81 protein-coding genes, 2 tRNA genes, 2 rRNA genes and 1 pseudogene (1 of these 86 only partly in view) are annotated in these 85,259 nt (G+C 61.1%); 40 read left to right on the top strand and 46 right to left on the bottom strand.

Going from position 1 to position 85,259, the window contains the following annotated elements; translation table 11 throughout:
* The 5 genes from HBO12_RS20525 to HBO12_RS20505 form a co-directional block, all read left to right on the top strand.
* Positions 1-79, top strand: a 23S ribosomal RNA gene (locus HBO12_RS20525); the annotation flags it as partial.
* Between the two features lie 154 nt (positions 80-233).
* Positions 234-349: ribosomal RNA gene (gene rrf / locus HBO12_RS20520) — 5S ribosomal RNA — on the top strand.
* 162 nt (positions 350-511) lie between these two features.
* Positions 512-1,171 carry a paraquat-inducible protein A gene (locus HBO12_RS20515; RefSeq protein ID WP_169954800.1) on the top strand — a complete coding sequence of 220 codons (660 nt, stop codon included), beginning with the start codon at positions 512-514 and terminating at the stop codon, positions 1,169-1,171.
* Entirely contained in the window at positions 1,158-1,781 is a 624-nt protein-coding gene (locus HBO12_RS20510) for a paraquat-inducible protein A (protein ID WP_169954801.1), read from the top strand. The genes HBO12_RS20515 and HBO12_RS20510 overlap by 14 nt, the downstream gene beginning before the upstream one ends.
* Complete coding sequence (locus HBO12_RS20505; RefSeq protein ID WP_170043062.1) at positions 1,774-4,077, top strand: PqiB family protein; 2,304 nt, start codon at positions 1,774-1,776, stop codon at positions 4,075-4,077. Before HBO12_RS20510 ends, HBO12_RS20505 begins: the two co-directional genes overlap by 8 nt.
* Positions 4,078-4,146: 69 nt before the next feature.
* Here the strand turns inward: HBO12_RS20505 and mksF are convergent, their stop codons facing one another.
* Genes mksF through mksB form a run of 3 tightly spaced genes read right to left on the bottom strand, consistent with a single transcriptional unit; the run spans position 4,147 to position 8,952 of the window.
* A complete protein-coding gene (mksF, locus tag HBO12_RS20500; protein WP_170043061.1) occupies positions 4,147-6,987 on the bottom strand; it encodes an Mks condensin complex protein MksF in 2,841 nt (946 codons plus the stop codon).
* Positions 6,984-7,685, bottom strand: a complete 702-nt coding sequence (gene mksE / locus HBO12_RS20495; protein ID WP_170043060.1) for an Mks condensin complex protein MksE — start codon at positions 7,683-7,685, stop codon at positions 6,984-6,986. The genes mksF and mksE overlap by 4 nt, the downstream gene beginning before the upstream one ends.
* Positions 7,675-8,952 (bottom strand): Mks condensin complex protein MksB, encoded by a 1,278-nt coding sequence (gene mksB, locus HBO12_RS20490; protein WP_169954805.1) that lies wholly within the window; start codon positions 8,950-8,952, stop codon positions 7,675-7,677. The genes mksE and mksB overlap by 11 nt, the downstream gene beginning before the upstream one ends.
* Positions 8,953-9,181: 229 nt before the next feature.
* Between mksB and HBO12_RS20485 the strand changes: the two genes are divergently transcribed.
* Positions 9,182-9,928: an energy transducer TonB gene (locus HBO12_RS20485; protein ID WP_169954932.1), complete on the top strand. Its 747-nt coding sequence runs from the start codon at positions 9,182-9,184 to the stop codon at positions 9,926-9,928.
* On the top strand, positions 9,921-10,373 hold the full coding sequence (gene rimI, locus HBO12_RS20480) for a ribosomal protein S18-alanine N-acetyltransferase (protein WP_005784514.1): 453 nt from the start codon (positions 9,921-9,923) through the stop codon (positions 10,371-10,373). Before HBO12_RS20485 ends, rimI begins: the two co-directional genes overlap by 8 nt.
* 134 nt (positions 10,374-10,507) lie before the next feature.
* Here rimI and HBO12_RS20475 read toward each other — a convergent pair whose 3' ends face one another.
* Positions 10,508-10,912, bottom strand: a complete 405-nt coding sequence (locus HBO12_RS20475) for a serine kinase/phosphatase (RefSeq protein WP_169954806.1) — start codon at positions 10,910-10,912, stop codon at positions 10,508-10,510.
* Between the two features lie 138 nt (positions 10,913-11,050).
* Between HBO12_RS20475 and can the strand changes: the two genes are divergently transcribed.
* The gene (gene can / locus HBO12_RS20470) at positions 11,051-11,695 is read left to right on the top strand and encodes a carbonate dehydratase (protein WP_169954807.1); all 645 of its coding nucleotides are present in this window, start codon (positions 11,051-11,053) and stop codon (positions 11,693-11,695) included.
* Here the strand turns inward: can and HBO12_RS20465 are convergent.
* The 4 genes from HBO12_RS20465 to HBO12_RS20450 all read right to left on the bottom strand — a co-directional run bounded on the left by HBO12_RS20465 (position 11,692) and on the right by HBO12_RS20450 (position 15,628).
* Positions 11,692-12,216, bottom strand: coding sequence for an SET domain-containing protein (locus tag HBO12_RS20465; RefSeq protein ID WP_169954808.1), 525 nt, complete (start codon positions 12,214-12,216; stop codon positions 11,692-11,694). The two genes, can and HBO12_RS20465, sit on opposite strands and share 4 nt — an antisense overlap.
* Positions 12,217-12,386: 170 nt before the next feature.
* Positions 12,387-13,556 (bottom strand): hypothetical protein, encoded by a 1,170-nt coding sequence (locus tag HBO12_RS20460; RefSeq protein ID WP_170043059.1) that lies wholly within the window; start codon positions 13,554-13,556, stop codon positions 12,387-12,389.
* A 243-nt stretch (positions 13,557-13,799) separates the two neighbouring features.
* Entirely contained in the window at positions 13,800-14,009 is a 210-nt protein-coding gene (locus tag HBO12_RS20455) for a hypothetical protein (RefSeq protein WP_170043058.1), read from the bottom strand.
* A gap of 200 nt (positions 14,010-14,209) precedes the next feature.
* Positions 14,210-15,628: a TIGR00366 family protein gene (locus HBO12_RS20450; RefSeq protein ID WP_169954810.1), complete on the bottom strand. Its 1,419-nt coding sequence runs from the start codon at positions 15,626-15,628 to the stop codon at positions 14,210-14,212.
* A 183-nt stretch (positions 15,629-15,811) separates the two neighbouring features.
* On the opposite strand from HBO12_RS20450, the gene HBO12_RS20445 reads away from it, so the two are divergent.
* Together HBO12_RS20445 and HBO12_RS20440 are read left to right on the top strand one after the other, a co-directional pair.
* Positions 15,812-17,095 carry an MFS transporter gene (locus HBO12_RS20445; RefSeq protein ID WP_169954811.1) on the top strand — a complete coding sequence of 428 codons (1,284 nt, stop codon included), beginning with the start codon at positions 15,812-15,814 and terminating at the stop codon, positions 17,093-17,095.
* 285 nt (positions 17,096-17,380) lie between these two features.
* Positions 17,381-18,277 (top strand): cation diffusion facilitator family transporter, encoded by an 897-nt coding sequence (locus HBO12_RS20440; RefSeq protein WP_169954812.1) that lies wholly within the window; start codon positions 17,381-17,383, stop codon positions 18,275-18,277.
* 3 nt (positions 18,278-18,280) lie between these two features.
* On the opposite strand, the gene HBO12_RS20435 is transcribed toward HBO12_RS20440, so the two are convergent.
* Positions 18,281-18,955: a heavy metal response regulator transcription factor gene (locus tag HBO12_RS20435; RefSeq protein ID WP_169954813.1), complete on the bottom strand. Its 675-nt coding sequence runs from the start codon at positions 18,953-18,955 to the stop codon at positions 18,281-18,283.
* A 182-nt stretch (positions 18,956-19,137) separates the two neighbouring features.
* Here HBO12_RS20435 and HBO12_RS20430 point away from each other — a divergent pair, with 182 nt between their 5' ends.
* The 3 genes from HBO12_RS20430 to HBO12_RS20420 are packed head-to-tail and all read left to right on the top strand — an operon-like array spanning position 19,138 to position 24,710.
* A complete protein-coding gene (locus tag HBO12_RS20430) occupies positions 19,138-20,361 on the top strand; it encodes a TolC family protein (protein ID WP_169954814.1) in 1,224 nt (407 codons plus the stop codon).
* A 17-nt stretch (positions 20,362-20,378) separates the two neighbouring features.
* A complete protein-coding gene (locus HBO12_RS20425; RefSeq protein WP_170043057.1) occupies positions 20,379-21,542 on the top strand; it encodes an efflux RND transporter periplasmic adaptor subunit in 1,164 nt (387 codons plus the stop codon).
* Positions 21,543-21,560: 18 nt separating this feature from the next.
* Entirely contained in the window at positions 21,561-24,710 is a 3,150-nt protein-coding gene (locus HBO12_RS20420; RefSeq protein ID WP_169954816.1) for a CusA/CzcA family heavy metal efflux RND transporter, read from the top strand.
* Positions 24,711-24,721: 11 nt separating this feature from the next.
* On the opposite strand, the gene HBO12_RS20415 is transcribed toward HBO12_RS20420, so the two are convergent.
* The 4 genes from HBO12_RS20415 to HBO12_RS20400 form a co-directional block, all read right to left on the bottom strand.
* Positions 24,722-26,128, bottom strand: a complete 1,407-nt coding sequence (locus tag HBO12_RS20415; RefSeq protein ID WP_170043056.1) for a heavy metal sensor histidine kinase — start codon at positions 26,126-26,128, stop codon at positions 24,722-24,724.
* The gene (locus HBO12_RS20410) at positions 26,125-26,799 is read right to left on the bottom strand and encodes a heavy metal response regulator transcription factor (RefSeq protein WP_169954818.1); all 675 of its coding nucleotides are present in this window, start codon (positions 26,797-26,799) and stop codon (positions 26,125-26,127) included. The genes HBO12_RS20415 and HBO12_RS20410 overlap by 4 nt, the downstream gene beginning before the upstream one ends.
* 234 nt (positions 26,800-27,033) lie before the next feature.
* Positions 27,034-27,228 carry a hypothetical protein gene (locus HBO12_RS20405; protein WP_170043055.1) on the bottom strand — a complete coding sequence of 65 codons (195 nt, stop codon included), beginning with the start codon at positions 27,226-27,228 and terminating at the stop codon, positions 27,034-27,036.
* A 174-nt stretch (positions 27,229-27,402) separates the two neighbouring features.
* On the bottom strand, positions 27,403-28,731 hold the full coding sequence (locus HBO12_RS20400) for an OprD family porin (RefSeq protein ID WP_170043054.1): 1,329 nt from the start codon (positions 28,729-28,731) through the stop codon (positions 27,403-27,405).
* 258 nt (positions 28,732-28,989) lie between these two features.
* On the opposite strand from HBO12_RS20400, the gene HBO12_RS20395 reads away from it, so the two are divergent.
* From HBO12_RS20395 to HBO12_RS28810, 3 genes and pseudogenes are all read left to right on the top strand, one after another.
* The gene (locus HBO12_RS20395) at positions 28,990-29,322 is read left to right on the top strand and encodes a DUF2790 domain-containing protein (RefSeq protein ID WP_169954821.1); all 333 of its coding nucleotides are present in this window, start codon (positions 28,990-28,992) and stop codon (positions 29,320-29,322) included.
* Between the two features lie 103 nt (positions 29,323-29,425).
* Positions 29,426-30,202 (top strand): annotated as a pseudogene (locus HBO12_RS28815) (PAS domain-containing protein); the annotation flags it as partial.
* Between the two features lie 108 nt (positions 30,203-30,310).
* The gene (locus HBO12_RS28810; protein WP_463671619.1) at positions 30,311-30,742 is read left to right on the top strand and encodes a methyl-accepting chemotaxis protein; all 432 of its coding nucleotides are present in this window, start codon (positions 30,311-30,313) and stop codon (positions 30,740-30,742) included.
* Here the strand turns inward: HBO12_RS28810 and HBO12_RS20385 are convergent.
* Together HBO12_RS20385 and HBO12_RS20380 are read right to left on the bottom strand one after the other, a co-directional pair.
* Entirely contained in the window at positions 30,735-31,271 is a 537-nt protein-coding gene (locus tag HBO12_RS20385) for a GNAT family N-acetyltransferase (protein WP_170043053.1), read from the bottom strand. The two genes, HBO12_RS28810 and HBO12_RS20385, sit on opposite strands and share 8 nt — an antisense overlap.
* 72 nt (positions 31,272-31,343) lie before the next feature.
* Entirely contained in the window at positions 31,344-32,228 is an 885-nt protein-coding gene (locus tag HBO12_RS20380; protein ID WP_170043052.1) for a LysR family transcriptional regulator, read from the bottom strand.
* A gap of 131 nt (positions 32,229-32,359) precedes the next feature.
* Between HBO12_RS20380 and HBO12_RS20375 the strand changes: the two genes are divergently transcribed.
* Complete coding sequence (locus tag HBO12_RS20375; protein WP_432755736.1) at positions 32,360-33,724, top strand: MFS transporter; 1,365 nt, start codon at positions 32,360-32,362, stop codon at positions 33,722-33,724.
* A 22-nt stretch (positions 33,725-33,746) separates the two neighbouring features.
* On the opposite strand, the gene HBO12_RS20370 is transcribed toward HBO12_RS20375, so the two are convergent.
* Positions 33,747-34,556: an AraC family transcriptional regulator gene (locus HBO12_RS20370; RefSeq protein ID WP_169954826.1), complete on the bottom strand. Its 810-nt coding sequence runs from the start codon at positions 34,554-34,556 to the stop codon at positions 33,747-33,749.
* Between the two features lie 154 nt (positions 34,557-34,710).
* Here HBO12_RS20370 and ddlA point away from each other — a divergent pair, with 154 nt between their 5' ends.
* On the top strand, positions 34,711-35,805 hold the full coding sequence (ddlA, locus tag HBO12_RS20365) for a D-alanine--D-alanine ligase (protein WP_170043050.1): 1,095 nt from the start codon (positions 34,711-34,713) through the stop codon (positions 35,803-35,805).
* A gap of 116 nt (positions 35,806-35,921) precedes the next feature.
* On the opposite strand, the gene ggt is transcribed toward ddlA, so the two are convergent.
* Positions 35,922-37,766 carry a gamma-glutamyltransferase gene (ggt, locus tag HBO12_RS20360; RefSeq protein WP_170043049.1) on the bottom strand — a complete coding sequence of 615 codons (1,845 nt, stop codon included), beginning with the start codon at positions 37,764-37,766 and terminating at the stop codon, positions 35,922-35,924.
* 203 nt (positions 37,767-37,969) lie between these two features.
* On the opposite strand from ggt, the gene HBO12_RS20355 reads away from it, so the two are divergent.
* From HBO12_RS20355 to HBO12_RS20340, 4 genes are all read left to right on the top strand, one after another.
* The gene (locus HBO12_RS20355; protein ID WP_169954829.1) at positions 37,970-38,470 is read left to right on the top strand and encodes a sigma-70 family RNA polymerase sigma factor; all 501 of its coding nucleotides are present in this window, start codon (positions 37,970-37,972) and stop codon (positions 38,468-38,470) included.
* Positions 38,470-39,417: a FecR domain-containing protein gene (locus HBO12_RS20350; protein ID WP_169954830.1), complete on the top strand. Its 948-nt coding sequence runs from the start codon at positions 38,470-38,472 to the stop codon at positions 39,415-39,417. Before HBO12_RS20355 ends, HBO12_RS20350 begins: the two co-directional genes overlap by 1 nt.
* 125 nt (positions 39,418-39,542) lie before the next feature.
* Complete coding sequence (locus HBO12_RS20345) at positions 39,543-42,026, top strand: TonB-dependent siderophore receptor (protein ID WP_262377043.1); 2,484 nt, start codon at positions 39,543-39,545, stop codon at positions 42,024-42,026.
* Positions 42,027-42,309: 283 nt separating this feature from the next.
* The gene (locus HBO12_RS20340; RefSeq protein WP_169954831.1) at positions 42,310-44,364 is read left to right on the top strand and encodes a TonB-dependent receptor domain-containing protein; all 2,055 of its coding nucleotides are present in this window, start codon (positions 42,310-42,312) and stop codon (positions 44,362-44,364) included.
* 105 nt (positions 44,365-44,469) lie between these two features.
* Here HBO12_RS20340 and HBO12_RS20335 read toward each other — a convergent pair.
* Positions 44,470-44,546: transfer RNA gene (locus HBO12_RS20335), tRNA-Met, on the bottom strand.
* Positions 44,547-45,006: 460 nt separating this feature from the next.
* Here HBO12_RS20335 and HBO12_RS20330 point away from each other — a divergent pair.
* Positions 45,007-46,224: an MFS transporter gene (locus HBO12_RS20330; protein WP_169954832.1), complete on the top strand. Its 1,218-nt coding sequence runs from the start codon at positions 45,007-45,009 to the stop codon at positions 46,222-46,224.
* Positions 46,225-46,261: 37 nt separating this feature from the next.
* Here the strand turns inward: HBO12_RS20330 and HBO12_RS20325 are convergent, their stop codons facing one another.
* Positions 46,262-46,813 (bottom strand): RNA polymerase sigma factor, encoded by a 552-nt coding sequence (locus HBO12_RS20325; protein WP_170043048.1) that lies wholly within the window; start codon positions 46,811-46,813, stop codon positions 46,262-46,264.
* A gap of 261 nt (positions 46,814-47,074) precedes the next feature.
* On the opposite strand from HBO12_RS20325, the gene sctW reads away from it, so the two are divergent.
* The 11 genes from sctW to sctU are packed head-to-tail and all read left to right on the top strand — an operon-like array spanning position 47,075 to position 57,229.
* Positions 47,075-48,166 (top strand): type III secretion system gatekeeper subunit SctW, encoded by a 1,092-nt coding sequence (gene sctW / locus HBO12_RS20320; RefSeq protein WP_169954834.1) that lies wholly within the window; start codon positions 47,075-47,077, stop codon positions 48,164-48,166.
* Entirely contained in the window at positions 48,163-50,259 is a 2,097-nt protein-coding gene (gene sctV / locus HBO12_RS20315) for a type III secretion system export apparatus subunit SctV (protein ID WP_170043047.1), read from the top strand. Before sctW ends, sctV begins: the two co-directional genes overlap by 4 nt.
* A 9-nt stretch (positions 50,260-50,268) precedes the next feature.
* The gene (locus HBO12_RS20310) at positions 50,269-51,174 is read left to right on the top strand and encodes an FHA domain-containing protein (RefSeq protein ID WP_170043046.1); all 906 of its coding nucleotides are present in this window, start codon (positions 50,269-50,271) and stop codon (positions 51,172-51,174) included.
* Positions 51,171-52,529 carry a FliI/YscN family ATPase gene (locus HBO12_RS20305; RefSeq protein ID WP_169954837.1) on the top strand — a complete coding sequence of 453 codons (1,359 nt, stop codon included), beginning with the start codon at positions 51,171-51,173 and terminating at the stop codon, positions 52,527-52,529. The genes HBO12_RS20310 and HBO12_RS20305 overlap by 4 nt, the downstream gene beginning before the upstream one ends.
* Entirely contained in the window at positions 52,516-52,941 is a 426-nt protein-coding gene (gene sctO / locus HBO12_RS20300; RefSeq protein ID WP_169954838.1) for a type III secretion system stalk subunit SctO, read from the top strand. The genes HBO12_RS20305 and sctO overlap by 14 nt, the downstream gene beginning before the upstream one ends.
* Positions 52,938-53,396, top strand: a complete 459-nt coding sequence (locus HBO12_RS20295) for a type III secretion system HrpP C-terminal domain-containing protein (protein WP_170043045.1) — start codon at positions 52,938-52,940, stop codon at positions 53,394-53,396. Before sctO ends, HBO12_RS20295 begins: the two co-directional genes overlap by 4 nt.
* Positions 53,393-54,415 carry a FliM/FliN family flagellar motor switch protein gene (locus HBO12_RS20290; RefSeq protein ID WP_170043044.1) on the top strand — a complete coding sequence of 341 codons (1,023 nt, stop codon included), beginning with the start codon at positions 53,393-53,395 and terminating at the stop codon, positions 54,413-54,415. Before HBO12_RS20295 ends, HBO12_RS20290 begins: the two co-directional genes overlap by 4 nt.
* Positions 54,412-55,065 (top strand): type III secretion system export apparatus subunit SctR, encoded by a 654-nt coding sequence (gene sctR / locus HBO12_RS20285; RefSeq protein ID WP_169954841.1) that lies wholly within the window; start codon positions 54,412-54,414, stop codon positions 55,063-55,065. Before HBO12_RS20290 ends, sctR begins: the two co-directional genes overlap by 4 nt.
* 7 nt (positions 55,066-55,072) lie before the next feature.
* Positions 55,073-55,336: a type III secretion system export apparatus subunit SctS gene (sctS, locus tag HBO12_RS20280; RefSeq protein ID WP_169954842.1), complete on the top strand. Its 264-nt coding sequence runs from the start codon at positions 55,073-55,075 to the stop codon at positions 55,334-55,336.
* 10 nt (positions 55,337-55,346) lie between these two features.
* On the top strand, positions 55,347-56,135 hold the full coding sequence (sctT, locus tag HBO12_RS20275) for a type III secretion system export apparatus subunit SctT (RefSeq protein ID WP_169954843.1): 789 nt from the start codon (positions 55,347-55,349) through the stop codon (positions 56,133-56,135).
* Positions 56,132-57,229: a type III secretion system export apparatus subunit SctU gene (gene sctU / locus HBO12_RS20270; RefSeq protein ID WP_169954844.1), complete on the top strand. Its 1,098-nt coding sequence runs from the start codon at positions 56,132-56,134 to the stop codon at positions 57,227-57,229. Before sctT ends, sctU begins: the two co-directional genes overlap by 4 nt.
* On the opposite strand, the gene HBO12_RS20265 is transcribed toward sctU, so the two are convergent.
* From HBO12_RS20265 to HBO12_RS20185, 17 genes are all read right to left on the bottom strand, one after another.
* Positions 57,226-57,588 carry a transcriptional regulator gene (locus HBO12_RS20265; RefSeq protein WP_170043043.1) on the bottom strand — a complete coding sequence of 121 codons (363 nt, stop codon included), beginning with the start codon at positions 57,586-57,588 and terminating at the stop codon, positions 57,226-57,228. The genes sctU and HBO12_RS20265 overlap by 4 nt on opposite strands.
* Positions 57,589-57,593: 5 nt before the next feature.
* Complete coding sequence (gene hrpT / locus HBO12_RS20260) at positions 57,594-57,797, bottom strand: HrpT family type III secretion system protein (protein WP_169954846.1); 204 nt, start codon at positions 57,795-57,797, stop codon at positions 57,594-57,596.
* A complete protein-coding gene (gene sctC, locus HBO12_RS20255; protein ID WP_170043042.1) occupies positions 57,794-59,935 on the bottom strand; it encodes a type III secretion system outer membrane ring subunit SctC in 2,142 nt (713 codons plus the stop codon). Before sctC ends, hrpT begins: the two co-directional genes overlap by 4 nt.
* Positions 59,936-60,343: 408 nt before the next feature.
* Positions 60,344-60,562 carry a hypothetical protein gene (locus tag HBO12_RS20250; RefSeq protein WP_169954848.1) on the bottom strand — a complete coding sequence of 73 codons (219 nt, stop codon included), beginning with the start codon at positions 60,560-60,562 and terminating at the stop codon, positions 60,344-60,346.
* 94 nt (positions 60,563-60,656) lie between these two features.
* Entirely contained in the window at positions 60,657-61,247 is a 591-nt protein-coding gene (gene sctL, locus HBO12_RS20245; protein ID WP_170043041.1) for a type III secretion system stator protein SctL, read from the bottom strand.
* Positions 61,248-61,802: 555 nt separating this feature from the next.
* A complete protein-coding gene (gene sctJ, locus HBO12_RS20240) occupies positions 61,803-62,597 on the bottom strand; it encodes a type III secretion system inner membrane ring lipoprotein SctJ (protein WP_170043040.1) in 795 nt (264 codons plus the stop codon).
* Positions 62,598-62,603: 6 nt separating this feature from the next.
* On the bottom strand, positions 62,604-62,762 hold the full coding sequence (locus tag HBO12_RS20235) for a type III secretion system rspB (protein WP_169954851.1): 159 nt from the start codon (positions 62,760-62,762) through the stop codon (positions 62,604-62,606).
* 310 nt (positions 62,763-63,072) lie between these two features.
* On the bottom strand, positions 63,073-63,417 hold the full coding sequence (locus HBO12_RS20230) for a hypothetical protein (protein WP_169954852.1): 345 nt from the start codon (positions 63,415-63,417) through the stop codon (positions 63,073-63,075).
* 46 nt (positions 63,418-63,463) lie between these two features.
* Entirely contained in the window at positions 63,464-64,387 is a 924-nt protein-coding gene (locus HBO12_RS20225) for a sigma 54-interacting transcriptional regulator (protein ID WP_170043039.1), read from the bottom strand.
* 425 nt (positions 64,388-64,812) lie between these two features.
* Complete coding sequence (gene ychF / locus HBO12_RS20220; RefSeq protein ID WP_099167955.1) at positions 64,813-65,913, bottom strand: redox-regulated ATPase YchF; 1,101 nt, start codon at positions 65,911-65,913, stop codon at positions 64,813-64,815.
* A 22-nt stretch (positions 65,914-65,935) separates the two neighbouring features.
* The gene (gene pth / locus HBO12_RS20215; protein ID WP_003208389.1) at positions 65,936-66,520 is read right to left on the bottom strand and encodes an aminoacyl-tRNA hydrolase; all 585 of its coding nucleotides are present in this window, start codon (positions 66,518-66,520) and stop codon (positions 65,936-65,938) included.
* Positions 66,521-66,688: 168 nt separating this feature from the next.
* Complete coding sequence (locus HBO12_RS20210) at positions 66,689-67,288, bottom strand: 50S ribosomal protein L25/general stress protein Ctc (RefSeq protein ID WP_169954853.1); 600 nt, start codon at positions 67,286-67,288, stop codon at positions 66,689-66,691.
* A gap of 138 nt (positions 67,289-67,426) precedes the next feature.
* A complete protein-coding gene (locus tag HBO12_RS20205; RefSeq protein ID WP_003171603.1) occupies positions 67,427-68,368 on the bottom strand; it encodes a ribose-phosphate pyrophosphokinase in 942 nt (313 codons plus the stop codon).
* A gap of 45 nt (positions 68,369-68,413) precedes the next feature.
* Positions 68,414-68,488, bottom strand: a tRNA-Gln gene (locus HBO12_RS20200).
* A 36-nt stretch (positions 68,489-68,524) separates the two neighbouring features.
* The gene (gene ispE, locus HBO12_RS20195; RefSeq protein WP_170043038.1) at positions 68,525-69,373 is read right to left on the bottom strand and encodes a 4-(cytidine 5'-diphospho)-2-C-methyl-D-erythritol kinase; all 849 of its coding nucleotides are present in this window, start codon (positions 69,371-69,373) and stop codon (positions 68,525-68,527) included.
* Position 69,374: 1 nt separating this feature from the next.
* A complete protein-coding gene (lolB, locus tag HBO12_RS20190; RefSeq protein ID WP_070996768.1) occupies positions 69,375-69,992 on the bottom strand; it encodes a lipoprotein insertase outer membrane protein LolB in 618 nt (205 codons plus the stop codon).
* A 4-nt stretch (positions 69,993-69,996) separates the two neighbouring features.
* Positions 69,997-71,721, bottom strand: a complete 1,725-nt coding sequence (locus tag HBO12_RS20185; RefSeq protein WP_170043037.1) for a tetratricopeptide repeat protein — start codon at positions 71,719-71,721, stop codon at positions 69,997-69,999.
* Positions 71,722-71,903: 182 nt separating this feature from the next.
* On the opposite strand from HBO12_RS20185, the gene hemA reads away from it, so the two are divergent.
* The 6 genes from hemA (at position 71,904) to HBO12_RS20155 (ending at position 77,271) form a co-directional block, all read left to right on the top strand.
* Positions 71,904-73,193: a glutamyl-tRNA reductase gene (gene hemA, locus HBO12_RS20180; protein WP_169954856.1), complete on the top strand. Its 1,290-nt coding sequence runs from the start codon at positions 71,904-71,906 to the stop codon at positions 73,191-73,193.
* The gene (gene prfA, locus HBO12_RS20175; RefSeq protein ID WP_169954857.1) at positions 73,190-74,272 is read left to right on the top strand and encodes a peptide chain release factor 1; all 1,083 of its coding nucleotides are present in this window, start codon (positions 73,190-73,192) and stop codon (positions 74,270-74,272) included. Before hemA ends, prfA begins: the two co-directional genes overlap by 4 nt.
* Entirely contained in the window at positions 74,273-75,103 is an 831-nt protein-coding gene (prmC, locus tag HBO12_RS20170) for a peptide chain release factor N(5)-glutamine methyltransferase (RefSeq protein ID WP_169954858.1), read from the top strand. It begins immediately after the preceding gene.
* Positions 75,097-75,852 (top strand): molybdopterin-synthase adenylyltransferase MoeB, encoded by a 756-nt coding sequence (locus tag HBO12_RS20165; RefSeq protein WP_169954859.1) that lies wholly within the window; start codon positions 75,097-75,099, stop codon positions 75,850-75,852. The genes prmC and HBO12_RS20165 overlap by 7 nt, the downstream gene beginning before the upstream one ends.
* Positions 75,845-76,639: a glutamate racemase gene (murI, locus tag HBO12_RS20160; protein ID WP_170043036.1), complete on the top strand. Its 795-nt coding sequence runs from the start codon at positions 75,845-75,847 to the stop codon at positions 76,637-76,639. Before HBO12_RS20165 ends, murI begins: the two co-directional genes overlap by 8 nt.
* A 113-nt stretch (positions 76,640-76,752) precedes the next feature.
* Complete coding sequence (locus tag HBO12_RS20155; protein WP_169954861.1) at positions 76,753-77,271, top strand: acyloxyacyl hydrolase; 519 nt, start codon at positions 76,753-76,755, stop codon at positions 77,269-77,271.
* 123 nt (positions 77,272-77,394) lie between these two features.
* Here the strand turns inward: HBO12_RS20155 and HBO12_RS20150 are convergent, their stop codons facing one another.
* The 10 genes in view from HBO12_RS20150 to HBO12_RS20105 are tightly spaced (at most 54 nt apart) and all read right to left on the bottom strand, a layout consistent with a single transcriptional unit that may run on beyond the window.
* A complete protein-coding gene (locus HBO12_RS20150; RefSeq protein WP_169954862.1) occupies positions 77,395-77,700 on the bottom strand; it encodes a YkgJ family cysteine cluster protein in 306 nt (101 codons plus the stop codon).
* 54 nt (positions 77,701-77,754) lie between these two features.
* Positions 77,755-78,234 carry a DUF2878 domain-containing protein gene (locus HBO12_RS20145; protein WP_169954863.1) on the bottom strand — a complete coding sequence of 160 codons (480 nt, stop codon included), beginning with the start codon at positions 78,232-78,234 and terminating at the stop codon, positions 77,755-77,757.
* Entirely contained in the window at positions 78,227-79,498 is a 1,272-nt protein-coding gene (locus HBO12_RS20140; RefSeq protein ID WP_170043035.1) for an SAM-dependent methyltransferase, read from the bottom strand. The genes HBO12_RS20145 and HBO12_RS20140 overlap by 8 nt, the downstream gene beginning before the upstream one ends.
* On the bottom strand, positions 79,485-80,288 hold the full coding sequence (locus tag HBO12_RS20135) for a DUF1365 family protein (protein WP_169954865.1): 804 nt from the start codon (positions 80,286-80,288) through the stop codon (positions 79,485-79,487). Before HBO12_RS20135 ends, HBO12_RS20140 begins: the two co-directional genes overlap by 14 nt.
* Entirely contained in the window at positions 80,285-81,532 is a 1,248-nt protein-coding gene (locus HBO12_RS20130) for an FAD-dependent oxidoreductase (protein ID WP_170043034.1), read from the bottom strand. Before HBO12_RS20130 ends, HBO12_RS20135 begins: the two co-directional genes overlap by 4 nt.
* Entirely contained in the window at positions 81,529-82,311 is a 783-nt protein-coding gene (locus tag HBO12_RS20125; protein WP_170043033.1) for an SDR family NAD(P)-dependent oxidoreductase, read from the bottom strand. Before HBO12_RS20125 ends, HBO12_RS20130 begins: the two co-directional genes overlap by 4 nt.
* Positions 82,308-82,730, bottom strand: coding sequence for a nuclear transport factor 2 family protein (locus HBO12_RS20120; RefSeq protein WP_170043032.1), 423 nt, complete (start codon positions 82,728-82,730; stop codon positions 82,308-82,310). The genes HBO12_RS20125 and HBO12_RS20120 overlap by 4 nt, the downstream gene beginning before the upstream one ends.
* The gene (gene phrB, locus HBO12_RS20115) at positions 82,723-84,168 is read right to left on the bottom strand and encodes a deoxyribodipyrimidine photo-lyase (protein WP_170043031.1); all 1,446 of its coding nucleotides are present in this window, start codon (positions 84,166-84,168) and stop codon (positions 82,723-82,725) included. The genes HBO12_RS20120 and phrB overlap by 8 nt, the downstream gene beginning before the upstream one ends.
* Entirely contained in the window at positions 84,169-85,104 is a 936-nt protein-coding gene (locus HBO12_RS20110; protein WP_169954870.1) for a MerR family transcriptional regulator, read from the bottom strand.
* Between the two features lie 3 nt (positions 85,105-85,107).
* Positions 85,108-85,259: the final stretch of a YbgA family protein gene (locus tag HBO12_RS20105; protein ID WP_407073427.1), read on the bottom strand. It continues 808 nt past the right edge of the window; 152 of the gene's 960 nt are visible here — the last part of the coding sequence; its start codon lies beyond the right edge, outside the window — the gene reads right to left on this strand; its stop codon occupies positions 85,108-85,110.

Genomic DNA, 85,259 nt, shown 5'->3' with positions numbered 1-85,259 from the left:
ACGACGTTGATAGGTTGGGTGTGTAAGCGCTGTGAGGCGTTGAGCTAACCAATACTAATTGCCCGTGAGGCTTGACCATATAACACCCAAGCAATTTGTTTCTCGAAAGAGCATCAGATTGCGGTGTGTGAAGACGAAATGAACCGAAAGTTCGAATCTCACAAAACACCGAAAGCTGTCACATACCCAATTTGCTGAAGCGAGGCACCTGCCGCGACTCAGTACCCGAATTTCTTGACGACCATAGAGCATTGGAACCACCTGATCCCATCCCGAACTCAGCAGTGAAACGATGCATCGCCGATGGTAGTGTGGGGTTTCCCCATGTGAGAGTAGGTCATCGTCAAGATTAAATTCCAAAACCCCAATTGCGAAAGCAGTTGGGGTTTTGTTTTGGGCGGTCGAAAAGGCGCTGGCATTACACCATTGTTCATCCCGACAAATTTGCACAGTTATTTCCCAACCAGAACACTAGAATAGACCCCTGATCATTTTAGACTTAGAGCCCTATATGTCCGACCCGGTTGATACCACCCAGGTGTCCGACCTACCGCTGGAGGACCTGGTTGCCTGCCACGAGTGCGACTTGCTGATGCGCAAGCCAGAGCTTGCGCACGGTGAAAAGGCCCAATGCCCGCGCTGTGGTTATGAGATGTACGCCCACCGCTACAATGTCGTCGAGCGCAGCCTGGCCTTGGTGATCGCCGCGTTATTGCTGTACATCCCGGCGAACTTTTTACCCATCATGCAGCTCAATCTACTCGGGCAGTCTTCTGAAGACACGGTCTGGAGCGGTGTAGTCGCCCTGTTCAATACCGGGATGCAAGGCGTCGCAGTGGTGGTGTTCCTGTGCAGCATGGGCATCCCGTTGCTCAAGCTGCTGTGCCAACTGGCGGTGCTGCTGAGTATTCGCTGGAACATAGGCCGCAGCTACGGCCTGTTGCTCTACCGTATTTATCACCATATGCGCGATTGGGGGATGCTTGAGGTCTACCTGATGGGCGTGCTGGTGGCGATTGTAAAGCTGGCCGACATGGCTGCCCTCAGCGTAGGCCTGGGGCTGGCCTGCTTTGTCAGCCTGTTGATGGTTCAGGTGCTGCTGGAGGTGGTCATGTCACCGCACCAAATCTGGCAGGCATTGTCCGGGGAGGACGAACATGCGGGCGATTGATGCTGGCATTCTGATCTGTACCGAATGCCACGAACTGAACAGGCAGGACCCGGAGACCGACGAGCAGACCTGCACCCGTTGCGGTGCGTTGGTCCATGCCCGCCGCCCGAACAGCCTGATGCGCACCTGGGCTTTGCTGATTACTGCGGCAATTCTGTACATTCCGGCTAACCTGTTGCCAATCATGACGATCAACTCCCTGGGGCAGGGTGCGCCGAGCACTATCATGGCGGGCGTGATCGAACTGGTTCAGCACGGTATGTTCCCGATTGCCGCCGTGGTGTTTATTGCCAGTATCCTGGTGCCGACCTTCAAGCTGGTGGGCATCGCCCTGTTGCTATTCTCGGTGCAGCGTCACCAGCCGCTTTCCGCCCGACAACGCATTATCATGTACCGCTTTATCGAATTCATCGGTCGCTGGTCCATGCTGGATATCTTCGTGATCGCCATTCTGGTGGCGGTCGTTAACTTTGGGCGACTTGCCAGTATCGAGGCCAATCTCGGTGCCGTGGCGTTCGCCAGTGTGGTGATCTTGACGATGTTTGCCGCAGTAACTTTCGATCCCCGACTGATTTGGGATAACACGGAGTCGGACGACGACCATGACTGATTTGCCAAAGGCTAAAACCCGCCCCGCTTCGAACTGGTCGGCCATTTGGGTACTGCCGTTGATCGCCCTGGTGATTGGCGGCTGGCTCGGATGGCGTGCCTACACCCAGACGGGCATCGAGATCCAGGTACGCTTTGAAAGCGGCGAAGGTATCCAGGCCAACAAGACCGAAGTGGTCTACAAAGGCATGCCCGTGGGCAAGGTCAAGACCCTGGCCCTGGATGACGAGGGCAGCAATCGCGGGGTGATTGCCACCATCGAGATGAACAAGGATGTCGAGCAATACCTCAAGGCCAATACGCGCTTCTGGCTGGTCAAGCCCAGCGTGAGCCTGGCCGGGATCACCGGCCTCGAAACCCTGGTCTCGGGCAATTACATCGCCGCCAGCCCTGGTGACGGCGAGCCTACGCGCAAATTCAAGGCGCTCTCCGAAGAGCCGCCATTGTCCGACGCCAAGCCCGGCCTGCACCTGACCGTCAAGGCCGAGCGGCTCGGCTCGCTCGACCGTGGCAGCCCGGTCTTCTACAAACAGATCCAGGTTGGCCAGGTCAAAAGCTACCTGCTGTCAGCCGATCAAAACACCGTCGAGATAAAAGTCTATATCGAGCCGACCTACGCCAACCTGGTGCGCAAACATACGCGTTTCTGGAACGCCAGCGGCATCAGCATCGACGCCAACCTGTCCGGGGTCAAAGTGCGCAGCGAGTCCCTGGCCAGCATCGTCTCCGGGGGGATTGCCTTCGCCACGCCGGAAAACCGCAAGGACAGCCCGCCCACCGACCCAAGCCTGCCGTTCCGTCTGTACGAAGACTTCGACGCCGCCGCCGCGGGCATTCGCATCAAGGTCAAACTCAGTGACTTCGAGGGCCTGCAAGCCGGGCGTACGCCGGTGATGTACAAAGGCATCCAGGTCGGCAGTCTCAAGGCCCTCAAGGTCGACTCCGACCTGTCCAGCGCCAGCGCCGACCTGACCCTCGACCCATTGGCCGAAGATTACCTGGTGGAAGGCACACAATTCTGGGTAGTCAAGCCGTCCATCTCCCTGGCCGGTATCACCGGCCTGGAAGCCCTGGTCAAGGGCAATTACATTGCCATCCGTCCCGGCGACAAAGGCGCCAGTCCCCAACGTGAGTTCGTCGCCCGGCCCAAGGCGCCACCGCTGGACCTGCGCTCCCCAGGCCTGCACCTGGTCCTGCTCACAGAAAACCTCGGCTCCCTGGAGGTTGGCAGCCCGATCCTCTACAAACAGGTCAAGGTCGGTTCGGTCCAGAGCTATCAGTTCTCGCGCAAGCGCAAGCAACTGGTGATCGGTGTGCATATCGAGAAGGAGTACGAAGGCCTGGTCAACGGCTCGACGCGTTTCTGGAACGCCAGTGGCGTGACCCTGACCGGCGGGCTCACCGGCGGCATCCAGGTCAAAAGCGAATCCCTGCAGAGCCTGATGGCCGGGGGGATCGCCTTTGAGACCCCAGAGCCAAACGTACCGCTGAGAAATCGCATCCCGCGTTTCCGCCTGTTTGCCGATCACGAAGCCTCCACCCAGCGTGGCACCCTCATCACGATCAAGGTCGACCGCGCCGACGGCCTGCGCCCCGGTACGCCGATTCGCTTCAAAGGCCTGGACGTGGGCAAGATCGAAAGCGTCGACCTGAGCGCCGACATGCAGTCAGTGATGCTTAGTGCACGCATCACCGAAGTGCCTGAGCGGATCGCCCGCACCGGCAGCCAGTTCTGGGTGGTCAAGCCGGAGTTGGGCTTGATGAAGACCGCCAACCTGGAAACCCTGGTCACCGGCCAGTACATCGAAGTCTTGCCGGCGGTGAAAAGCACCGGGGCACAAAAGAACTTCGTGGCCCTGGCCCAACCGCCCGAGGCTAACGTGCAGGAAGCCGGCTTGAGCCTGGTCCTCAGCGCGGCCCGCCGCGGCTCGTTGAAAGTCGGCGTGCCGGTTACCTACCGCGAAGTCACGGTGGGCAAGGTCACCGGCTACGAGTTGGGCAAGACGGCCGACCGTGTGCTGATTCATGTGCTGATCGAGCCCAAGTACGCCCCGCTGGTGCGTGGCGGCAGCCGTTTCTGGAACAGCAGTGGCTTTGGCCTGGACTTTGGCCTGTTCAAGGGCGCGACAGTGCGTACCGAATCCCTGGAAACCCTGGTCCAGGGCGGCATTGCCTTTGCGACGCCGGATGGCGAGCGCATGGGCAACCCGGCACTGCCCGAGCAGACCTTCCCGTTGTTCGACAAGTTTGAAGACGAGTGGCTGATCTGGGCGCCGAAGATTCCCCTGGGTAAATAAATCCAGGAGCCACAAAAAAGGCCGCGATCCAAAAGATCGCGGCCTTTTTAATGCCCTGCTAGGCGCCGATCAGACCTCATCCAACTGCGGCTCATCCGCCTGAACATTGATCGTCGCCTTCACCACATCATGGCGGCGGATGTACTTCCAGTCCGCCTCATCGATGTAGATCCCGTTCGGCCCACTGCCGCCCTCCAGGTCGATCGCCACCTGGGCGGAAACCTGCGGCTTCACACTGGCCAGGATCGGCACAAAGCCCAGTTGCAGGCTGGTCTCCAGCAATGCTGCCTGGTTCTTCTCATCGATATCCGCCGCCTCGTCGAGGTAGTACGGCAGGCGCACGCGACCGGCCTGGTCGCGGTCCATCAAGTGCAGCAACAAGTACATGTTGGTCAGAGCCTTGATGGTCATGGTGGTGCCGTTGGACGCAGCGCCATCGATGTCGGTGTGAATGATCGGCTGGCCGTTGACCTTGGTAATCTCGAACGCCAGTTCGAACAGGTCCTTGAGCCCCAACTGGTTGTGGTTGGCGGCCACCAGGCGTGCCAGGTATTCCTTGGCCTCTTCGTTTTTGTTGTCCTGCTCGGCGCTTTGGCTGAGGTCGAACACCGAGAGGGTTTCGCCTTCCTCATACTGACCGGCACTGTGAATGATCTGGTCGATATGCTTGAGCGCTTCCTTGTTCGGCGCAAACACGATACGGAAGCTCTGCAGGTTGGATACCTGGCGCTTGTTGATCTCGCGGTTGAACAGGGCCAACTGGTGCTCGAGGCTGTCGTAGTCGCTGCGGATATTGCGCAAGGTCCGCGCGATATCAGTCACCGCCGCGCGGCGCGCCTTGCCCAGGGTCAGGGCTTCGTCGGTGCGGTGCGCGTAAGCATTGATCAACAGATGCAGGCGGCGCTCCATATCGTCTTCGCTGTCGAACTTGGCCACGCCCTTGAGGCGCACTTGGGCGTACAGCGCGTCGATCTGCCCGTCGGCGCGCAGCAACCCCTGCCAGCTGTCCTGATAGTCATTGAGCAGCGGCAGCAGATTGTCCATGGAGTCGTCGACTGGATCCATGAACGGCGTGCCAAATGGCAAGTCGGCCGGCAACAACTGGCGACGGCGCAGGGCGTCATCCAGGGTGCGCTGCTTGGCTTCCATATCGCCGATCTGGCGGCCGACCAGTTGCAGCTTGGCCGACAGCTGCTGCACACGTTCGGTAAACGCATCGCTGGAGCGCTTGAGTTCATCCTGGGCGGCTTCCATCTGCGCCAGGTTTTCCAGCTTCTCGCCTTCCTCGGCACTCAGCGTCTGGGCGCGACGGTAGTCTTCCAGGGCTTTCTGCGCATCGAGTACCTGCTGGTACAGCGCTTCGGTCTGGGTCTTGCTTGCCGCGCGGTCAGAGGCCACCGCCTGCTGGGTCTTGAGTTGCTTGAGTTCTTTTTCCAGGCGCTCCTTCTGGTCGCGCAATGCCGCGCGATCCGCCAGGGCCTGCAAGGCAGGGGGCTCGATGTGCGAGATGTCGATGGACAGCCCCGGTACTTCAAAGCGCTCGCCCTTGAAGCCATCGAGGATCAGCTCCAGGGATTTGACCCACTGGCCGTCTTCATCCAGGGTGATGCCATGCTCGCCCAGCGGCAGGCTGAACAACGAACTGTTGAACAGACGCATCAGACGCTCGACGTCCTGCTGTGAGAATTCTTCCCGCAGCTTGGCGTAGCTGTTGTTGTCGGCGTGATCGAGTTGTTGCTTGACCGACTTCAGGCGCTTTTCCAGGTCGCGCAGGCGCTCATCCAGGTCCTCGGCGCTGAACTGTCGCGATTGCGCCAGGGCGCCGGCCAGTTCGTCGTGGGCATCCTTGGCCGCCAGCAGTTGCTGCTCCAGGACCTTGACGTCATCCACCAGGGCAAAGCGATGCTTGAGCACCGACAACTCGCCCAGCCAGCGCTGGATGCCGCTGATTTCCCGCTCCAGGCGCATCAGCTCCTGGGTGCCGCCGCGCTGATCGTTCTGCAGCGCATCCTGCTCGTTGCGGTAGTGTTCGGCCTGGATCGTCAGCTCTTCCTTGCGCGCACTGGCGTAGTCCGACCAGGTACCCAGCAGCGAATCGAGCAGCGGCGACAGGCGATGCAGTTTGCCGCGCAGGATGTCGCGCTGTTTCACGCCATTGGCCAAGGCCTCGACCAATGGGCCGGCGGCTACCAGTGAGTTGTAGTCCTGCTCCATGCGTCGCACATCGCGGAACGCTTCTTCACACGCCGCAATGTAATCCACACTGCCCGAGCGCAGGCTGTGCTCGAACGCATCGAGGAACAACTGCTTGAGCTTGGCCGCGGTGATTTCGCGCATGTGCAGCAGGTTGATAAACAGCGCACGGAAGGTCTTCAGGCTCTGCTCGCTGGTGGAACGCAGCGGAATCAGGGTCAGGTCCAGCGGGATCGAGGTATGGCCACCCACCAGCAAGCGCCGCAGCTCATCGGGCTTGAGTTCATAGGCCTTCAGGCCCTCGCGCTCAAGGTTGGTGAACAGCTCTTTCTGGCGCAGGCAGGTGTCGTTCTTCTGGTAGTGAGCCAGGTCCAGCTTGCCGGCGTAGGCGAAGAACTGGTGACCGAAACCGCCCCCTGGGCCGCGCCCGACCACGCCAATCACGTGCGGGCCGTGGGGCAGGGAGACTTCGACGAGGATGTAGCTGGTGTCGGTGGCAAAGTAGAAGCGCCGCGACTGTTCCAGGGTGTACTTGCCGAAGCTCATGTCCGACATGCGCGCCAGGATCGGGAACTGCAAGGCGTTGATCGAAGCCGATTTACCGAGGTTGTTTGCGCCATACACCGACAGCGGCTCTTCCAGCGGGAACAGGCCCAGGCTGTAGCCGGCGGTGTTCAATAGGGCGAAGCGGCGAATGCCATAACGTTCCTTGCTCATGCATCGGTCTCCTGTTCTTCGGCAATGGCACGGGCGAGGGCATCTTCTTCGCTTTCAAATTCACTCAAGTCCAGCGGGTCATCGGTCTGCAGCAGCTTTTCATCACTGTCTTCGTCGATGATCACCGGCGCCGGCAACGGCAGCACACTGTGGACGCTGGCCGCCAGGTCGCGGTCGGCCTGGACCGACAGGCACACGTCGAGGAAACGGTGCATCGGTGGCAGGAAGCGGTAAATACCGTTGTCTTCACCGGCAAAGCCGAGCTGGGTCATGCGGCGCATGATTTTTTCTTCCAGCTCCTCAACGGTCTGTACTTCGGCCTGGATAAACAGGTCGCGGTACTTCTCCAGCAACGAGGGCAGCTCATCGCGGCCCAGGCTGCCACCGTCGAGCACGGCAATCGGGTCGCGGCCCTGGTCGGCCAGGTGCTCGACGATGATGAAGGTGAACAATGCCAGGCGCTGCGCGGTCTTGTTCACCTGCGCGGCGGCCACGGCGGTGTCCGGCACGAAGTAATAGAAGCCACGGGTGTCGCATACCAGCTCAAAGCCCAGGGCCTTGAACAGCGTGCGGTACTGGTCCTGGAAGTTCGACAATTGCGCGTACAGCTCCGGGTCGCGGCGGCTGACGTGGTAACCCTTGAACAGCTCGCGAAAGATCGGCGCCAGCTGGGACAGTTCGGATAGATCAAGATGCATAGGGTGTGCTCGCAGAATTCTCGGCTACGTCGGTGCTGGCCGGGAGCAGGGCGAATGAGCGCAGGCTGACCTGGTGCTCGTGAGTGTGGTAATCCCGGCGTTCCAGGCGCTCGCGCTTGAAACGCTTCTCCCGCGACAAACGCGAGAACCAGTACAGCAACTCGTCGGTGGCCCCGTCCGGTTCCTGTTCCAGCAGCCAGGTCATCAGGTCCGGCATCGGCAGCGCGTCTTCGCAACGCTCCAGCATCTCCTTGACCGTGCGTGGCGCACGCTGGGCTTGGCCCTTGTGGGATTTGTGGGCCTTGGGGAACCGCGCAGGCTTGGGTTCGAAGTTCGCCAGGGCATACACATAGGCTTCGACCTGGCTGGCACTACCGAGGAAGGTACTTTGTGGCCGGGTGAACATCGGCATCGCCGCTTGCGGCACCGCGTCCAGGCCCTTGCGCCGGATCGCCGAGAGGGCCAGCGCCGCGCCACGGGTCACGGCGTTGTGCCGGCGTGCCTCTTCGCGCAGCGGCAGCAGCAGCTCGCGGGCATGACGCAGGGTCAGTTGGGCGCTGGTCTGCATTTCGAGGATGCGCGCGTGGGTGCGCAGCAACATATCGTCATCCACCAGGTGGCCCAGGCGCTGTTGTTCGGTGAGCATGCGCAGCAGCACGTTCTCAACCTTGCGCACGCCTTGCTCGAAGGCACCGTCGGCGTTCACCAGTTGGATCATCGGCTCGACGTACTCGTCCCAGGTCGCCAGGACCTCGGCATAGCGCTGGCGCAACGGGATCTGCCGGTCGCTGGTCTTGGCGCGGTCGGCCACGGCCGCGAGGGCCTGTTCGTCATTGGCGAGTTTTTTCAGCACGTCGCGCACGCGCATGTCCAGCAGCCGCAGTTGGCGAGCCAGGTCATGGCCGTCGCGGATGTCGAAGGCGTCCTGGATATAACCGGCCAGGCGCTCGAGGTGGCGCAGGTAGGCTTCGATTTCCAGGCACAGGCCTAGCCGGTGCTCCTTGCGAAGATAGGCCAGGAAGTCATGGATCTGCGCGTTGAGCTCGAAACGGTTCGGGCTCTTGGCGACAGGCACCAGGATATCCAGGCGAATCCACACGTCCAGCAGGCTGGTGATGTCCTGTGGCGTGCTGTCCAGTTGTTGGGCGGCCAGTTGCGCGCGCAACTCGCCAAGGCTCAGGGTGCCTTGGTCGAAGTGTTCGCACAGTGGCTCAAGCAGGGCCCAGTGTTCGGCGAGGGCGCGCAAGACGCGCTTGGGTTCGATCATCGGAATGGCCGGCTGGTTGGCGAATTAAAAGCAGCGATTGTACTGCATCAGGCGCGGGATTTATCCACAGCCGGTCAGGGCGCGTTCGCGATGGGCGGTCAGCAATGCAGAGAAAATCATCAACGGTGGGCGATCGTCGTCGAAGGGCGGTAGAATCTGCGCTCTTTAGTTATCCACAAGTGGTCGCGCCTTGCTTATCGAGTCCCGACGTCGCGCTTACTTGACCGCCATGCAGGTGGTCAACTGGCTGCCGCGCACCGAATTGCCCTTTGCCGCCCCGTCGCGGCCCGAACTGCTGCAGCCGCTGGAGCCGTTCGAGCCATTCGACGCCTCGGGCGAGGAAGCGGCGCCGCCGGTCGCGCTGGTAAAGCCTGTGGCCGAGGTGCCTGTGCGGCCATCGGAGCGGGTCAAGATCGAAGTGCCACGCCCTTCGGCGGCGCCCAAGCCCGCTGCAGTGGCCGACGCTGCCCCGGTGGCCAAGGCCCCGGTCGTGCCGCCACCGCGTTTTGCCCTGCAATTGCTGCGGGCCGGGCGCTGCCTGTTGCTGGTCGAACTGCCCACCGGCGAACGTTTCCAGGCGCGCGACCCGGCCTACCTGCTGCTCAAGGACATGCTGCGCGCTGCCGGCCTGCCCGACAGCCCGCAGATCGTCGGCGAGCCGGTGCGCTGGCCGTTGCTGGTGCGCGGCAATATGGACCAGGGGCCGGACGCCGCGCGTGACTTCGTGCAGGGCTTTGTCTCGGCCCGCCTGGAAGATGAACCCTGTGTGTGCCTGTGGCTGATCGGCCTGCCGGCCGTGCGATTTGCCGGCGAAGCCAACGCCGAGGCCTGGTACCGCGAACTGCAGGTCGAAGGCCTGGGTTCGGTCTGGGCCTTGCCGGGCCTGGAATTATTAATGGAAGAGCCACAGCGTAAGGCTGATGTCTGGCAAGCCATGCGCCGGCTGATGGCGCGCTGGAAAACAACCGATGAGTGAGGCTTTATCCTTCCGCCCGATGACCGAGGCTGACCTCGACGCCGTGCTGAAAATCGAATACGCGGCGTTCAGCCATCCCTGGACCCGTGGCATCTTTCTCGACGGGCTGGGCAAGTACCAGATCTGGTTGATGTTCGAAGGCGAGCAGCAGGTGGGCCACGGCGTGGTGCAAATCATCCTCGATGAAGCGCATTTGCTGAATATCACCGTCAAACCGGAAAACCAGGGCCGCGGCCTGGGCCTGGCGCTGCTGGAGCACCTGATGTCCCGGGCCTATGCCGCCAGTGCGCGGGAATGCTTCCTGGAAGTACGCGACAGCAATACCGGGGCATTCCGCCTGTATGAGCGCTACGGTTTCAACGAAATCGGCCGTCGCCGCGATTACTACCCGGCCGTCGGTGGTCGCGAAGACGCCGTCGTCATGGCCTGCACCCTGGTCGACTAAAACACACGATCCCGTGTGGGAGCAGTCTTACGTGGGAGCTGGCTTGCCTGCGATAGCGGTGGTGAATCCAGCGCCGCTATCGCAGGCAAGCCAGCTCCCACACCGCCATGCTTCACCATAAGTCAGGCGCTGTGTCAGCGGTTGCCGTCGACCGGATCAATGTCCGCCAACTCGGCTTCATCCAACCCATTACCGCCGCCAATCTCGTCCTCATCGACGATACTCAGGTCCCAATCCGCCTGCTCGCCTTCACCTTCTTCGCGGGCATCGCGCGCGCCATCTTCATGGATCAGGGTTTCGGGGCTCATATCATCATCCGTGGGCTCATGATCCGCCGTCGAAGCCCCGGTCATTCCGGCCTCGCGCACCCGCTCGTCGGGCATCAGGTGCTCGCGCTCTCCACGCGGGATCTCATCGCCGATTTCCGCCGTCGGCTCTTGCTCGTCAAAATCCAGCTCGCGCATCGAGCCCATGCGATCTTCGTTGTCATCAATCGGTGCCGGCGTCGGGGCGCCGTAGGGACGTCGTGATTGCGTCATGGCCAATCCTCATACTGTGGGGCTTATAGTGTGTGGACAGGCCCGGCCTCCCAAAGATTCAAGCTAATTTGCGTGGGGCGTGACCTGGGCGAGAGGTTGTCAGTCACAAAACTGCGCATCATTCCTGAGGCTTTCCTGATGAACGAACTACAAGACCTGCTTGATAACAACGAACGCTGGGCGGATGCGATCAAACAGGAAGATCCCGAATTCTTCGCCAAGCTTGCCCGCCAGCAGACCCCGGAATACCTGTGGATCGGCTGTTCGGACGCCCGGGTACCGGCCAACGAGATCGTCGGCATGCTGCCGGGCGACCTGTTTGTGCACCGCAACGTGGCCAATGTGGTGCTGCACACCGACCTCAACTGCCTGTCGGTGATCCAGTACGCGGTGGATGTGCTCAAGGTCAAACATATCCTGGTCACCGGCCATTATGGCTGCGGCGGCGTGCGTGCTTCGATGCAGGACCGCCAGTTCGGCCTGATCGACGGCTGGCTGCGTACGATCCGTGACCTGTACTACGAGAACCGCGAAGTACTGGCCCAGTTGCCCACGGAAGAAGAACGCGTCGATCGCCTGTGTGAACTCAACGTCATCCAGCAAGTGGCCAATGTCGGTCACACCAGCATTGTGCAGAACGCCTGGCATCGTGGGCAGAGCCTGTCGATCCACGGTTGCATCTACGGGATCAAGGACGGCCGCTGGAAGAGCCTCAACGCCACCATCACCGGGTTCGAGCAACTGCCGCCGCAGTACCGCCTGCGCCCGATCGAGGCCATTTAATAGCGTTTGCGCTGGCGCCACTGTTCCATGAACAGTTGGCCCTCGGCGTTCAAGGGCTCTTTCATGCCGGTGATCCAGCCTCGGCAGTTGCCGGCGCCGCAACGGCACGGGAACTGCCGGAACAGCACGTCCTCGGTGCTGGCGTAATCCATGGTCAGCAGCGCGCCGGGGCGGATCGCCTGGATCGACCACAGCTCCAGTTCGCTGATATCGAGGAACACATTCGGGTCGCATGAATGCAGGAGCAAGCCGCTGAACCAGGGGTCGTACAAGTGGATGCGCGAAGACACCTGCAGCGTGTGCAAGCGCCGTTCGCTCAGGGCGTGCCCGGAAATCTTGGCGATACGCACTCGGCTGTCGAAGGCGACCTTGGCCTTGATCCCGGTTCCACGTCCGTTGCGGGTGCGCACCACCTCGAAGTCACGACGCGAGGGGTAACCTTTTTTCGCCAGCAGTGTTGCGAAGGGATACAGACAGTCACTCGCGGCCGCAGGTGCTTCTTCCATGACTTGGGTTTTCATAGGGCTCCTTGTCGGGCTGCATCGACCTCCTGATATTGATTAGACTGCCGGTCTTGCAGCAAATGGGCACCGTCCAAGATTTACGCAAAAAAACGCCGATAGCTACTGTCAAATCTGACAGTAGCTATCGGCGTTTTTTCGCGTAAGACAATGCTGATAAAGCCAGGAACCTACAGGGCCGGCGCCGGCACAGAGGCTTCTGGCATGGGGCTTTTCAGGCGCTTGAGCTGGGCCTTGATCGACGCGTTGCTACATTTTTCCTTGGCCTGCTCGGCGGGCAGCTCTCGCACCGAGGTATAGAACAATTCACAGGTCTGCTCCTTGCGCGTCACCTGCCAGGTATTCATGCAACCCTTGAGCAGCACATTGGGGTCGCTGGCGGGCTGCTGGCCCATTCCAGCCTGCCAGCAGGCGGCGCTCAAGTCCTGGCCCATGACTTTCAAGCCGGCCTCGTCGGCTTTCTGTTCGTCACCGCCGTAGCTGGCCGGGTCGGCGGCGTACCAGATGTAACTGGGGTGATTGGCCCCCAGTACGGCGACATAGCTGCCCTCGGCCGGGCTGATCTGCCCCAGGCCCAATACCCCGAGAGTTTGCCCGTACTGTTGCTGGATCCAACTGCGTACCGGTGCGCCGAAGGCGACCATGGGCAATGAGCCTGTGGGGTGCAGGCTCAACTCGCGGACTATCCGGGTCTGGTACTCGGTGAAGTAGCCATAGACCCCTTCCAGGTCCTTGCCAGCCGTGGAGGGCGCGGCAATCGGCGCAATATCGATGATGGTCTGGTATTCCGGGGTCTGGGCCGCCGCTATGCCATTGGCGGTCAATAACGTGGCCCAACGGTCGGTGGTGGCCGACTCCAGGTAGTCCTGGTAATGGGTCAGGGAGTAGTCGGGCGGGAAATGCATCAACTCGATGCTCTTGCGGTTCTCCAGGGCCATGCCCAGCGGCAGGAATAGGTACCAGCTAAATTGCCATTTGCCATCGCGGTTCAACTGGCTGGCGCCTTCATAGGCCAGGTCAGCGGTATGCAACAACGCGGTCAAGGGCTGGCCATAGCCACCGGGTACACCGGTAAAGTGCGCGCGCACCTGATCCTGCTGGGTTTTCACACTGACCCTGGCCCGACTGTAGCCATCACGTTGCAAACTCTGGGTCAGGTAGTGTTCAACTGTCTGTTCCAACGTCAGCGGCCGAAAGCAGATCACACTGCAATTGTTGGGGTAGGCGAACAATTGCCTGACCCGTTGCGCAGTGCCCAGGTCGAGTTCGACATCGGCTTGTACGACCGTGCTCACACTAAGTGCGACAAGGGTGAAGGACAGCCTGGTCAGTTTAAACATGCGTGTTTCCTTGTCAGCTAAAGCCCGTCTGCGCGGGATGAATGCCTACCCTCACACAGTAGCGGCTGACCGGGAAAATGCGTCGGCAAATGCGGTTTTTTTGTAGGGCTTGGCCGCCTCTCATATATCGTGACGTGCAACGCATTGCTTCGGTTATCCATGGGATTGCAATTAGACCCGAGGTAGTTGCAACACTTGTAAGTGTTCAATATAGGCTGCGAAGCCGGAATGCTTGCTGAGAAGTTAGCCTTTAAACGATACAACAGGCTTGAAAAGATTTTTGTTAGGGTTTGACTCTGCAAAGACTATTCTTCCCGCCGGTTGGCCGAACGCCGATTTGAACTGTTTGAATTTTTTTAGCTGGGGGTTTTGCTGTTGGCTGGCTTCTTGGGTGTTGCCCGCCTCAGCACTGTTTTGAGAGGCAGGCATGTTAGTTGTAGGCGTGATATTCATGGGCGCTCCAGTTATAGCTCTAAATAATTTAGTGGTGGTCTCTTAGTTAAGTTGAAGATTGTCCCGTGCTACTAAAAGACACTATGTAGTTGGTTTTACAGTAGTGGTGGGTTCCCTCCTTGAAATGTTCAGTGAGGGAAAAAGGCGCTCAATGTCGGCCTGGCTGCACCCGCCACAACGACGGGCGCAACGTCCAATGACTAAGGCATCACCGGCGGCATGTACTTCAAGGTCGTCCCCAGCGCCCACAGTAAAAACAGCACCAGCGGCGTGTGCACCAGCAGTTGCACAAACGAGAAACCAATCAAGTCCCGTGCCTTGAGTCCCAGTACGCCGAGTAATGGCAGCATGTAGAACGGGTTGATCAGGTTCGGCAGGGCCTCGGCGGCGTTGTAGATCTGCACGGCCCAGCCCAGGTGATATTGCAGGTCATTGGCCACCTGCATCACGTACGGCGCCTCGATGATCCATTTGCCGCCGCCCGATGGGATAAAGAACCCCAGCACCGCCGAATACACGCCCATCAGCAGCGCATAGGTGTCGTGGGAGGCGATGGAGGTGAAGAAGGTCGAGATATGGTGGGCCAGGGTCTGGCCGTCACCGCCCTTGACCACGGTCATCAGCGCCGCGATGGAGCCGTACAGCGGGAACTGGATCAGCACCCCGGTGGTGGTCGGCACCGCGCGGGCCACGGCGTCGAGGAAGCTGCGCGGGCGCCAGTGCAGCAAGGCGCCGGCCATGATGAACAGGAAGTTATAGGTGTTGAGCCCCGAGATCGCGCTGATCGCCGGCTTGGTCGAGAACTCATGGAACAGCCAGCCGGCAGCCAGCAGCGCCAGCAAAATGGTCAGCAGCGGGCTGTGTTCCAGCCATTCTCCCGGACGGCTTGGCGGTTGTGGCTTGGGCAGGTTGAATGCCGGGTCTACGCCACACGCCTTGGCGTCACGGGCCGAGTTGGGGCCCGGTGCGGTGACGTAGGCGATGATCAGCGACACCACGATCAACGCCAGCAACAGCACCCCCGATTGCCACAAAAAGATGGTGTCGGTGAAGGGAATGGTCCCGGTGATCGCCAGGATCGAAGGCGGCAGGCTGGCCGGGTTGGCCTGCAATTGTGCGGCCGATGACGACAACCCCAGCGCCCACACGGCGCCCAGGCCTAGATAGGCCGCCGCGCCGGCCGCGCGATAGTCCATGCGCAAATCCGTGCGCCGGGCCAGGGCTCGCACCAGCAACCCGCCGAACACCAGGGACAGGCCCCAGTTGAGCAACGAGGCGACCATCGAGATCAATGCCACCCACGCCACGGCCGAGCGGCCGTTTTTCGGGATGCGCGCCAGGCGGTCAATCAACTTCACGGCGGGCGGCGAGCTGGCGACTACATAGCCGCCAATCACCACGAAGGCCATTTGCATGGTGAACGGGATCAGGCTCCAGAAACCATCGCCGAAGGCCCTGGCCGCTTCGGTGGGCGCGGCGCCCATGCCCAGGGTCGCCACGGTGACAATGATCACGGCGAGGGCGGCAAACACCCAGGAGTCAGGAAACCAGCGTTCGGCGAAATTCGAGCAACGCAGGGCGAAGCGGGCATAACGGCTATCTTCGATAGGATCGGCCACGTGGGATTACCTCTTGTAGTTATTTTGGCAAGGTATCGCCGCATCTTGGCCCACGGCCATTTATTTGGGAATGTTGTTATTTTCATGGATCAATGAGTAAACCCAATATATCCGCGGCGATTGCCAGGATCCGGTCCAGCTCATAACCTGCACGCCATTTTGTCTGTCTGCCGAGCTTCTTTCATGACTGCCAGCACTTATCCACAGGCGCAGCGTTTTTCCCGCTCCGACTACAAGACCCTGGGCCTGGCCGCCTTGGGCGGTGCCCTGGAAATCTACGACTTCATCATTTTCGTATTTTTCGCCCTGACCCTGAGCCAGCTGTTCTTCCCCCCGGAAATGCCCGAATGGCTGCGCCTGCTGCAAAGCTTCGGGATTTTCGTCACCGGCTACCTGGCGCGGCCATTGGGCGGGATCCTGATGGCGCACTTTGCCGATCACCTGGGGCGCAAGCGCGTGTTCAGCCTGAGCATTCTGATGATGGCCCTGCCGTGCCTGCTGATCGGGATCATGCCGACCTACGCACAGATCGGCTATTTCGCGCCGCTGATCCTACTGGCGCTGCGGGTCTTGCAGGGCGCGGCGGTGGGCGGTGAAGTGCCCAGCGCCTGGGTCTTCGTCGCCGAACACGCGCCGGCCAACCACCGCGGTTATGCCTTGGGTTTCCTGCAAGCCGGGCTGACCTTCGGTTACCTGCTGGGGGCATTGACGGCGACCTTGCTGGCGCAGATGTTCACCGCAGAACAAATCCTGGATTACGCCTGGCGCTTCCCGTTTCTGTTGGGTGGGGTGTTTGGCGTGATCGGTGTCTGGCTGCGGCGTTGGCTGAGTGAAACCCCGGTGTTCCTGGCCATGCAGGCGCGCCGCCAGGCCGACGCCGAACTGCCGCTGCGCACGGTGTTGCGCGACCATCGCCAGGCGTTGCTGCCGGCCATGTTGCTGACCTGTGTGCTCACCTCGGCGGTGGTGGTGCTGGTGGTGATCACGCCGACCATGATGCAGAAAACCTTCGGCATGAGCCCCAGCCACACCTTCGCCCTGAGCGCACTGGGCATCGTCTTCCTGAACATCGGTTGCGTACTGGCCGGCCTGCTGGTGGACCGCATCGGCGCCTGGCGCGCGGTCCTGGTCTACAGTCTGCTGTTGCCGGTGGGCATCGCCGTGCTCTACGCCAGCCTGATCGCCGGCGGCGTGTGGCTGGGCGCGGCCTATGCCATTGCGGGGTTGAGCTGCGGAGTGGTGGGCGCGGTGCCATCGGTGATGGTCAGCCTGTTTCCAGCGCAGATTCGTGTGTCGGGTATTTCCTTTACCTACAACATTGCCTACGCGCTGTGGGCGAGTACTACGCCTTTGATGCTGATTGCATTGATGCCCAGCAGTCCGTGGATCTGCGTTTTTTACTGTGTAGTGATGGGCGCGGTCGGCGTGGCCAGTGCATTGCGGTTTGGCCGGCGCCCGGTGTTTTAACGCCGCCGCATTCCCCTGTGGGAGCGGGCTTGCTCGCGAAAGCAGTGGGTCAGTCAACATCAATGTTTGCTGGGCCGACGTCTTCGCGAGCAAGCCCGCTCCCACAGGGGATCTGCGCTTAACTGACTGGCATTGGGGCTTGAGGGTGTACCGCTATCCCAGGCAAGCCAGCTCCCCCATGTGGTTAACACCCCGCTGGCAGCGTTATGACAATTGTGAAATCCATACCAAAGGTTTCCCCTTATCGCTCTATGATCAGCGCACATCCCCCCACGAGGAATCGCCATGAGTGCAGGACACAGCCACGCCACCGTACGCGCCGGCCACGAACGCAAGTTATGGCTAGCCCTGGGCCTGACCGGCAGTTTCATGATTGCCGAAGTGATCGGTGCCTTTGTCACCGGCAGCCTGGCGCTGTTGTCCGACGCCGCGCACATGATGACCGACACCCTGGCCCTGGCCATCTCCCTGGTAGCCATCCAGGTCGCCAAGCGCGCCGCTGACCGCAAGCGCACCTTCGGTTATGCGCGTTTTGAAATCCTCGCCGCCGCGTTCAACGCGTTGCTGCTGTTCGGGGTGGCGTTCTACATCCTCTACGAGGCTTACCTGCGCCTGCAGGCTCCGGCCGAGATCCAGTCCACCGGCATGCTGGTGATTGCGGTGCTGGGGCTGATCGTCAACCTGATCTCCATGCGCCTGCTCAGCGCGGCCAGTGGCGAGAGCCTGAACGTCAAGGGTGCCTACCTGGAGGTCTGGAGCGACATGCTCGGCTCCATCGGCGTGATCATTGCGGCCGTGGTGATCATGCTCACTGGCTGGGCCTGGGTCGACTCGGTGGTGGCCGCGGTGATTGGCTTCTGGGTCGTGCCCAGAACCTGGACCCTGCTCAAGGCCAGCATGAATGTGCTGCTGCAAGGCGTGCCGGACGGCATCGATATCGACGCGGTCGAGCAGGCCATCTGCGCGGTGCCTGGGGTCAAGGAGGTGCATGACTTGCATATCTGGGCCCTGACCAGCGGCAAGAACGTGCTCAGCAGCCATCTGGTGGTGGAGCCGGCGCTGGGCAGCGAGCAACAGATCCTCGCCCAGGTGACCGAGTTACTGCACGAACAATTCGATATTTCCCACGTCACCATCCAGATCGAAGGCGAGGGTTTTCATCCGGAACCGATCGCGCACTGACCGCTATTCGCGGTCTTCCAGCACGTAGCCAACCCCGCGCAAGGTGTGGATCAACTTGCGCTCGAACGGGTCGTCGATCTTCGCCCGCAGGCGGCGGATCGAGACCTCGACCACGTTGGTGTCGCAATCGAAGTTCATGTCCCACACAAACGAGATGATTTGCGTGCGTGACAGCACCACGCCGCTCTGGCGCATCAGCAGGTGCAACAGGGCGAATTCCTTGGTGGTCAGGTCAATGCGCTGGTTGCCGCGAAAGGCCCGGTGGCGACCCTGGTCCAGTTCCAGGTCGGCCACCCGCAGCACGTCCGGCACCGCCGCTTCGACGCTGCGGCGCATCAGGGTGCGGACCCTGGCCAGCAGTTCGGGAAACTCGAAAGGCTTGACCAGGTAGTCGTCGGCGCCCAGTTCCAGGCCTTTGATTTTGTCGGCCAGGCGGCCTTGGGCGGTGAGCATCATGATTCGCGTGTTGCTGGTCTGGCGGATCCGCTGCAGCACATCCCACCCGTCCATGAGCGGTAAGTTCACATCCAGAATCACCAGGTCATAGGTGTGTTGCCGCGCCAGGTGTACGCCGTCGGCGCCGCTGGCCGCGCAATCGACCACATAGCCACTTTCGCTCAGTCCCTGATGCAAGTACTCGGCTGTTTTCAGTTCATCTTCGATAACCAGGATGCGCATGTCGAGGGTGCCTCGGTGCAAGGGAAAGTATCTGCAATCGCCGCGAAGGTTAAAGCAAAAGCCCGGACCAGAGCCTTTGCTAACGGATTTGTAATGTTTCGGCCACCCCTCTGATAAGTAGCGAAAGTTACATTGCCCCTGCTTGGATTTGTCCGCCAACTCATGGGTGTGGAACGCTTGTTATGCCAACGTTTTTAAGAACAATTGTGTGCTCCGTAGTGGGGGTCTTGGCGATGGCCCAAGTGGCAAGCGCCCAGACCCTGACCCTCGAATCGGCCCTGCAAAGTGCGTTTGCCGACAACCCGGACCTGGCCGCTGCGCAATGGGAAATCGACATCGCCCAGGGCGGTCGGCAGCAGGCCGGGCTGATCCCCAACCCGGTGGCCTCCTGGGACGCCGAAGACACCCGCCGCAGCACCCGCACCACCACCGTCAAGCTAAGCCAGACCCTGGAGCTGGGCGGCAAGCGCGGGGCGCGCATCGATGTGGCCTCGCGGGCACAAGATGCGGCGGCCCAGGAGCTGGAACAGCGGCGCAACCTGCTGCGGGCCGAGGTCATCGATGGCTTTTATGGCGCGCTGCGGGCCCAGGAACGCCTGGAGCTGGCGCAACGCTCAATGGCGCTGGCCGAGCGCGGCCTGGTGGTTGCCAATGGCCGGGTCACGGCGGGCAAGTCGTCGCCGGTCGAAGCCACTCGCGCCCAGGTGCAGGTCTCGGAAATCCGCCTGGAGCGCAGCCGCGCCGAGATCGGCGTGAGCGATGCCTATCGCCGCCTGGCCGCCATCACCGGCAGCGCCAACATCAGTTTTGAGCGTGTCGAGGCAGGTGCCGTGAATACGCCAGCGCTGCCTTCGGCCACCCAACTGCTGGCGCGCCTGGAGAGCACCGCCGAGCTGCGCCTGGCGCAGTTGCAAATCCAGCAACGGGAGGCCGGCCTGGGCCTGGAAAAGGCCCAGCGGATTCCCGACCTGGATATATCCATCGGCAGCCAGTACGACGCCAGCGTGCGCGAGCGGGTGAACCTGGTGGGCGTGTCGATGCCGATCCCGCTGTTCAATCGCAACCAGGGCAATGTGCTGGCCGCCAGCCGCCGAGCCGACCAGGCCCGGGACCTGCGCAACGCCACCGAGCTGCGCCTGCGCACCGAAACCCGCCAGGCCCTGGACCTGTGGGCGACGGCCAACAATGAGGTGAGTGCCTTTAATAAAGTGATCCTGCCCGCCGCCCAAAGCGCAGTGGACAGTGCCACCCGTGGCTTTGAGATGGGCAAGTTCAACTTCCTCGATGTACTCGACGCCCAGCGCACCCTGATCGCCGCCCGTACCCAATACCTCGCCGCACTCGCCCAGGCCACCGACGCCTGGGTGCGCATCGAACGGATTTACGGCGACCTCGCCCGCATTTGATCTTTCAGGAGTTCCCCATGAACAAACAACAAGGCCTGGCTTTGGCCGTCGCAGTGGCCATTGCCCTCGGGGTGATGGTGTTTTGGCCGGCCACCAGCGTGGCGCCCCAGGCACCGGTCGCAAGCGTCGAAGCGCCGGAGGAAGAAGAGGAAGAGGGTGTGCTGGTGCTCAACGAGCAGCAGATCCAGGCTGCCGGCATTCAATTGGCCAAGGCCCAGCCCCGGCAGATCAGCACACTGCTGTCGCTACCGGGCGAGGTGCGCTTCGACGAAGACCGCACCTCCCATATCGTGCCCCGTGCCGCGGGTGTGGTGGAGTCGGTCAAGGTCAACCTGGGCCAGAAGGTCAAGCAGGGTGAGCTGTTGGCCGTGATCGCCAGCCAGCAGATTTCCGATCAGCGCAGCGAGCTGGCGGCCAGCGAACGCCGGGTCGAACTGGCGCGCACTACGTTCCAGCGCGAGCGTCAGTTATGGCAGGACAAGATCTCTGCCGAACAGGATTACCTGCTGGCACGCCAGACCCTGCAAGAAGCCGAGATCGCCCTGAACAACGCGCGGCAAAAAATGAACGCCCTGAGTGGCAGCACGGTCCTGGCCGGCGGCAATCGCTATGAATTGCGTGCGCCGTTTGCTGGCGTGGTGGTGGAAAAACACCTGGGCGTCGGCGAGGTGGTGAGTGAGACCAGTGCCGCCTTCACCCTGTCGGACCTGTCCCAGGTGTGGGTCACCTTTGGCGTGTTTCCCAAGGACTTGAACAAGGTCCAGGTGGGCCGGCCGGTGAAGGTCAGCTCCACGGAAATGGGCACCGACGTGATGGGCACCGTGGCCTATGTCGGCAACCTGCTGGGCGAGCAGACGCGTACCGCGACGGTGCGGGTCACCGTGGCCAACCCCGACGACTCCTGGCGCCCCGGGTTGTTCGTGGCGGTGCAGGTGGCGACGGATAGCTACTTGGCAGCGGTCAGCGTGCCGGTGGATGCGATCCAGACCGTGGAAGACAAACCCTCGCTGTTTGTGCGCACTGCCGAAGGCTTTGTCACCCGCCACGTTGAACTGGGTGTCAGCGAAAACGGCTTTGTCGAAGTGCGCCAGGGCCTGGAGGCCGGCGCCCAGGTGGCGACCGTTGGCAGCTTCGTCCTCAAGTCCGAGCTGGGCAAGGCCTCGGCCGAGCACGCCCATTGATCCTGCGAGTGATTCCCCATGTTTGAACGTCTGATTCAATTTGCCATCGAGCAGCGCATCATCGTGCTGCTGGCGGTGTTGTTGATGGCCGGTGTCGGCATCGCCAGCTACCAGAAACTGCCGATCGACGCAGTACCGGACATCACCAACGTCCAGGTGCAGATCAACTCGGCGGCGGCCGGCTTCTCTCCGCTGGAGACCGAGCAGCGCATCACCTTCCCCATCGAAACCGCCATGGCCGGCCTGCCGGGCTTGCAGCAGACCCGCTCGCTGTCGCGCTCGGGCTTGTCCCAGGTCACGGTGATCTTCAAGGACGGCACCGACCTGTTCTTCGCCCGCCAACTGGTCAACGAGCGCCTGCAAGTGGCCCGCGAGCAACTGCCGGACGGCATTGAAACAGCGATGGGGCCGATTTCCACGGGCCTGGGGGAAATTTTCCTGTGGACCGTGGAGGCGCAAGACGGCGCGCGCAAGGAAGACGGCTCGGCCTACACCCCGACGGACTTGCGGGTGATCCAGGACTGGATCATCAAGCCGCAGTTGCGCAACGTGCCCGGCGTGGCCGAGATCAATACCATCGGCGGCTTTGCCAAGGAATACCAGATCGCCCCGGACCCCAAGCGCCTGGCGGCCTACAACCTGACCCTGAGTGACCTGGTGACGGCGCTTGAGCGTAACAACGCCAACGTCGGCGCCGGTTATATCGAGCGCAGCGGCGAGCAGTTGCTGATTCGCGCGCCGGGTCAGGTGGCGTCCATCGACGACATCGCCAATATCGTGATCAACACCGTGGACGGCACGCCGATCCGCGTGCGCAATGTGGCTCAGGTCGATATCGGCCGTGAGTTGCGTACCGGCGCGGCCACCGAAAATGGTCGCGAGGTGGTGCTTGGCACGGTGTTCATGTTGATCGGCGAAAACAGCCGCACCGTGTCCCAGGCGGTGGCGAAAAAACTCGAAGAGATCAACCGCTCGCTGCCCGAAGGCGTGGTCGCGGTCACGGTCTACGACCGCACCAACCTGGTGGAAAAAGCCATCGCCACGGTGAAGAAAAACCTCTTCGAAGGCGCGCTGCTGGTCATCGTGATTCTGTTTTTGTTCCTCGGCAACATCCGCGCGGCGTTGATTACCGCGATGGTGATCCCGCTGGCCATGTTGTTCACGTTTACCGGGATGTTCACCAACAAAGTCAGCGCCAACCTGATGAGCCTGGGCGCGCTGGACTTCGGGATTATCGTCGATGGTGCGGTGGTGATCGTCGAGAACGCCATCCGCCGCCTGGCCCATGCGCAGCAACGCCATGGCCGCCTGCTGACCCGCAGCGAACGCCTGCACGAAGTGTTCGCCGCCGCCAAGGAAGCGCGCCGCGCGCTGATCTTCGGGCAACTGATCATCATGGTGGTGTACCTGCCGATCTTCGCCCTGACGGGCGTTGCCGGGAAAATGTTCCACCCCATGGCATTCACCGTGGTCATGGCCTTGCTGGGCGCGATGATTTTGTCGGTGACCTTTGTCCCGGCGGCGATTGCGCTGTTCGTCACCGGCAAGGTCAAGGAAGACGAAAACTGGGTGATGCGCAATGCGCGCCGGGGTTATGCACCGGTGCTGGATTGGGTGATGGCGCACCGTACCTGGGCGTTTGGCCTGGCGCTGTTGACCATCGTGGTGTCTGGCGCCGTGGCCAGTCGCATGGGCAGCGAGTTTATCCCCAGCCTCAGTGAAGGTGACTTCGCCCAGCAAGCCTTGCGCGTGCCGGGTACCAGCCTCACGCAGTCGGTGCAGATGCAGCAGCAACTGGAGAAAACCTTGATGGAACAGGTGCCGGAAATCCAGCGGGTATTTGCCCGCACCGGCACCGCAGAAATCGCCTCCGACCCGATGCCGCCGAACATTTCCGACAGCTACCTGATGCTCAAGCCCAAGGACCAGTGGCCGGACCCGAAAAAATCCCGCGAGGCCTTGATCGCCGATATCCAGCGCGCCAGTGCGATTGTGCCGGGCAGCCAGTACGAGTTGTCGCAACCGATCCAGTTGCGCTTCAACGAGCTGATTTCCGGGGTGCGCAGTGACGTGGCGGTGAAGGTGTTTGGCGATGACCGGGACGTGCTGAACAAGACCGCCGGGGAAATTGCCGAAACCCTTCAGAAGCTCAATGGCGCCTCGGAAGTGAAGGTGGAACAGACCTCCGGCCTGCCGGTGCTGACCATCAATATCGACCGCGACAAGGCCGCGCGCTTTGGCCTGAACGTGGGCGACGTGCAAGACACCATCGCGGTGGCCGTGGGTGGACGCCAGGCCGGCACGATGTATGAAGGCGACCGACGCTTTGACATGGTGGTGCGCTTGTCGGAAACCCTGCGTACCGATATCGAGGGCTTGTCGCGGCTGTTGATCCCGATCCCGGCGCTGGCCGGCAATACCACGGGGCAACTGGGCTTTATCGCCTTGTCGCAAGTGGCCAGCCTGGACCTGGTACTGGGCCCGAACCAGATCAGCCGCGAAAACGGCAAGCGCCTGGTGATCGTCAGCGCCAACGTGCGCGGGCGGGATATTGGCTCGTTTGTCGCAGAAGCCGAACGAGTGATGGCAGAGCAGGTGAAAATCCCTGCCGGCTACTGGACTACCTGGGGCGGCCAGTTCGAGCAACTCAAGGAAGCGTCCGAGCGCTTGCGGGTGGTGGTACCGGTGGCGTTGCTGCTGGTGTTCGGATTGCTGTTCATGATGTTCAACAACCTCAAGGATGGGCTGCTGGTGTTCACCGGGATTCCCTTCGCGTTGACCGGCGGGATCATGGCGCTGTGGCTGCGGGATATTCCGTTGTCGATTTCCGCCGGGGTGGGTTTTATCGCGCTGTCGGGGGTGGCGGTGCTCAATGGCCTGGTGATGATCGCGTTTATCCGCAACCTGCGTGAGGAAGGGCGCTCGCTGTCGGTGGCGATCAACGAAGGCGCGCTGACCCGCTTGCGCCCGGTGTTGATGACCGCGTTGGTCGCGTCCCTCGGGTTTATCCCCATGGCCCTGGCCACCGGCACCGGCGCCGAAGTGCAGCGGCCGCTGGCGACGGTGGTGATTGGCGGGATTATTTCTTCGACGCTGCTGACGTTGCTGGTATTGCCTGCGCTTTACCACTGGGCCCATCGCCGCGATGAAGAGCAGGCAGCGTCTTGATCGCGGGGGCGCTAGGGGACTTGTGGGGTGGTCGGGCGGTTGGGAAATATCAGCCGGAACAGGGTCACCTCGCCCGGCACACTGCTGGCCTCGGCCTGGCCCTGGTGCAGGCTCATGATCGAACGCACGATCGCCAGCCCCAACCCGGTGCCACCTTCGGAGCGGGCGCGGCTGTTGTCGGCGCGGTAGAAACGCTCGAACAGGTGGGGCAGGTGTTGCGCTTCAATCCCCGGGCCCGGGTTGCTCACGGCCAGCGATATGCGCTGCTCGTGGCTGTCGACCTGCAGGGCGATACGCGAGCCGTGCGGGCTGTGGCGGATCGCGTTGGACAGCAGGTTGGAAATGGCCCGCTGAATCATCAACCGATCCCCCTGGACCCAGGCGTCGCCGGCCTGGGTCAACTTCAACCCTTTGTCTTCGGCGCTCAAGGCAAACAGCTCCATGACCCGCAGCGTTTCATCCCGCAGGTTCACCGTGGTAAACGAAGCCCGCGCCGCCGGATGGCTGACCTGCGCCAGAAACAGCATGTCGGCGACAATCCGGGCCAGGCGGTCCAGCTCTTCGGTGCTGGACTCCAGCGCCGACTTGTACTCGTGCGGCGCCCGGGCGCGGGACAGCGTGACCTGGGCCTTGCCCATCAGGTTGGTCAGGGGCGCGCGCAGTTCGTGGGCCAGGTCGTCGGAAAATTGCGACAACTGCTGCACGCCAGCGTCCAGCCGATCGAGCATCACGTTGATGCCCCGGGCCAGTTCGCTGAGTTCCCTGGGCAGGTTCTCGACGGACAGGCGATGGCTCAGGTCCTGGGTGGTGACTTTGCCGGTGACGCGGCTGAATTGCTGCAACGGCGCGAGCCCGCGCTGCACCAGCCACCAGGCGCCCATGCCAATCAGGATCAGCAGCATCGGCAGGGCGATGACCGTGGATTGCAGGTAGGCACTGAGCAATGCCTGATCGTCGGAACGGTCCAGGGACAGCAACACCCTTACGTTTTCCCCGGTGTGCAGGCGCATCAGGCTCGACGCGCTGAGGATCTGGTTGTCGCGGCCATCGGTCCAGTTGAGAAAACCCAGGGTTTGCCCGGCGGCAAAGTCCAGCAGCAACGGTTCCTGGGGCCTGGCGCCGACGCTCAGCAGCACCGCGTTGGCGGGCGCCGGGCCGATGATGGTCAGGTAGAAGTTGTCATGGCCCATCACCAGGTCCAGCAGTGAATGGGGCCGGGCGCTGATGTCGCGGGTGTTGAGGTCCTGGAGCAGGCTGTGCTGGATCTGCTCCATCTTGCTTTCCAGGCCCTTGCGCGCGAGGTTTTCCAGCTCGTGGGTGAGGGCCAGGTACGCCAGGCTCGCCAGCAACACCACCAGGCCCGCGCCCATCAGGCTGACGGTGAGCCCCAGGCGCATGGATAGACTGCCGGATCTCATTGGCGTACTTCCAGCACGTAACCCACGCCACGAATGGTATGGATCAGCTTGACCTCGCTCTGGTCATCGACCTTGGCCCGCAGCCGGCTGATCGACACCTCCACCACGTTGGTGTCGCAGTCGAAGTTCATGTCCCACACCAGGGAAATGAGCTGCGTGCGCGTCAGCACCTCGCCACTCTGGCGCATCAATACCTGCAACAGCGCGAACTCTTTGGTGGTCAGGTCAATGCGCCGCGTGCCCCGGTAGGCGCGATGGCGACGCGGGTCCAGCTCCAGGTCCGCGACGCGGAAGATCTCCGGCATCGCAATTGGCTCACTGCGCCGCAGCAACGAGCGCACCCTGGCCAGCAACTCGGGAAACTCGAAGGGTTTGACCAGGTAATCATCGGCGCCCAGGTCCAGGCCCTTGATCTTGTCGGCCAGACGGCCGCGGGCGGTGAGCATCATCACCCGCAGGGTGCTGTCCCGGCGCAGTTGTTCGAGTACCTGCCAGCCGTCCTTGCCCGGCAGGTTGACGTCCAGGATCACCAGTTCATAGCGCTGCTGCCCGGCCAGGTGCAGGCCGTCGATGCCGCTGGCGGCACGATCGACGACATAACCACTCTCGCTCAAGCCTTGATGCAAGTAGTCGGCAGTTTTTGGTTCGTCCTCAACCACAAGGATACGCATGCAGATTGACCTCTTACTGATAAGCAAACAGGCGACGGGAGCTACACCGAGTAGGGCTGTAGTCCCAAAAGTAGGAAAATTCTGAGCCTTGAAGTAGCTTCAGGGTCAAGGGCGGCGTTGGATGATATCGAGCGGGCAAAAAAAAGCGCCCGTGAGGGCGCTAAAAATTCATCTCCTTCCAAAGGAGCTCCACAAAAAAAGCTTCAAGAGATGAATGTGCACAGGGTGCGCCGCTCAGGTGGCCTTTGGGGCCGGCGTATCCGAGGGGGCTGGTGTTTGCTCGGTCACGGCTTGGCTGCCGTGGATCTGTTGCTGTTGCTGGCGAAACTCGACCAGCAACTGGCGGGATCGCTCACCGCCGTCGTCGGCCAGGGCAGCGCTGGATGCCGCGCTGATGACAGCGATGAATAAAATGTGCAGTGGCTTCATGAACGTTCTCCGCAAAAGACCCGTGCCGTTAGTTCGCGGTCGGTCGATGCAGGCAGTATATGAAGTGCAACTTAACGAGAACGTGAGGCGCATATTACAGTTCTGACAGGCTGCAAATTGTGAAGAAGTGCTAGTCAACGGCAAGTGAATGTAAGCACTTGCCGTTGAGTGTCATCAGAGGATGGCCAGCGGGTATTCCATGATCAGCCGGAATTCTTCCAGGTCTGACTCAAAGGCACTCGAGCGTACCGTCGCCTGGCGAATGCGTATCGACAGATCTTTCAGGCTGCCACCCTGAAACACGTACTTGGCCTCGATATCGCGCTCCCAGCGGCGCTGGTTGGTGAGCGGGTCACCCAAGGCGTCGCGGCGCATGTACACCGAGTTGGCGTTGCTGTAGTCAGCGCCCGTGCCCTTGCCATAGCGGGTCATGAACGACAGGCCGGGGATGCCCAGGGTCTGCATGTCTAGGTCATAACGCAGCGCCCACGAGCGCTCCTTGGGCGAGTTGAAGTCGCTGTACTGGATCGAGTTGTCGAGGAAGATCGAGTCTGACTGGCGCAGGTAATCGAAGTCGTTGTTGCCATTGTTGCGCTGGTGGGACAGGGCCAGGCGATGGGCACCGACCTTCACCCCAAGCTTGGCGCTCCAGATATTGTTGTTGAGCTCGCCCAGCAATCGCTTGCCCTCGTCCTGGGCGTTGTAATAGTTGAAGCCGGCAAACATCGCCACCTCTTCGGTCAGCGGAAAATTGACCGCTGTACCGAAGTAGTACTGGTCCCATGCGTCCTTGAGGCGGCTGCTGTACAGGCTCAGGCTCCAATGTTCAGTGGCCTGGTAGTCGCCGCCGAAGTAGCCGACCCAGGGTGCATTCACATTACCTGCGTAAAACGTCGCAAAGCCCTCGCGCATGCCGCTTTGGGTGGGCTGGCTCATGGCGTGCAGGCGCCCACCTTGCAGGGTCAGGCCTTCCAGGCTGGTGTTTTCCAGGGTCACGCCCCGAAAGCTTTCCGGCAGCAGGCGTGAGTCACCGTAGTGCACCACCGGGGTTTGCGGGAAGACGTCGCCGACTTTGACCACTGTATCGAGCAGGCGCATTTTTACCGCGCCGCCGAGTTTGCTGTAGTCGTCTTCGGGGCGGTTGCCGCTGTCCACCGGCAGCATGCCGAATGAGCCCTTGCCGCCGCTGCGCCCGGTGCCGGAATCGAGCTTGAGACCGTACATCGCGAACGCATCCAGGCCAAACCCCACGGTGCCCTGGGTGAACCCGGACTCGAACTTGCCGATCAGGCCCTGGGCCCACGCTTCTGAATAGCCATTGCCGGTCGGGCTGGACTGGCCCTTGCGGTCATCGCGGTTGAAGTAAAAGTTGCGCGCCAGCACGTTCAGCGTACTGCCTTCGATAAAGCCCTCGGGTTTGTCTTCGGCGGCCATGCCCGCCAGCGGTGTAGCGCTGGCCAGTGCCGCGATGATGGAAAGGGAAAGTGTGCGGTTAGTGCGCATGTATCGCTCCTCGGTGTTGGCAGCTATGAGCTTTTTTAGTCGCCTTGGGCGTTCTTATTGGAGAGCTATCCCTGATGCGGGGAGCCCGGCTCATAGTTGCAAACAGCGGATAACGCGGAGGTGGCACGCGCATTACAATTTTGCCAGTTCAGCGATCTATTACGGATACGTAATGCGCCCGTGAAGCTGCTGACAGGAAGTGTTGGTTACCCTCGAGCCTGAACTTTCAACGACTTGAAATCAGACGAGGACACTTTAATGAAGCGTTTAACACGAGCCCTGGGTGTAGTGGTTTTTGCTCTGTCCATGGGGGCGATGGCCGAAGGGGGCGGGGATCGCGCCATCGCGCAAATGATGGAAAACAACCAGCAGGCCATGGCTCGCTACGCTGCCAACCAGGGCAAGCCGGCGCCTGAGGTGCAGGCCTATCGGTATGGGATGAAGCTGGATATCGCCCGGGTGGTGAGCGTCACGCCGCCGGTCCGTAGCTGCAAAGTGGTGCCCTCGCGCATGACGTATGAAGACTCCAGCGGCCAGCTCAAGACCCTTGAATATCAGGTCATGGGATTGTGCCGGAACAACGGCAGTTGAGGTGCTGAAAAAATAGTTGAGTCAGGGCCTCAAGCACTCTTCAGAAAATGCTGGATGCGCCGATGGTTAGACAATCCACTATTGACTGCCCTCCGGTGTTCCTATGTTCAATACCCGCTTGAAGCAGGAGCTGTCCGCTCTTCGCGAAGAACTGTCCAGCCTGCAGCAGGTCAAGGAAAGCCTGGAGAGCGAGATGCTGGCCCTGAGCCTCGACCCCGAGGGCCGGATCGAGTCGGTCAACCAGAACTTTCTCGAAGAAATGCTCTACAAGTCCAGCGACCTGCTGGGCCATGCCATCCATGGGTTTGTGCCCGAGCATGTGAAACGCGACGAGTTCCAGCAGCGCTTCAACAACGCCTTGAGCCGTGGCGAACATTTTGCCGGCACCGTGCGCCTGCTGCGCGGCAATGGCAAGGAAGCGTGGTTGCGCTCCATCGTGCAGCCGGTGCGGGGCGCGGATGGGCGCATCAAGCGGTTTTCGGTGTACTCCAGCGACCTGACCCGCACCATCGAGGCGTCGCGCGAGCACGAAAACCTGATCACTGCGCTGGTGCGTTCCACGGCGGTGATCGAGTTTGACCTCAATGGCAATGTGCTGGGCGCCAACGAGCGCTTCCTGCAGGGCATGGGTTACAGCCTGGCGCAGATCCAGGGCAAGCATCACCGCATGTTCTGTGAGCCCCAGGATTACAACAGCGCCGAGTACCAGGCGTTCTGGAAACGCTTGAACAGTGGTGAATTTGTCGCCGGGCGCTTCAAGCGCGTTGATGCCCATGGCCGCGAAGTCTGGCTGGAAGCGTCCTACAACCCGGTGCTGGATGCCAACGACCGACTGTACAAAGTGGTCAAGTTCGCCACGGTGATCACCGACCAGATCAATCAGGAACGCGCGGTGGCCGAGGCCGCCAACATTGCCTACAGCACCTCGTTGCACACCGACAGCAGCGCCCAGCGCGGTACCGCCGTGGTCACCCAGGCGGTGGAGGTGATGCGTGACCTAGCCAAGCACATGGAACAGGCCGGCGAGGGCATCGAGGCGCTCAATGCCCAGTCCCAGGTGATTGGCAGCATCGTCAAGACCATCAGCGCGATTGCCGAGCAAACCAACCTGCTGGCGCTCAACGCCGCCATTGAGGCCGCCCGTGCCGGCGAGCAGGGGCGCGGGTTTGCGGTGGTGGCCGATGAAGTGCGGCAGTTGGCCTCGCGTACCAGCAAAGCCACTGAAGAAATCGTCGGCGTGGTGCGTCAGAACCAGGACATGGCCCGCGATGCCGTGGCGCTGATGACCGATGGCCGGTTGCAGGCCGAGCAGGGATTGTCCCTGGCGGCAGAGGCGGGCACGGTGATCGTCGAGATCCAGGACGGCGCGCAGAAAGTGGTGAGTGCGGTTGGCCAGTTTGCCAATCAGTTATCTACCTAGATGCCTGGCTCAAGGCCGGGGCATGCACCTCGAACAGCAGCAGGTCGAACCACTGCCCATCGAGCAGGAACGCCTTGCGTGAATGCCCGTACTGGGTAAAGCCGCTGCGCTGCAACACCCGCAGCGAGCCCGGGTTCTCTGGGCGTACAGTGGCTTCGATGCGCTTGAGGGCGTGCTCGCCAAAGGCTTTCTGCAGGCCCAGTGCCACGGCCTGCCTTGCCAGGCCGCGGCCGGTGAACTCGGCCCCCATGCGATAGCCCAGGGACGCCGAGTGATAGTAGCGGCGGCGCACCTGGGTAAAGTTGATGCGCCCCACCAGCACGCCGTTTTCGCGGATCAGGTACTGATAGGCGCGGTCTTCACTGGCCTCCAGCAGTGCGTTTTCGATGGCGCGCTGTACCCCTTCGACGTTGTAGTACGCCTCGGGCCGGGCATTGATCCAACGTTCGAAAAAGGCCCGATTGGCCAGCTCGAACGCCAGCAGCTCGTTCACGTCATCCCACTGGGGGGGCGTCAATGTCAGGTTCATCCGTGGAAAACCTCGCGGTGGCGATAGCGCATCCTTTCTTCTCACACTCGGGGCGCCGGGTTCAAGTTCTGCTTACCATTGCGCCTGTGCCAAGGCATCGGCAAAGGCGATCAACTTCGGCGAATACTGGCGTGACGGTGGATACACCAGGGAAATTGCGCGGCTGCGCCCCGCAAAGTCCTGCAGCAATGGCACCAGGCGCCCGGCGGCGAGGTCGTCGCGCACGGCAAAATCCATCACCTGGGCAATTCCGAAGCCGCCCACCGCACCGTCCACCAGGGCATCGCCAAGATCGAAAATCAACCGCCCCTCCACATTCACATCGCGCACCTTGCCGTCGAGCATGAACTGCCAGTCCACCATCCGCCCGCTGCGCAGGTTGCGCACCGTGAGGCAGTTGTGGTCGCGCAGTTCTTCGACGGTTTGCGGCGTGCCAAAGCGGGCCAGGTAGGTGGGGGAGGCGACGGTTACCCAGCGCAAGGGCGTCAAGGCGCGGGCAATCAGGCGCTGGTCCTGGATCTCGCCGGTGCGCAGCAATGCATCGAAACCCTCGTCGACAATATCCACCAGGCGGTCGGTCATCACCGCTTCGATGCGCAACTCGGGGTAGCGCAAGGTCAGCTCCCCGATCACGGGCATCACCACCTTGCGCCCGAACAACGACGGGGTGCTGATTTTCAGCAAACCGGAAGGTGTGCAGCGCCGATCGAGCATGAGCTTTTCGGCTTCGGCCAGCTCGGCCAGCAACGGTGCGCTGCGTTCATACAGCATTTGCCCATCCGGGGTCAGGCTGACGCTGCGGGTGTTGCGTTGCAGCAGGCGTACGCCCAGCTCGGCTTCCAGGCGCGAGATAGCGCGGGACAAGCCCGATTGCGTGAGCCCCAGGTCAGCAGCAGCGCGGGTGAAACTGCGGGTTTCAGCGACGCGTACCAGCAGGCGAACGGCGTTCAGGTCCATGATTAAAGTCATAACTGAAAGAGTGTTATGGCTATTTATCATCTGTTGGGCATGAAAGACACTGGCCGCACTCTTTTTTTGCACAGGATGTTGTGATGCCTGCCATTCCCTCAAGTCGTCCTTCGGGCTGGATGCTGATGTTGCTGGCTACTGCGCAACTGATCATCGCCCTGGACGCGACTATCGTGTTTGTTGCCTTGCCGCAGATCGGCAGCCACCTGGGCTTTTCTGCCCAGCAATTGCAGTGGGTGGTCAGTGCCTACACGGTGGCGTTTGGCGGTTTTCTATTGCTCGGAGGCCGGGCCACGGACTTGCTGGGCAAGCGCCGTTTGTACCGGGTGGGCCAGTCGTTGTATGCGCTGTCGTCGTTGGCGGCGGTACTGGGCGGTAGCGCGTTGCTGCTGGTGCTGGCGCGTGCGGTGCAGGGGGTGGGCGGCGCGCTGTTGTTTCCGGCGACCCTGGCCTTGATCAACACCCACTACGCCGAAGGGCCGCAGCGCAACCGGGCGTTTGCGGTCTGGAGCGCGGCATCCGCTGCCGGGCTGGCGTTGGGGGCGTTGCTGGGTGGCGTGCTGACTCAGTGGTGGGGCTGGGAGGCGGTGTTTCTGGTCAACGTGCCGTTGGCAGGTGGCTGTGCCCTGGCGGCGCGTTACTGGATCCCGGCCGACGGTGAGCGCAGCCGTGGCCGCAGTTTCGATCTGAGCGGTGCGTTGACCGTCACGGTCGGCGGCACGCTGCTGGTGTTCGCCCTGGTGCAGGGGCCGGAGTGGGGCTGGACGGCGCCCGCGACCCTGGGCTGCATGCTGCTGGCGCTGGTCTTGCTTGGGCTGTTCGCCTGGATTGAACACCGTGGCCGCGACCCATTGATGCCGCTGCGCCTGCTGGGCTACCGCGAGTTGCGCATGGCCATGGTGCTGACAGCGGTGTTTATGAGCAGCTTTGGCGTGCAGTACTACTTCCTCGCGCTGTACTACCAGCAGGTCTACGGCTACAGCGTGTTGCAGGCGGGGCTGGCGTTCTTGCCGGCGACGTTGGTGTGTACTTTGGGGATCTGGCTGGCGGAGCGCGCGCTGGTAAAAATCGGCTTGCGCAACACTCTGGTCAGCGGCCAGTTGGCGGGGGCGCTGGGGATTGCCCTGGTGTGCCTGGCGCTGCCCACCGGCGCGGGATTCTGGTGGTTGTTGCCTGGGATCTTTATCTTGAGCCTTGGTCAGGGCATGACCTGGACCGCGATGTGGGTGGCCGCAGGCCTGGGTGTCAAACCGGGGGAGCAGGGTGTGGCGGCGGGCATGGCCTCGACCACGCAGCAGATCGGCGGCGCGCTGGGGTTGGCGGTGCTGGTGTCGCTGGCCAATGCCGGTGGGGCGACGGGGGCGGGTCAAGCCCAGGGCATCGAGTTGGCATTGTGGTGGAGCGCGGGGATTGCCCTGGCCGGGGCGGTGGTGGCGATGCGGCTGCGAGCTCCACGGCAGGAGGCGCTAGCCGAAGCCACATAGGTTGCCCACCGTTGATCGGGTTTTAGCGGCCGAGCATCTTCACCCACCGCGACGGTGGTATGCCAAAGGTGCTGCGAAACTGTCGGGTCATGTGGCTCTGGTCAGTGAAGCCTGCGATCAGCGCTGCATCCACCAGTGACTGGCCCTGGCCCAGCAGATTACGCACCAGGTCGAGGCGGCGCATGGTCAGGTAGCGATAGGGACTGGTGCCGAACAACAGGCGAAAGTCCCGCGACAAGGCCCAGCGATCCCGCCCGCAGTGCGCGGCCATTTCATCCAGGGTGATGCTGCGCCCCAGGGCGCTGTGGATAAATTCCCGGGCGCGTTCGGCGGCCTGGTAATCAAACGTCTTGCGGCTGACGCTGATACCCGACGCGTTGTTCAGGGCATGGGCCAGGTCGAACAACGCGTCCTGCTCCTGCATTGGGTCCAGCGGGCAGTCGAGCTGCTGCACAAAGGCCTGGCAGGCCCGGTGCAGCCATGGGTCGTTGGACAGCCCGTTGTGGATAAACGGCAACGGCTTGCCGCCGAGAATCTGCTGGATCTGCGCCGGCTCCACATAAATCATCCGATACTTGAAGCCCTCGTCGCTGCCGGCCCAGCCATCGTGGACCTCATCCGGATGGATCACCATGGTCGTGCCCGGCAGGCTGTGAGTCTGGCTGCCGCGATAATGAAAGCTCTGCACACCGAACAGGGTATGGCCGATGGCGTAGGTATCGTGGCGATGAGGGTCGAAGCCGAACCCGGAGAAATACGCCTCGATTCGCTCCAGCCCGCTGGCATGGGGCGCCCGGTGCAGCCAGTCGATGTTTGCGGTGGGTTTGCCCATGGGATGTTTTTCGAAAGATGTCGGATGGAGTTACGTTAACTGAGTCTGGGGCGGCTGTCTGCCAGGGTCTTGTACGATTGTGCGCGGCTTCAACGGTGGCAAATTGCTGACCGCTCGTGGTAATAAGCCCTACATTTCCGATGTGAGGCAGGCTATGAGCAAGTTGCGGGTGGGTATTATTTTTGGCGGGCGTTCGGCCGAGCATGAAGTGTCCTTGCAGTCGGCCCGCAACATCGTCGACGCCCTTGATCGCACACGCTTCGAGCCGGTACTGATCGGCATCGACAAGGCCGGCCACTGGCATCTCAATGACACCTCGAACTTCCTGCTCAACCAGGAAAACCCGGCGCTGATCGCCCTCAACCAGTCCAACCGTGAACTGGCGGTGGTGCCGGGCAAGGCCAGCCAGCAATTGGTGGAAACCTCGGGCCAGGGCTTGCTGGAACATGTCGATGTGATCTTCCCCATCGTCCATGGCACCCTCGGCGAAGACGGCTGCCTGCAGGGGTTGCTGCGCATGGCGGACCTGCCGTTCGTGGGGTCCGACGTGCTGGGCTCGGCGGTGTGCATGGACAAGGACATCAGCAAGCGCCTGCTGCGCGATGCCGGTATCGCGGTGGCGCCCTTCATCACCCTCAACCGCGGCAACGCGGCACGCACCACCTTCGACCAAGCCCGGCAAAAGCTCGGTTTGCCGCTGTTCGTCAAACCGGCCAACCAAGGCTCCTCGGTGGGCGTGAGCAAGGTGGCTGACGAAGCCCAGTACCTGGCTGCAATTGAACTGGCCCTGGGCTTCGATGAAAAAGTGTTGGTGGAGTCTGCCGTCAAAGGCCGCGAAATCGAATGCGCGGTGCTGGGCAACGAGCGTCCCATCGCCAGCGGCTGTGGCGAGATCGTGGTACGTGACGGCTTCTATTCCTACGACAGCAAATACATCGACGACCAGGCCGCCCAAGTACTGGTGCCGGCGGATATCAGCGCCCAAGCCAGCGAACGCATTCGGGCCCTGGCCGTTGAGGCCTTTGAAGTGCTGGGCTGCGCCGGGCTGGCGCGGGTCGATGTGTTTCTGTGCGAGGACGGTGAAGTCCTGATCAACGAGGTCAACTCACTGCCCGGCTTCACCCGCATCAGCATGTACCCCAAGTTGTGGCAGGCGGCGGGGATGAGCTACAGCGAACTGGTCAGCCGCCTGATCGAACTGGCACTGGAGCGGCATGGGGTGCGCAAGGGGCTGAAGATCAGTCGCTAAGCTTCAACCGCCATCGCCGGCAAGCCGGCTTCTACAGGGTGTGGCGTATCCTGCCGTTAACCTTGTAGGAGCCGGCTTGCCGGCGATGAGGCCCGTAAAGGCGATACAACCCTGGGTCAATCCCCCAACGCTTCCCCCTCACGCCGCGGATCCGCGCCACCACTCCAGGTCGCCTTACCCTGGGCATCACGTACTCGCACGATGGCCTGGGTGCCGCTGGTCATCTCGATCTCGCTCAAGGTGTGCCCTCGCGCCTTGAGCGCCGCCTTCAATTGCTCGCTGAACAGCCCTTGCTCCAGCTCGGTCGCGCCGTTGCGGCTGCCGAAGTTGGGCAGGCTGATAGCGGCTTGCGGGTCGAGGTTCCAGTCGAGCATGCCCACCAGGGATTTGCTCACGTATTCGATGATCTGCGATCCGCCGGGAGAGCCGACCGTGGCCAGCAGCTCGCCGCTTTGGCGGTCGAAGACCAGGGTCGGCGCCATGGACGAACGGGGGCGTTTGCCCGGCTCGATGCGGTTGGCTACCGGCTGGCCGTTTTCCTCGGGGATAAAGGAAAAGTCAGTCATCTGATTGTTCAGCAGGAAGCCCTGGACCATCACGTGGGAACCGAACGCGGCTTCGATGGTGGTGGTCATCGACACCGCGCCGCCCTGGTCATCCACGGCCACCACTTGCGAGGTGGAAATACGCAGTGGCGAGCGATCCGGCGCGTAGGCCACCTGAACCCCCGCCGGTTGGCCGGGCGTGGCCACGCCCATGCTGCGCTCACCCACCAATGCGGCGCGGCTGGCCAGGTAGCCGGGGGCGACCAGCCCCGCGACCGGCACTGGGACGAAGTCGGTGTCGGCGATGTATTGGGCGCGGTCGGCATAGGCCAGGCGATCGGCCTCGGCAATCAAATGCACGGCCTCGGGTACGGGTTCCAGGCCGGCGGCTGTTGCGGTCTGCACCGGCTTGAGCGGCGCCAGGGCCCAGCGTGGGTCGCGGGCTTCGAGGGCCTGCAAGGTGCCGAGGATCTGCGCAATGGCCACCCCGCCCGAAGAGGGTGGCGGCATGCCGCACACTTGCCAGCGCTTGTAGTCGGTACACAGCGGCGCGCGTTCCTTGGCGCGGTAGCCCTGGAGATCGTTCAGCGCAAGGCGGCCAGTGTTGTGATGGCCCTGGACCTTGCGTGCAATCTCCTCGGCGATTGGACCGCTATAGAGTGCCTCGGGCCCCTCCTTGGCGATACGCTTGAATACATTGGCCAGCGCCGGGTTTTTCAACAGCGTGCCCGTGGCTTTCGGGCTGCCGTCGGCGTTGAGGAAGTACGCCGCCATGTCCGGTGACTGGCTGATGTAGCGGTCGGCGGCGATCAGGCTGTGCAGGCGCGCAGAAATCGCAAAGCCTTGTTCGGACAACTGGATCGCCGGTGCAAACAACTGCGCCCAGGGCAGGCGACCGCTGTGTTCGTGGGCCATTTTCAGCGCGCGCAGCACACCGGGGGTGGCAACCGAACGACCACCGATCTGCGCCTGGGCAAAGGCCATCGGTGTGCCGTCGGCATTCAACAGCATATCGGCCGTGGCGCTGGCCGGTGCGGTTTCACGGCCGTCATAGGCCCGTACCTGCTTGCCATCCCACAGCATGATAAAGGCGCCACCGCCGATCCCCGAGGACTGCGGCTCTACCAGGGTCAGCACCGCTTGCATGGCGATGGCCGCATCGATTGCCGAGCCGCCCAGGCGCAAGATCTTGCGCCCGGCTTCGGCCGCCAGCGGGTTGGCCGCCGCCGCCATATGGCGCTCGGCGTGGCGTACTTTCATGTCGGTGCGATAACCCGAGCCCAGCTCCGGGGCGGGCGGCAGGTCGGGGGGGCTGGTGCTGTGGCAGGCGCCGAGGCTGAGGGCGGCGGCGATCACCGAAAGGCTGGTGAGGCGCTGCAAGCGTAGGTTGAAAAGCACGCGCTGAACTCCGTTCATTTTGAGAATGATCTGTTGTCCCTGGGGTGATGCTTTGCGATAAATCGCACCTGGCAGATATCTGCGGGGAAGGAGGGCGGACACTAACAGCGGGGATGCAAGAGCGTCAAAAACCGATGGGTAACAGAATCGATCTTGCGCAAATCCCGTGCGGGCAAGACAATGCGATTAATTATCAATTGAATTATTGGTCTTTACCGCCCATGTCCGCTCCCGATCATGCTGCGCTGCACGTGTTGTACAGCGAACACAATGGCTGGCTCAAAGCCTGGCTGCGCGCGCGCATGGGCAATGCCAGCGATGCCGCGGACCTGGCGCAGGACACCTTCGTGCGCCTGTTGACCTCCCGGGACGTGGCACAGATTCGCGAGCCGCGGACCTACCTCAGTGCCATCGCCCGGGCGTTGATGATCGACAAATTCCGCCGCCGTGCGCTCGAACAGGCTTATCTGGAGGCCCTGGCCCTGCGCCCGGAACCCCTGGAGATTTCCCCGGAAACCCGCCTGCTGATCTTTGAAACCCTGGTGGCGGTGGACACCTTGCTCGACGGCCTGGGCGAACGTACCCGGCAGATTTTCCTCGCGGTACAGCTGGAAGGCTTGAACTATGTGGCGACCGCCGAGCGTTACGGCGTGTCCGTCACCACGGTCAAAAAGCACTTGATCCGCGCCATGACCCGCTGCCTGCTGCTCACGGAAGATTGATGAGCACCGCCCTGGATATCCAGACCCTGGAAGCCGCGGCCACCTGGTACGTGCAACTCAAGGGGACGAACCCTTGCGATGCCGACCGCCAGGCCTGGCGCACCTGGCTGCAGGCAAGTCCCCAGCATGCGCGGGCGTGGGCCCGGGTGGAAAAACTGCACAGCCAATGGGCCGGCCTGCCGGCGGATGTGGCGTTGCCCACGCTCGCTGGTGGGCGCGCCCGGCGCCGGGAGGTGTTGAAGATCCTTGCGGTGTTGCTGGCGGTGGGCGGCAGCGGTTGGCTGGCCACCGAGACCGTGCCTTACCAGGCGCTGATGGCCAATCAACGCACCGCTACCGGCCAGCGTCGCCATCTGCGTCTTTCAGATGGCAGCCAGGTCGACCTGAACACTGACAGCGCCATGGATATTGTCTTCAGCGGGCAACTGCGCGCGATCCATCTGCACCGTGGCGAGATTCTGGTGCAGACCGCCCGCGATGCCCTGGGCCGGCCGTTTGTGGTGCAGACACCCCAGGGTACGGTGCGCGCCCTGGGCACGCGTTTCACCGTGCGCTGTGGGCCCGGTCACACCGATGTGTGTGTGATCGAACAGGCGGTGGAGTTGCGTCCCCTGGATAACCCCGCGCAGGTCTTGCGCCTCGATGCCGGGCAACAGTCCGGTTTCAATCGCCAGCAGGTCGGCCCGATGACTGCGGCCCCGGCAGGCGCAGGCGCCTGGAGCCAGGGGATGTTGACGGTACTGGACTGGCGCCTGGCGGATTTCCTCGCCGAGTTGGGGCGCTATCGTGCCGGCGTGCTGCGCTGTGCGCCGGCGATTGCCGACCTGCGCCTGAGCGGGGCGTTTCGCATTGATGACACCGACACCGTCCTTGACAACCTGCGCCAATCCCTCGCGGTCAATGTGCGTTACGTGACGCGTTACTGGGTCACGGTGGAACCTGCCTGAGCGACCTCTGCTTTTTTTTGCGAATTATTCCCATTGGCGGTTGCTGATTTTCATTTTCGTTCGGCCATGTACCGAAAGCAGCGATTACGACTGTTGCTATGTTCTGCCAACGGAAGGAAACCCCCATGTCACGATTCTCTCTGCGGGCCGCCCGGCCGCTTGCCAAGGCGGTGCACCTGGCATTGGCCCTTGGTGCCTTTTCGGCCCTGAACCTGGCGCCAACCCAGGCCATGGCGCAAAGCCTGCCGGTGGTCTACCAGATCCAGCCGGGCGCCCTGGGCTCGGCGTTAAGCCTGTTTGCCACGGCCGCCAACGTCACTTTGTCGTTCAGCAGCGAGCAGACCCAAGGCATGACCACGCCGGGCCTGAGCGGTACTTATAGTGTCGAGGAAGGCCTGTCGCGCCTGCTCGCCGGCAGCGGCTTGCAGGCCCAGCGCCAGGGCAATGGCACTTACATCCTGGTGCCGGCGGTGCAGGGCGACACCCTGCAATTGGGCGCTACCACCATTTCCGGCCTGGGGACTACCAGCGAGGGTACGGGGTCCTACACCGTGGCGTCGACCCAGACCGCGACCAAGCTCAACCTTTCGCTGCGCGAAACCCCGCAGACCGTCAGCGTGATCACTCGCCAGCGTATCGATGACCAGAACCTGCGCAGCATCGGCCAGGTGCTGGAGCAGACGCCGGGGATCAACGTACAGAGCCCCGGCAGCGACCGCTTGTATGTATTTTCCCGTGGGTTGGCCATCGACAACTATCAGTACGATGGCATGCCGACCACATCCTTCGCGTTCAGTCAGGCATTGCCCCAGGCCTTGTCGGACATGGCCATCTACGACCGGATTGAAGTGCTGCGTGGCGCTTCGGGCCTGATGTCGGGCGCCGGTGATCCGTCCGGCACGGTGAACCTGATCCGCAAGAAACCGACCGATACGTTCAAGGGCTACGTCAGTGCCGGGCTGGGTTCGTGGGACTTGTACCGCAGCGAAGTGGACGTGTCCGGGCCCTTGACCGAAACCGGTAACCTGCGTGGCCGGGCGGTAGCGGCGTATCAGCAGGGCAACAGCTTCACCGACCATTTGCAGCAGGAAAAGACCATTGTGTATGGCGTGGTCGAAGCCGATTTGAGTGAGACCACCCTGCTGACGGCGGGCGTGGAATACCTCGATAACGACCCCAAGGGCTTTTCCACCACCGGCCTGCCGCTGCTGGACAGCAATGGCAAGCGCCTGCACACCTCGCGCTCCGACAACCCGGCCAGCCGTGACAGCAGCAACCGCCAGGAGTCGGTCAACACCTTCGCCTCCATCGAGCAGAAACTGGCCTATGACTGGACCCTGAAAGTCTCCGCCAATGCCATGTATGGCACCCGCGACTACGACTCGATCATCGTCGGCACCACCACAGGCTTCGTGAATGCCCAGACCGGCAATGGCCTGAGCTATACCGCCACCAAGGGCGACAACACCCAGGAACAGAAAGGCCTGGATATCATGTTTTCCGGCCCGTTCCAGCTGATGGGGCGCGAGCATGAGCTGGTATTTGGCTTCAACTTCCAGGACTACGAAAACCGTCGTAACGGCTTCGGCAACCTGCTGGCCGACGGCACCAGCAACAACGGTGTCAGCGGCAAGCCGGTGAATATCTACAGCTGGAACAACTATGCGCCGCATGCGTCCTACAACTTCAACCGCGAAGACGACAACATCGACCAGTGGCAGAACGGGGTTTACCTGGCCACGCGCCTAAAACCCAGTGATGAGCTGTCGGTAATCCTCGGGGCACGGGTCAGCAACTATCGGTATGACGCCTCGCTGCATTACAACGTGGCGAACATGGTGCGCTTCAACACCGACGACAGCGTGCGGGTCAATGGTGAGGTCACGCCATATGCGGGCGTGGTCTATGACCTCACGCCCAACCACTCGCTGTACGCCAGCTACACGAGCATTTTCAAACCCCAGCCCTACCGTGACAGGAGCGGCAGGCTGCTGGACCCGCGTGAGGGCAACAACTACGAAATCGGCCTCAAGAGCGACTACTACGGTGGGCGCTTGAACACCTCTGTTGCCTTGTTCGAGGTCGACCTGGAGAACGACGCCGTGGCCGATGGCATGGTCGCCGGCAGTGACACCCTGACCGCCTATGCGGCGAAAAAAACCAAGACCCGGGGGGTGGATATGGAAGTCAGCGGCGAGCTGCTGCCCGACTGGAACCTTGCCGCCAGCTACAGCCACAGTGTGGTCAAGGATGAGCAGCACGAACGCGTCAAAAGCAGCATCCCCGCCGACCTGGTCAAGGTCTGGACCACCTACCGCCTGCCCGGCGAACTGGAGCGCCTGACCCTTGGCGGCGGGGTGAACTGGCAAAGCGCGATCAACCTGACGGTGGACTCCTGGCGCTTCAGCCAGCCCGCCAAGGTCAAGCAGGGCGACTACGCCACTGTCAACCTGATGGCCCGCTATCAACTGACGCCACAATGGTCCGCGACCGCCACGCTCAACAACCTGTTGGACAAGAAGTACATCAGCTCCCTGGATGGCAACTTCTACAGCGGTTCCTACGGCGAGCCGCGAAACTTCATGCTGAGCACCAAATACGCTTTCTGATGGCATTGCTGCCCCGCAACGGTCCTGATTCAGGCCATTGCGGGGCGGCGAGCAGGGCATTAATTCGAATTTTTAGTAAATACTTTAACGTTGCAAAATATCATCTGATTGACGATTTAATCGGCTTTTCGCTGTGTTTCGAAGAAAATAAATCTATTTGAAATGTATGGAATTGTGTCGACATTGTCATAAATGCTTTTCTAAATGATAAAGATTTGCATTACACTCCGCGACCTTTAGTGCTCCGTCTTGGTGCATATCGGCTCAACAAGGACTGTTTGCAATGAATAATCCCCCCTACCTGTTCAGCTCTCTTTTCCTGGCCGTCGGCATGCTGATCGCCGCCCCGGCGTTGCAAGCAGAAGAGATTGGTGAGGTCGATAAACACGCCGTCACCGAACTCGACACCTCGTTCGTCACCGCCACCGGCGGCGCCACGGACCTGCGCGATGCACCCGCGAGCGTCAGCGTGATTACCCGCGAAGAAATCGAGCGCCAGCCGGTGTATGACCTCAACACTCTGCTGCGGCGTGTGCCCGGCGTTACCGGTGGCTTCGGCCCGGTGGGCGAGCAATCGAAAATCAAACTGCGTGGCCTGGACGACAAGTACACCTTGATCCTGGTGGACGGCAAACGCCTCGGCGGTTCCGGGGATTTGAGCTATCGCCGCGACCTGGCGCGCCAGGACCTGAACTGGATCACCCCGAACATGATTGAGCGCATCGAGATCGTGCGCGGCCCCATGTCTTCGCTGTACGGCTCGGATGCCATGGGCGGGGTGATCAACATCATCACCCGCAAGGTCTCGAGCACCTGGAGTGGTTCGGCCAACGTCAACACCACGATTCCCGAAGACTCCGACCGGGGCCAGACCACCCAGACCAGCCTCAACCTGTCCGGGCCATTGACTGAGTCGGTGGGCCTGCGCCTGGGCGCCAACCTGACCCGGCGGGCCGCCGATGAGGTCACGGCGCGCCTGGATAAGGATGGCGAGTTCATGTACGGCGACGGCGCTGGCGGCGCCAAGGACCATAGCGTCAACGCCTTGCTCGACTGGAAGATCAACGATGAGCAGAGCCTGTCGTTCGAGGCCGTGCATGGTGTGGAGCGGTCCTGGTCGAGTAAAAAGACCTTTGGTGACTGGGGCGAAACCATCGGTGGCAGCTTTGGTCCTGGCCGTCTGATTCGTGACAGCTACTCCGTTTCCCACAGCGGGGACTGGAGTTTCGGCACCTCGAAGGTCGACCTGTACCTGAACAAATTCAAGAACGATATCGACTGGGGCAAATCCAGCGCCGAAGAAAAAATCGCCGAAGGCAGCCTGAACATTCCGTTTGAATTGCTCCTCAGCCAGCGCATGACCGTGGGCGGGCAGTGGAAGCGTGAAGAGCTGACCAACAGCGACACCCTGGGCACGGTGCCCGTGGACTATCAGGGCGCTGCGGTTTCCGGCTCGTCGCTCAAGGGGGACTACTCGGCTGCGTTTATCGAAGATGAATTGTACCTGCTCGACAACCTGGCCCTGACCCTGGGCAACCGTTTCGACCACAGTCAAGACTACGGCAACCACAACAGCCCGCGGGCGTACCTGGTCTACCATCCGCACCCGGACTGGACCGTGCGCGGTGGTGTGTCCAAGGGCTTCCGTGCGCCAAGCCTGAAAGAGGGCAGCGCCGGTGCCGCCACCGAGTCCGGCGGTCGCGGTTGCGGCTCGTTGAAACCCCTGGGTTATGTGAGCGGCAGTTGCTGGATGGCCGGTAACCCGAACCTATCGCCAGAGACCAGCGTCAACAAGGAAATGGGCGTGTCCTTCGACCGTGATGGTTGGGAAGCCAGCCTGACGTACTTCCATACCGACTTCGAAGACAAGATCGAATATGCGCCACTGGGCCAATTCCAGGGTCGCTGGTGGACCATGCTGGAAAACGTCGAAAAAGCGCGCACCCGCGGCTGGGAAGGCTCGGTTCGCGTGCCGCTGACCGACTCCCTGGACTGGCGCACCAACGCCACCTACATGCTGGAAAGCAAAAACCTGTCCACCGGCGAAGACCTGATCAGCGCGCCCAAGTTGTCTGCTTTCAGTGCAATCAACTGGCAGGCCACCGACAAGCTCAACACCGAACTGTCGGCGCAGCATGTGGGTAAACAGCGCGGAGTGGGCAATGACTTCGTCAAGTCCTACACCACCTACGACCTGACGGCGAACCTGGCCGTGACCAAGTGGCTGACGCTCAATGGCGGCGTGCAGAACCTGCTGGACGAAGATGCGCGGGATGGTTCGACGACGTTCTATGTGCCGGGCCGGGCGTTTTTTGCCGGGGCTACGACTTACTTCTAAGGTGTAGACATGGCCCGTGAGCTATAGCTGCTCGCGGGCTTGCTCTCCAGGATTTCTGCGGGCAAAAAAAAACGGCCTACCTTTCGGTAAGCCGTTTTTAGTACTTGGTGGCTACACAGGGACTTGAACCCCGGACCCCAGCATTATGAATGCTATGCTCTAACCAACTGAGCTATGTAGCCAAGTGGCGCGCATTATTCGCGGAGAACGGGAATGCGTCAAGCGCTTTTTTTGAAAATTTATCTACGCTATCAACTGTTTAAGCAAAAACATCGGGTGAGGCGACCAGTGGCTGGGGATTTGTGCGGTTCCTCAGGTCGCGAAAATCAAAGTGTGGGAGCGGGCGTGCTCGCGATGACGGTGGGCCAGCCAATACAGGAGTTGACTGACCCAGCGCCATCGCGGGCAAGCCCGCTCCCACCTTTGATGTGGGGTGTTCTTACCAGGCACAAGGCCGAAGGATTCTCTAGGAAATGTCCCTCATATTAGACGGATCCATCTTGTTGGCCCTTTACAACCCATGAGCGCTGCATCGATTCACCTACTCGTTAGCCTGCTAACGGGATAGCCTTCCTGCCCCGAAAAATGGCACATTGTCGCACCTGCACCTGTGCATCCATCTGCTGTACGGAAACGTTCCTCATGGCTCTTACCAATTCCCAGCCTTCAGTGGCTACGACGCCGGCCGCGGCGCAATCCAGCCCGTTGGTCATGCGTATCATCGGCGCCGTGGCGCTGGCGCACTTGATCAATGACTTGATCCAGGCGGTGTTGCCGTCGATCTACCCGATGCTCAAGCAAAGTTATGGCCTGACGTTTACCCAGGTCGGCCTGATTACCCTGACGTTCCAGCTCACGGCCTCGCTGCTGCAGCCGTGGGTGGGGTATTACACCGACCGCCATCCCAAGCCGTTCCTGCTGCCCTGCGGGATGATCTGTACGCTGGTGGGGATTTTGATGATGTCCCAGGTCGGCAGTTTCCCGCTGATCCTACTGGCGGCGGCGTTGATCGGCATTGGTTCCTCGACCTTTCACCCGGAGGCGTCCCGCGTGGCGCGCCTGGCCTCGGGTGGGCGCTATGGCCTGGCGCAGTCGACCTTCCAGGTTGGCGGTAACGCAGGTTCGGCGTTTGGCCCGTTGCTGGCGGCGGCGATCATCATTCCGTATGGCCAGGGCAATGTGGCGTGGTTCGGCTTGTTCGCGGTATTCGCCCTGGGTGTGCTGTATGCGATCAGCCGCTGGTACCGCAACCATTTGAACCTGTTCAAACTCAAGCAGGGCCAGGCCGCTACCCACGGCCTGTCGAAAAACCGCGTGCTCGGTGCGTTGGTGGTGCTGGGGCTGTTGGTGTTTTCCAAGTACTTCTACATGGCCAGCTTCACCAGTTACTTCACCTTTTACCTGATCGAGAAGTTCGACCTGTCGGTGGCCAGCTCGCAGTTGCATCTGTTCCTGTTCCTGGGGGCGGTGGCGGCGGGCACGTTCTTTGGCGGGCCGATTGGCGACAAGATCGGCCGCAAGGCGGTGATCTGGTTCTCGATCCTGGGTGTGGCGCCTTTTACCCTGCTGTTGCCCCATGTCGACCTGTTCTGGACCAGCGTGCTCAGTGTGGTGATCGGCTTTATCCTGGCTTCGGCGTTCTCGGCGATTGTGGTTTACGCGCAGGAATTGGTACCGGGCAATGTGGGAATGATCGCCGGGGTGTTCTTCGGCCTGATGTTCGGGTTTGGCGGGATTGGTGCGGCGTTGCTGGGCTACCTGGCAGACATCCACGGCATCGAGTACGTGTACACGCTGTGCTCGTTCCTGCCGTTGCTCGGGGTGCTGGCGATTCTGTTGCCACGTTCGAAGAAGGCTTGAAGCCGGGGGAGGGCCCTATCCATGGGCATTCCCTCTCCTATTGGAATGGATGAGATTTTGTCGCGCGTTTGAGCTGTTCCCGTGCCCGGGACAGGCGGGAACGGACGGTACCAATCGGGATCGCCAGGGCATCGGCGGTGTCCTGGTAGCTACCGTCGGTTTCCAGTGAGGCATACAAGGTGTTGCGCATTTTCAGGGGCAGGTTCTGGATTGCGCTGAGGGTGTTTTCCAGCCGGCGGTTGATCTCGAATTGGCGCGCCAGGTCCTGCTCTTCGTTATGTCCATGGGACAGCGACTCATCGAACTCGCAATGCACCGGCTTGGCATAGAGGCGGCGGAAGTGATTGCGGATCAGATTCAGCGCGATCCCGCACATCCACGTGCTTAATGATGCCTGCGCGCTGAAGTGATGGCGGTTACGCCAGGCCTCCAGGTACGTCAGTTGCAGGATGTCGTCCGCATCCTCCGGGTTCAATACGCGTTTATGAATGAACCGGCGCAGGCGTTTGTGGTGGTCGTCGGACAGATCTTGGATGGATTGGCCAGGGTCACGGGGAAGATTAACTAAAACACTGATAGGGATATCCATGATTTTTCCTCAGGGTATAAGCAGTCGAAATGGCTTCGACGAGAACCCTGTTAGCACCGCTTGTGCCAATCGGAAATTGTCTGTATCTAATTGATATATATAGCGAAATATCTTGTTTTAGGTGTTTTTCATGCAAGAGCTTGCGCAAGCCGCCGTGGGTTTGTGCGGGTATTTTCATTGCTGATGCAAAGCGGATGAGGATGGAACCGTATGGGCTGTCCCAGCCACACAAGGATACGAATCTCTTGTGCTGGCACTCCCATGAAAGTCGATCCCAATCTTGAAGTGCAAACCCCCGCGCCCCTGAATCAACCGGCCCCGGCACGGATTGAGGGTGGGCTGCCGGTTCCGATAAACGCTCCGGTTGCTGACGATCTGAGTGTGCTGTTTACCCAGGAGGTCGAATTCAATGGCCGGGCGCTGGGCCAGCGCCAACTGGGCCTGCGGGCCCCAGCGGCCGAGCAGTTGACGCAGCTCTATGATCAACTGGGGCACCCGGCGCAGACGACAATGGCGACCGTTGCCCGTAACGTCAGGGTGCAACTGCTGGTCGGCGCCAAGGTCGGCAAGTTGATGGATATCACGGGCAACGACCCGGCGCGCGCGTATGTGGTGCTCAAGCACGTGGCGCTGCAGGCGGACGCCGAGGGGCGTACCGCCGAGGCGAGCCTGGCGCGCAGTTCGCTGGTTGACCTTGAGGCCCACTACAAACCACAGATCCAGGCGGGCCTGAACACCGCACTGGCATTGCAGGCCGGCAGTGATGACCCGCAGCTGCGCCAGGCGGTGCGCAGCCTGTATTACACCAGCGTGGTCACGACCCAATCGCTGGCGACCATTATGCAGTCGCTGCTGGGGCTGTTCGGGGGCGGGGACTTTGAGTCCGGGCTCAAGCTGATCCGCCGCGCCCTGGCCGACGATATTGCCGCGCAGACCTCTTCGGTAGACCGGGGCCAGTTGCGCACCCTGTTGCTGGGCTTGAATGACTGCAGCCGCCTGAGTGGTGTGCTCGCCCGCTGCAAGGATCTGATCGGCAAGTTCCTTCTGTTGTACCCCGAACTGCCCCTGGACGCGGTGGGCCTGTTGCAGCGCTTGCTGGGGTATGCGGCCAGCGGTCTTGCGCCCCACGAAATCAAGCACCTGGCCCGGGACCTGGGGGGCGATCAGTGGGCTCACCAATTACAGTCGCTGAGCACCTTTTTCCCGGAGCTCAAGGCCTTGCCGCTGGCTTGGTGGTGTGATGCAAGACGGCGCGAGGAGGCACTGAACAGCTACAAGCAGGTCCTGCTGGAGTACGCCACCCAGGAGCGAGGCACGCGGCATACCCACACGTGGCCGGAATTGAAGGCATGAGTGCTTTGCGGGCCATCAACGGCGTGCTGTTGAAGGTTGCACAACGCGCCGAGGTGCTGGGCGCGGTGGTGGTCATGGCCATTGTGTTTATCTTTATCGTGCCGCTGCCCACCTGGCTGGTGGATATCCTGATCGCCCTCAATATCTGTATTTCTTGCCTGTTGATCGTGCTGGCGCTGTACCTACCGGGGCCGCTGGCGTATTCATCGTTCCCGTCGATCCTGCTGCTGACCACGATGTTTCGCCTGGCGCTGTCGATTGCCACCACGCGCCTGATCCTGCTGGAGCAGGACGCCGGCGACATTGTCGAGGCGTTCGGCAACTTTGTGGTGGGCGGCAACCTCGCGGTGGGCCTGGTGATCTTCATGATCCTGACCCTGGTTAACTTCCTGGTGATCACTAAGGGTTCGGAGCGGGTTGCGGAAGTGGCGGCGCGTTTCAGCCTGGACGCGATGCCCGGCAAGCAAATGTCCATCGACAGCGACCTGCGCGCCGGCCTGATCGACGGCAACCAGGCCCGGGACAAACGTGAGCAACTGTCACGCGAAAGCCAGTTGTTCGGGGCCATGGACGGGGCCATGAAGTTCGTCAAGGGCGACGCCATCGCGGGGCTGATCATTGTCGTGATCAACTTGCTGGGCGGTTTCGCCACCGGCATGTTCCAGCATGGCATGAGTGCCGGCGAATCCATGGCTTTGTACTCGGTACTGACCATCGGTGACGGCCTGATCGCGCAGATTCCGGCCCTGCTGATCTCGTTGACCGCCGGCATGATCATCACCCGTGTAGCGCCTTCCGGGCGCAATAAAGGCAGCAACAACATGGGCGCCGAGATTGCCCGGCAAATGACCAGCGAGCCCAAGAGTTGGATGATTGCCTCGGTGGGCATGCTCGCCTTCGCCACGCTGCCGGGGATGCCCACGGTAGTGTTCATCCTGATTTCGTTGATGACCGGCAGCCTCGGCTATTTCCTGATGCGCCGCCGCCAGCGTGAGGAACAGTCGCAGGAACCGGCCACCGATACCGTCCCCCCAGAGCAGAACGGGGTGGAGGATCTGCGCGGCTTTGACCCGTCGCGGCCGTACCTGTTGCAGTTTCCGCTGGCCTTGCAGGAGAGCCCGTTGGTATCGGATGTGATCCACGGGGTGCGCCAGAGCCGCAATAGCCTGGTGACCCAGATTGGCTTGACCCTACCGCCGTTTGAAGTCGAGTTCGCCCCGGCATTGGCCGACGATGAGTTTCGTTTCTGCGTGCATGAAGTGCCGATATTGAAGGCCACGCTGGGACATTGGGTGGGCGTGGAAATGGCGGCATTTGCGGGCGAGCCCGCAAGCGGCAGCAGGGGCCTGGCGGAGCGCGACGAACAGGATTGGATGTGGTTTGCCCCCGATGACCCGCTGCTGGCGGACGAGCATCTGGCGCGCTCGACGGCCTACAGCCTGCTCCAGGAGCGCATGACGCGAGCGATGCTGCTCAGCGGCCCGCAGTTCCTCGGCATCCAGGAGAGCAAGGCGATTCTCAGTTGGCTGGAGTTCAACCAGCCGGAATTGGTGCAGGAACTGCAGCGGATCATGCCGTTGTCGCGTTTTTCGTCGGTGTTGCAGCGCCTGGCCGGCGAGGGCGTACCGTTACGGGCGGTGCGCCTGATTGTCGAGGCGTTGATCGAGCACGGCCAGCATGAACGTGAGCCGGATGCCCTGGCCGACTATGCGCGTATTGCCCTCAAGTCGCAGATCCTGCACCAGTACAGCGAAACCGATGGCCTGCATGCCTGGCTGTTGTCACCGCACACCGAAAACGTGTTGCGCGACGCCCTGCGCCAGACCCAGACCGGGGTGTTCTTTTCTTTGGATAACGAAAGCAGTGCGGCGCTGGTCAGCTTGCTCAAGCAGGCCTTCTCCGTGCGCCCCAAGAGCAAAAGCGTGCTGCTGGTTGCGCAGGATCTGCGCAGCCCCTTGCGCACCTTGTTGCTGGAGGAGTTCAACCATGTGCCGGTGCTGTCGTTTGCTGAGTTGAGTGCATCGTCCAAGGTCAAGGTGCTGGGGCGTTTTGATCTGGCCCAGGAGAATCTGTTTCGAGAGGAAGTGGCATGAGGCCTGGCGATGTTTGAGCTACGAGTGCTGGATGGTTCGCGCCAGGGGGCGGCGTTGCCGCTGTTTGGCGGGCAATGGAGTATTGGTGCCCATCCGGAGGCTGACCTTTCGCTATATGACGAGGGGATTGCCGAGCGCCATGTGGTGCTGCGCTATATCGAGCAGTGCTGGTCGGTACAGGCCCAGGAGGGACTGGTGCGCGCCAATGACGGTCGGCTCCTGGCACAGATTGCCGACCTGGCACTGGATGTGCCGTTTTCGATTGGCAATATTCGACTGTGTGTGACCCTGGCTGATCAGCCGTGGCCGCAAGCTCCGGCTGCCGCGCCTGTTCCGTCACCCGCCAGGTCGGTCAAGGAGGCGGCTGCGGGGCTGACGTTGTCGTCGATCTCCGGGTCGCAGCAAAAGCGGTTGATCAGCCTGGCGGTGGTGGTCGCGGCCATCATCATGGCGGTGGGGCTGGCCACAACGGGAGAGCACGAGGCCCAGGCATCGTTGATGCCGGTACAGAACCAGAAAAGCGCGCTGGACTCACCCTACGAAGTCCGTCAGCAACTGCTGAAAATGCTCGTCGAGCGGGAGTTGAGCCAGCGCGTCAGCCTACAGGTGGTGAATGGCCAGGTGGCGCTCGACGGTGATGTTTCCCAGGAGGATGTGGGGGTGGTATCACGCATGCTCAGTCGTTTTGGCGAGCAGTTCGAGACGCCTGTACCGGTGATCAGCCGGGTCAAGGAGCGCAGCTCGGTGTTCCCGTTCAAGATTCTGCAGATCGTCGGCGGGCCCAATGGCCATGTGGTCCTGGATGAAGGCAGCCGCCTGTTTGTCGGGGATGAAGTAGATGGCTTGCGCCTGGTGCTGATCGACAACAGCAAAGTGGTGTTCGACGGCGTACAGCGCTATGAGGTGCGCTGGTGAGTGCCGAATTGCAGGCACGCCTGGCCGCCTGGCAGCAGGACCGATCACAGGCACTGGCCAATTTCGCACCGGTCTCGGTGCGTGGGCGGATCCAGCGGGTCAATGGCATGTTGCTGCAATGCCGCTTGCCTCATGCGCGTATCGGCGATTTGTGCCAGGTGGAAAAGGCCACGGGCGACTACATGCTGGCCGAGATCATTGGCTTCGATCAGCAGGATGCGGTGCTCAGCGCCTTGGGCAATCTTGAAGGCGTGCGGGTGGGCGCCAGTGTCGAGCAGTTGGGCGTCTCACATCGGGTGCGTGTCAGTGATCAGCTGTTGGGTCAGGTACTGGACGGCTTTGGGCGCCCGATCACGGGGCAGGGCGCCAGTGCATTTGTCGAGGCGCAGGCCGAAGACACCAGCCTGGTGTTGTGCGAGGCGCCGTTGCCCACCGAGCGGCCGCGGATTCATCGGGCGTTGTCCACTGGGGTCCGTTCGATCGATGGCCTGCTGACCCTGGGCGAAGGCCAGCGCGTCGGCCTGTTTGCGGGCGCCGGTTGTGGCAAGACCACCTTGCTCGCGGAGATCGCGCGCAACGTTGACTGTGATGTGATTGTGTTTGGCCTGATTGGCGAGCGTGGCCGCGAGCTGCGCGAGTTCCTCGACCACGAACTCGATGACCAGCTGCGGGCCAAGGCGGTGTTGGTGTGTGCGACGTCCGACCGCTCGAGCATGGAGCGTGCCCGGGCTGCCTTCACCGCCACTGCATTGGCCGAAGGTTATCGACGCAAGGGCAAGCGGGTGCTGTTGCTGATCGACTCCCTGACCCGTTTTGCCCGGGCCCAACGTGAAATCGGCCTGGCTGCCGGTGAGCCGCTGGGGCGTGGCGGCCTGCCGCCGTCGGTGTACAGCTTGCTGCCGCGCCTGGTGGAGCGTGCCGGGCTGACCCGCGAGGGGGTGATCACGGCGATCTATACCGTGCTGATCGAGCAGGACTCCATGAGCGATCCGGTGGCCGATGAGGTGCGCTCGTTGCTCGATGGCCATATCGTCCTGTCGCGCAAATTGGCCGAGCGCGGCCACTATCCGGCGGTGGATGTGCTGGCCAGCCTGTCACGGATTTTGAGCAACGTCGCCGAGCCCGTGCATATCCAGGCCGGGACGGCACTGCGCCGCTTGTTGTCGGCGTACCAGCAGATCGAGTTGATGCTCAAGCTGGGGGAGTACCAGCCCGGCAACGATGCCCTGACTGACCTGGCCGTGGACAGTCGCCAGGCGGTGGATGGCTTCCTGCGCCAGGACTTGCGAGAACCGGCATCGATGTCGATGACCCTCGATCAATTGATGAGCCTGACGACCCATGTCCCTTTCTGAAATCGACACGTTGCGGCGCCTGCGCAGGCATCGGGCCGACCGTGCCGAGCGGGCGCTGCGTGAGGCCAAGCGGCACCAGCAAGCCTTGCTGGCGCAAATCCAGCAGGCGCAAGACGCACTTGAGCAAACCCGCCTGGAGGAAATCCAGAAGTCCGCGCAGTTGTTGAATCAGCATCAAGGGCAGGTGCTCTCACTGCAGCAACTCAAGGCCTGGAGTACCCAGGAGCGCTCATTGGCTGCCGGAACCCAGCGCGAAGAAGGGCAGTTGCAGGCACTACAGGGCCGGCGCGAGGAACAGGTGGTTCACGTCGCCACTGCGCAAAAGCAGGTCACCCAATGCCTGCGCGAGGTTGAGAAGCTCCAGGAGTTGTCCGTTTTATTGACCCAGGAAGAGGTACAGGAAGAGCTATGACGCAAGTTCCAGCAAGCAAGCCTGAACGACCGCGCCCCCGTGAGCCACGCGCGGAACAGGAGCCTGCGCTGTCGGGTGTGGTGCATTGGGAGCAAGGACTGTTGTTTGCCCAACTGCTGGGCGGTGATGCGGAGGGTGCAGGTTACGGCACCTCGGCATCGGCAGCCGGAGTGTCAGCCGATGCCTTGATGATCGAGGCGATGACGGCGCAATTGACTCCCCGGATTCACGGGAGCGCGCAATGGCCCCTGCACGCGGTGCTTTACCTGCCGCGCCTGGGGCGGATCAACGCCAGCGTGCGCCGTGAACAGGGGGGCTGGAACATCGAGCTGGCGGCAGAGCAGGAACTTGCCGCGCGCTGGCTGACCGGCGTGCGGCAGGGCTGCCAGGAGCACCTGGCCGAGGTGCTGGGCCAGCCCGTCGATTTGCATCTGGTCAATGTGGGCGCGGCATGATCATGCCTGCTTTAGCGCTGCCGCAGGTCAAGAGCGCCACGGTTGCGGCACGCCTGCGACTGGGGCGAGGCCTGCGCATGCCGTTCCAGGTGACAGGCCAGCACGGAGAGCTGCTGCTTGAGCCTGGGCGTGCGCCCAGGAGTGCTGCCGCGCTGTACTTCGAAAGTGCCTGTGGGCTATTGGCCTTCAGCGAGCCAGGGCCAATGTTCAGCCTGCTGGGGGAGTGCCCGGTGACGCTGGCAGAGGCCGGCAATGATCCGGACTCCTGGTTCTGGGAGTTATTCCAGCATCACTTGAGCCCTCAAGTGCGAGCGCTGTTCGGTTACCTGCGGCTGCGCACGGCCCCTGGAAAACTGAACTTCGGTTGCCGGCTCACGGTGACGCTGGGGCCCTCCAGGGTGGTGGGGTATCTGTTGCTGGCCCCCGAGAGCTTGCTGGCGCTGTGTGAGACCGGGCGCTGGCAGCCGACGGCCTTGCCATTACCGCCCTCGTTTCAGTTGGCGATTGCCGTGACGCTGGGGCGCTTGCTACTGCCCGTGACGCAGGTGCGCAGCCTGCGGGCCGGCGACGTGCTGATGCTCGAACAAGCCTTTTTTGATGTGCGGGGCAATGGCCAGGTGCGCGCTGGCAAGCATCGCTTGCGCGGGTGCATTGACGATGAATCCGGGCCTGTGTGCCTGACACTTACATCTATCGAGGAAACGTCCGTGGACGAGGATCTTTCAGCACAACACTACTCGGAGTATGAAGACAATGATCTTGATGAACCGGTGGTGGATGTCTTTGGCCATGAGCCTTTCGACGAGTTGAGCATGGCCCTGAATGTACGCTGTGGCACCCTGAACCTGACCCTTGGCGAGCTGCGCAACCTGACCCCCGGCGCGGTATTGAGTATCGCCGGCTACGCCCCCGGCATGGCTGGCCTGTACTACGGCGACCGGCCGATTGGCCAGGGCCAGTTGGTCGAGATGGATGGACGCCTGGGCTTGCAGTTGTCCCGTGTGATTTTCGCGCGATGACGCTGCAGGGGGTTGAACCCCTTATCCTGGCGCTGTTCATCGGGGCATTGGCCTTGATGCCGATGCTGTTGATCGTGTGCACGTCCTTTCTGAAAATCATCATTGTGCTGATGATCACCCGTAACGCCATCGGCGTGCAGCAAGTGCCCCCGAGCATGGCGCTCAACGGCATCGCGCTGGCGGCAACGTTGTTCATCATGGCGCCGGTGGGCTATGCGATCGTCCAGAACGTCAAGGACGCCCCGGTAGACCTGAGCAGTGTGCAACGGCTCCAGGAGACGGGGCTGGTGGCCATCGAGCCGCTGCGCCTGTTCATGACCCGCAACACCGACCCCGACATCCTGACCCACCTGGTGGAAAACACCGCCCGCATGTGGCCCCCGGAAATGGCGCAAAACGCCCACCGTGACGATCTCATGTTGCTGATCCCAGCCTATGTGATCTCGCAATTGCAGGCCGGGTTCGAGATCGGCTTCTTGATCTACATCCCGTTCATCGTCATCGACCTGATTGTCTCCAACCTGCTGCTGGCCCTGGGCATGCAGATGGTCTCGCCGATGACCATTTCCCTGCCCCTGAAATTGCTCCTGTTCGTGCTGGTTTCCGGGTGGTCGCGGCTGCTCGACAGCTTGTTCCTTTCTTATCTGTGAGTGATCTATGGAACCGATCGTGCTGTTCAAGCAGGGCATGCTGCTGGTGGTGGTGCTCTCGGCGCCGCCGCTGATCGTCGCGGTGATTGTCGGGGTGATGACGTCCCTGGTGCAGGCCCTGATGCAGGTGCAGGACCAGACCTTGCCCTTTGGGGTCAAGCTGGTTGCCGTCGGCATAACCCTGATATTGACCGGGCGCTGGATCGGCGTGGAGTTGATTCAACTGATCAATATGACCTTCGACATGATTGCCCGCTCGGCACTGAACTGAGGAACAGCCTTTGCTCCTTTATCTGGAATTTTTGCCCAGCCTGCTGATCAGCATGGCCCGCATCTACCCCTGCATGTTCCTGGTGCCGGCGTTTTGTTTCCAGCATGTGCGCGGCATGACCCGGCACACGATTGTGATGGTGCTGGCCTTGTTCCCCACGCCCGGCATCCATGCCGCGTTGATGGGCAAGGATTACTCGGCGCTGCTGCTTGCCGGGCTGGTGCTCAAGGAAGCGGCCCTGGGCCTGTTGCTGGGGGTGTTGCTGTTCATGCCGTTCTGGATGGTCGAGTCGGTCGGCGCGTTGCTCGATAACCAGCGAGGCGCCTTGGCGGGCGGGCAACTCAACCCCTCGCTGGGGCCGGATGCCACGCCGGTCGGGCATCTGTTCAAGCAGTTGGCGATTTTTCTGTTGATCACCACCCTCGGGCTGGGGGCGTTGACGCAGGTGATTTGGGACAGCTATCTGATCTGGCCACCCACGGCCTGGGTGCCACTGCCCGCAGTCAATGGTTTCAGCGTGTTCCTGGGCCTGCTTGGCGATACCTTCGTGCACATGATGCTCTACGCCGCGCCGTTCATCGCGGTGCTGTTGCTGCTGGAGTTCGGCTTTGCCCTGCTGGGGCTCTACAGCCCGCAGTTGCAGGTGTCGACCCTGGCCATGCCGGCCAAGAGCCTGGCAGGCCTGGCCTTTTTACTGCTGTACTTTCCCCTGTTGGAAGATTTGATCGCCGGGCGCATGGGCCTTTTGCTCGACCTCAAGCACTCCCTGGGCGTGATGATTGGGGGCGTGGGGTCATGAGTGACTCAGGCGAGAAAAAACACGCGGCGACCCCCAAGAAACTCAAGGACCAACGCAAGAAAGGCCAGGTCGCACAGAGCCAGGACGTGGCCAAGTTATTGGTGCTTACCGCGATCAGCGAGATCGCCCTGTTTACTGCCCAAACCAGCCTGCAGCGCTTCCAGCAGTTGATGGCGCTGCCGTTTTCGCGCATTGGCCAACCGTTTGTTCGCGCCCTGGAAGAAGTGTTGATGGACGGCCTGGTGGTGTTTTTTTCGTTCGGCCTGTTGATGTGTGGGGTAGCGATTGCCGTGAAGCTGATGAGCAGTTGGCTGCAGTTCGGTTTTTTGTTCGCTCCGGAGAGCTTGAAGCCGGACTTCAATCGCCTCAACCCGCTCAATCAGGTCAAGCAGATGTTTTCTGCCCAGTCAGTGATCAACCTGTTGATGGGGCTCGCCAAGGCATTGCTGCTCTCGTTGATTCTGTATGTGGTGATCACCCCGTCCTTGGGGGTGCTGATCAACCTCGCCACCAGCGACCTGCAAAGCTACATCGTGGCGCTGATTACCTTGTTCCGCCATTTGCTGCACGCCTGCCTCGGGCTGCTGCTGGTGCTCGCGCTGGTCGACCTGGCCATGCAGAAGTACTTCTTTGCCAAGCGCATGCGTATGACCCAGGTGGAGGTGGTCAAGGAGTACAAAGACATGGAGGGCGATCCTCACGTCAAGGGCCAGCGCCGCTCCCTGGCCTATCAACTCGCCCAGGAAGAACCCAAGGTCAAGCTGCCCAAGCTTGAAGAGTCCGACATGCTGGTGGTCAACCCGACGCACTATGCCGTGGCGCTGTACTACAGGCCTGGCAAGACGCCGCTGCCCATGTTGGTCGACAAGGGCACGGATGCCCAGGCCCGCAAACTGATTGGCCGGGCCAAGGCTGCTGATGTGCCGGTGATCCAGTGTGTGTGGTTGGCGCGCATGTTGTATGAACGCAAGTTGGGCGCGCCGATCCCGCGGGAGACCTTGCAGGCGGTGGCGTTGATCTATCGCACCTTGCGTGAGCTGGATGATGAGGCCAAGCGCCAGACCCTGGAGCTGCCGGAGTTGGCGCGCCGCTAGGGCGCGCGGTGCACATCCAGGGCCTCGAGCCTGGCCAGGGAGAGCAGCCGGCTGACGATGTCATCGTGCGAATGGCCTTTTGGCGACCATGCATGCCAGATCACCAGGCTGCCCTTGGCATCGAGATAGACAAAGCAGCCATCGAACCCGATCGCGTGGGCAAAGCGCCGCTTCAGCACCTGGTCCAACTGGCCAGGCTGCAACGCCTCAGGCGCAATCTGCAAGGCCAGGCCAGCTTGGCGCCCGGCATTCAGACGGCATAGGCCAATGCCCGGACACAGCGACTGGTAGGCGGCATTGCCGCTTACCAGGTTGTCCAGGAGTACCTGGCGACGCGCACCCTCGTCGGGCAATCCCATGCTTGTCATTGCTCCAGCGAGATCGTCTGGTAATCGGCCCTTTCGCCCGAGGGGCCGGGTTCGACCCGCATCTGCGGCGGCCACCAGACCACCAGCTTGCCGGCGCTCGATTGTGGCCGTGAACAGGAGTCACCTTTGCACGTTGGTGTACAACCGCCCATCAACAGAGCCAGTGCGAAGAGGGTGATGCCGGCGAGTGGTTGTTTCATGGCGCAGTCTTCCGTGTTGGGGTGAGCAGGGACGGGCGGGAGATACCGATGTGTTCATCCTTGACCACCGGGCGCATGGCGATGAACACCTCAGCCTCTTCGCCCGGCTTGAGCCAGGCCCGTGGCCAGACGCTGACGGCCAGGGTCTGGGCGTTGCTGCATTCGTTTTCATCGATGCGCACGTTGCGTTTGAACTGGTTGCGCATCACCACCACCGCCACGTTGAACTGCGGGCCGGCGTACCACTGGCTGCGTTCGGTATTGAGCGCCAGCAACTCGCGAGGGTTGCACAAGGTGTTCAGGCCCAGGGGCATGGGCGCGGCCTTGAACGCATCGGGTACCTGGCCGGTGACGAGGTGGGCGAGGGCGCTGGTGATCTCGCTGCGCTTGATCACCGGCGGGTGCCCGGCATAGCGCCTGGCCAGCGGCTTGAGGGCTGCTTGCAGTTCCACCTGGTCGTCCTGGGGCAAGTAGCGTGACGGGTCGGCCTGGTCGCCGATCACCCGTGGGGTCAGGATAAACAGGCGTTCACGCCGGTTGTTTTTGCGCTGGGTTGAAGAAAACAGCGCCTTGCCCAGCAAGGGAATATCCCCCAGTACCGGCACTTTGTTTTTCTGGTCGGCGCTTTCGGTGACATGGAACCCGCCGACCACCAGCGAGCGTTTTTCCGCCATCACCGCCTGGGTGCTGACCTTGCCCCGGCGCACATCGGGGCCGATGCGCTCAGGGTTGGACTCGTCGAAGTTGCCGTCCTCGATATCCACCGCCAGATAGACCTGGTGGCTGCCGCGCGAGGTGATGACCCGCGGCACCACCTGGAAACTGGTGCCCACGGTGATGGGCAAGATGGTTGCGTTTTCGACGCCGGCGGTCAGGTACTGGGTGCGATTGAAGTCAATCACCGCCGGCTGGTTTTCCAGGGTCAACACTGACGGGTTGGACACCATGGTCGCCAGTCCCTTGGCCTCCAGGGCCCGGATGTCGGCGTAGAAACGGTCACGGTTCTCGATCGATATTTGCGCGGAGGTGCCGGGCGCCATGTTCACACCGGCGCGAAAGCGACTGTTCTGAAAGCCCCAGTTGACCCCGAACTCGCGCAGTTGCGTGCGCTCGATATCAAGGATGATGGCGTCTATCTCCACCAGCTTGCGTGCCACATCGAGTTGAGCGATCAGTTCGCGGTACATTGTCTGGCGCTCTGGCAGGTCATAGATCAATACCGCGTTGTTACGCACATCGGCCTCGACACGGATCTTGCCTCGGGCAGGCGGTGCCCGGGATGTGAGCGCCATGCTTGGCCCCGTCTGCCCCAGGGACGCTTGCGAGCCGAGCATCTGGTCCAGCATCGGGTTGCCCAGGCGGGGCAGGATCGGGGTTATGGGCGAAGGCTGCGATGACGAGGTGGGGCGCGGGTTCATTGACGACAGTGCCGAGGCATCGCGAGGCTCCAATAACCCGCGCAACATGCTGGCAACCCCCGGGATGACCAGCTTTTCGCCACGGTAATCAATCGGGCGGTCCGCCGCGTTGGCGAACTTGAGCGGGAACGTCAGCACGCTCTGTTTTTCGTCGGGAGATTTACGCTGGCTGCTGAAGTTCTTGATCTGCTCGATATAGCGCTTGGGGCCTGAGACCAGCACCACGCCATCGTCGGGCAGTTCGCCCCAGCCAAAGCGGCTATCGAGCAGGCCAATATCGGTCAATGCCTGCTTCAAGTCAGCCACGGTCTCGGCGGCCACCTCCAGGCGCGCGGACTCTTGCTGGTCCAGGGTGCTGATGTACAGCGTGTTGTTGTACATGTACCACTGGAAGCGGTGTTCTACCCCCAGCCTATCGAGCATCGACTGCGGGGTGTTGGCGCGTATCTTGCCATTGACGTTGCCCTCCAGCAGGCCGTCGATCTGCAATTGCGTGCCAAAGGTCTGGGCGAAATCCTCCAGTACATCGCGCACCGGCTTATGTTCGGCTTCATAGGCGTATGCGGTGTTTTTCCATTCGGCGGGGATAGCGGCGAGGGGGCTCTGCAAGGGCGCCAGCAACCAGGGCAGCACCAGCAGGCAGCACCAACGGCGGCTTTTTTGGGGGGATGCAGGCGAGACGGCGCGCAAGCAAGTGCGCTTGTGGTTTTTGTTATACATGGAGCGTTCCCTGATTAGTGCGGCAGCGATCGGAGTGACGTGGGCTGGAACCTTGGGGTTGGTTTTGTGAGGCGCGTAATCATTGCGCGCCAGGTATCGCGCTGGTTGAGCAGGGCTTCGAGACTGTCCAATAGATGCTTTTCGCCGGCGCTGTGCGGTAGACACTGGACGAGCCAGAGCACACCCGTTGCAGGCGCCTGGGCGAGCGCTCCCTGAAAGTGACTCAGGCTTGCATTGCCCAGGCGCATCCAGGTGTGGAGGTGTGATTTGTCAGGCCGGCTTGAGGTCAGTTGGACGCGCAGTAACAGGGTGTCAGAACCGCGGCTGAGGATTATTTCGTCGTCATCCTCAAACAGTATTAGTTCTTCAGTGCGGCTGTTCAACCAGTTGCAAAGTAGCTCCTTCAATTTACTGCCCGCTGTCCAGGCCAGACTTGAGCAGCATATGCCTGGCTCTAATATGCTCGGTGTAAACGTATTCGGATTTGCGATTCTTCCTCAGAAGTTCGTAGAACAAAGCCATATCTTCCTCAGATCCAGAGTTGTCTTCCATCAAGTCGCGGACATCGTTTCTAGTGAGCTTCGCATCCTGTACAAGTCGTGCTCTATAACCTTCGTAGTAGTTCATGGCTTCGCTCCTCTTGTGTTTCCTCTCTGTGGTTTGTATTTCGAATTGGTTCCAGATGTAGCCATTTATTTTGGATACATATGCGTGTTTAAAATCAGCTGCTCAAGAACTTGTCGCTTTGTTCCTGGAAACTATCGCGCATGGCGGCCCAGCCGATACAGAAGTCTCCCTCTTCGGTCTGTAGCAGCAGTGTTTGAGGTTTGACCGTATCGTCAGCACGCAACGCCCAGAGCGTATTGTTGTGGCCGGCCAGGAAGTGCCTGGCGGCTTCCAGTTCCTGTGGATGGCATAGCAAAGCCGCCTTGACCAGCGGAACCTGGCTTGCCATCAATTGCTTGATCAGGGCCGCCATGCGTTGTGCTGGGGGCGTTTCTTCGAGCAGCAGATCAATAGCCTGGTTGGCGATAGACGAGGCATAGCGCTCAAGGTTGTCGTACATCGCCTGGCGCTCGACTTCCCAGCGTTTGAACTGCGCATCGGCACGTTGCCAGATCTCAAGGCCGGCCTGTTCCAGGAGCTTTTCACGCTGCTTTTCTGCCAACTTCAGCAATTTCCTGGCCTGGGCCTTGGCGTGTTCCAACACAGTGTTGGCCTGGGCATAACCCGCCAGCGTTTCGCGGGGGATCAGGGTTTCGGGAGTGGCAGCGGCACCTTTGGGCAAGTCGATTTTGTGTCGGCAAAACATCGTTTTCAGTCTCCATGGTCCTTGGCGTAAGGCGCTTTACCGTCGCTGTTGATCGTTGCAATCCGCCAGACTACGGCGTGCCAAAGGGTATCGAGGCGACTGTACGAGTCGCCCAGCGAAAGGGCGTTTTTCTCCAGCTCCAAGACGCGCCTGCGAGAAAACCTCAATCTGATTCTCTGCCAGGTTGGCGGGCTGACCCAGGTTCGTAGTAATTGCAGGGGGTCGTCATCGGACAACAACATATCTGCAGGCAACGCCTTGGAGAGTCGGTTGCACCACTGGAGGAGGCTTTCATTCAATAGGCTGGCGTGGCTCGGGCGACACGTGCTGTCGACCAATGCCAGCACCAGGTCCAGTTGGTCCGGCGAGGCGAGCGCCAATTGAAGCAGGGTGGGCTGGGGCGGAGGAGGTAGGCAGGGGGCGATGCCGTATATCTTGCCTACCCATGAATGCCGACTGCGATACAGCCCATTCAGCGCAGGGTGTTCATCAGCCGCTCTCCAATCTTCACGCGAATACATCCAGGGGGTTGCCCACCACTGGACCCAAGCCAGGTTACTCATCGGGCGCGTGGGCCGGGGCGTTAGGGGATGGCGGCGGTAGTACGCGCTGGCCTCGGATCCGCCAGAACGTTACAGCGATAATCAGCAGCACCAAAACGATCAGGGTGAATGTGACACTGGCCCGCCAAAATCCAATGTCGTCCCCGGGAACCAGGAATGGACCGAAATAGGCCAGGCGTTGCTGCTCCATGTAGGCCGTTGCCGGGACGAATACCACGGTCAATTTTTGCGGGTTTTCGGCAGTGTTGGTCATGCCAGGGATACTGCTGGCAACCAGCCGGCGCACACGGGCCTGGATGTTGTCGGGGTCGAGCCGGGGATCGTGTTTGATGAACACCGATGCGGAGGCGGGTTGCACCGGTTCACCCGGTGCGACTCGCTCGGGCAACACCACGTGTACCCGGGCGACGATGACTCCGTCGATATTCGACAGCGTTGTTTCCAGCTCCTGGGACAAGGCATAGATATAGCGCGCCCGTTCCTCAAGCGGGGTCGAGATGACCCCTTCCTTGCGGAACGTCTCGCCCATGGTGGCGCGGGCGGCCTTGGGCAATCCCACTGCATCCAGGGTACGTACGGCGCGCCCGATGTCGGATGCGTTGACCATCACGACAACACCGTCTTTGGCGGGAACTTTGCTGGCGCGTATATGTTTGTCTGCCAACTCCGCGAGGACCTCGTTGGCTTCCTGCTCAGAGAGTTGACGGTGAAGTTCGACACGTTCACTACAGGCATTGAGCATAAATGAAAGCGCTAGAACTAATGCAATACGCAGGGTGCGAGTCATGTTTATCTACTGAAGATTGCAGATTTTATCCACGCATTGTGCGGTTTTACCGACACTCTTGACGAGTAAATGCGTGAGCAATAGCGTATCGGACAGTTGGTCCGGGTATTTGCGCGCTTCGTCAAACTTATCGTCGCCACTCAGGGCACGCAGACTTTTGGTCATGCGTTGGGTTACGGAGGATAGTTTGCCTGATGCCTCGGAAAGCATACTTTGTGGCGTCGTATAAGTTGTCGTCGAATTTGCCGGCATTGACGGTGCCATGATTGAGGCAAAAAAGTTCACGTCGGTACTAGAGACAGATGAGTCTTGTGCGCTTGCGGCGCCAGCAAGATTATTCTCTTCAAAAGAACTTACTCTTCCTATAAACATATGGCGCCTATTACGTAAGTACTCAGGAGGGGAGGTGTAGCGCAGACTTTAAGTGGCCTTCCCGCTATCAAGCACCAGGAAGGCCAGAGGGCTGCCGGACTGATTACAAACGGAGTGCGTCAGCGGCTGTTTTTATACCTGCGGTATTTTGGTTCTCCGCAGTTTTCCAAGCGTTTTTCACACCATCTGCCCTCTTTTTTGCTTCTGCGGCTTCAAGGCCCGCGTCGGCCTGTTCTACACTCATACCACCAGCGCCGCTGCCGTAAGGGTTAGATCCGGAAGAGCCAATAGAACCGATACTCATATTTTTTACTCCGTACTTAACGTTGATCTCACTGGAATAGGGCGATCCTGAGAGGTGGTGTGTCACATCCAGTTTCGCTGTTCCATGATTTATGTGGCGCAGAAGATGTATGCGTTCCACGTGTTTCTGGAGGGTGTATTTCAAAAGGTGTAACTTTTTCAGCGCCGTGCGGGTGAGTTGTGCAAGGTACTCAGGTCAGTGATATTTCCAGTTGTTTCATCCGGTAATAAAGTGTGCGCTTGGCAACGCCTAGTTCGATGGCCACCACGTCGACGTTGTGGGCGTGGCGGTTCAGTGAGGCTTCAATCAGTGATTTTTCTATCTGCTGTAGCCGCTCCTTGAGAGGCATGTTCATGTCTGCGCGCGCTGCCTCGGGGACGCAAAGGGGGGCTAACCCCAGGACGAAACGCTTGGCCGTCGAACGCAGCTCGCGGACATTCCCCCGCCAGGGATGACACAGTAATTGTGTTAACAGGTGGCTGGGGGGGGCCGGCACAGGGCATTTGAAATACTCGGCCTCCTGCCGGATCATTTTCAGGAACAAGGGGATGATGCGATCTCGTTGCTCGCGCAGGGGCGGCAGGTTGATGTTGACCACGTTCAGGCGAAAGTACAGATCGCGCCTGAACGCTCCTTGCTCGACCATCTCATGCAAGGATTGCTGCGCGGAGGCGATCACGCGCATATCCACTGGAATAAATCGGGTTGAGCCCAGGCGCTCAACCCCCCGCGACTCCAACACCCGCAGCAATTTGGCCTGCAGGGTCAGCGGCATGCTGTCTATTTCGTCAAGATACAAGGTCCCCAGGTGCGCGGCCTCGACAGAACCTGCACGTGACTGCATCGCCCCTGTGTAGGCCCCGCTGTTGACACCGAACAGTTGGCTTTCGGCAAGGCTCTCCGGTATTGCCGCACAGTTGAGTGCGACGAAATTCCCCCGCCGCCCCGATAAGCAATGAACACGTTGCGCCAAGGTGTCCTTACCCGTCCCCGTTTCCCCCAGCAGCAGCATGTCAATGTTGAGCGGGGCGGTATTTATGATAGTTGTTTCGATGTCTGGGTATTCGTTGAATGGCGTATCTGTTTCAACTTCGTTCTGATAGGAGGCCGACATATTGCTATTGCTCCAATAGAGTTGTCGCTTCACTATTGTTTGAATTAGCGAATGATATTGACCAGTAGACCGCAAAATATCCAGGTTGTCATCGCGAAAGGATGTTGGAATGCGCCGCTGTTGTGCTTTAAGTGTTTAGGGCGTTGTTCTTGGGAAATATTCAAGTTTTTGTAGGAAGGTTATTTGTAGCTGTTGGTAGGAGAAGTCTTAAATGATTTATGAATGTTATTGATTAAGCAAATCTCATGCTTGAAGTGGTTGCGTCCTGTTTTTTAGATGTCTTTATTAAAAATATTTAACGATTGCTTGATGTTTCATGGGCCGCTTGAACTGTTGGAGATCGGCGTCGTTATTGGTGCGGCCATAAAAAAAGCCGATGCTGGGCATCGGCTTTTTTTGTGGGGGCATAGGCCGCCGGTGAAGCGTTATACGTTGAAGCGGAAGTGCATCACATCGCCATCCTTGACGATGTATTCCTTGCCTTCCAGGCGCCATTTGCCGGCTTCCTTGGCCCCGGCTTCGCCCTTGAACTGGATGAAGTCGTTGTAGGCGATCACTTCGGCGCGGATAAAGCCTTTTTCGAAGTCGGTGTGGATCACACCCGCAGCCTGTGGCGCGGTGGCGCCAACCTTGACGGTCCAGGCACGCACTTCTTCGACACCGGCAGTGAAGTAGGTCTGCAGGTGCAGCATTTCGTAGCCCGCACGGATCACGCGGTTCAGGCCAGGCTCTTCCAGGCCCAGGGCCTCGAGGAACATGTCTTTCTCTTCGCCGTCTTCCAGCTCGGCGATTTCCGCTTCGATCTTGTTGCACACCGGTACAACCATCGCGCCTTCTTCTTCGGCAATGGCCATGACCACGTCGAGCAGCGGGTTGTTTTCAAAACCGTCTTCAGCCACGTTGGCGATGTACATCACAGGCTTGGTGGTCAGCAGGTGGAAGCCTTTGATCACGGCCTTTTCGTCGGTGCTCATGCTCTTCATCAGGCTGCGTGCAGGCTTGCCCAGGGTGAAGTGTGCGATCAGCTGCTCAAGCAGGGCCTTCTGGACCACTGCGTCCTTGTCGCCGCCCTTGGCGTTGCGCGTGACCTTTTGCAGTTGCTTTTCGCAGCTGTCGAGGTCGGCGAAGATCAGTTCCAGGTCGATGATCTCGATATCGCGTTTCGGGTCGACGCTGTTGGAGACGTGGATCACGTTCTCGTCTTCAAAGCAGCGGACCACGTGGGCGATGGCATCGGTCTCGCGGATGTTGGCGAGGAACTTGTTGCCCAGGCCTTCACCTTTCGACGCACCGGCTACCAGGCCTGCGATGTCGACGAACTCCATGGTGGTCGGCAGGATGCGCTTGGGATTGACGATGGCCGCCAGGGCCTCCAGGCGCGGATCGGGCATTGGCACGATACCGGTGTTGGGTTCGATGGTGCAGAAGGGGAAGTTCTCCGCCGCAATACCGGACTTGGTCAGGGCGTTGAACAGGGTGGACTTGCCGACGTTAGGTAGGCCGACGATGCCGCAATTGAATCCCATGGTGTTTCCCCTCGGATAAGAGTCAGGCCTTCTGGCTGTGCAGGTTTTTCATCGCACGGTTCCATTCACCGGCGAAGATATCCGGCAGCACGCCGAGGGCAAAATCGATGCTGGCATCGAGTTTTTCCTGTTCGGCGCGTGGCGCACGACCCAGGACGAAATTTGAAACCATACTGGCAACGCCTGGGTGGCCAATGCCGAGCCGCAGGCGGTAGAACGTATTCTGATTGCCCAACTGCGCGATGATGTCGCGCAGGCCATTATGACCGCCGTGGCCGCCGCCTTGCTTGAGCTTGGCAACGCCGGGTGGCAGGTCCAGTTCGTCATGGGCCACCAGGATTTCCTCGGGTTTGATCCGGAAGAAGCCCGCAAGCGCCGCGACAGCCTGGCCGCTGCGGTTCATGTAGGTGGTGGGAATCAGCAGACGAACATCCTGACCCTGATGCGAGAAGCGCCCGGTCAGGCCAAAATATTTGCGATCGGCCACAAGGTTTACACCTTGGGCGTGGGCGATACGCTCAACAAAAAGGGCCCCCGCGTTATGCCGGGTCTGTTCGTATTCGGCGCCTGGATTTCCCAGGCCAACGATCAGTTTAATGGCAGTCACGACAGGGGCCCTTCCTTTGGAGTTGTGGATAACATCGCCGCAACCAACGGGCGGCGAAAGTGGACAACAAGAGATCATTTACTCAAGAGTAAACGCCGCGTTATCGCCCGCTTTCTCGCTACGTTTCGGTCCGCGATGTTTCCTCAAGCTCCGGCATTACAGAGTGAATTACTCTGCAGCGCCTTCTTCAGCTTCTGGTGCAACGCGCGGAGCGTGAACGTTTGCAACAGCTTTGTCATCACCGTGAGCCAGTGCGACGAACTCAACGCCTTTAGGCGCCTTGAGGTCGGACAGGTGGATGATGTCGCCGATTTCAGCAGCCGACAGGTCGACTTCGATGAACTCAGGCAGGTCTTTCGGCAGGCAGGTCACTTCGATCTCGGCTACAACGTGCGAGATTTCGCCGCCTTTCTTGATCGGAGCAGCTTCGCCAACGAAGTGCACAGGTACGATAGCGGTCAGTTTCTGACCGGCTACAACGCGTACGAAGTCAGCGTGCAGCACGTGGCCTTTAGCTGGGTGACGTTGCAGGGCCTTGATGATGACGTTCTGCTTTTTGCCACCTACGTTCAGCTCGATGATGTGGCTGTAGGCCGCATCGTTTTCGAGCAGTTTGGCAATTTCTTTAGCCAGCATGCTGATGGATTCAGGGGCTTTTTCGCCACCGTAGACTACAGCTGGAACCAGGCTTGCGAGACGACGCAGGCGGCGGCTCGCACCTTTCCCCAGGTCGGAACGCACTTCAGCATTCAAAGTAAAATCGTTCATGTTGTATCTCCAAAATAACCACATTCGCCCCAGCGTTTGCGACCAGCGCTAAAGGCGATATGGGCAAAAAAGCCCCGCCCCAGCAGAGTGCTGGGGCGGGGCGCTTTTCGTCAGGTTGATGCTGCCAAGGTTTGACCCTTAGCGGAACATCGCGCTGATCGATTCTTCATTGCTGATACGGCGAACCGCCTCAGCAACAACCGGGGCGATATCCAGTTGACGGATACGCGCACAGGCTTGAGCAGCTGCGGACAACGGGATGGTGTTGGTCACCACCAGTTCGTCCAGCACGGAGTTCTCGATGTTCTCGATCGCTCGGCCCGACAGCACAGGGTGTGTGCAGTAGGCGAAGACTTTAGCCGCACCGTGCTCTTTCAAGGCTTTTGCCGCGTGGCACAGGGTGCCGGCGGTATCGACCATGTCATCGACCAGAATACAGGTACGCCCTTCGACATCACCGATGATATGCATCACTTCAGAGTGATTGGCTTTCTCACGGCGTTTGTCGATGATCCCGAGGTCCACGCCCAGGGATTTGGCAACAGCCCGTGCACGCACGACGCCACCAATGTCCGGGGACACGATCATCAGGTTTTCAAAGCGCTGGTCTTCGATGTCATCCACCAGGACGGGGGAGCCGTAGATGTTATCTACTGGAATATCGAAGAACCCCTGGATTTGGTCAGCGTGCAGGTCAACCGTGAGAACACGGTCGATACCTACCACGGTCAGCATGTCAGCGACGACTTTCGCGCTGATAGCCACACGTGCAGAACGCGGACGGCGATCCTGACGGGCATAACCAAAGTAAGGGATTACAGCTGTGATTCGAGTCGCTGAGGAGCGGCGGAAGGCATCAGCCATCACGACGAGTTCCATCAGGTTATCGTTGGTCGGAGCGCAAGTCGGCTGAATAATGAAAACATCTTTACCGCGGACATTTTCATTGATCTCGGCTGTAATCTCGCCATCGGAAAATTTACCGACAGAGATGTCACCGAGAGGGATATGCAGCTGACGTACAACACGCCGAGCCAGATCGGGGTTGGCATTCCCCGTAAAGACCATCATCTTGGACACGCGCAGTACCTAGAGGCTGAGGGTAACCTGGATGAGTATAGAAAATGGCAGGGGCGGCTGGATTCGAACCAACGCATGGCAGGATCAAAACCTGCTGCCTTACCGCTTGGCGACGCCCCTGTATCTGTTGCAACGAGTACCCAGTACTCGGTTCCTTTAGAGCAGACTTTGCAACTTGCGATGCAACATCGAAACGTTGCTTCCCTTTGCTACAAACCCTGTAAGGGTCTCTGTAAGAAGGGCCGAGACTTTATCAGCTTCAGCTTTGTTTGGGAAGCCCCCAAACACACAACTTCCAGTTCCGGTGAGTTTTGCTTCGGTAAATTTACCTAACAAATTCAAAGCGTTACGTACATCTGGATAACGCCTTGCTACCACCGGTAAGCAGTCATTTCGACTGTTTCCCTTGGGAACGGGGCGCACTTTAATGGGAGAAGAGTTACGTGTCAACAACGGATCTGAAAAAATTTCTGCTGTACTTACAGATACTTGCGGAACAAGCACGACATACCACGGCTCTTCGGGGTCTACGGGTGTGAGTTTTTCCCCGACACCCTCAGCAAATGCGGCGTGTCCACGCACAAAAACCGGGACGTCGGCGCCCAGGGTCAGGCCCAGTGCGGCCAGGCGATCTTCGTCCCAACCCAGTTGCCATAAGTGATTGAGACCGAGCAGGGTGGTCGCGGCATTCGAGCTGCCGCCGCCGATGCCGCCGCCCATGGGCAGGATTTTATCGATCCAGATATCGATGCCCAGCGTACAACCGGATTGCTGCTGAAGTTTTTTTGCGGCCTTCACGATCAGATTGCTGTCGTGGGGTACATCGGCAAATTCGGTGTGCAGTTGAATCACGCCATCGTCGCGCACGGCGAAGGTCATCTCGTCGCCGTAGTCGAGAAATTGAAACAGCGTCTGCAACTCGTGGTAGCCGTCTTCACGACGACCGAGGATGTGCAGCATCAAATTGAGCTTGGCCGGGGACGGCAGCGTCAGGCGTTCAGTCATGTCACTGCCCCAGTTTGCGTGGTTGCCAGTCCTTGATCACCAGCGTGACATCAAGGTTGGAGCCGTGCAGCTTGATACGTTCGGGCAGCCAGTAGCCGCTTTGTTCCACGTAGCTCAAGTATTCAACCTGCCAGCCATCCTGTTCCAGGGTGGCCAGGCGACTGTCGCCATTGAGGCTCAGGCGGCTCTTGCTGTCAGGTGCGGGCAGCCCGCGAACCCACCAGACCAGGTGCGAGACTGGCAGCTTCCAGCCGACCTGCTCTTCGAGCAAGGCCTCCGGTGACGGCGCTTCGTAGCGGCCCTGGTTGGCTACTTCCAGGCTCACTTGCCCCGGTCGACCGGTCAGGCGTGCAGCGCCACGGCCCAGGGGGCCGGAGAGGCGGATGTCGTAATAGTCCTGGCGTTGCAGCCAGAACAAGGTGCCGCTGCCCGAATCCTTCGGTGCGCGAACCCCGATCTTGCCCTCGATCTGCCAGCCATCAATGCTGCTGAGCTGATCCTTGTGCTGTCGCCATTGAGCCGGGTTGCCCTGGCCTTCGACGGACTCACGGGCACCGAAGCCCGCACAACCGGCGAGCAAGGCGATAAAACTGAAAACGATGGCGTGGCGCAAAAACATAGAATTAAAGAGTCTCGGATCCGGTCAGGCGCTTGATGGTGCTGCGCAGGATAGGGCTGTCGGGTTGTTCCTTGAGGAACTTGGCCCAGATTTGTCGGGCTTCGCGCTGGTTGCCTTTGGCCCAGAGCACTTCGCCCAGGTGCGCGGCGACTTCCTGGTCGGGGAACCGCTCCAGGGCCTGACGCAGCAGGCGTTCGGCCTCGTCGAGGTTGCCCAGGCGGTAATTCACCCAGCCCAGGCTGTCGAGCACCGCCGGGTCTTCCGGGTTGAGCTGGTGGGCCTGTTCGATCAGGGCCTTGGCCTCGGCATAGCGCGTCGTACGGTCTGACAAGGTGTAGCCCAGGGCGTTCAGTGCCATGGCATTGTCCGGGTCGCGCTTGATGATCAGGCGCAGGTCTTTTTCCATCTGGGCCAGGTCATTGCGTTTTTCGGCCTGCATGGCGCGGGTGTACAGCAGGTTCAGGTCGTCGGGGTATTGCAGCAGGGCCTGGGCGAGGATTTTCCAGGCGCGCTCCCCCTGATTGTTGGCCGACAAGGTTTCGGCCTGGATCAGATACAACTGAATAGCGTAGTCCGGCTCGGCATCACGGGCAGCGGCCAGGCGTTTTTCGGCTTCGTCGGTGCGGCCGTTATTCATCAGGATATCGGCCTGGCGCAGTTGTGCCGGCAGATAGTCATTGCCGGGGCCGACCTGGGCGTATTCGATCAGTGCGCCTTGCGGGTCATCCCGTTCCTCGGCGATGCGCCCCAGATTCAGGTGGGCCGAATCGACATGGCTTTCCCGCGCGATCAGGTCTTCGAGGTAGCCCTTGGCTTCTTCCCAGGCCTTGGCTTCCAGGCAGACCAGTGCCAGGGAGTAACGCAATTCGTCATCGTCCGGGTATTGCTGGACCAGGCTGGCGAACTCTACCTTGGCGTCCTCCATGCGGTCCTGTTCCACCAGCATGCGTGCGTAGGTCAGGCGCAGGCGCTTGTCGTCCGGATACTTCTTGATGCTTTTTTGCAGCAGCGGCAAGGCTTCCTTGCCGCGATTGAGGCTTTGCAGCAGGCGTGCGCGCAGCAGCAGCGGGGCGATTTCACCTTCTTCCGGCGGGTTCTGCTCCAGCAGCTTGAGAGCCGCTTGCGGTTCATCATCCTGTTGCAGCAGCAGCGCCTTGCCAAAGACCAACTGGCCATTGCTTGGGTGCTTTTGCAGCAGGCGGTCGAAACTCTTCATCAGGCCATCGCGGGTGTCCTGGTCGGTGTCGGCGGCCGACAGGGCGAGGAAGTCGAAATGGGTGTCGCCCTTGCCCTGCAAGACTTTCTCCATATAGACCATGGAGTCGTCGTAGCGCCCGGCACGTGCCAGCTGGATCGCCGCGGCGCGCTGGGCTTCCAGGTCGTCCGGGGCGTTTTTCGCCCAGATCAGCGCGGTATCCAGGGCGGCCTGGTCTGCGCCCAGGTATTCGGCGATGCGAAACGCGCGCTCGGAGATCCCTGGGTCCTGGGTGTTGATGGCCTGGGTCACGTAGTTATCCAGGGCAATGTCGAAACGATTGCGCTGGCCGGCCAGCTCCGCGCTCAGCAGGCTGAACACTGTTTCTTCGCTGAACGAGGAATAAACCTTGGGTTTTTCAGGGGCGGGGGTGCTGTCTTCCACCGGCGCAGGATTCTGCGGCGATACGGGGGCCATGGACTGGCAGCCGCCGAGGAAGGCAAGGGCAAGGAGCAACGCGGAAGATCTATTCATATAGGAAGAGGACGACTAACCTGCGGTCGGATCATCATGACACAAGCCCTCGGCCAAACATAACCGAGTCTCAATTGGCGCCTTTATAGACACAAGGCATTAGGACAATAGACGACGGTGGTTGTTCTGGATGAGTCGAAGTAGGACAATTGTCGGCTTCTCGACATCATCAGCGATATTGAATGGCCTTCCTTGCTCTGGGTATCAACCACAAGACTGCTTCTGTAGACGTCCGCGAGCGCGTGGCGTTTACCCCGGAGCAGTTGGTTGAGGCTTTGCAGCAGCTGTGCCGGCTCACCGACAGCCGCGAAGCTGCGATCCTTTCCACCTGCAATCGCAGTGAGCTCTATATAGAGCAGGAACATCTTTCGTCGGATGGGGTGCTGCGCTGGCTGGCTGATTACCATCATTTGAGCCTGGATGACCTGCGCGCCAGCGCTTATGTGCATGAAGATGATGCGGCAGTTCGTCACATGATGCGTGTGGCATCCGGGCTCGACTCCCTGGTTTTGGGCGAGCCGCAGATCCTCGGCCAGATGAAATCGGCCTACGCCGTGGCCCGTGAAGCCGGGACCGTGGGGCCGTTGCTGGGGCGTCTGTTCCAGGCCACCTTCAATTCGGCCAAGCAGGTGCGTACCGATACGGCGATTGGCGAAAACCCGGTCTCCGTGGCATTCGCCGCTGTCAGCCTGGCCAAGCAGATCTTCAGCGACCTGCAACGCAGCCAGGCCTTGCTGATCGGCGCCGGCGAGACCATCACCCTGGTCGCCCGGCACCTGCATGACCTGGGGGTCAAGCGGATTGTGGTGGCCAACCGAACCCTGGAGCGCGCCAGCATCCTGGCCGAAGAGTTCGGCGCCCACGCGGTGTTGCTCGCCGACATCCCGGCGGAACTGGTGCGCAGCGATATCGTCATCAGCTCCACCGCCAGCCAGTTGCCGATCCTTGGCAAGGGCGCGGTGGAAAGCGCGCTGAAGCTGCGCAAGCACAAGCCGATTTTCATGGTGGATATCGCCGTTCCCCGGGATATCGAGCCGGAAGTCGGCGAGTTGGACGACGTTTACCTCTATAGCGTCGACGACCTGCACGAAGTGGTCGCCGAAAACCTCAAGAGCCGCCAGGGCGCTGCCCAGGCCGCCGAGGAAATGGTCGCGATCGGCGCCGATGACTTCATGGTGCGCCTGCGCGAGCTGGCCGCCGTGGATGTGCTCAAGGCCTATCGCCAGCAAGGCGAGCGCCTGCGTGACGAGGAATTGATAAAGGCCCAGCGCCTGCTGGCCAATGGCGGCAACGCTGAAGATATCTTGATGCAATTGGCCCGTGGCCTCACCAACAAGCTGTTGCATGCTCCCAGCGTACAGCTTAAAAAACTGACAGCCGAAGGCCGCCTCGATGCGCTGGCCATGGCCCAGGAACTCTTTGCCCTCGGTGAGGGCGCGTCAGACAGCTCTTCGGATAAAAAACTGCAATGAAAGCGTCACTGCTCAATAAACTGGACGTGCTCCAGGACCGTTTCGAAGAACTGACCGCCTTGCTCGGCGACGGCGAGGTTATTTCCGATCAGACCAAGTTCCGTGCCTATTCCAAGGAATACGCCGAAGTTGAGCCGATCGTGACCACCTATTCGCAACTGCTCAAAGTGCAGGCCGACCTCGAAGGCGCCCAGGCGCTGCTCAAGGACAGCGACCCGGACATGCGTGAAATGGCCGTGGAAGAAGTCCGCGAAGCCAAGGAAAAGCTCGTCGAGCTCGAAGGCGACCTGCAACGCATGCTGCTGCCCAAAGACCCTAACGATGGGCGCAACGTCTTCCTGGAAATCCGCGCCGGCACCGGCGGTGATGAGGCGGCGATCTTCTCCGGCGACCTGTTTCGCATGTATTCGCGGTATGCCGAGCGGCGCGGCTGGCGCGTGGAAATCCTCTCCGAGAACGAAGGCGAGCACGGCGGCTACAAGGAAATCATCGCCCGCGTCGAAGGCGAGAACGTCTACGGCAAGCTGAAGTTCGAATCCGGCGCGCACCGCGTACAACGTGTGCCCGCCACCGAGTCCCAGGGCCGTATCCACACCTCGGCCTGCACCGTGGCGGTATTGCCAGAACCGGACGAGCAGGAAGCCATCGAAATCAACCCGGCGGACTTGCGCGTCGACACTTATCGCTCATCGGGCGCCGGTGGCCAGCACGTCAACAAGACTGACTCGGCGATCCGCATCACCCACTTGCCGTCCGGCATTGTGGTGGAGTGCCAGGAAGAGCGTTCCCAGCACAAGAACCGGGCGCGGGCCATGTCCTGGTTGTCGGCCAAGCTCAACGACCAGCAGACCAGCGCCGCGGCCAACGCAATTGCCAGCGAGCGCAAGTTGCTGGTGGGCTCGGGTGACCGCTCCGAGCGCATTCGCACCTATAACTACGCCCAGGGCCGGGTCACCGACCATCGGGTCAACCTGACCCTGTATTCCCTGGACGAAATCCTTGCCGGTGGCGTGGACGCAGTGATCGAGCCGTTGCTCGCCGAATACCAGGCCGACCAACTGGCCGCGATAGGTGAATAAATGACCATTATTGCCAGCTTGTTGCGCGCCGCCGACCTGCCAGATTCGCCTACCGCCCGCCTGGACGCCGAATTGCTGCTGGCCGCTGCCTTGGGCAAGTCCCGCAGCTACCTGCACACCTGGCCGGAAAAAATCGTCAACAGCGAAGACGCGCTGCGCTTTGCCGATTACCTGCAACGTCGCCGCAGCGGTGAGCCGGTGGCCTATATCCTCGGCCAGCAAGGCTTCTGGAAGCTCGACCTGGAAGTCGCGCCGCACACCCTGATCCCACGCCCGGACACCGAGTTGCTGGTGGAAGCAGCCCTGGAGTTGTTGCCCGCCACCCCGGCCACTGTCCTGGACCTGGGCACTGGCAGCGGCGCCATCGCCTTGGCCCTGGCCAGCGAGCGCCCGGCCTGGCGCGTGACGGCGGTGGATCGCGTGCTCGAAGCGGTGGCCCTGGCCGAGCGCAATCGCCAGCGCTTGCACCTGGATAACGTCACGGTGCTTAACAGTCACTGGTTCAGCGCCCTGAAAGATCACACCTATCACCTGATCATCAGCAACCCGCCCTACATTGCCGACAGCGATCCGCACCTGGTGGCGGGCGATGTGCGTTTCGAGCCGGCCAGCGCACTGGTGGCCGGCCACGATGGCCTGGACGACCTGCGCCTGATCATCGCCCAGGCGCCGCAGCACCTGGAGGCTGGTGGCTGGTTGCTGCTCGAACACGGTTATGACCAGGCCCCGGCCGTGCGTGACTTGCTGCTGACCCAAGGTTTCGAAGAGGTCCACAGCCGTATCGACCTCGGCGGCCACGAGCGCATCAGCCTGGGGCGCCGGCCGTGCTGACCGATCAGGAGCTGTTGCGCTATAGCCGACAGATCCTGTTGCAACAGGTGGACATCGACGGCCAGTTGCGCCTGAAAAACAGCCGCGTGCTGATCGTCGGTCTCGGCGGCCTCGGTGCCCCGGTGGCCCTGTACCTGGCGGCTGCCGGCGTGGGTGAGCTGCATCTGGCGGACTTTGATACCGTCGACCTGACCAACCTGCAACGCCAGATCATCCACGACACCGACAGCGTTGGCCTGAGCAAAGTGGACTCGGCCATCCGCCGCCTGAGCGCGATCAACCCCGAGGTCCGGCTGGTTGCCCATCGCACGGCGCTGGACGCCGACTCGCTGGCCGCCGCCGTGGCCGATGTGGACCTGGTGCTCGACTGCTGTGACAACTTCACCACCCGTGAGGCGGTGAACGCGGCGTGCGTGGCGGCTGGCAAGCCCCTGGTCAGCGGCGCGGCGATTCGCCTCGAAGGCCAGCTCTCGGTGTTCGACCCACGCCGCCCGGAAAGCCCCTGCTACCACTGTTTATATGGGCACGGCAGCGATACCGAATTGACCTGCAGCGAAGCCGGCGTCGCCGGCCCATTGGTAGGCCTGGTCGGCAGCCTGCAAGCCCTGGAAGCCCTGAAGCTGCTGGCTGGCTTTGGCACACCGCTGGTTGGGCGCCTGCTGTTGATCGACGCCCTGGGCACACGTTTTCGCGAACTGCGGGTCAAGCGCGACCCCGGTTGCAGCGTCTGCGGTAGCCAGCATGGTTAAGGATGCACCGATTGGTGTGTTCGACTCCGGTGTCGGCGGTCTGTCGGTGCTGGACGAAATTCATCGGTTGTTGCCCCATGAATCGCTGCTGTACGTGGCAGATTGCGGGCATATCCCCTATGGCGAGAAAACCCCTGCATTCATTCGCGAACGTTCGCGGGTGGTCGCAGAGTTTTTCCGTGGGCAGGGCGCCAAGGCCTTTGTGATTGCCTGCAACACGGCAACCGTGGCGGCGGTCGCGGATTTGCGCAGTGATTACCCGGACTGGCCGCTGGTGGGCATGGAGCCAGCGGTCAAGCCAGCCGCCGCCGCAACCCGCAGCGGTGTGGTCGGGGTGCTGGCCACTACGGGCACCCTGCAAAGTGCCAAGTTCGCTGCGCTGCTGGATCGTTTTGCCACCGACGTGCGGGTGATTACCCAGCCATGCCCGGGGCTGGTGGAGCTGATCGAAGCCGGCGACCTGGACAGCCCGGCGCTGTGCCAGATGCTGCAAGGTTATGTCGCGCCGCTGGTCGAGGCCGGATGCGACACCATCATCCTTGGTTGCACTCACTATCCTTTCCTCAAGCCACTGCTGGCGACGATGCTGCCACCGTCGATCATCCTGATCGACACCGGGGCGGCCGTGGCGCGCCAACTGCAACGCCTGCTGGGTGAGCGTCAACTGCTGGCCGAGGGCAATCCTCGGGCCGCGCAGTTGTGGACCAGCGGTGATCCGCAACATCTCAGAAATATCCTACCCACACTATGGAAATTCAGCGGCGTTGTGCGAAGCTTCGCCCTGTGAAAAATTCGTGAAATAGCGGGTTTTCCGGCTGAACTTCTGCGTTGTCCGTGATTTCTATAGCTCTTGATGAGCAGTACAAAACCATACAACTTCGTTTGGAAAGGATGTTTCTTATGAGGCGCTTGTTCTGTTTGGCTGCGATTGCGGCCGTCGTGGTGGGACACTCGGTTTCGGCCCAGGCTGCCGGCCTGGAGTTTGCGGTGGGGCATACCAGCGATTCGACCATGACTTATCGTCTGGGCCTGCAATCGGACTGGGACAAGAGCTGGTGGCAGAGCGATGTGGGGCGCCTGACTGGCTACTGGAGCGGCGCTTATACCTTCTGGGACGGTGACGAACGGGCGAGTGTCAGCAGCCTGTCGTTTTCGCCGGTGTTTGTGTATGAATTTGCCGGTGAGTCGGTCAAACCCTACATAGAAGCGGGGATCGGGGTGGCGCTGTTCTCACGCAGCCGGGTCGAAGACAACAACATTGGCGGCGCTTTCCAGTTCGAAGACCGCCTGGGCTTTGGCTTGCGCTTTGCCGGTGGGCACCAGGTGGGGATCCGTGCCACGCACTATTCCAACGCTGGCATCAGCAGCCACAACGATGGTATCGAGAGCTATTCGTTGAACTACACCATGCCGCTCTGATTTTCCCCAGCACAGCAGAACCCATGTAGGAGCGGGCTTGCCCGCGATGCAGACGACTCGGTGCTTCAGACAAACCGAGGTGATGCTATCGCAGGCAAGCCAGCTCCCACATTTGCCCTGGGATCAGCGGTAGACCGTCGCAATCCCCAGGCGCTCTTCAAGGCACTCCGGCGCGCCCATCTCGAATTCCCGGCAGATCAGCGGTCGTTTCTCATAGATCGTGCACATCATCGTGTCGCGATCCAACGCCGCGCACCAGCCGTCGTCCAGGCGCAGCATGACTTCGCCGCCCCAATCGTCCGTATCGATAAAGCGATCAGGCACGCCAGTGTCGGTGATCAGCATGACTTCCAGCTGGCAGCAGCAGGCTGCGCACGTGGAGCAGGTGACGGCAGGTTCGGTGATTTGGGTGTGCGGGATGGTGGTCATAGGCGCGCAGTGTAAGGCAAGCCGGTCTAGCGCGTGTGAAAGCTCTGACAAACGTCAGCGCGCGAGCCGGTGCAGGCCAGGAAATACCACAGCCCACAGCAGCGCGATTGCCACCAGGGTTGGCACGGTGGCAAACCCGAAGCTCACACCGGCCAACTGGCTGCCGGCGTAGTACGACAGCGGCCCGCCCGCAGCTCCGAGCAGGCTTGCGCGCCACCAGGGCCGGGCGCTCCAGGCCAGGCAGTGGCGTAGGGTGGTCGCCAGCAGCGCCCACAGCAGGATCAGCCACGCAGGAATCAACGGGCCTGGATCACTGAATTCAAACACCCCGAGCGTGCGCAGCAGCGTGTCCAGCAGGGTGCCCAGCACGGTCACGCTCAAGATCAACCGCCACTCAACGGCCCACGAAGTTATCCACAGCAGGTGGACCGCCAGCACGCCCAGCCCGACCAACAACCACAGGCTGTCACCACCGATCACACAGGCAAACCAACCGCACTGGAACAACGCGGCGTTGGCCAGGTTTTTAAGCATTGAAGCGCCCGAGCAACGGTTGTGTCACCGCGCAGGGCTTGGCCAGCAGCAACTGCGCGGTGCCGATGGTGCGTTCCATAAAGCCGCCTTCGCAGTAGCACAGGTAGAACTCCCACAAGCGCAGGAAGTATTCGTCGTAGCCCAGTTCCGTCAGTCGACCGTGGGCGCGGCGAAAGTTCTCATGCCACAAGCGCAAGGTTCGCGCGTAATGCAGGCCGAAATCCTCCATGTGCAACAGGTTCATATCGGTGTCGCGGCTGACGATCTGCAACATCTTCTGTACACAGGGCAAGGCACCGCCGGGGAAGATGTAGCGCTGGATGAAGTCGACGCTGCCCTTGGCCTGTTCATAACGTTGTTCGCGAATGGTGATGGCCTGCAACAGCATCAACCCGTCGCTCTTGAGCAAGTGCGCGCATTGCTTGAAGTAGGTGGGCAGGAAACGATGGCCCACGGCCTCGATCATTTCGATGGACACCAGCTTGTCGTACTGCCCGCTCAGGTCGCGGTAGTCCTGCAACAGCAGCGTCACCTGGTCCTGCAGCCCCAAGGCCTGGATGCGCTGTTCGGTGTAGGCAAATTGCTCCTTGGACAAGGTGGTCGTGGTGACCTGGCAGCCGTACTGCTGCGCTGCATACAGGGCCATGCTGCCCCAGCCGGTGCCGATTTCCAGCAGGTGGTCCGATGGCTTGAGTGCCAGTTTCTGGCAAATGCGCTCCAGCTTGTTAAGTTGTGCCTGCTCCAGCGTGTCGTCGGCGGTAAGGAACTGCGCCGCCGAATACATCATGGTCGGGTCAAGAAACTCCTGGAACAGGTCGTTACCCAGGTCGTAGTGGGCGGCGATGTTTTTTTGCGAGCCCTTGTGGGTGTTGCGATTGAGCCAGTGCAGGCCTTGGGTGAGCGGGCGGGCCAGCTTGGCCAGGCCGCCTTCGAGGGCGTCCAGGACATCGAGGTTGCTGACCATCACGCGCACCACGGCGGTCAGGTCCGGGCTGCTCCAGAACCCATGGATAAACGCCTCGCCGGCGCCGATGGAACCGTTGGCGGCCACCAGGCCCCACACCGCCGGGTCGAGGATCTGGATCTCCCCCAGCAAGTGCGCTTCCCGTGCGCCGAACACCTGGCGCTCGCCGTCCTCGATCACCACCAGTTGGCCATGGCGCAGCTTGCCGAGTTGGCGCAGCACGGCTTTGCGCAACAGCGCGCCGGTCAGGCCGTTGACGTTCAGGCGGTTGGATTTGACCGATAAGCTAGGGGATTTCATGGCGACGATCCTTGGGATAGCCAATTGCACAGGCGCCATCGGCGGCCTGATGGGGAAAAATCGGTGTGCGTTTAAAGAGCAGGCGCAGCGCTTGCCAGTAGATGGCCAGGCAGGTCTTGGCGGTCATCCACGGAAAGCGCCGCAAGTAGCGATGCAGGCTGGCGCGGTCGAGGGCTTCGCGTTGCAGGCTCAAGGTGGCATCGAACACCTTGGTCTCGCCTTGCCAGTCGGCCATATGCACGCCCAGGCGCTGGCTCGGCGGGCTGAAGCTCATGCGGTATTCCAGGTCTCGGGGCAAAAACGGCGACACATGAAACGCCTTGGCCACCGCGAAATGCTGATGCTCGCCAACCGCCAGGGCCTGGGCCGGCAGCACGTAGTGATAACGCTCGCGCCATGGCGTGTTGGTCACTTCACAGACAATCGCCGCCAGTTGCCCGTCGGCCTCAAAGCAATAGAAGAAACTCACCGGGTTGAACGCCAGGCCCCAGCTGCGGGCCTGGGTCAGCAGGCAGATGTTGCCCTGGGGGGTATGCCCCAGCGCCGTGCCGACCACTTGGCGCACGGCATCGATCAAGCAGGTGCCGTCGCGGGTCAATTCACGCAGGTAATCCTGCTGGCGAAACGCAAAGGGCGCGAAGCGGCCATGACCTGCTAAGGGCGACAGCCCCAGCACCTGTTCCTGTTCGCTCAGATCCAGGTACAGCAGGCCGATGCGATAGCGAAAGGCATGGCCTTTGGGGGTGAAGCGCCGGTGGGCGATCCAGCCGCTGTAGAGCGCGCTGTTCACAGGGTTTCCCCAAAGGCTTGGGCCACGCGCAGGGCGCTGACCACGCCGTCTTCATGAAAACCGCTGGCCCAGTAGGCCCCGCAATAATAGGTGTGCCGGGCGCCATGCAGTTCTTCCCAGCGCGCTTGCGCCGCCACCGCCGCCAGGCTGTATTGCGGATGGGCATAGGTATAGCGGGCGAGAATCTTCAGCGGGTTGATAATCGCCGTCTGGTTGAGGCTCACACAAAAGGTGGTGGGGCTGTCGATGCCTTGCAGGATGTTCATGGCATAGGTGACGGCTGCCGGCTTGTGCGTGCTGGCGTCCATCCGATAGTTCCAGCTGGCCCAGGCCAGGGGGCGATCGGGCAGCAAGCGGGTGTCGGTGTGCAGGGCCACGTCATTGTCGGCGTAGGTTATCGCCCCAAGAATCTGCTGTTCAGCCTGGCTGGGATCGTCCAGCAGGGCCAGGGCCTGGTCGCTGTGGCAGGCGAAGACGACCTTGTCGAAAATTTCACGGCCATCGGCACTGTGGATAACCACGCCTTCTGGCGTGCGCTCGACTTTTTGCACCGGGCAGTTGAGGCGGATCTGCTGGCCAAACGAGCGGGTCAGCGGCTCGATGTAACGACTGGAGCCACCCTCGATCACACACCACTGCGGCCGATTGTTCACCGACAGCAAGCCGTGGTTCTTGAAGAACCGCACGAAGAACTGCAGCGGGAACCCGAGCATGTCCGCCAGGGGCATCGACCAGATGGCCGCGCCCATGGGCACGATGTAGTGGCGGATAAACCGAGGGCCGTAGTTGCCCGCCTGCAAGTATTCGCCCAGGGTCATCTGTGCGCTGATGCGTTGCTCCTGCAAATCCAGGGGCGCCTGGCGATTGAAACGCAGGATGTCGCGCAACATGCCCCAGAAACCCGGGGACAGGAGATTGCTGCGCTGGGCGAACAGGCTGTTGAGGTTGTTGCCGTTGTACTCGACATTTTCCTCGGGGTCGCACACCGAAAAACTCATTTCGGTCGGTTTGAACGGCACGCCGATCTGCCCCAGCAGGCGGATGAAGTTGGGGTAGGTCCAGTCGTTGAACACAATAAACCCGGTGTCCACCGCATACCGCGTGCCCTCGACGGTCACGTCTACCGTATGGGTATGGCCGCCAATCCGGTCGGCGGCTTCGAACACCGTGATGTCGTGACGGCGGCTGAGCAGATAGGCACTGGTCAGCCCGGAAATACCGCTGCCGATTATGGCGATCTTCACAGGTCGTCCTTCTGCGGCGGCGGGCTGCGCAGCATTCGTTTGCCGATGATCAGTTGCGCGCGGTTCGGCAGTTTCGACAGTGGCCACAGTGTGGCGATGAACAGCGCTGGGAAGGCGATTTCCAGCGGGCGTTTTTCCAGTTTGCCGAAAATATGCCGCGCGGCCTTGTCGGCCGGCCAGCTCAGGGGCATGGGGAAATCGTTGCGTTCGGTCAGTGGCGTATCGACGAAACCGGGGCTGACTACCGTGACATCAATGCCTTCGGGAGACAGGTCGATGCGCAGGGATTCGAACAAGTAGCGCAGGCCGGCCTTGGACGCGCCATAGGCTTCTGCGCGGGGCATCGGCAGGTAGGTGACGGCACTGGCGACCCCCACCAGGTGCGGGGTGTGACCGGCACGCAGCAGCGGCAGCGCGGCTTCGATGCAATAACTGCTGGCCAGCAGGTTGGTGCGCACCACGTGTTCGATAATCGACGCATCGAACTGCCGGGCATCCACGTACTCGCAGGTACCGGCATTCAGGATCACAGTGTCCAGGGCGCCCCAGGTCTGTGCGATCTGCTCGCCGATTTCCCGTACGACCTGGCTGTTGGTCAAGTCTCCGGCCACCACCAGCACTTGGCCGGGGTAACGTTGGGCCAGTTGTTCCAGCGGCGCCTTGGAACGTGCGCTCAGCGCCACCTGCGCGCCACTGCCGAGCAACTCTTCGGCCAGGGCGGCACCGATGCCACTGCTTGCTCCTGTCAGCCAATAACGGCGTGGCGATTTCAGGCTCATGCCATTCTCCCTTTCAACCAACGGACCAGCCGGCCAAGTACCGGCAGGTGTTCGTAAAGCAGCGCTCCGGCATCAAAGTAATCGCGGTGCCGGTAGACCTTGTCGTGCCATAACAGGTGGGAGCAGCCTTGCACTTGAATCTGTTGGCCGCCCGCCAGGCGCGGGTGGCAGAAACTCATGGTCCAGCGTAGATAACCCTCGCCTTCGGCCACGTGGTCGAAGCCGTGGAAGTCAAAATGCAGTTGCTTGACGTTGCTGTAAAGCTCGGCGAAGTACGCATTCAGCGCGCTGATGCCGTGGACCTGGTGCAGTGGATCGCTAAACGATATGTCCTGGCTGTACAGGCTGTCGAGCCGGTGCAGGTTGTGTTTGTTAAGACCGGCGAAAGACTCGGCAAACTGGCGCAGGAAATCACTCATACCCACCTCCTGCCGCCTGGCGCGGGGGCAGGGCACGAAAGGCCGCCAGCGCCCGCTCGCGGGAAGACTTCAGGTCGACGATGGGCCGTGGGTAGTCGGCCACGCCAAACAGGCCGCCGACGGCGTCGGGGTTGTGCACTTCCTTTTTGTTCAATCCCGCCAGTTGCGGCAGCCACTGCTTGATAAAACGCCCTTCGCCGTCGAATTTCTCGGACTGGCTCAACGGGCTGAAAATGCGGAAATACGGCGCCGAGTCGGTGCCGGTGGACGAACTCCACTGCCAGCCTCCGTTATTGGCCGCCAGGTCGCCGTCGATCAGGTGCCGCATAAAAAAGCGCTCACCCTCGCGCCAGTCGATCAAAAGGTTCTTGGTCAGGAACATCGCCACCACCATGCGCAGGCGGTTATGCATCCAGCCGGTTTCCAGGAGCTGGCGCATCGCGGCGTCGATGATCGGCAGGCCGGTGCGTGCCTCTTGCCAGGCGGCCAGGTCGGCGGGGGCGTGGCGCCAGGCCACGGCTTCGGTTTCCGGGCGAAAGGCACGATGGCGCGACACCCGTGGGTAGCCCACCAGAATATGTTTGTAGAACTCACGCCACAGCAGCTCGTTGATCCAGGTGATTGCACCGATATCGCCGCTTTCGAATTCACCCTGGTTGCTTTGCAGCGCCGCATGCAGGCACTGGCGCGGCGAGACCACGCCAGCAGCGAGGTACGCGGAGAGTTGGCTGGTGCCGGGCTTGGCCGGAAAGTCGCGTTCGTCCTTGTAGTAGCTGATCTGGGCATCGGCAAATTGCCCGAGGCGCCGCTGTGCCTCGTCTTCACCGGCCGGCCACAGGGCGCGCAGGGTGTCGCTGGGCGCGGCGAATCCTCTGACCTGTTCGGGAACCTCGTCGCTGACCAGTGCCAAGGCCGCCTGGGCCTTGGGCGTCGGCACCCGGCGTGGCAGGGCACTGTGCAGGCGGTTGTAACAGACCTTGCGAAACTGGCTGAACACTTGGAAGTAGGTGCCGGTCTTGGTCAGTACGCTGCCGGGTTGGAACAGCAGTTGGTCCAGGTAACTGTAAAAATCCACCCCTTGTGCTTCCAGGGCCTGGGCTACGGCGGCATCACGCCGGCTTTCGTGGATCCCGTACTCTTCGTTGGCGTGGACGGTCTCGACCGCCAAGGCCTGGCACAGCTCGACCAATACCTGTGGCACTTGATCCCATGTATCCGCGTGGCGGATCAGCAGTGGGATATTCAATTCACCCAGGGCCAGGCCCAGACACTTGAGGTTGCGCAGCCAAAAGTCGACTTTGCACGGCGCATCGTCATGGGCCAGCCATTGCTGCGGCGTGATCAGGTACACCGCCGCCGTCGGGCCACGCTGGCAGGCGGCAGCGAGGGCGGTGTTGTCATGTAGGCGCAGGTCGCTGCGCAGCCAGATCAGGTGCATTTAAAGAAGCCCACGCTGGATCAGGAGCTGATGGGCCGACAACGGGTCTTCGGCCAGCAACAGTTCAGGGATGTCTTGGGTTAATACCGCCAACTCGGCCTGGTGGATGCACACCGTTGGTCCGGCGAGGAGGATTGGGCAACTACTGCCGCTCAAGAGTTTCGGCAGCGCCGCCAGATTGATGGCCTTGCTGGAGTAGAGCACCACGGCGCGTGGTTGCAGGTGTTCGACCGCCAGGGCCAGTTCGCCGGTGGGCAACGGCCAGTCGAAGACTTCCACCGGGCAATCGGCGCTGCTGGCCAACCAGGCGCTCAACCACAGGTGCGGCTCCAGCGGCAGGTCGCAATGGTTGATCAGCAATAACGGGGAGCCACTGAGTTGGCGATTGTTGTGATACATCCGCGCGCCAAATTTGCTGCGCAGCCAAGAGTGGAAAAACACCCGCTCCATCTGCGCGCCGAACTGGCCTTGCCAGCGCTGTTCCAGTTCCTTGAGCAGCGGCAGCAACAGTTGCTCGCACAGGGTGCGCGGCGGGTAGAGGGCCATGGCCTGGTTGAACACATCATCGACCCGGCGCTCGGCCAGTTGGCTGATGGCTTGCACCAGGGTCTGGCGCAGGCCCTGCCATTCGTTTTCGCCGCTGTCGTCCACCGGCTGGGCGCTGTCGATCAACTGCTTGACCTGGCTGACCGGCACGCCACGGTTGAGCCAGGTCAGGATGGCCTGGATGCGCTGCACATGCTCGGTGTTGAACAGCCGATGGCCCTTGGGCGTGCGCTGCGGCACGATCAGGCCATAGCGCCGTTCCCAGGCACGCAGGGTCACGGCGTTGACCCCGGTCTGGCGCGCCACTTCGCGAATCGGCAGCCAGCCTTGTTCCAGGGCCTGGGCGACGTCTTCGACGGGGTGGGTGGGGTGGTGCAGGGAAGCATTCATGGGTTAGATCGCATTACGCAGGCTGAGATTTTCCGGATGCGGTTGCAGGTAGGCCTGCTGCGCGATGTAGCGGTCCGGATGTTGGCGAAAGTGATGTTTGAGCAAGGTCAGCGGCACCACCAGCGGCACGATACCGTGGCGGTATTGGCCGATCA

Source organism: Pseudomonas sp. WS 5059 (genome assembly GCF_012985525.1).
In the GTDB taxonomy this organism is placed as follows: domain Bacteria; phylum Pseudomonadota; class Gammaproteobacteria; order Pseudomonadales; family Pseudomonadaceae; genus Aquipseudomonas.
The sequence above is the reverse complement of the archived record's forward strand: the minus strand, read 5'-3'. Positions and strand labels throughout refer to the sequence as shown.

Excerpts from the sequence above, each read along its gene's own strand:
- HBO12_RS20515 (WP_169954800.1), top strand. The coding sequence starts at position 512 with ATGTCCGACCCGGTTGATACCACCCAGGTGTCCGACCTACCGCTGGAG.
- HBO12_RS20510 (WP_169954801.1), top strand. The coding sequence starts at position 1,158 with ATGCGGGCGATTGATGCTGGCATTCTGATCTGTACCGAATGCCACGAA.
- HBO12_RS20505 (WP_170043062.1), top strand. The coding sequence starts at position 1,774 with ATGACTGATTTGCCAAAGGCTAAAACCCGCCCCGCTTCGAACTGGTCG.
- mksF (WP_170043061.1), bottom strand. The coding sequence starts at position 6,987 with ATGAGCAAGGAACGTTATGGCATTCGCCGCTTCGCCCTATTGAACACC.
- mksE (WP_170043060.1), bottom strand. The coding sequence starts at position 7,685 with ATGCATCTTGATCTATCCGAACTGTCCCAGCTGGCGCCGATCTTTCGC.
- mksB (WP_169954805.1), bottom strand. The coding sequence starts at position 8,952 with ATGATCGAACCCAAGCGCGTCTTGCGCGCCCTCGCCGAACACTGGGCC.
- HBO12_RS20485 (WP_169954932.1), top strand. The coding sequence starts at position 9,182 with ATGCAGGTGGTCAACTGGCTGCCGCGCACCGAATTGCCCTTTGCCGCC.
- rimI (WP_005784514.1), top strand. The coding sequence starts at position 9,921 with ATGAGTGAGGCTTTATCCTTCCGCCCGATGACCGAGGCTGACCTCGAC.
- HBO12_RS20475 (WP_169954806.1), bottom strand. The coding sequence starts at position 10,912 with ATGACGCAATCACGACGTCCCTACGGCGCCCCGACGCCGGCACCGATT.
- can (WP_169954807.1), top strand. The coding sequence starts at position 11,051 with ATGAACGAACTACAAGACCTGCTTGATAACAACGAACGCTGGGCGGAT.
- HBO12_RS20465 (WP_169954808.1), bottom strand. The coding sequence starts at position 12,216 with ATGAAAACCCAAGTCATGGAAGAAGCACCTGCGGCCGCGAGTGACTGT.
- HBO12_RS20460 (WP_170043059.1), bottom strand. The coding sequence starts at position 13,556 with ATGTTTAAACTGACCAGGCTGTCCTTCACCCTTGTCGCACTTAGTGTG.
- HBO12_RS20455 (WP_170043058.1), bottom strand. The coding sequence starts at position 14,009 with ATGAATATCACGCCTACAACTAACATGCCTGCCTCTCAAAACAGTGCT.
- HBO12_RS20445 (WP_169954811.1), top strand. The coding sequence starts at position 15,812 with ATGACTGCCAGCACTTATCCACAGGCGCAGCGTTTTTCCCGCTCCGAC.
- HBO12_RS20440 (WP_169954812.1), top strand. The coding sequence starts at position 17,381 with ATGAGTGCAGGACACAGCCACGCCACCGTACGCGCCGGCCACGAACGC.
- HBO12_RS20435 (WP_169954813.1), bottom strand. The coding sequence starts at position 18,955 with ATGCGCATCCTGGTTATCGAAGATGAACTGAAAACAGCCGAGTACTTG.
- HBO12_RS20430 (WP_169954814.1), top strand. The coding sequence starts at position 19,138 with ATGCCAACGTTTTTAAGAACAATTGTGTGCTCCGTAGTGGGGGTCTTG.
- HBO12_RS20425 (WP_170043057.1), top strand. The coding sequence starts at position 20,379 with ATGAACAAACAACAAGGCCTGGCTTTGGCCGTCGCAGTGGCCATTGCC.
- HBO12_RS20420 (WP_169954816.1), top strand. The coding sequence starts at position 21,561 with ATGTTTGAACGTCTGATTCAATTTGCCATCGAGCAGCGCATCATCGTG.
- HBO12_RS20415 (WP_170043056.1), bottom strand. The coding sequence starts at position 26,128 with ATGAGATCCGGCAGTCTATCCATGCGCCTGGGGCTCACCGTCAGCCTG.
- HBO12_RS20410 (WP_169954818.1), bottom strand. The coding sequence starts at position 26,799 with ATGCGTATCCTTGTGGTTGAGGACGAACCAAAAACTGCCGACTACTTG.
- HBO12_RS20405 (WP_170043055.1), bottom strand. The coding sequence starts at position 27,228 with ATGAAGCCACTGCACATTTTATTCATCGCTGTCATCAGCGCGGCATCC.
- HBO12_RS20400 (WP_170043054.1), bottom strand. The coding sequence starts at position 28,731 with ATGCGCACTAACCGCACACTTTCCCTTTCCATCATCGCGGCACTGGCC.
- HBO12_RS20395 (WP_169954821.1), top strand. The coding sequence starts at position 28,990 with ATGAAGCGTTTAACACGAGCCCTGGGTGTAGTGGTTTTTGCTCTGTCC.
- HBO12_RS28810 (WP_463671619.1), top strand. The coding sequence starts at position 30,311 with ATGCGTGACCTAGCCAAGCACATGGAACAGGCCGGCGAGGGCATCGAG.
- HBO12_RS20385 (WP_170043053.1), bottom strand. The coding sequence starts at position 31,271 with ATGAACCTGACATTGACGCCCCCCCAGTGGGATGACGTGAACGAGCTG.
- HBO12_RS20380 (WP_170043052.1), bottom strand. The coding sequence starts at position 32,228 with ATGGACCTGAACGCCGTTCGCCTGCTGGTACGCGTCGCTGAAACCCGC.
- HBO12_RS20375 (WP_432755736.1), top strand. The coding sequence starts at position 32,360 with ATGCTGATGTTGCTGGCTACTGCGCAACTGATCATCGCCCTGGACGCG.
- HBO12_RS20370 (WP_169954826.1), bottom strand. The coding sequence starts at position 34,556 with ATGGGCAAACCCACCGCAAACATCGACTGGCTGCACCGGGCGCCCCAT.
- ddlA (WP_170043050.1), top strand. The coding sequence starts at position 34,711 with ATGAGCAAGTTGCGGGTGGGTATTATTTTTGGCGGGCGTTCGGCCGAG.
- ggt (WP_170043049.1), bottom strand. The coding sequence starts at position 37,766 with ATGAACGGAGTTCAGCGCGTGCTTTTCAACCTACGCTTGCAGCGCCTC.
- HBO12_RS20355 (WP_169954829.1), top strand. The coding sequence starts at position 37,970 with ATGTCCGCTCCCGATCATGCTGCGCTGCACGTGTTGTACAGCGAACAC.
- HBO12_RS20350 (WP_169954830.1), top strand. The coding sequence starts at position 38,470 with ATGAGCACCGCCCTGGATATCCAGACCCTGGAAGCCGCGGCCACCTGG.
- HBO12_RS20345 (WP_262377043.1), top strand. The coding sequence starts at position 39,543 with ATGTCACGATTCTCTCTGCGGGCCGCCCGGCCGCTTGCCAAGGCGGTG.
- HBO12_RS20340 (WP_169954831.1), top strand. The coding sequence starts at position 42,310 with ATGAATAATCCCCCCTACCTGTTCAGCTCTCTTTTCCTGGCCGTCGGC.
- HBO12_RS20330 (WP_169954832.1), top strand. The coding sequence starts at position 45,007 with ATGGCTCTTACCAATTCCCAGCCTTCAGTGGCTACGACGCCGGCCGCG.
- HBO12_RS20325 (WP_170043048.1), bottom strand. The coding sequence starts at position 46,813 with ATGGATATCCCTATCAGTGTTTTAGTTAATCTTCCCCGTGACCCTGGC.
- sctW (WP_169954834.1), top strand. The coding sequence starts at position 47,075 with ATGAAAGTCGATCCCAATCTTGAAGTGCAAACCCCCGCGCCCCTGAAT.
- sctV (WP_170043047.1), top strand. The coding sequence starts at position 48,163 with ATGAGTGCTTTGCGGGCCATCAACGGCGTGCTGTTGAAGGTTGCACAA.
- HBO12_RS20310 (WP_170043046.1), top strand. The coding sequence starts at position 50,269 with ATGTTTGAGCTACGAGTGCTGGATGGTTCGCGCCAGGGGGCGGCGTTG.
- sctO (WP_169954838.1), top strand. The coding sequence starts at position 52,516 with ATGTCCCTTTCTGAAATCGACACGTTGCGGCGCCTGCGCAGGCATCGG.
- HBO12_RS20295 (WP_170043045.1), top strand. The coding sequence starts at position 52,938 with ATGACGCAAGTTCCAGCAAGCAAGCCTGAACGACCGCGCCCCCGTGAG.
- HBO12_RS20290 (WP_170043044.1), top strand. The coding sequence starts at position 53,393 with ATGATCATGCCTGCTTTAGCGCTGCCGCAGGTCAAGAGCGCCACGGTT.
- sctR (WP_169954841.1), top strand. The coding sequence starts at position 54,412 with ATGACGCTGCAGGGGGTTGAACCCCTTATCCTGGCGCTGTTCATCGGG.
- sctS (WP_169954842.1), top strand. The coding sequence starts at position 55,073 with ATGGAACCGATCGTGCTGTTCAAGCAGGGCATGCTGCTGGTGGTGGTG.
- sctU (WP_169954844.1), top strand. The coding sequence starts at position 56,132 with ATGAGTGACTCAGGCGAGAAAAAACACGCGGCGACCCCCAAGAAACTC.
- HBO12_RS20265 (WP_170043043.1), bottom strand. The coding sequence starts at position 57,588 with ATGGGATTGCCCGACGAGGGTGCGCGTCGCCAGGTACTCCTGGACAAC.
- hrpT (WP_169954846.1), bottom strand. The coding sequence starts at position 57,797 with ATGAAACAACCACTCGCCGGCATCACCCTCTTCGCACTGGCTCTGTTG.
- sctC (WP_170043042.1), bottom strand. The coding sequence starts at position 59,935 with ATGTATAACAAAAACCACAAGCGCACTTGCTTGCGCGCCGTCTCGCCT.
- HBO12_RS20250 (WP_169954848.1), bottom strand. The coding sequence starts at position 60,562 with ATGAACTACTACGAAGGTTATAGAGCACGACTTGTACAGGATGCGAAG.
- sctL (WP_170043041.1), bottom strand. The coding sequence starts at position 61,247 with ATGTTTTGCCGACACAAAATCGACTTGCCCAAAGGTGCCGCTGCCACT.
- sctJ (WP_170043040.1), bottom strand. The coding sequence starts at position 62,597 with ATGACTCGCACCCTGCGTATTGCATTAGTTCTAGCGCTTTCATTTATG.
- HBO12_RS20235 (WP_169954851.1), bottom strand. The coding sequence starts at position 62,762 with ATGACCAAAAGTCTGCGTGCCCTGAGTGGCGACGATAAGTTTGACGAA.
- HBO12_RS20225 (WP_170043039.1), bottom strand. The coding sequence starts at position 64,387 with ATGTCGGCCTCCTATCAGAACGAAGTTGAAACAGATACGCCATTCAAC.
- ychF (WP_099167955.1), bottom strand. The coding sequence starts at position 65,913 with ATGGGATTCAATTGCGGCATCGTCGGCCTACCTAACGTCGGCAAGTCC.
- HBO12_RS20210 (WP_169954853.1), bottom strand. The coding sequence starts at position 67,288 with ATGAACGATTTTACTTTGAATGCTGAAGTGCGTTCCGACCTGGGGAAA.
- ispE (WP_170043038.1), bottom strand. The coding sequence starts at position 69,373 with ATGACTGAACGCCTGACGCTGCCGTCCCCGGCCAAGCTCAATTTGATG.
- lolB (WP_070996768.1), bottom strand. The coding sequence starts at position 69,992 with ATGTTTTTGCGCCACGCCATCGTTTTCAGTTTTATCGCCTTGCTCGCC.
- HBO12_RS20185 (WP_170043037.1), bottom strand. The coding sequence starts at position 71,721 with ATGAATAGATCTTCCGCGTTGCTCCTTGCCCTTGCCTTCCTCGGCGGC.
- hemA (WP_169954856.1), top strand. The coding sequence starts at position 71,904 with ATGGCCTTCCTTGCTCTGGGTATCAACCACAAGACTGCTTCTGTAGAC.
- prfA (WP_169954857.1), top strand. The coding sequence starts at position 73,190 with ATGAAAGCGTCACTGCTCAATAAACTGGACGTGCTCCAGGACCGTTTC.
- prmC (WP_169954858.1), top strand. The coding sequence starts at position 74,273 with ATGACCATTATTGCCAGCTTGTTGCGCGCCGCCGACCTGCCAGATTCG.
- murI (WP_170043036.1), top strand. The coding sequence starts at position 75,845 with ATGGTTAAGGATGCACCGATTGGTGTGTTCGACTCCGGTGTCGGCGGT.
- HBO12_RS20155 (WP_169954861.1), top strand. The coding sequence starts at position 76,753 with ATGAGGCGCTTGTTCTGTTTGGCTGCGATTGCGGCCGTCGTGGTGGGA.
- HBO12_RS20150 (WP_169954862.1), bottom strand. The coding sequence starts at position 77,700 with ATGACCACCATCCCGCACACCCAAATCACCGAACCTGCCGTCACCTGC.
- HBO12_RS20145 (WP_169954863.1), bottom strand. The coding sequence starts at position 78,234 with ATGCTTAAAAACCTGGCCAACGCCGCGTTGTTCCAGTGCGGTTGGTTT.
- HBO12_RS20140 (WP_170043035.1), bottom strand. The coding sequence starts at position 79,498 with ATGAAATCCCCTAGCTTATCGGTCAAATCCAACCGCCTGAACGTCAAC.
- HBO12_RS20125 (WP_170043033.1), bottom strand. The coding sequence starts at position 82,311 with ATGAGCCTGAAATCGCCACGCCGTTATTGGCTGACAGGAGCAAGCAGT.
- HBO12_RS20120 (WP_170043032.1), bottom strand. The coding sequence starts at position 82,730 with ATGAGTGATTTCCTGCGCCAGTTTGCCGAGTCTTTCGCCGGTCTTAAC.
- phrB (WP_170043031.1), bottom strand. The coding sequence starts at position 84,168 with ATGCACCTGATCTGGCTGCGCAGCGACCTGCGCCTACATGACAACACC.
- HBO12_RS20110 (WP_169954870.1), bottom strand. The coding sequence starts at position 85,104 with ATGAATGCTTCCCTGCACCACCCCACCCACCCCGTCGAAGACGTCGCC.